Origin of the sequence: Caldicellulosiruptor naganoensis (assembly GCF_026914285.1) — a bacterium.
Classification (GTDB): domain Bacteria; phylum Bacillota; class Thermoanaerobacteria; order Caldicellulosiruptorales; family Caldicellulosiruptoraceae; genus Caldicellulosiruptor; species Caldicellulosiruptor naganoensis.
This window is the reverse complement of sequence record NZ_CP113864.1, coordinates 230,685-342,500: the sequence shown is the minus strand read 5'-3', so window position 1 is coordinate 342,500 and position 111,816 is coordinate 230,685. Positions and strand designations below refer to the sequence as shown.

General features: G+C 35.0%; 84 protein-coding genes, 5 tRNA genes and 16 pseudogenes (2 of these 105 running past the window's edge). 37 read left to right on the top strand and 68 right to left on the bottom strand.

The window, feature by feature from the left end; translation table 11 throughout:
- The 7 genes and pseudogenes from istA to OTJ99_RS01590 all read right to left on the bottom strand — a co-directional run.
- Positions 1–791, bottom strand: partial view of an IS21 family transposase gene (gene istA / locus OTJ99_RS01620; protein ID WP_083943534.1) — the 5' portion only. The gene continues 688 nt to the left of window position 1, outside the view; 791 of the gene's 1,479 nt are visible here — the first part of the coding sequence; it begins with the start codon at positions 789–791; its stop codon lies off the left edge, out of view.
- 463 nt (positions 792–1,254) lie between these two features.
- A pseudogene (locus OTJ99_RS12945) lies at positions 1,255–2,029 on the bottom strand (sugar ABC transporter substrate-binding protein).
- A gap of 153 nt (positions 2,030–2,182) precedes the next feature.
- Positions 2,183–3,196, bottom strand: a complete 1,014-nt coding sequence (locus tag OTJ99_RS01610; RefSeq protein ID WP_045165936.1) for a LacI family DNA-binding transcriptional regulator — start codon at positions 3,194–3,196, stop codon at positions 2,183–2,185.
- A 6-nt stretch (positions 3,197–3,202) separates the two neighbouring features.
- Positions 3,203–4,825, bottom strand: coding sequence for an alpha-glucan family phosphorylase (gene glgP / locus OTJ99_RS01605; RefSeq protein WP_045165935.1), 1,623 nt, complete (start codon positions 4,823–4,825; stop codon positions 3,203–3,205).
- Between the two features lie 84 nt (positions 4,826–4,909).
- A complete protein-coding gene (locus OTJ99_RS01600; protein WP_045165934.1) occupies positions 4,910–5,779 on the bottom strand; it encodes a sugar ABC transporter permease in 870 nt (289 codons plus the stop codon).
- Positions 5,779–6,687 (bottom strand): annotated as a pseudogene (locus OTJ99_RS12940) (carbohydrate ABC transporter permease). Before OTJ99_RS12940 ends, OTJ99_RS01600 begins: the two are co-directional and overlap by 1 nt.
- A 109-nt stretch (positions 6,688–6,796) precedes the next feature.
- Positions 6,797–8,533 (bottom strand): glycoside hydrolase family 13 protein, encoded by a 1,737-nt coding sequence (locus OTJ99_RS01590; RefSeq protein WP_045165933.1) that lies wholly within the window; start codon positions 8,531–8,533, stop codon positions 6,797–6,799.
- 239 nt (positions 8,534–8,772) lie between these two features.
- Here OTJ99_RS01590 and OTJ99_RS01585 point away from each other — a divergent pair, with 239 nt between their 5' ends.
- Together OTJ99_RS01585 and OTJ99_RS01580 are read left to right on the top strand one after the other, a co-directional pair.
- On the top strand, positions 8,773–9,426 hold the full coding sequence (locus OTJ99_RS01585; RefSeq protein WP_045165932.1) for a class II aldolase/adducin family protein: 654 nt from the start codon (positions 8,773–8,775) through the stop codon (positions 9,424–9,426).
- A 94-nt stretch (positions 9,427–9,520) separates the two neighbouring features.
- Positions 9,521–10,162 (top strand): cobalamin B12-binding domain-containing protein, encoded by a 642-nt coding sequence (locus OTJ99_RS01580; RefSeq protein ID WP_045165931.1) that lies wholly within the window; start codon positions 9,521–9,523, stop codon positions 10,160–10,162.
- Between the two features lie 343 nt (positions 10,163–10,505).
- On the opposite strand, the gene OTJ99_RS01575 is transcribed toward OTJ99_RS01580, so the two are convergent.
- The 3 genes from OTJ99_RS01575 to OTJ99_RS01565 all read right to left on the bottom strand — a co-directional run bounded on the left by OTJ99_RS01575 (position 10,506) and on the right by OTJ99_RS01565 (position 12,564).
- Positions 10,506–10,724, bottom strand: a complete 219-nt coding sequence (locus OTJ99_RS01575) for a hypothetical protein (protein ID WP_235374849.1) — start codon at positions 10,722–10,724, stop codon at positions 10,506–10,508.
- A 34-nt stretch (positions 10,725–10,758) separates the two neighbouring features.
- Positions 10,759–11,289: a nucleoside recognition domain-containing protein gene (locus OTJ99_RS01570; RefSeq protein WP_235374847.1), complete on the bottom strand. Its 531-nt coding sequence runs from the start codon at positions 11,287–11,289 to the stop codon at positions 10,759–10,761.
- A 168-nt stretch (positions 11,290–11,457) separates the two neighbouring features.
- Complete coding sequence (locus OTJ99_RS01565) at positions 11,458–12,564, bottom strand: Gfo/Idh/MocA family protein (protein ID WP_045165929.1); 1,107 nt, start codon at positions 12,562–12,564, stop codon at positions 11,458–11,460.
- A gap of 219 nt (positions 12,565–12,783) precedes the next feature.
- Between OTJ99_RS01565 and OTJ99_RS01560 the strand changes: the two genes are divergently transcribed.
- The 4 genes from OTJ99_RS01560 to OTJ99_RS01545 are packed head-to-tail and all read left to right on the top strand — an operon-like array spanning position 12,784 to position 16,474.
- The gene (locus OTJ99_RS01560) at positions 12,784–13,221 is read left to right on the top strand and encodes a MarR family winged helix-turn-helix transcriptional regulator (protein WP_045165928.1); all 438 of its coding nucleotides are present in this window, start codon (positions 12,784–12,786) and stop codon (positions 13,219–13,221) included.
- Between the two features lie 29 nt (positions 13,222–13,250).
- Positions 13,251–14,543 carry an efflux RND transporter periplasmic adaptor subunit gene (locus tag OTJ99_RS01555; protein WP_045165927.1) on the top strand — a complete coding sequence of 431 codons (1,293 nt, stop codon included), beginning with the start codon at positions 13,251–13,253 and terminating at the stop codon, positions 14,541–14,543.
- A 1-nt stretch (position 14,544) separates the two neighbouring features.
- Positions 14,545–15,237, top strand: a complete 693-nt coding sequence (locus OTJ99_RS01550; protein ID WP_045165926.1) for an ABC transporter ATP-binding protein — start codon at positions 14,545–14,547, stop codon at positions 15,235–15,237.
- A 28-nt stretch (positions 15,238–15,265) separates the two neighbouring features.
- The gene (locus OTJ99_RS01545; RefSeq protein ID WP_045165925.1) at positions 15,266–16,474 is read left to right on the top strand and encodes an ABC transporter permease; all 1,209 of its coding nucleotides are present in this window, start codon (positions 15,266–15,268) and stop codon (positions 16,472–16,474) included.
- 85 nt (positions 16,475–16,559) lie between these two features.
- On the opposite strand, the gene OTJ99_RS01540 is transcribed toward OTJ99_RS01545, so the two are convergent.
- From OTJ99_RS01540 to OTJ99_RS01530, 3 genes are all read right to left on the bottom strand, one after another.
- A complete protein-coding gene (locus tag OTJ99_RS01540; RefSeq protein WP_235374846.1) occupies positions 16,560–16,772 on the bottom strand; it encodes an ATP-binding protein in 213 nt (70 codons plus the stop codon).
- A 201-nt stretch (positions 16,773–16,973) separates the two neighbouring features.
- The gene (locus OTJ99_RS01535) at positions 16,974–17,807 is read right to left on the bottom strand and encodes a sensor histidine kinase (protein WP_235374844.1); all 834 of its coding nucleotides are present in this window, start codon (positions 17,805–17,807) and stop codon (positions 16,974–16,976) included.
- 21 nt (positions 17,808–17,828) lie between these two features.
- Positions 17,829–18,494 carry a response regulator transcription factor gene (locus OTJ99_RS01530; RefSeq protein ID WP_045165924.1) on the bottom strand — a complete coding sequence of 222 codons (666 nt, stop codon included), beginning with the start codon at positions 18,492–18,494 and terminating at the stop codon, positions 17,829–17,831.
- Positions 18,495–18,653: 159 nt separating this feature from the next.
- Here OTJ99_RS01530 and OTJ99_RS01525 point away from each other — a divergent pair.
- A pseudogene (locus OTJ99_RS01525) lies at positions 18,654–19,586 on the top strand (transposase).
- 187 nt (positions 19,587–19,773) lie between these two features.
- Complete coding sequence (locus tag OTJ99_RS01520; protein ID WP_045165923.1) at positions 19,774–21,051, top strand: methyl-accepting chemotaxis protein; 1,278 nt, start codon at positions 19,774–19,776, stop codon at positions 21,049–21,051.
- A gap of 39 nt (positions 21,052–21,090) precedes the next feature.
- Here the strand turns inward: OTJ99_RS01520 and OTJ99_RS01515 are convergent, their stop codons facing one another.
- Both OTJ99_RS01515 and OTJ99_RS01510 read right to left on the bottom strand, forming a co-directional pair.
- Entirely contained in the window at positions 21,091–21,711 is a 621-nt protein-coding gene (locus tag OTJ99_RS01515; RefSeq protein WP_045165922.1) for a class I SAM-dependent methyltransferase, read from the bottom strand.
- Positions 21,712–21,907: 196 nt separating this feature from the next.
- A pseudogene (locus OTJ99_RS01510) lies at positions 21,908–22,627 on the bottom strand (RNA-guided endonuclease InsQ/TnpB family protein); the annotation flags it as partial.
- Positions 22,628–22,777: 150 nt separating this feature from the next.
- Between OTJ99_RS01510 and OTJ99_RS01505 the strand changes: the two are divergent.
- The 6 genes from OTJ99_RS01505 (at position 22,778) to OTJ99_RS01480 (ending at position 28,262) form a co-directional block, all read left to right on the top strand.
- Complete coding sequence (locus OTJ99_RS01505; RefSeq protein ID WP_045165943.1) at positions 22,778–23,203, top strand: hypothetical protein; 426 nt, start codon at positions 22,778–22,780, stop codon at positions 23,201–23,203.
- 123 nt (positions 23,204–23,326) lie between these two features.
- The gene (locus OTJ99_RS01500) at positions 23,327–24,058 is read left to right on the top strand and encodes a cytochrome c biogenesis CcdA family protein (RefSeq protein ID WP_045165921.1); all 732 of its coding nucleotides are present in this window, start codon (positions 23,327–23,329) and stop codon (positions 24,056–24,058) included.
- A 294-nt stretch (positions 24,059–24,352) separates the two neighbouring features.
- A complete protein-coding gene (locus OTJ99_RS01495; protein ID WP_235374843.1) occupies positions 24,353–25,399 on the top strand; it encodes a spermine/spermidine synthase domain-containing protein in 1,047 nt (348 codons plus the stop codon).
- Positions 25,400–25,441: 42 nt separating this feature from the next.
- Positions 25,442–25,633 carry a hypothetical protein gene (locus OTJ99_RS01490; protein ID WP_235374842.1) on the top strand — a complete coding sequence of 64 codons (192 nt, stop codon included), beginning with the start codon at positions 25,442–25,444 and terminating at the stop codon, positions 25,631–25,633.
- A 78-nt stretch (positions 25,634–25,711) separates the two neighbouring features.
- The gene (locus tag OTJ99_RS01485; RefSeq protein ID WP_235374840.1) at positions 25,712–26,248 is read left to right on the top strand and encodes a hypothetical protein; all 537 of its coding nucleotides are present in this window, start codon (positions 25,712–25,714) and stop codon (positions 26,246–26,248) included.
- A 469-nt stretch (positions 26,249–26,717) separates the two neighbouring features.
- The gene (locus OTJ99_RS01480) at positions 26,718–28,262 is read left to right on the top strand and encodes an alpha-amylase family glycosyl hydrolase (RefSeq protein WP_045165919.1); all 1,545 of its coding nucleotides are present in this window, start codon (positions 26,718–26,720) and stop codon (positions 28,260–28,262) included.
- 117 nt (positions 28,263–28,379) lie between these two features.
- On the opposite strand, the pseudogene OTJ99_RS01475 reads toward OTJ99_RS01480, so the two are convergent.
- Positions 28,380–28,763 (bottom strand): annotated as a pseudogene (locus OTJ99_RS01475) (L-threonine dehydrogenase); the annotation flags it as partial.
- Here OTJ99_RS01475 and OTJ99_RS01470 point away from each other — a divergent pair.
- Positions 28,731–29,261 (top strand): helix-turn-helix domain-containing protein, encoded by a 531-nt coding sequence (locus tag OTJ99_RS01470; RefSeq protein ID WP_083943559.1) that lies wholly within the window; start codon positions 28,731–28,733, stop codon positions 29,259–29,261. The pseudogene OTJ99_RS01475 and the gene OTJ99_RS01470 sit on opposite strands and share 33 nt — an antisense overlap.
- Here the strand turns inward: OTJ99_RS01470 and OTJ99_RS01465 are convergent.
- Positions 29,224–31,002 (bottom strand): annotated as a pseudogene (locus tag OTJ99_RS01465) (IS1182 family transposase). The gene OTJ99_RS01470 and the pseudogene OTJ99_RS01465 overlap by 38 nt on opposite strands.
- Positions 31,003–31,261: 259 nt before the next feature.
- On the opposite strand from OTJ99_RS01465, the gene OTJ99_RS01460 reads away from it, so the two are divergent.
- The 4 genes from OTJ99_RS01460 to OTJ99_RS01445 all read left to right on the top strand — a co-directional run bounded on the left by OTJ99_RS01460 (position 31,262) and on the right by OTJ99_RS01445 (position 34,862).
- A complete protein-coding gene (locus tag OTJ99_RS01460; RefSeq protein WP_045165918.1) occupies positions 31,262–32,101 on the top strand; it encodes a 5'-methylthioadenosine/S-adenosylhomocysteine nucleosidase family protein in 840 nt (279 codons plus the stop codon).
- Entirely contained in the window at positions 32,070–33,080 is a 1,011-nt protein-coding gene (locus OTJ99_RS01455) for an SPL family radical SAM protein (RefSeq protein WP_045165917.1), read from the top strand. The genes OTJ99_RS01460 and OTJ99_RS01455 overlap by 32 nt, the downstream gene beginning before the upstream one ends.
- A gap of 39 nt (positions 33,081–33,119) precedes the next feature.
- The gene (locus OTJ99_RS01450; protein WP_045165916.1) at positions 33,120–33,425 is read left to right on the top strand and encodes a hypothetical protein; all 306 of its coding nucleotides are present in this window, start codon (positions 33,120–33,122) and stop codon (positions 33,423–33,425) included.
- Positions 33,426–33,710: 285 nt separating this feature from the next.
- Positions 33,711–34,862: a C69 family dipeptidase gene (locus OTJ99_RS01445; protein ID WP_045165915.1), complete on the top strand. Its 1,152-nt coding sequence runs from the start codon at positions 33,711–33,713 to the stop codon at positions 34,860–34,862.
- Between the two features lie 65 nt (positions 34,863–34,927).
- On the opposite strand, the gene OTJ99_RS01440 is transcribed toward OTJ99_RS01445, so the two are convergent.
- From OTJ99_RS01440 to OTJ99_RS01400, 8 genes and pseudogenes are all read right to left on the bottom strand, one after another.
- On the bottom strand, positions 34,928–36,541 hold the full coding sequence (locus OTJ99_RS01440) for an acyl-CoA dehydratase activase (RefSeq protein WP_045165914.1): 1,614 nt from the start codon (positions 36,539–36,541) through the stop codon (positions 34,928–34,930).
- 13 nt (positions 36,542–36,554) lie between these two features.
- Positions 36,555–37,805, bottom strand: a complete 1,251-nt coding sequence (locus OTJ99_RS01435) for a 2-hydroxyacyl-CoA dehydratase subunit D (RefSeq protein ID WP_045165913.1) — start codon at positions 37,803–37,805, stop codon at positions 36,555–36,557.
- A gap of 157 nt (positions 37,806–37,962) precedes the next feature.
- On the bottom strand, positions 37,963–39,600 hold the full coding sequence (locus OTJ99_RS01430) for a putative manganese-dependent inorganic diphosphatase (RefSeq protein WP_045165912.1): 1,638 nt from the start codon (positions 39,598–39,600) through the stop codon (positions 37,963–37,965).
- A gap of 75 nt (positions 39,601–39,675) precedes the next feature.
- Positions 39,676–40,367, bottom strand: a pseudogene (locus OTJ99_RS13120) (IclR family transcriptional regulator).
- A 362-nt stretch (positions 40,368–40,729) separates the two neighbouring features.
- The gene (gene larC, locus OTJ99_RS01415) at positions 40,730–41,851 is read right to left on the bottom strand and encodes a nickel pincer cofactor biosynthesis protein LarC (protein WP_045165911.1); all 1,122 of its coding nucleotides are present in this window, start codon (positions 41,849–41,851) and stop codon (positions 40,730–40,732) included.
- Between the two features lie 134 nt (positions 41,852–41,985).
- Positions 41,986–42,753: a M24 family metallopeptidase gene (locus OTJ99_RS01410; RefSeq protein ID WP_235374836.1), complete on the bottom strand. Its 768-nt coding sequence runs from the start codon at positions 42,751–42,753 to the stop codon at positions 41,986–41,988.
- Positions 42,754–42,780: 27 nt separating this feature from the next.
- The gene (locus OTJ99_RS01405) at positions 42,781–43,089 is read right to left on the bottom strand and encodes an aminopeptidase P family N-terminal domain-containing protein (RefSeq protein WP_235374835.1); all 309 of its coding nucleotides are present in this window, start codon (positions 43,087–43,089) and stop codon (positions 42,781–42,783) included.
- A 284-nt stretch (positions 43,090–43,373) separates the two neighbouring features.
- Positions 43,374–44,612, bottom strand: a pseudogene (locus OTJ99_RS01400) (benzoate/H(+) symporter BenE family transporter).
- Between the two features lie 177 nt (positions 44,613–44,789).
- Here OTJ99_RS01400 and OTJ99_RS01395 point away from each other — a divergent pair.
- Positions 44,790–46,094 (top strand): annotated as a pseudogene (locus OTJ99_RS01395) (transposase).
- 301 nt (positions 46,095–46,395) lie between these two features.
- Positions 46,396–47,618, top strand: a pseudogene (locus tag OTJ99_RS01390) (IS256 family transposase); the annotation flags it as partial.
- Positions 47,619–48,137: 519 nt separating this feature from the next.
- Here the strand turns inward: OTJ99_RS01390 and OTJ99_RS01385 are convergent.
- The 9 genes from OTJ99_RS01385 to OTJ99_RS01345 all read right to left on the bottom strand — a co-directional run bounded on the left by OTJ99_RS01385 (position 48,138) and on the right by OTJ99_RS01345 (position 67,286).
- Positions 48,138–48,899, bottom strand: a complete 762-nt coding sequence (locus tag OTJ99_RS01385) for a hypothetical protein (RefSeq protein ID WP_269015411.1) — start codon at positions 48,897–48,899, stop codon at positions 48,138–48,140.
- A gap of 3 nt (positions 48,900–48,902) precedes the next feature.
- Positions 48,903–50,213, bottom strand: coding sequence for a hypothetical protein (locus OTJ99_RS01380; RefSeq protein ID WP_269015410.1), 1,311 nt, complete (start codon positions 50,211–50,213; stop codon positions 48,903–48,905).
- A 441-nt stretch (positions 50,214–50,654) separates the two neighbouring features.
- The gene (locus OTJ99_RS01375) at positions 50,655–51,437 is read right to left on the bottom strand and encodes a hypothetical protein (protein WP_269015409.1); all 783 of its coding nucleotides are present in this window, start codon (positions 51,435–51,437) and stop codon (positions 50,655–50,657) included.
- Between the two features lie 8 nt (positions 51,438–51,445).
- Positions 51,446–52,723, bottom strand: coding sequence for a hypothetical protein (locus tag OTJ99_RS01370; RefSeq protein WP_269015408.1), 1,278 nt, complete (start codon positions 52,721–52,723; stop codon positions 51,446–51,448).
- A gap of 181 nt (positions 52,724–52,904) precedes the next feature.
- Positions 52,905–53,348, bottom strand: a complete 444-nt coding sequence (locus tag OTJ99_RS01365; protein ID WP_269015407.1) for a hypothetical protein — start codon at positions 53,346–53,348, stop codon at positions 52,905–52,907.
- A 23-nt stretch (positions 53,349–53,371) separates the two neighbouring features.
- Positions 53,372–55,498, bottom strand: a complete 2,127-nt coding sequence (locus tag OTJ99_RS01360; protein WP_269015406.1) for a hypothetical protein — start codon at positions 55,496–55,498, stop codon at positions 53,372–53,374.
- 129 nt (positions 55,499–55,627) lie between these two features.
- Positions 55,628–64,513 carry a VWA domain-containing protein gene (locus OTJ99_RS01355; protein WP_235374751.1) on the bottom strand — a complete coding sequence of 2,962 codons (8,886 nt, stop codon included), beginning with the start codon at positions 64,511–64,513 and terminating at the stop codon, positions 55,628–55,630.
- Positions 64,514–64,546: 33 nt separating this feature from the next.
- The gene (locus OTJ99_RS01350) at positions 64,547–64,768 is read right to left on the bottom strand and encodes an S-layer homology domain-containing protein (protein ID WP_235374749.1); all 222 of its coding nucleotides are present in this window, start codon (positions 64,766–64,768) and stop codon (positions 64,547–64,549) included.
- A gap of 814 nt (positions 64,769–65,582) precedes the next feature.
- Positions 65,583–67,286 (bottom strand): IS1634-like element ISCsa8 family transposase, encoded by a 1,704-nt coding sequence (locus OTJ99_RS01345; protein WP_045165610.1) that lies wholly within the window; start codon positions 67,284–67,286, stop codon positions 65,583–65,585.
- Between the two features lie 575 nt (positions 67,287–67,861).
- Between OTJ99_RS01345 and OTJ99_RS01340 the strand changes: the two are divergent.
- Positions 67,862–69,149, top strand: a pseudogene (locus OTJ99_RS01340) (transposase).
- 301 nt (positions 69,150–69,450) lie between these two features.
- A pseudogene (locus OTJ99_RS01335) lies at positions 69,451–70,680 on the top strand (IS256 family transposase).
- 211 nt (positions 70,681–70,891) lie between these two features.
- Here the strand turns inward: OTJ99_RS01335 and OTJ99_RS01330 are convergent.
- The 5 genes from OTJ99_RS01330 to OTJ99_RS01310 all read right to left on the bottom strand — a co-directional run bounded on the left by OTJ99_RS01330 (position 70,892) and on the right by OTJ99_RS01310 (position 75,688).
- The gene (locus OTJ99_RS01330) at positions 70,892–72,286 is read right to left on the bottom strand and encodes an Ig-like domain-containing protein (RefSeq protein WP_052671452.1); all 1,395 of its coding nucleotides are present in this window, start codon (positions 72,284–72,286) and stop codon (positions 70,892–70,894) included.
- 104 nt (positions 72,287–72,390) lie between these two features.
- The gene (locus OTJ99_RS01325; protein ID WP_045165607.1) at positions 72,391–72,963 is read right to left on the bottom strand and encodes a hypothetical protein; all 573 of its coding nucleotides are present in this window, start codon (positions 72,961–72,963) and stop codon (positions 72,391–72,393) included.
- On the bottom strand, positions 72,944–73,066 hold the full coding sequence (locus OTJ99_RS01320) for a hypothetical protein (protein ID WP_268748467.1): 123 nt from the start codon (positions 73,064–73,066) through the stop codon (positions 72,944–72,946). The genes OTJ99_RS01325 and OTJ99_RS01320 overlap by 20 nt, the downstream gene beginning before the upstream one ends.
- Positions 73,066–74,181: a tetratricopeptide repeat protein gene (locus OTJ99_RS01315; RefSeq protein ID WP_045165604.1), complete on the bottom strand. Its 1,116-nt coding sequence runs from the start codon at positions 74,179–74,181 to the stop codon at positions 73,066–73,068. Before OTJ99_RS01315 ends, OTJ99_RS01320 begins: the two co-directional genes overlap by 1 nt.
- A 124-nt stretch (positions 74,182–74,305) precedes the next feature.
- A complete protein-coding gene (locus OTJ99_RS01310) occupies positions 74,306–75,688 on the bottom strand; it encodes a hypothetical protein (RefSeq protein ID WP_045165482.1) in 1,383 nt (460 codons plus the stop codon).
- A gap of 342 nt (positions 75,689–76,030) precedes the next feature.
- Here OTJ99_RS01310 and OTJ99_RS13115 point away from each other — a divergent pair.
- Positions 76,031–76,192, top strand: a pseudogene (locus OTJ99_RS13115) (ISNCY family transposase); the annotation flags it as partial.
- Between the two features lie 216 nt (positions 76,193–76,408).
- Here the strand turns inward: OTJ99_RS13115 and OTJ99_RS01305 are convergent.
- From OTJ99_RS01305 to OTJ99_RS01270, 7 genes and pseudogenes are all read right to left on the bottom strand, one after another.
- A pseudogene (locus OTJ99_RS01305) lies at positions 76,409–77,598 on the bottom strand (ISL3 family transposase).
- Between the two features lie 55 nt (positions 77,599–77,653).
- Positions 77,654–77,956 carry a hypothetical protein gene (locus tag OTJ99_RS01295; protein WP_045165483.1) on the bottom strand — a complete coding sequence of 101 codons (303 nt, stop codon included), beginning with the start codon at positions 77,954–77,956 and terminating at the stop codon, positions 77,654–77,656.
- A 177-nt stretch (positions 77,957–78,133) separates the two neighbouring features.
- A tRNA-Arg gene (locus OTJ99_RS01290) sits at positions 78,134–78,210 on the bottom strand.
- 9 nt (positions 78,211–78,219) lie between these two features.
- A tRNA-Lys gene (locus OTJ99_RS01285) sits at positions 78,220–78,295 on the bottom strand.
- 28 nt (positions 78,296–78,323) lie between these two features.
- Positions 78,324–78,399, bottom strand: a tRNA-Thr gene (locus tag OTJ99_RS01280).
- Between the two features lie 17 nt (positions 78,400–78,416).
- Positions 78,417–78,501: transfer RNA gene (locus OTJ99_RS01275), tRNA-Tyr, on the bottom strand.
- Between the two features lie 87 nt (positions 78,502–78,588).
- Positions 78,589–78,665: transfer RNA gene (locus OTJ99_RS01270), tRNA-Pro, on the bottom strand.
- A 152-nt stretch (positions 78,666–78,817) separates the two neighbouring features.
- Between OTJ99_RS01270 and OTJ99_RS01265 the strand changes: the two genes are divergently transcribed.
- Positions 78,818–79,525 carry a tRNA 2-thiocytidine biosynthesis TtcA family protein gene (locus OTJ99_RS01265; RefSeq protein WP_045165484.1) on the top strand — a complete coding sequence of 236 codons (708 nt, stop codon included), beginning with the start codon at positions 78,818–78,820 and terminating at the stop codon, positions 79,523–79,525.
- Positions 79,526–79,570: 45 nt separating this feature from the next.
- Positions 79,571–82,204, top strand: coding sequence for a phosphodiester glycosidase family protein (locus OTJ99_RS01260; protein WP_045165485.1), 2,634 nt, complete (start codon positions 79,571–79,573; stop codon positions 82,202–82,204).
- Between the two features lie 41 nt (positions 82,205–82,245).
- Here the strand turns inward: OTJ99_RS01260 and spoIVA are convergent.
- The 3 genes and pseudogenes from spoIVA to OTJ99_RS01245 all read right to left on the bottom strand — a co-directional run bounded on the left by spoIVA (position 82,246) and on the right by OTJ99_RS01245 (position 84,530).
- Positions 82,246–83,722: pseudogene (spoIVA, locus tag OTJ99_RS01255) on the bottom strand (stage IV sporulation protein A).
- An 89-nt stretch (positions 83,723–83,811) separates the two neighbouring features.
- Complete coding sequence (locus tag OTJ99_RS01250; protein ID WP_333782808.1) at positions 83,812–84,144, bottom strand: FTR1 family protein; 333 nt, start codon at positions 84,142–84,144, stop codon at positions 83,812–83,814.
- A gap of 23 nt (positions 84,145–84,167) precedes the next feature.
- Positions 84,168–84,530, bottom strand: coding sequence for an FTR1 family protein (locus OTJ99_RS01245; RefSeq protein ID WP_268748488.1), 363 nt, complete (start codon positions 84,528–84,530; stop codon positions 84,168–84,170).
- Between the two features lie 250 nt (positions 84,531–84,780).
- Between OTJ99_RS01245 and OTJ99_RS01240 the strand changes: the two genes are divergently transcribed.
- Together OTJ99_RS01240 and OTJ99_RS01235 are read left to right on the top strand one after the other, a co-directional pair.
- Positions 84,781–84,999, top strand: a complete 219-nt coding sequence (locus OTJ99_RS01240; RefSeq protein WP_045165486.1) for an FmdB family zinc ribbon protein — start codon at positions 84,781–84,783, stop codon at positions 84,997–84,999.
- Positions 85,000–85,118: 119 nt separating this feature from the next.
- On the top strand, positions 85,119–85,415 hold the full coding sequence (locus tag OTJ99_RS01235) for a hypothetical protein (protein WP_235374684.1): 297 nt from the start codon (positions 85,119–85,121) through the stop codon (positions 85,413–85,415).
- 95 nt (positions 85,416–85,510) lie between these two features.
- Here OTJ99_RS01235 and OTJ99_RS01230 read toward each other — a convergent pair whose 3' ends face one another.
- Positions 85,511–86,440, bottom strand: a complete 930-nt coding sequence (locus OTJ99_RS01230) for an NAD(P)/FAD-dependent oxidoreductase (protein WP_045165487.1) — start codon at positions 86,438–86,440, stop codon at positions 85,511–85,513.
- A gap of 1 nt (position 86,441) precedes the next feature.
- The gene (locus OTJ99_RS01225; protein ID WP_045165488.1) at positions 86,442–86,768 is read right to left on the bottom strand and encodes a cyclic-di-AMP receptor; all 327 of its coding nucleotides are present in this window, start codon (positions 86,766–86,768) and stop codon (positions 86,442–86,444) included.
- A 172-nt stretch (positions 86,769–86,940) separates the two neighbouring features.
- Here OTJ99_RS01225 and OTJ99_RS01220 point away from each other — a divergent pair, with 172 nt between their 5' ends.
- Both OTJ99_RS01220 and OTJ99_RS01215 read left to right on the top strand, forming a co-directional pair.
- Positions 86,941–87,681 (top strand): ABC transporter ATP-binding protein, encoded by a 741-nt coding sequence (locus OTJ99_RS01220; protein WP_045165489.1) that lies wholly within the window; start codon positions 86,941–86,943, stop codon positions 87,679–87,681.
- Positions 87,660–88,910: a SufB/SufD family protein gene (locus tag OTJ99_RS01215; protein WP_045165490.1), complete on the top strand. Its 1,251-nt coding sequence runs from the start codon at positions 87,660–87,662 to the stop codon at positions 88,908–88,910. Before OTJ99_RS01220 ends, OTJ99_RS01215 begins: the two co-directional genes overlap by 22 nt.
- A 107-nt stretch (positions 88,911–89,017) precedes the next feature.
- Here OTJ99_RS01215 and OTJ99_RS01210 read toward each other — a convergent pair whose 3' ends face one another.
- The 7 genes from OTJ99_RS01210 to OTJ99_RS01180 all read right to left on the bottom strand — a co-directional run bounded on the left by OTJ99_RS01210 (position 89,018) and on the right by OTJ99_RS01180 (position 98,658).
- Positions 89,018–90,205, bottom strand: coding sequence for an ABC transporter permease (locus OTJ99_RS01210; RefSeq protein ID WP_045165491.1), 1,188 nt, complete (start codon positions 90,203–90,205; stop codon positions 89,018–89,020).
- Between the two features lie 20 nt (positions 90,206–90,225).
- Positions 90,226–91,872 (bottom strand): efflux RND transporter periplasmic adaptor subunit, encoded by a 1,647-nt coding sequence (locus OTJ99_RS01205; protein WP_045165492.1) that lies wholly within the window; start codon positions 91,870–91,872, stop codon positions 90,226–90,228.
- Positions 91,873–91,891: 19 nt separating this feature from the next.
- Positions 91,892–92,554, bottom strand: coding sequence for a Yip1 family protein (locus OTJ99_RS01200; protein WP_045165493.1), 663 nt, complete (start codon positions 92,552–92,554; stop codon positions 91,892–91,894).
- A gap of 197 nt (positions 92,555–92,751) precedes the next feature.
- Entirely contained in the window at positions 92,752–94,413 is a 1,662-nt protein-coding gene (locus OTJ99_RS01195; protein WP_045165494.1) for an EAL domain-containing protein, read from the bottom strand.
- A gap of 190 nt (positions 94,414–94,603) precedes the next feature.
- The gene (locus tag OTJ99_RS01190) at positions 94,604–96,448 is read right to left on the bottom strand and encodes an ABC transporter ATP-binding protein (protein WP_045165495.1); all 1,845 of its coding nucleotides are present in this window, start codon (positions 96,446–96,448) and stop codon (positions 94,604–94,606) included.
- Complete coding sequence (locus tag OTJ99_RS01185; protein WP_045165605.1) at positions 96,441–98,177, bottom strand: ABC transporter ATP-binding protein; 1,737 nt, start codon at positions 98,175–98,177, stop codon at positions 96,441–96,443. Before OTJ99_RS01185 ends, OTJ99_RS01190 begins: the two co-directional genes overlap by 8 nt.
- Positions 98,161–98,658: a MarR family winged helix-turn-helix transcriptional regulator gene (locus tag OTJ99_RS01180; RefSeq protein WP_045165496.1), complete on the bottom strand. Its 498-nt coding sequence runs from the start codon at positions 98,656–98,658 to the stop codon at positions 98,161–98,163. The genes OTJ99_RS01185 and OTJ99_RS01180 overlap by 17 nt, the downstream gene beginning before the upstream one ends.
- 238 nt (positions 98,659–98,896) lie before the next feature.
- Between OTJ99_RS01180 and OTJ99_RS01175 the strand changes: the two genes are divergently transcribed.
- Positions 98,897–99,634, top strand: coding sequence for a DUF554 domain-containing protein (locus OTJ99_RS01175; RefSeq protein WP_045165497.1), 738 nt, complete (start codon positions 98,897–98,899; stop codon positions 99,632–99,634).
- Between the two features lie 317 nt (positions 99,635–99,951).
- Here the strand turns inward: OTJ99_RS01175 and OTJ99_RS12605 are convergent.
- The 4 genes and pseudogenes from OTJ99_RS12605 to OTJ99_RS01150 all read right to left on the bottom strand — a co-directional run bounded on the left by OTJ99_RS12605 (position 99,952) and on the right by OTJ99_RS01150 (position 102,134).
- Positions 99,952–100,616: pseudogene (locus OTJ99_RS12605) on the bottom strand (ABC transporter ATP-binding protein).
- Between the two features lie 140 nt (positions 100,617–100,756).
- Positions 100,757–101,530 (bottom strand): ABC transporter permease, encoded by a 774-nt coding sequence (locus tag OTJ99_RS01160; protein ID WP_045165498.1) that lies wholly within the window; start codon positions 101,528–101,530, stop codon positions 100,757–100,759.
- On the bottom strand, positions 101,527–101,730 hold the full coding sequence (locus tag OTJ99_RS01155; protein ID WP_045165499.1) for an ABC transporter permease: 204 nt from the start codon (positions 101,728–101,730) through the stop codon (positions 101,527–101,529). Before OTJ99_RS01155 ends, OTJ99_RS01160 begins: the two co-directional genes overlap by 4 nt.
- A gap of 53 nt (positions 101,731–101,783) precedes the next feature.
- Entirely contained in the window at positions 101,784–102,134 is a 351-nt protein-coding gene (locus OTJ99_RS01150; protein WP_045165500.1) for a hypothetical protein, read from the bottom strand.
- A gap of 199 nt (positions 102,135–102,333) precedes the next feature.
- Between OTJ99_RS01150 and OTJ99_RS01145 the strand changes: the two genes are divergently transcribed.
- Genes OTJ99_RS01145 through OTJ99_RS01135 form a run of 3 tightly spaced genes read left to right on the top strand, consistent with a single transcriptional unit; the run spans position 102,334 to position 103,935 of the window.
- A complete protein-coding gene (locus OTJ99_RS01145; RefSeq protein WP_083943531.1) occupies positions 102,334–102,657 on the top strand; it encodes an ArsR/SmtB family transcription factor in 324 nt (107 codons plus the stop codon).
- Positions 102,658–102,681: 24 nt separating this feature from the next.
- A complete protein-coding gene (locus OTJ99_RS01140; RefSeq protein WP_045165502.1) occupies positions 102,682–103,653 on the top strand; it encodes a permease in 972 nt (323 codons plus the stop codon).
- 39 nt (positions 103,654–103,692) lie between these two features.
- Entirely contained in the window at positions 103,693–103,935 is a 243-nt protein-coding gene (locus OTJ99_RS01135) for a thioredoxin family protein (RefSeq protein ID WP_045164479.1), read from the top strand.
- Positions 103,936–103,984: 49 nt separating this feature from the next.
- On the opposite strand, the gene OTJ99_RS01130 is transcribed toward OTJ99_RS01135, so the two are convergent.
- Positions 103,985–104,902, bottom strand: coding sequence for an AraC family transcriptional regulator (locus OTJ99_RS01130; protein ID WP_045164480.1), 918 nt, complete (start codon positions 104,900–104,902; stop codon positions 103,985–103,987).
- Between the two features lie 164 nt (positions 104,903–105,066).
- Here OTJ99_RS01130 and queF point away from each other — a divergent pair, with 164 nt between their 5' ends.
- Positions 105,067–105,477, top strand: a complete 411-nt coding sequence (gene queF / locus OTJ99_RS01125) for a preQ(1) synthase (RefSeq protein WP_045165503.1) — start codon at positions 105,067–105,069, stop codon at positions 105,475–105,477.
- A gap of 119 nt (positions 105,478–105,596) precedes the next feature.
- On the opposite strand, the gene OTJ99_RS01120 is transcribed toward queF, so the two are convergent.
- The 3 genes from OTJ99_RS01120 to OTJ99_RS01110 form a co-directional block, all read right to left on the bottom strand.
- Positions 105,597–105,899 carry a Uma2 family endonuclease gene (locus tag OTJ99_RS01120; RefSeq protein ID WP_235374685.1) on the bottom strand — a complete coding sequence of 101 codons (303 nt, stop codon included), beginning with the start codon at positions 105,897–105,899 and terminating at the stop codon, positions 105,597–105,599.
- A 7-nt stretch (positions 105,900–105,906) separates the two neighbouring features.
- On the bottom strand, positions 105,907–106,083 hold the full coding sequence (locus OTJ99_RS01115; RefSeq protein WP_235374686.1) for a hypothetical protein: 177 nt from the start codon (positions 106,081–106,083) through the stop codon (positions 105,907–105,909).
- An 86-nt stretch (positions 106,084–106,169) separates the two neighbouring features.
- Entirely contained in the window at positions 106,170–106,820 is a 651-nt protein-coding gene (locus OTJ99_RS01110) for a hypothetical protein (protein ID WP_045165504.1), read from the bottom strand.
- A gap of 205 nt (positions 106,821–107,025) precedes the next feature.
- On the opposite strand from OTJ99_RS01110, the gene OTJ99_RS01105 reads away from it, so the two are divergent.
- On the top strand, positions 107,026–108,447 hold the full coding sequence (locus OTJ99_RS01105; protein WP_045165505.1) for an MFS transporter: 1,422 nt from the start codon (positions 107,026–107,028) through the stop codon (positions 108,445–108,447).
- Positions 108,448–108,505: 58 nt separating this feature from the next.
- On the opposite strand, the gene OTJ99_RS01100 is transcribed toward OTJ99_RS01105, so the two are convergent.
- Both OTJ99_RS01100 and hydE read right to left on the bottom strand, forming a co-directional pair.
- Complete coding sequence (locus OTJ99_RS01100; protein ID WP_045164481.1) at positions 108,506–109,198, bottom strand: hypothetical protein; 693 nt, start codon at positions 109,196–109,198, stop codon at positions 108,506–108,508.
- A 95-nt stretch (positions 109,199–109,293) separates the two neighbouring features.
- Complete coding sequence (hydE, locus tag OTJ99_RS01095; RefSeq protein ID WP_045164482.1) at positions 109,294–110,355, bottom strand: [FeFe] hydrogenase H-cluster radical SAM maturase HydE; 1,062 nt, start codon at positions 110,353–110,355, stop codon at positions 109,294–109,296.
- Positions 110,356–110,535: 180 nt separating this feature from the next.
- Between hydE and OTJ99_RS01090 the strand changes: the two genes are divergently transcribed.
- A protein-coding gene (locus OTJ99_RS01090; RefSeq protein WP_045164483.1) for a transglycosylase domain-containing protein crosses the window boundary here: on the top strand, positions 110,536–111,816 show its 5' portion. 1,236 nt of this gene lie beyond the right edge of the window; the window shows 1,281 of its 2,517 coding nt (coding positions 1–1,281); its start codon is at positions 110,536–110,538; the stop codon falls past the right edge of the window.

Genomic DNA, 111,816 nt, shown 5'->3' with positions numbered 1-111,816 from the left:
ACATTTGCTACATCATCAAGCCAGTTTTTTAAATGCTCCCTCGCCTCATCAATATCCTTAAATTCTTCCCCAGAAAAACAGTTTTGCTTAACATACTTAACTGCCGATTCTACCTTGCCTTTATCAGTCGGTGTGTATACCCTGCATGGCTGAGGTAAAAATCCATAGTGGCTTGCAAAACTTGCATAATCCTTTTGTATTTGCGCTTCATAAAAATCAACATTCAATACACCTGCTTTTAAATTGTCTATCTTCACAACTTCTACTACTCCACCAAAATACTTAAATGCGTTCTTATGACACTGTATAAATGTTTCAACTGTCTGGTCAAATACTATCTCTGCATACATATATCTTGAATAACTTAAAACCATTGTAAATACCCATGCTTTTTTGAATTTCCCATCAACTTTTATCTTACCTATATATCCAAAATCAACTTGAGCTTCTTCTGCAGGTAGCGTTGTTAAAACCATGTACACCTTTGAATTTGCTATCTTTTGTTTTACCTTTTGGACATATCTTCTTACATTCGAGTAGCTTCCTTCAAAACCAAATTCCGCTTGTAGATCTTGATATATTTTCTTTGCTGAAAGTCCTTTGTTAACTTTTGCCTCAATGAATTGCCTGTAATTATCCAATACTGAATTTTTTGATTTTCTCTCAACTTCTCCTTTCTGTTCAATGTCTTGGATTACTTTTCTAACAGTTTTTCTATCCACGTTTAACAACCTTGCTATTTGACTTTTGTTGTATCCCTGTTTGAAAAGAGTGTAGATTGTTGTGTGCATTGCAACCCCCAACATTTTCTTATTATCTTCTCCTTCTGTAGTTTTTCCATACTTTCCATTCTACACTACAGAAGGCTTCTTTTTAAGTAGCAGGTGGGGAATTTTTGATGTCATTTCTGATGATTTTATTTTATCATTAACAACTACCACTCACCTAAAGTGGTGGAAGCTTCATGCTTCATCGATGAGCCTTGCTGCTGTGACGGTAAAATTATTCCCCCCCCCTTATTTTAAATGGGCATATTCGATACTTATAAGCTTTTAGCATTTCTCTTTCTCATTTTGAGTTTCGATATATCTTCTAATTGTTTCAGCTAAAGCACCGCCACTTGTCAGCAAACATTTCTTTTTATTTTTTGCAAAGATGGACTTTTTTATGATGAAAACAAAAAGGGCAGCAGGAAAATTCTGCTGCCCAAGCTCAACTTTTAAGTTATTTAATTTTCAATACCCTGCACACATTTTACTGCATCTGAGCAATACCCTGCTTGATTTGTTTTACCATAGCTTCAGCAGCTTGTTTTGGTGTTGCCTTGCCTGTTGTCACAAGTGAGAGTGCATTTCCTGCAGGTGTCCAAACAGCTTGCATTTCAGGAATATTTGGCATTGGAATTCCAATCTTTGCTTGTTCTGCAAATGCGCTCATAATCTTGTCTGCCTTTACTTCAGGATTGCTAAGTGCACTGTTCATAACAGGTATTCTTTTTCCAACCTTGAACAATACCTTAATCTGTGACTCCTCAACAAGATACTTCAAAAGCTTCATTGCTACATCTTTATTCTTGGATTTAGCTGAAACGAACGCTGTCTGAACACCAACAAATGAAGGTGTTGGTTTGCCATCATCTGTCTTATGAACATGCATCTAAGGACATTGAAACAAATTTCTTTCTGTCAATGAGATTTGCTGGAATTGGTTCGAGTAATCTTGCTTTCCAAAATGTACCCAAATTGTCATGTGGCATACCAAACATGATGTCGGGACCTTTTCCGCTCATTGCAGCTGTCTGGAAGCTCTGGAATGAACCTTGGTCTGTAATCACTTTTACAGTATAGCCGTTTTTCTTTCCCCATGCATCAGCAATTGGTTGAAGAGCTTTTACCTCATTTTGAGTAAGATGTGACCATACAACAAGCTGCTTTTTAGATGTCGCAAGCCCACTGCTAACAGGTAATAAAGCAACTAAAGCAAATACTAAAACAAGCCCAATTACCATAAACTTTTTAAAAGATTTCATAACTAAAACAACCTCCCTTAGGATTTTTAGATATTTGTGTGCAAACGTTTGACGATATTAATATACAATCTATTCTAAAAAAAGTCAATATAAATTTAAATTTTTGTCAAGCTGCTAAGGCATTTCTTTTTGTCAATGCAAACAATACAAAAATTAAATATTTGTACATGATTTTCTCTCAACAATTTTATGAGGTACAATTAATCTTTTGTATGTCTTCCTTGGTTCTGTCAAATCCATCATCAAAAGCTCAGCTGCTGAATGGCCGATGTTAGATATGTTTATGTCAATTGTTGTAAGTGGTGGAGTTAAAACTTCTGTAACAATAGAATTGTTAAATGAAATTACCGAAACCTCTTTTCCTATCTCAACTCCCAATTCTCTCGTTGCTTTTACAACCTCAATTGCTATCAAATCATCCATGCAAACAATTGCTGTTGGTCTATCCTCAGATGTCAGAAGTTCTTTTGCAATTTCATACAAACTTTTTTTGAAGTAGTTTGTAAATCGAATATATGAATTTTTCAGCTGAATTGAATACCTTTCTAAAGCCTTTTTATATCCCTCAAGCCTGTCTTGGGTAACAATCAAATTGCTCGGTCCACCAATGAAAGCAATGTTTTTATGACCAAGTTTTATCAAATACTCTGCTGCATCAAACCCTGCCTGAACATTGTCATTGTCAACCCAGTTGACTGAATTTTCATACTTTTGCGGTCTTCCAACAACTACAAAAGGAAACTCTATTTTTTTCAAATACTCAATTGCAAAGTCATCTTCACGCGATGAAAGAAGTATAAACCCATCAACCTTTTTGCTCTCCGCAAGCCTTTTTAAAAGGTCTTCCTCTTTGTCTTCCTGAGTGTACGCAAAGAGAATGTCGTACCCAAACTTGTTTATTACAGCACAAATACTTGTTAATATCTGGTCAAAGAAGAAATTTAAAAAAGGATGTTCGGGTTCTCTCGGCACAAATATCCCAACTGTAAACGACTTCTTTTTTACAAGACCTTTAGCATTAGCGTTTGGAACATACCCAAGCTTTTTAATCGCCTCGAGAACCCGTTTTGTGGTCTCAGGACTGATTTTTTTACTGCCAGATAAAACCCTTGAGACAGTAGAAGGTGAGACATTCGCTTCCTTTGCTATTTCTTTTATTGTAGCCATCACCTATCAGTCCTTGAGGTTTTTTGGAATATACATCTTTTCATAGTACTCTTTTAACATTCTCTCAGCCGAGAATTTGTCAATTGTTGAGTTGATACTATTTTGCATCATTTCAATCCATTTGTCTCTGTTTTTGTAGTATGTGGGTATGACTTCTGTCTGCATCACATTGACAAGGCTCTTTAGATCATGAGCATCCTGCTGCTTTTCGTCTTTTGATTCAAATCCATCTCCAATCTGCCATCCGTTGATCCCATGTTGGCAAGCCTCTGGCCACCAACCATCAAGTGTTGAAACATTCAAAACGCCGTTCATTGCAGCTTTCATGCCAGATGTACCACAAGCTTCAAGTGGTCTTCTTGGGTTGTTAAGCCAAACGTCACAACCTCGTGTGAGCATCTTACCAATTTCCATATCATAGTCTTCTAAGAACACAACTTTGCCTGGGTACTTTTTAGTCATTGCAATGATGTTATTGACAATCTCTTTGCCTGTATCATCAAGTGGATGGCTTTTGCCGGCAAAGATTATTTGAATGTCATTTTTGAACATCTTATCAGCTGCTTCTTTGTCTCTGAATATCAAATCGCTTCTTTTGTAAGGCGCTGCTCTTCTTGCAAACCCTATTGTCAAAACATCTTCTCTTAGCCTAATACCAGTTCTTTTTTCAACAAAGTCCAAAAGCTCTTTCTTCAAAGTGCAGTGTGTTTCCCAAAGCTTTTGAGGATTGTCTTTTACTGAAAGTATTCTTTTATCTGCCCATGTGCCAACATGAACACCATTCGTAATTCCTATAATCTCACTTCTTCTATCAACACCTGCCCACATAGCATTTGCAGTAATTCTGTGAAGGTCAGACACAGCATTGGAAATTCTGGCAAGCCTAAGGGCCGCAACTGTCATATTAAATGGGCTTCCGCCAATATATACAAGCTGCTCTTCTGTCAAGTTCAAATTAGCACCCATGTACATAAGAAGTCTTAAGGGATGAGTTTCATTGCCTGCCTCAACAGGTGTATGTGTTGTAAATACAATCTTCTTTTTTGCCTCTTTTAAAGCATCTTCAAATGAAAGACCTTTTTCTTCCATGTACTCTCTTACAAGCTCAAGTCCTGCAAACACTGCATGTCCTTCATTGAAATGATAGACATCAACTTCTATACCAAGCTTTTTTAATGCCCTAACTCCACCAACACCCAAAACCATCTCTTGTGCAACTCTTTCTTCACCAAACCAGCCATAGAGCTGACCTGTTATCCACCTGTCGCTATTTTCAGGAAGGTCTGTGTCAAGTAAATAAAGGTCTGCATTGTTGAAGTTGTCTACCTTCCAAACCTTGCAATATACATCTCTGTTTCTGATTCTGACTTTTACCTTAACACCTGTGTCTTTGAGAAAGTCATAGCGATAGATAGGAAATGCATCAATAACCCCATACTCTTCTGTCACAATCTGCTTGTTATATCCTTGTTTCCACAAAATACCCACACCAACAACAGGATATCCTAAGTCCTTAGCAGCTTTAAGATAGTCACCTGCTAGGATGCCAAGACCACCTGCGTAGATCTTGAAGTTTGACTCAAGCCCAAACTCCATGCTAAAGTATGCAACTGTTGGCAATTTTTTCATCAGCATACCTCCTGTAAACTGAATTTTTTTGAAATATCAATATCTGTTGTACAATATGTCGAAAATGTTTTTATTAATCGCGCTTTAACCCTTGACAGCACCTGCTGCAAGTCCGCTTTGAATTTGTTTTTGTAAAGCCATGTAGATAATCACAATCGGTAGCGAAGCTAAGATTGATGCGGCTGAGAACATTGGCCAGTTAGCCGAAAACTGATTGTTTATAAAGTTTCTCAAACCTATTGGCACTGTAGCATTTTCAGGTGATTGCAAAACAAGGCTTGATAGCAAGAACTCATTGAACACTCCATTAAAGCTCCAGATGAACATAACAGCAAGCATTGGAGCAGTAAGTGGCAGAATTATTTTTCTAAAGATAAGAAAATGGTTTGCTCCATCAATTATCGCTGCCTCATCAATCTCATATGGAATCTGGTCCATATTGCCTTTCAAAAGCCAGATGTTGAATGCTGAACCACCTGCTAAAACTAAAATGAGTGCAAATAGATTATCAAGAAGATTGAACTTTACCAAAAGCCCATAGATTGCCGGCATTGCCATAAATGTTGGGAACATCTGAAGTATCAAAAGTACTTTCAGCCCATTTTTCCTACCTACAAAATTGATTCTTGAAAATGCATAGGCTGCTGGAGCTGTCATAAAAATTTGCAAAAATGCAACACCAAAACATACAATCAAGCTGTTTTTTACCCACAATACAAAGTCAGGTAATGTCTGGGAAAGACTGCTCTTTTTTCTAAACAGTTCAATATAATTCTCAAATGTAACTTCTCTTGGGAAAAATGATGATTGGAAAAATGCTCCACCTTTTGACAGCGATGCAACAATAATAAACCATGTCGGCAAAAGAGAAAGTAGTATTGCAATCCAGATGATAACTCTTGACACCCATAATATAACAACATCTCGAGTTGTCATATATTCTCTTCCTACCATTACCTAACACCACCTTCAAATGCACGTGTAAGTTTCATATTGATAAGTGAAATTGTACCAACTATGAAAAAGATTATAATGGACATAGCTGATGCCAAATCATACCTGTAAAACTGCATTGTGAGCTTATAGGTTGCTGAAACTAAAAGGTCTGTATGCCCTGCAAACTGGGTATCAAGGCGTGCAGGACCGCCACCCGTTACAAGATAAACCACATTGAAATTGTTAAACGAGTATGCAAACGATGATATCACAATAGGTAGTGCTGCAGGAACAATCATTGGTATTGTTATTTTGAATAGTTTTGTAAACCAACCTGCACCATCAATCTCTGCAACCTCATAAAGCTCTGTTGGAATTGATTGAAGCGCCCCTAAGCATGCGTTCATCATAAAAGGATAACTAAGCCAAAGATTTACAATAAATATTCCTATTTTTGCCCAGAACGGATCTGTTGCCTATGGAATGGGCTGAAGGCGTAAAGTTTTCAATACCATATTAATTGCCCCGTACTCTTCGTTCAAAAGTCCCTGCCAAGCAAGAGCTGCAATTGTTCCCGGAATTGCCCACGGGATAATAAGTATCGCTCTGTAGATATTTGTCTCTTTCATGAACTTGTTGTTAAGAAGAACAGCAAGCAAAAGTCCAACTGAAAAATTAAGTAAAACAGTTATAAGTGCAAACGAAAATGTCCACGCAAATGTTGGTGCAAAAACTTCCTTGAAAGGTCCTGATAAAATATCTACAAAATTTTTAAAACCGACAAATTTATAATCCTCTAAGTGGTTCAAATTGAAATTAGTAAAGGCATAATATACAGTCATTGCAATAGGAAAGAACGAAAGCACAGCCATAGAAATTAGAGCTGGTGCAAGATACACATAACCTATGGGCTCGCGCTTTTTCATTTTTGTAATATCCCCCTTCAATTTAATTGTGCAATCGTTTGCCTTTTGAAAACATTATACAACATGATTTTTAAACTGTCAACTACCTTTTGTCCATCTTGTCTACTTTTTACCTAACAATTAAAATCTCAAAATCTTCAGGTAAAATCTCAAATTCAAACGTTGCAGAAAAATTCTTGACACTTTTTCCTGATTTAAAAAATGTTATTTCTTTTCCTACAATCTCTGGTGTAAAGAGCTTTATATTTTGCAAACTCTTGCCCGGATTGAAGAAAATGCAAACCATTTCGTCATCTGCCTTCCTTTCAAAGTACATAACATCTCCCAAAAAGCCCTCCTTTACATCATCAACATTCAGAGCTGTGGATGTTTTCTTTAAGCTTATCAATTTTCTATAAAGTTCAAAAATTTCTTTGTCCCACTTTTCCTCCTCCCATATCATCCCCCTTCTACAGTCAGGGTCATGTTCCCCTTCCATGCCAATCTCATCGCCATAGTAAATCATGGGAATACCTTGATATGTGAGATTATACACGCAAGCAAGCATCGCTAATTTCTTATTCTTCAAAACAGCATTCAAAACTCTTTTGGTATCGTGACTACCTATGAGATTTAGCTGACATGAAAAAAGCTTAGGATTGAACTTTAACCTATATTCTGCCAAAATCTTCACAGCATCTTTTGCTTTATATTTACCCAATAAAAATCTCAAAAAAACTTCCCACGAAAAGTAATTCATAACTCCATCAAACATATCTCCCAAAAGAAAACTCTCGCTTCTGTGCATAACCTCACCAATGAGCAAAACATCCTTCTTCAATGTTTTCAGCTCAAGTCTTATTCTTCTTAAGAAGCTCTTGTCAAGCTCGTTTGCAACATCAAACCTAAAACCGTCAACGTCAAATTCCAAAAGCCAATATTTTAGCACACTTAAGAAAAAGTCCTGAACATCTTTTTTGGAAGTATCAATCCTTGGCATACTTTTTACACCAGTTGCAAATGTCTCATAATTTCCCTTCTGAATATCGACTGGCAAGCTCTTTATATTGTACCAGTTAAAATACTTTGAATCCATGCCGTTTTTAATAACATCTTGGAAGGCAAAAAAGCCTGTCCCTGTGTGATTGAAAACCATGTCTAAAATTACTTTTATTCCATTTTGGTGCAAAGTCTCAACCAATTCTTTAAACTCCTCTTTTGTGCCAAGAAGCGGGTCAACGTCAAAGTAGTCATCTACATTGTACCTGTGGCTTGAAGTTGATTTAAAAATTGGTGTAAAGTAGATAGCATTTATGCCAAGTCTCTTAAAATAGTCAATCTTACTTTTAATCCCCTCAAAATTTCCACCAAGAAAGACTTCACCGCCCGGTTTTTCCCACTTGCAATAGTCCCATGGATAAAGCTCCCTTGGCTCTTCTTTTTTGTCTTTTCTTGCAAATCTGTCTGGAAAAATCTCATATACAACAAGTTTTTCTACCCACTTTGGCTTTTCAAATACGTCTGATGGATTTGCATATGGAAAATGAAAATGCCCTACGTAAATCTCTTCATCATCCTCTTGAAGACCAAATTGGTCATAAATCTTAAATGTACCATCAAACAGTTTTACCATAAATTTGTATCCGAGTCGTGGTGTTGATGCCTCAACAATAGCCTGATACACCTCATACTCTCCAACTTCCATGTAATAGTCCATCTTCAGCTTTTGAATTCTCTCTATTTCATATCTGTCAGAAAAGATGAGATAAATTTCTTTTGCAAACCCTTTTCTGATCCAAAGGCGAATTAAAAACTTTTCTCTTTCCAATGCAAATATGTCATGCAATTGATTGTGAATAATTTCCAAAGTTTCTGCACACTCCTTTATAAAATCTTTTAAATACCATGATTGAGTTTTATTTTACCACTTTTCAATGAATAATGCAAATGTTTGCACAAAAGCTTTAAAAGTAGAACTTTATAGGGAATTAATATGTCAAACTTGGGTATTCTCAAACCGAATAAAAAATTATAAAATGAAATGGTATAAAAAGTCAAAATAAAACAATCTTCAATCAAATTTGTTTAGGAAGGAGAAGATAATCAATGAAAAACTTGGAGCATGTTAAATCTCAAATCTGCAGAGTTGGAAGAATCATGTATGAAAGAGGCTATATTAGTGGCCCTGATGGAAACATCTCTGTAAGAGTTGACAAAGATACAATAATTACAACGCCATCAGGAGTTTCTAAAGGTTTTTTAAAAGAAGATATGCTTGTCACAATTGACATTGACGGAAATGTCCTTGAGAAAACTCAGTTCAAACCATCATCTGAGATAAAGATGCATCTTAAAGTCTATCGCGAAAGAGAAGATGTAAACGCCTGTGTGCATGCACACTCACCTTTTGCAACAACATTTGCAGTACTGAGAAAACCCCTTGACAAGCCAATTTTAGCAGAGTCTGTGTTTATATTCGGCGGATATATCCCTGTTGCACCATTTGCAACACCCTCAACAGTTGAGGTCCCAGAGTCAATCTCACCTTTTGTAAAAGACTACGATGCAATACTTCTTTCAAACCATGGAGTTTTGACATATGACAAGGATTTGGAGATGGCATTTTACAAACTTGAGATTGTTGAGTTTTGGGCAAAGATTTTATTTCTATCAAGCCAGATAGGTCAGCCGCAGGTTTTGAGCCCTGAAGAGGTCCAAAAGGTATTAAGTTTAAGAAATTCCCAGAATAATCCAAAATGAAGCAAACAACAAATTTAAAGGTATATCTTCTTGCCATTTGGGCTTGCAAGTTATAGTATATTAACATCTGAATTTTAAAGGGGGCGATTTAAAAATGGAAATACTAAATGAAATCTCCCAACTCATCCAGAAAGGAAATGCAAAGCAAGCATCAGAAAAAGTAAAAGAAGCACTCTCATTGGGACTTTCTGCTGAGGAGATTCTAAATGGCGCTTTGATTTCTGCAATGGCAGTTGTAGGTGAAAAGTTTAAAAACAATGAAATATACGTACCAGAGGTCTTGATTGCAGCGCGCGCAATGAAAGCAGCATTAGAAGTTTTAAAGCCAATCCTGACTGAAACAGGTGTAAAGCCAATTGGCAAGGTTGTAATTGGCACTGTAAAAGGTGATTTGCACGACATTGGCAAAAACCTGGTTGCAATGATGATGACAGGAGCGGGCCTTGAGGTAATAGACCTTGGAGTGGATGTTTCTCCCGAGAAGTTCTGTGAGGCTGTAAAAAGCTACAATCCACAGATTGTTGCAATGTCAGCTTTGCTTACAACAACCATGCCAAACATGAAAGCAACCATTGAAAAACTGCAAGAACAAGGTCTGCGCGATAAGGTAAAGGTGATTGTTGGTGGTGCACCTGTAACAGAGAGCTTTGCAAAGAGCATTGGTGCTGACGGGTATGCACCTGATGCAGCATCAGCTGCTGAGCTTGCAAAAAAGTTTGTCCAAGGTGCTGCGTAAAATAAATGAAAGGCTGAAGTTTTTCCTACTTCAGCCTTTTTATTTTAAGCCATTTTTAACCAAAAACGCTGCCACAAGTAAGACTATAAAGTCTACAGCAATTGCCACCGGAATAAATACCTTGTTCTTTGTACCCGAGTACATGCAAGGTATGTTGTTATTACATAAAAAAGGGTTCCGGTTGATGCACAGATGATTGAAGAATATCTTCCTATTTGTGAATCTGGTCCAAATTTTTCAGAGATGTCTTTCAAAACTACATAAGATGCACTTCCTGAAAACGGCTTTATCATGATAAGCCCAAGCGATTTTTGAAATATTCCAAGTTTGTTAAAAATAGGTCCTAAAAAGTTTCAAACATTTCTACAGCACCTGTCTTTATGAAAAGTTCAACAGCTAAAATTAGTGCAAAGACATTTGGAAATATTCTTATTGAAATTTTAATACCATCTTTCACGCCTTCAACAAAGCTACTAAAACTGTCATTGGACCTAAAAAGAGAAAAAATTAGTACAAATACAATAAATGAGGTTATTATAATATCAGAAATTATTTTTGTCATCTTCTTAGCAGCTTTGAGATTACTTTGCAGAAAATTATGCAAAGAAAAGTCCAACTAGTGACACAAACAGTATTGGAAAAAGTACAACTATCAGATTTTCAGACCCATACTCATGCCTTAGCATAATCATTGTTGTTGGGATAAGCTGGATTGAGCAGGTGTTCAATATCACAAACAAAATCATGTCGCTTGATGCAAAGTCTTTGCTATTTTCTTTTGAAAGCTCTTCCATTGCTTTAATTCCTGCTGGTGTTGCAGCATTTCCAAGTCCAAGAAGGTTTGCGATAATGTTTGTTGACATCCACTTAAATGCTTCTTCATTCTTTGTTTTAAAAAGAAGCCTTAAAAACGGCTTTAAAAATCTTTCCAATATTTTAATTAAACCTGTGTCTTGGGCAAGTCTCAAAAATCCTGACCAGAGGATTACAGAACACGCTATTGTTACAAATATCTGAAGAGCAGATTTTGGAGCAGAAAACAATATAGTAGTTATTTTGTTAATATCACCACTAATTACTTGAACTAAGATTGAAAACAAAATCAGAAAAAGCCAAAATGCACTCAAAAGTCCTTCTCTTCTTTCTTTAAAAGCTACTAATATAAAAGTATATTCATTATTTCCAAATTTATATTTTCAACATCCAAATTGTTTAATGAAAAAGCACCCTGCTGCTTCAAAATTGTGCAAGCAAGGTGCTTTTTTTAATTGATATTACCCGCTATCACTATCCCTCTATATACATAAAACCTCTCTCAAAAGCTTCATATCCAAAAGAGGCACATCAGGTGCTTTACTTTCTACATCTACAAACTTCTCTTCCTGCACAGAAGTATATATAGCATGAAGAGTTTCTAAAACATGAAAGGCTAAGCTCCCGGATGCCCTAAGTGGCGTCCCCATCTTGATTGCAAGCGCCATGTCAAGTATTCCTAAACCTCTTAAATTGTCGTAATTGAATGGGTTTATGACAGGCATTTCTTTAAACTCCTGCTCATCATGTCTTCTTAAAAGCACCCTGCCAAAGTCAAAGAAGTTAGGGTCTGGGACAAACAAGGTACCTTCTTCTCCATATATTTCAATTCCACGAAGGTTTGTTGCCGGCACATCGTATGAGACAGTTACACTTCCGATTATGTCATTTTCAAACAAAATTTTTGCTGTCACATACGTTGGCATTTCAACTATAATCTTTTCGCCCTTGTGTGGCTCAGATGTTATAAGTCTTTCTTTGTAAGTAATCTTGCCCATTGCAGATACTTTTTTGACAGAACCAAGTAAGGTCACAAGCGCTGTTAGGCAGTATGGCCCCACGTCAAACAAAGGTCCTAAGTACTTTTTGAATATAAAGTGCGGATTTGGATGCCATTTTTCTGGCCCGCCATACATTATAAAGCAGTTTGCTGCAAATGGCTTTCCTATCCACCCATCCTGGATAAGCTTTTTTGCTGTCTGGATATTTGCCCCAAGAAATGTATCAGGTGCACATCCAACCATTAAGCCTTTCTTTTCTGCTAACTCCAAAATTTCTTTCGCTTCATCTACTTTAGAGCAAAGAGGTTTTTCGCTGTAAAGATGTTTACCACTTTCAAGTACCTTTTTGTTGATGTTGTAGTGATGTTGGGGTGGCGTGAGGTTGACAATTATATCTACATCTAAATCATACACATTGTTAGGTTCAACAACTTTTTCGACTGAAAACTCAGAAGCAATAACCTTTGCCTTCTCTAAATCTACATCCGAGCATGCAATAATGTCAAATATTCCAAACCTTTTTAGGTTTTTAAGATACACAGACGCAATATTCCCACAACCTATTATCGCTACCTTAGTCTTTGTCATTATTTTAATCTCCCCTTTCTACCGAAACTTTACCTTTATAAACAATTACTTTAAAATTTTTGCTAAATGTTTAACTCAAATTATATCACAATCAAAATTCTTTACGTTTACATACTAAAAAGCTTTTTTAATTAGTAAGCTATTGACAAATTTATTTCGAAAGTATAATATTTTGTGTACGAAATATTTATAACCTAAAATTTTGGGAGGGCAAATTAAATGGAAAATGAATGTGAAGAAAAATTGATTTTTGAGATACTTGGGACAATCAGAAGAAAGTTAAATAACAGGCTCAAGAATGAAGAGCTTTTTGATTATCATGAAAGCCTGACGTTTGGTGAACAGCAGGTAATAATGGTTTTAAGTGAAAACTCACAACCTATGACTATGAAGGATATTGCATCAGAGCTTGGTATCTCACCTTCAACCTTGACAGGGATTGTGGACAAGCTTGTTGAAAAAGAACTTGTCAAAAGAGAAATAGATCTCCAAGATAGAAGAAAGGTGCAGGTTTTCCTTACAGAAAATGGTAAGAATCTTGTTGAGAAGATAATCGAATTTAGAAGCAGGGTTTTAGAGCCCATATTAAAAAATTTATCTCCTGAAGAAATAGATCTTCTCAAGAAGATTGTCCAAAAAATTAATGAAGCACTTTAGAAACATTTAAAAAGGATGGTGAATTATTAATGAAAAGAACTTTAAAAAGAATAATTGTTACAGTTTTAGTCTTAGCTATTCTGGTGTCAGTTGTGTATGCAATTTCTGTAAGAAACAAACAAGCTTTATCTGTTGTTGAAGTCAAAACTGCAAAAGTAGAAAAAGGTGATATTGTATCACTTTTCTCAACAAACGGCGATGTTGAGTCAAAGTCAAAGCAGGATTACTACATCTTCTCCCCAACAAAGGTTATAAAGGTGTATGTTGAGCTTGGAGATAGGGTAAAAAAGGGTGACAAACTTTTAGAGCTTGAAACTCAGGATTTGACTTTGCAGTATAAAATTGCTCAAAAACAGCTTGAGATGGCAAAGCTGCAACTTGAATCATTAAAGAAATTAAAAGAAAAAACTTCAAGCCAGAGTACAAATAGTTTAAATAGTCAAGGAATTTCTGGATTTTCTCAGGTACTTCCAAGTACCGTAACAAATTCTTCAATTAGTCAAAATCAATTATCACAGCAATTAAAATCTTCCTTTGGTGGGACAAATTTGCCTCTATCTTTAAATGCCCAGCAGTCTTCTTCACAACTTAGCATACCAGCATCCTCTACTGGCCAACTTCAATCCTCTTCAAGTCTTAGTAACATTGACGACCAGATAAAGCTTCAGCAAAAACAGGTTGAGATTGCAAAGCTCAATCTAAAAAGTATCAAGCAATCAATGGATAAACAGCAAAGGTATATAACAGCAGAAATTGACGGAATCGTGACTACTATAAATGTAAGAGAAGAAAATTATTATGCTTCTACTCAGTTTCCTGCAATTACTATTGAAGACCCGGATAATCTTCAGGTAGTTTTGAATGTCAACCAGTATGATGCTATAAATCTAAAAGAAGGTCAAAAAGCTTATATACACTTTGGCGACAAGACATTTGATGGAGTTGTCAGACAGGTTGCACCAGCTGCAACTAAAGTTTTGACACAAACAGGTTCTGAAAATGTTGTAAAAGCATATGTTGACATCTTGAACAACGACCGAACAATCAAATCTGGCTTTAATGTAGATGTGGATATAAAGATTGGCGAAAAGAAGAATGTTGTAAAAGTACCATCAGAGGCAATTGTCACAGACAAAAACGGCAAAAATTACGTCTATGTTGTTGAAAACGGAGTAGCCAAACAAAGAGAGGTGAGGCTTGGACTTTCTTCGGATTTAGAAACTGAAGTTTTAGATGGTGTAAGTGTTGGAGAGGAAGTAATCTTAAATCCAAACAGCTCAATACAAGATGGTACAAAAGTCAAGGTAAAAGGGAGCGAATGAGATGATTGAGCTAAAAGACATCAGAAAAGTCTACAACCTCGGTAAGGTAGAACTCGAGGTCTTAAAAGGAATATCCTTAAAAGTAGAAAAAGGCGAATATGTTGCAATTGTAGGACCATCCGGGTCTGGAAAGTCAACACTTATGAACATCATTGGGCTTTTAGACAGACCCACTTCTGGTACATACAAACTCAATGATATAGAAGTTTCAAGTTTGTCAGATGTAGAACTTGCAAGAATTAGAAACAAGCAAATAGGCTTTGTTTTTCAATCGTTTAACCTCTTGAGCAAGTTAAATGCACTTGAGAATGTAGAACTTCCTATGCTGTATGCAAAAATCCTTCCAAAAGAAAGGCGTCAAAGAGCAATCAAAGCATTAGAGAGGGTAGGCTTAAGTGATAGACTTTATCACAGGCCAAATGAGCTTTCTGGGGGGCAGCAGCAAAGGGTTGCAATTGCACGGGCAATTGTGATGAATCCAGCTTTTTTGCTTGCTGATGAGCCAACAGGAAATTTAGACACGAACTCAAGCATTGAGATTATGAAGATATTCTATGAACTAAATCAGCTTGGTACAACAATTATAATGGTCACACATGAACAAGACATTGCAAACCACGCAAAGAGGATTATCAGAATCAGAGATGGAATGATAATTGAAGATAGCTTTGTTAAAAACAGAATTACATATTAAAAAATTACTCAAAAGGTGATGAAGGAAGATGTATATATCAGAGCTAATTAAAGTTGCAATAAAGAGTATATTGTCAAACAAACTCAGGACTTTTTTGACAATGCTTGGAATTATTATTGGTATTGCCTCAGTTATAACAATTATGTCTCTTGGCGAAGGTGGACAAAAGGCCATTGTGGGCGAGTTTGAGAAAATTGGTGTGAACATTTTCTCAATCAGAACAAGGACTGATGTACAAATAACAGAAAGTGATAGATTTACCATCAAAGATGTTGAGATGATAAGAAAAAGAATCCCTGCTGTCAAATACGCTGCACCCGTTGCACAAAAATTTGGACTTGTCAAAACTGAAAACAAGACAAAGAGGGCATTCTTTATTGCAACCGATTTTGATTATGGAAATGTGTCAAATTTAAAAGTAGTGTACGGAAGGTTCTTTAATGAAAAGGACATATTGCAAGGTCGAAATGTGGTTTTAATTGACAAAGACTCTGCAAAAGAGCTTTTCGGGTATGAAGACTGTGTTGGAAAAACTATAAAGGTTGGCAGTTTTTCTTCTTTTGATACTGCAAAGATAATCGGTGTTATTGACAGTGGAAATTTTAAGATTTTAGCAGGCAGTGCATCCGACCAGTTCCCTGTAATTGCTGCTATGCCAATAACATATGCCCAGAAGATTTTTGATGATGTGATTATCTCCCAAATTTATGTCATGACTTATAATTCTGACCAGCTAGATGAAGCATCAAGCCAAGCAATAAGAATCTTAGAGGCAAGACATCACAACAAGGACAAGTATAAAACTGAAAAGTTTGTTGCTTTTATGGAACAGTTTAATAGAATCTTAGGGATATTTACAACAATCATGAGCGCAATTGCTGCAATATCGCTTCTGGTCGGCGGCATTGGTGTTATGAACATTATGCTTGTGTCTGTGACAGAAAGGACACGTGAGATTGGCATCAGAAAGGCAATCGGCGCAACACAAAGAGATATTTTGATTCAGTTCTTGATAGAAGCACTTTTAATCTCTCTAATTGGTGGCGCAATTGGAACATTTTCAGGGTATCTTTTTGCAAACTTAGTAGGACCATTTATCCAAATAACACCAGTTGTATCACTCCAAAGTATTCTCATTGCATTTATATTCTCATCAGCAGTTGGAATCTTTTTTGGAATCTATCCGGCAAGAAGGGCTGCAAAGCTGGATCCAATTGTGGCTCTCAGGTATGAATAAAAGAAGTGTAACATCAAAGGGGCGGAACTATAAAAGCTGCCACCGCCCTTTTATTTTTTTAAATAAATACTCAATCTATTTTTACCTATACCTTCACCCTGAAATGGACAAATCCATTGTCTACAAAGGTCTCAAGTTTAATGTTTAAAATCTTACAAAGCTCTTTTACAATAGAGAGCCCAAGTCCAAAGCCTCTCTTGCTTGACTTATATCTTTCAAACAAAAAAATGAGCTCTTCTTCTTTCAAGTCTGCTTTATTATAGATATCAATGTACTCATTATTTGCTTCAATATACACTTTTTTATCAACTGTATTTTCAATGGCATTTGCAAAAGGTTATTTATTATTCTTCTGAACGAATTTAAATCTGTTTTTATCTTAGGGAATTCAAACTCTTTACAACAATCTCTACATTGTCAAGATCTGCCACCTTTTTTAACTGCTCGCATGCCTCTTTGATTACCAAGTTCACATCAACTTCCTCTATCTTTTGGTCAATTATCCCGCTGAAATCTTTGAAAGCTCAACCATATTGGAAATCAGGTTTTGCATATAATCACATTGTTTTCCAATTCCATCCATATTTTGTTTAATATTTTCTTTGTCATCAATATCCAAATATTTTGTGCTCTCACAATAGCCCTTTATAACAGCAATAGGTGTTTTCAAGTCGTGAACAAAATTTGCGACAAACTCACGCCTTACCTTCTCAAGGAGTCTCAGCGAATTTTTGAGGCTATTGATGGACCTTGCAAGGTCTTCAACTTCATTTGTTGAGTTGTTTTTCAGTTCAAAATCCTCTCCATGGGCAATCTTTTGAGTTGCTATTGAAATCTTTATTATACGCTTTGATATATGCCGTGAAATCAAAAGTGACACTAAAAGCCCTATTAAAATGAATACAACGCTAATTTTAATCAGATTTTTTGATATTATGTTCAAAGCATATCCATAATATGGTTTTATAGTTATTACAATAGAAGTAAAACTCCCCTTTTTTAACACATATGCAATGTACTCCATTTTAAAGTGTGGATAAGAAAATTCATAAACTCCGCTTGAATTGAATACAGGCATAATCATATGATAGGGTATATCCAATCCACCTTTTTCAAGGACAATCGCATTTCCTTGTAAAACAAGTATTTTCACTGCGGACAAATCGCCTTCCAACTTGTTTTCAAGCGCATCTTGGGAAAGCTTTTTCAAGTCATCTATTACCATATCCTCCAAAAAGTACTTAAGATAGAGCATATTGGAAATATATATACTCAAAATTAGAAAAACTATTATTCCTATAAAGTTTAGAGCTATTTTAGTAAAAAGTTTCATCTTGTTTTAACATCCTTTCAATCATTCTTTGTCCTCCGAAAGTTTATAGCCCACACCCCAAACTGTCTTTATTAAAAATTTGTAGTCTTTTAACTTTTCTCTTAACTGCTTTATATGAACGTCCACGGTTTGAGTCTCACCAATGAAATCAAAACCCCAAACCTTTTCAAGTATCTCATCTCTTGACTTTACCAAATCTTTGTTTTTGGCCAAGAAAAGCAAAAGCTCAAACTCTTTATGAGTGAGGTTCACATCCTCACCATCCACTATTACCTTAAACCTCTTGGGGAAAATCTCTACCTTGCCATCTAAAAGTTTTATGTTTTCTTCAAAATTTTTGCTTCTCCTCAAAACAACCTTCACGCGTGCAATCAGCTCAAGCATAGAAAATGGTTTTGTGATATAGTCCTCTGCCTCAAGTTCAAAGCCTCTTAACTTATCAAATTCTTCTGATTTGGAGGTTAATATTATTGTGGGAATACCTTTTTTGCTGGCTTCTTTCAATACTTCATACTCTTCCATGTCAGGTAGCATAATATCAAGAATTATCAAGTCAGCCTCATTTAACTTACTCAGTGCATCTTTTGCAGTGTATAAGTTTATAACTTCAAATCCTTCATTTTTCAAAAACCTTGTAATTATTTGATTTAAATCTTGCTGGTCCTCAACAACTAAGATATTTGCCACCTTCCACCCACCCTATTTTATTATATTATATTTCGAGGTTGTTGAATAAAAGAAATAACCATATAGAGTAAACATAGTAACAAAAGAAAAAATCCCCCTTGTGTTATAATTTTAATTTAAGAGAAAACCACAAAAAAACACAAGGGGGAAAAGATATACATGAATATTAAATCACAAAATGAGAAATTTTCAAAGCTGCTTTTTGTAATAAAAAGGTTACTGAAGTTTTATCGAGGAAGATAAAGCAAAATAGAAGGGGACGACCGAGGAAATTTAATCTGTTTCAGATAATAGCTTGTTTGGTTTATAAAGTTAAAAAGGGGATAAAGAGTTTCAGAGAATTAGAATATCGAATAAATCAAAACAAAGAGTTTAAGCAAGTAGTAGGTATAGAAGAAAGTCCGGACTATTCATATTTTGCAAAGTTATCAAGAAAAATAGAAGAAGAATACATGCAAGATATAAAAGATGTATTAATAGCTGAAATAGAACCTGATATGAGTATAGTGATAGTAGACTCTACGCCGCTTAGAAGTGCCAAAAATGATTCAGAAGCAAAAATAGGTATACATATTACAATAGGATTTTATAGGGGATACAAATTACATCTTTTGTGTACAGGTAAAGAAGAAGTAATACCACTTTTCTGAATTTTAACAGGGGCAAATTAATAGACGTGCGACAAGAAGAGCTTTTGTATAGGGCATGGGGCTCTTTGGCTGTGAGATTGTATTAGCAGATGCGGGATACGATTGTAGTAGAATAGTTTAATATAGCAAATGAGCTTAAAGTTAAATTTGTTGCCGGGATAAACAAAAGAAACATGAAAGATATAAACAATGTTAGCAATAGTTTTAAAAGCAAGAACATAAGATTTTTAGAAACTGAAGAGGGTAAAAAGTTATACAGGCAGAGAACAAAGATTGAAAGACTACTTAGCAAATTAAAAGGTGAAAATAATCTTGAGAATGTAAGGCTCAAGGGATTTAGAAATTATAAAAGGTATATTGATTGGATACTAAGCTGTTTGAGCAACTTCTTAGAAAGTTAGAAGGTAAAAAGTTTTCTTTCGCTTATGAATGGAATCAATAATTTATGTTTGTTTTATGCATTGCTGGTAATATTTTTTTATTCAACAACCTAATAGTAGTATTTAATCTTTAAATGTCATTTAAACACCAAAGATAACTTTTTTAAAAGAAATATTAGCAATAATTTAACTTCTTGTATTATAATAAATGGTATAAGGAAGAAATTTATGGGATAAGGAGTGAAGTCAATGCCACCAAAAAGTAATGGAAAGGAATCTGTAAAAAAAGGAGTTACTAGTCTTACATACGTGGCCCTCCCGTTTATAATTATTCTTGACATTCTTCTTGGAATTCTCATGCCAACAAGCAATCTAAAACTTTACAGCATCGTAGTTGCAACAATCACGTTTATTCTAACACTTGCAATAACAGCTTTTATGATCCGCTATGAAATGAATAAGATGATTACAAAGCTTGAAAATACTCTGGAAGTTATCAAGAACGGAGACTATAGCAAACTCATTTCATCAAAGGAATTTGGGAATATCCAAAGAGTTGCATCAAGTGTAAATGTTGTACTTTCTGACGTAAAACTTCTGATTGAGGAGTTTTTTAACTTATCAAATGCAATAGTTGGGGCATCAAAGAAGGTTACAAAGACATCTGAAGAGGCAGCTGCAGCAATTGAAGAAATTGCAAAGACAGTTGAAGAAATTGCAAAAGGTGCTTCACAGCAGGCAGAAGAAGCGCAGTATGGCGTTCTTTTAGTAAATAATCTCTCTGAACAGCTCAATGCAGTTTCAGAAAGTTATAATGCCGTAATTGAAGAAACAAATAAAATCGAGACTCTTAACAAAGACGGAATTGAAAAAATGAATGATCTTCGTGAAAAGAGCGAAGTTGCTCTTTCAACCGCTGAAAAGGTAATTGAAACAATCATGACATTCGCGGAGAGAATTAAGACCATATCCAACTTTGTTGAGGTAATAAATACAATTGCTGAGCAAACAAACCTCTTAGCCTTGAACGCTGCAATTGAAGCAGCAAGAGCAGGCGAGGCAGGCAAAGGTTTTGCTGTTGTTGCTGACGAGGTAAGAAAACTTGCTGACCAGAGTAAAAAAGCTGCAGATGAGATAAATTCAATAGTTGATGTTATCCTCAACGAGACAGAAAATACAATCAAGATTATTGACGAAATCAAAGCAGCAGCACTTGGTCAACGAGATGCTGTGATTGAGTCCCAGCAGTCTTTTGCAAAAATCTCTGATGAAATCAATGCAATTGTTGAAAAGACGCAAATTGTAAAAGAAGCTCTAAATAGAATGGAAGAGGCAAGAAATGCTGTAATAAGAGCAATTGAGAGTATATCCTCAGTCTCACAAGAAACAGCTGCTGCATCACAGGAAGTTGCTGCAACTGTTGAAAACCAGTTAAATTCTATAAACGAGATGAAATACTCAGCACAATCTTTGCAAAGGCTTGTTGATGAGCTTGATAAGAAGCTGAAGAAGTACAAAATAAGATAAAAAAAGATAAAAGGGGTTGGGAAGATAAGCCCAATCCCTTTATTTTATAGGCTTTGCATTAATCAGTTTCACAATGTCAGATAACAAGTTCTTTTCCTTAATCTCAAACCCGGCTTTTTTAACATTTTCTACTGTATTTCGATTTATATTAGCTCCATAAAGTCCAACAACCAAGGGATTTAATATATCCATTATTTTGCCTATTGGCTCTTTTTTGCTTCGAACATGTTCAAGCATTACTAAAAGCCCATCGCCTTTTAGGACTCTGTGGACTTCTTTCAATCCCAAAATGGGATCTGGTACTGAACAAAATACACAGGCTGTCACAACTGTATCGACAGAGTTATCACTAAATTCCAAATTCTGAACATCCATAAGTCTTAAGTCTACTTGCAAATTTAATTTTGCAGCCCTTTCTTTTGCTTTTTCCAGCATCTTGGGGCTAAAATCTATTGCAACTATCTCCCAATCTTGACTATAATAAGGCATATTTTTACCTGTGCCGACACCTACTTCTAAAACCTTAGGGCCTTTTATATGGCTAAATAATAACTTCCTCCACTGAGAAAACCACTTTTTCTCCATCATATTTTCAATAGCATCGTAGTATTTAGCAGCTCTGTCATATCTTTTCCTGATTATCTCTATTTTGTTTTTCATATATTTTCTCCTTTCATTTCAATATGTTTGCCATTTGTTTTTAGACTTATTTCCAGCTCACTCTATCGAAATTATTCTTTTTAAATTATTTTACCACTTTACAAAAGTTTGAGCTCAACATCTTTTTATCTGAATATGTAAGTGAACTACCGTCCACCTAAAGAGGTGAAGGCTTCATGAGAAGTTTGGCAGCAGCTCAAGCTACCCTTATTCTCACAGGGTGGTTTACACACCCACTACTGGTTATCTGCTTTACTGCAGATTCACCAGCTACTTTTGCAAGTATATTTATCGCTCCATTTATATCCGCATTTACTACATACCCACACTTTTTGCATACATACAGTCCCCTGTATCTCCTGCTACTTTTGCTAACATGCCCACATCTGCTACATCTTTGTGATGTATGACCCTCATCCACTTCCATATACCTTATACCATAATACATGCACTTTGATTTTAGCTTCCTCTTGAACTTGCCATATGGTATCCCTACAAAATTTTGATTGTTTACTCTTCCTATCTCTATCCCCTGTTTTATACCTTTCATCCTGCCAACAACTACTGCACCTATCTGATTGTTCAAACAGTGCTTGATTATCAAACTCACAGCCTGATTTAAAAAATTGTCTATTATATGCTGCCTTTTGTGAGAAACTAAAGCAAGTTTTCTGCCACATTTTATCCCTTGCTTGCTGTAAATCGACTGAAGTCTTGCCCTCTCTTTGTTGTACCATCGGTTGAGTGATTTTATATACCTGCCTTCTATCAAAAAGGCAGTCCCGATGGTATCAACCACCGCTGCAAAATTGTCAAGCCCTAAGTCTACCCCTAAATACCTGCTCAAATCAAAAATACTCAGCTGCTGCTTATCTTCATACACATACTCAATCTCAAACCATCTACCAATAAATTGCAAAGAATTTGTAAAGAATTTGTGAAGTCAATTGACTTCTAAAAATGGTCTTTGATAAAATGATTATGTAAAAATTCCGAGTAAATAAATAGGTTTACTTTAAATTTGGCAAGAAAGAACACAAGTCAATATGCAAAGGAGGAAGTTTTGGTGAGCAAGAAAGCAAAGAGAATAATTGTGTTTGCTGTTCTTTTTGCATTTATATTATCTTCACTGTACGTTCAAGCTATAATCTCCCAACAAAAGAAACAAAGCGATATACAGACTAAAACTACTTGTCAGCAGGATTTGAAACAAAGTACAAGTTCTAAAGACAAGTTACCAGATCCTCTGATAATAAACAGTGAAGGATTCATTACAGTCGGGGTAAGATATTTAAATCCTATAAAAGATGACAAAGACAACCTGGTATTTGAGGTGTTTTTTGACAATCATCAAGTTGATTTGTCCACACTCAATCTTAGCGGAAAGATATTGTTTACCACAAGTGAAGGTATAAAAGTTAAAAAAGCAACATGGCGAATTGAAGGTTCAGGGCATCACGTCATGGCATATATCAAAATACCAAAAAAATAAATGGTAAAAACCTTATTACCCCTAAAACCAAATATATCCAATTGGAGTTACAAAATATTGGAGGTGTCAAATCGAGAATTTATAGATGGGATAAGAAGTTTTTGAATTAGGAGGATCTATAAAGTGGCTTATTTACTACCTTTTGCAGCAGGCTTAGCATCTTTCTTTTCCCCCTGCATAGTACCTATGATAAGTGTATATTTTTCAGCTATCACAGGTGTTTCGGTTAGAGATTTGAAGGATATAGAAGTTCACAAAAGAATGAGAAAATTTATACTTATAAATACCTTTATATTTGTATCTGCCTTTACACTTGTTTTTACAATGGCAGTGGCTTTAGGTGGAAGTATTGGCAGGTGGCTAAGTGGTTATACCACGATAATGAATAAAATAGGTGGGGCAATAACTATAATAATGGGACTAAACCTAATTGGTCTGTTAAATTTGAACTTTTCGTTTTCGAACAAATACAGTGCAGATAACATTAAAACATCTTCAAGATATCTTACCACTTTTTTAATAGGGCTGTTTTTCGCTATAGTATGTTCCCATTGCATCGGGCCAATTTTATACTCCATATTGATATATACCACAACCACAAAAAGTGCCTTTGTAGGAATAACAATAATGCTATTATTTTCCTTGGGTCTTGCAATACCGTATTTGCTTGTTGGTTATTATCTACCTTACGCGATTAATGCCATAAAAAAAGCAAAGAAATTCCAAAATGCTATCTGTGCAGTTGCAGGAGCTACTCTCATTTTCCTTGGCATTGTGATGTTTTTAAACAAACTCCAAGACTTGACAGCAATTTTTAGCAGGCTACTACCTTATAAATTGCCGTTTGGAATGTAATTGATACAAAAAATTGTAATAATGGAGGAAATAAAAGTGATTTTAGTTGTTATCAGCTTAGCATCAATTTCATTGTTTATATACCAGGTCATTTTAAATCGAATATATTCTACCTTATTTTGGTATCATTATATCTTTTTAATTACATCATTTGCCATATTTGGGCTTGGAATAGGTGAAATAACAGCTTACAATTAGCGTCAAAAAAGTGAAAATTTAAAAACTATTTTATCGGTTAAGGCCTTATTTCTTCTATCTATCTCGTACATATTTTCACTGGGAATTATATATGTATTGCCGTTTCAAAACAACGTATTGATTTATTTAATTCTGGCCACATTACCTTTTGTAGCAGGTAGTTACTTTTTCTCTATTGTATTTGAGCAGTTTGGAAAAATAAGCAACAAGTCATATTTTGCAGACCTCATAGGCTCAGGATTTGACAGCATAATTGTGTTGCTTCTACTTAACAATCTTGGAATATATCGGTCTGTAATTTTGATTTGTATTATTTCAGTAATAGCTTGGCTACTTTTTACTTTGCAGCTAAAAAAGAAAACTTTGCTTGGTGGTATTGGTGTATTGATTCTTTTCATGTTAGCGCTCTTTATTCCGAACAAGTACGTAAATTCAATTGAACAAAACTTTATTGGATTTATCACAAACAAAACAAAAACACTTGGCACTATTGCAAAATCAAACCAAAAAGCTAAGATTGTCTACACTAAATGGAATGCATTTTCACGAACAGATGTCATTAAAGTAGAAGGTGATAACGATGAAATGATAGTAACAATTGATGAAACAGCAAATGCACCTATGTATAGATTTGATGGTAAAAAAAGTAGCTTGAGCAAATATAAAGATGACATTGAATATCTGCCTTTTTCCTTTGGAAACAATCATAAAACGTTGATAATTGGGCCTGGCGGTGGAAGAGATATTTTGTATGCTTTAGCTGGAAATAGTAAACAAATAACTGGAGTTGAAATAAATACATCAAGTATTGACGCTGTAAGACACTTTAAAGAGTTCAATGGAGATATTTATAACAGACCAGAAGTAAAAATCTATGGTGAAGATGGCAGAAATTTTGTGAGAAAATCTAAGGAAAAATATGATGTGATATTCTTAGCACTGGTCATGACAAATGCATCCCAAAACATAGGTTATGCTCTTTCAGAAAACTACCTGTTTACAGTTGAAGCTCTTGAGGACTATATGAATCACTTAACAGATAATGGAAAACTCGCCTTTTTGGTTCACGACAAAGAGGATATGAGCAAACTGATAGCAACCATTTTGCGTGTACTGAATAAAAGAGGTATATCAATCAAATAAGCTCCAAAGTATATGGCTATCTTCACCAAAGAAATTCAACTAATGAACGGCAATGAACATATTCATTATCCAATGATCATTGTAAAAAACAAGCCTTTTTCACAACTTGAAAGCAAGAAATTAAAAGAGACTGCGGATAAAGGAAAGATTGTCCCGCTTTATATTCCTTATGTTAATGACAAGGAACCACTTTACCACATAAAGCAAGGACATTTGACTTCAGTAGAGTTCTAAAACGGATTTTCATTTAGCGCAACACCTGCAACAGACGACAAGCCATACTTCTATGACTTTAGCAAAGGTGTTTCACCTGTGCTGGTATTTATCTTCTTTTTCATACTTCTGGGAAGCATGATATTGTTTACACCAATTATCTCTCAAGAAAATGCGTTCAAACCTTCTTTGTATTTTTCAAGCTTAGGAATAGGATACATGCTAATTGAGATTCCGCTTATTCAAAAGTTTATTCTATACCTGGGTCATCCAGTACTTGCCTTCAATTATGTACTTGCTGGGCTTTTGATTGGCAGCGGAATAGGTGCATATTTTAGCAATGCAAAGGTGTTTAACAATCTGTCAAATAGAATATACTTACCTGCTCTATTGGTCATGGTAATAAATATTGGTCTAATATTCTCTTTAAACTCAATATTCAAAGTGACCTCTGATTTTAGCTTAGTTAGCAAAATACTAATTGCAGCCATACTGGTTATGATTCAAGGCTTTTTCATGGGAATGCCGTTCCTAAGAGGTATAAAGATATTAAGCGAAAATAAAAAGAAAAGCAAAACAATTCCTGTGATGTGGGGACTCAATGGTGCAATGTCAGTTATAGGCTCAGTATTATAAATTATGCTTTCAATGGAATTTGAATTTTCCATTGCTATGCTTGCAGGAGCTATTTTATATGGACTTATAAGCTTACAAAATAGAAATTTGGTAACTGCTAAATAAAAAATGTGAGGGGGAATTTAGGGATGAAAGAGGCACTCTGCTTATACTTCTTGCAATGAGCGGATGTTTGCTAGCACACATTTTCATGCACAAAGCAATGATGAAAAGAGGTTGCCACGGCCATGACCACCACCACAGCAATGAAAACCAAAAAGCATCTGACTTCAAAGATCACCAGTTCCATCAACATCACCACAGTGAAGAATTAGTTGCACTTGATAAACCTAAAAGTGAAGAGAACAAGTAGAGGGATTTATCCCTCTTTTTTTGTGATTTATCACATCAAATTGGACAATATAGACAAAAAAGTTCATATGGTATATAATAATGCAAACGATATCATTTGAGAAAGGGGAATATTTCAATGAAGAGAATCTTAAGGTACATACTCATATTTGCTATCGTTTTCGCAGTTGGACTTAGTTCATTTTTGGCAGGTCTTTCTAATTCTCAAAGTCCAGTTCAAACTAAAAAAGGCGGTTTGATTTTCTACGAAGTTTTTGTCAGGTCATTTTATGATAGCAATGGTGATGGCATAGGGGACATAAATGGTCTGGCTGAAAAACTGCCATATATCAAATCCTTAGGTGTAAATGCCATCTGGCTTATGCCAGTATTTGAATCTCCAAGCTATCACGGATATGATGTGACTAACTATTACAAAGTCAATCCCGACTATGGTACAAATGAAGATTTCGTCAACTTCATAAAAAAGGCTCACAAGATAGGTATCAAAGTAATTATAGATATGATGATAAATCACACAAGTAGCAAACACCCTTGGTTTATAGAGGCATCAAGCAATAAAAATAGCAAGTACAGAAACTATTATATCTGGGCAACACCAAACACAAACCTCGATGAACCATCAGACCTTGGCACAAGACAATGGTATAAAAAGTGTGATAGTTATTACAATGCTATATTTTGGTCTGAGATGCCAGACCTCAATTTTGACAATAAAGCTGTGAGAGAAGAGATGAAGAAAATTGCCAAGTTCTGGTTAGAAAAAGGAGTAGATGGATTTAGGCTTGACGCCGCAAAGCATATTTATCCTTTGAGCAGAGAAAAAGATACTCTTGCGTGGTGGGAAGAATATGCAAAATTCTGCCGAAGTATTAAAAAAGATGTGTACCTTGTTGCAGAAGTGTGGGACAGCCCTCAAAGAATAGCGCAATATGCAAAGATTTTTGATTCTTGTTTTAACTTTACTGTGGCTCAAAACATCATTGAAGGAGTAAAATATGAAAATACTCAAACTTTGCAAAATAATCTCTCTTCAATATACAATCTCTACAAAAATGTCAATCCTCAATTTGTTGATGCACCATTTTTGACAAACCATGATATGAACAGAGCTTATTCTGAAATTGGGTCAAACAGCAAAATGAAATTAGCTGCAGCATTATTATTGACACTGCCTGGCAATCCTTTCATCTACTATGGTGAAGAAATTGGCATGAAAGGACAAAAAACAGATGAATATATTAGAGAGCCATTCAAATGGTATGAGACATGGAAAAAAGGACAGACAAACTGGGAGATGAGCCTTTACAATAGCGGCCCTGATGTTGCTTCAGTTGAAAAACAAGAAAAAGCCAAAAATTCTCTGCTCAATTTCTACAGAGACATGATTGGTTTCCGAAAAAAGAACTTACCATTACTAAAAGGAGACTTCCAGTTAATTAAAACCTCTGCTGATACACTTTGTTTCGCAAGAGTTTACAATAATCAGAAGATAGTTTTAATTTTTAACTTCACGGGCAAGGAATTATCAAAGACTATAACCCTGCCATCTAATATTAAGCTTGCCGGCAAAATAGTTAAAGGATCTGGGAAAATCTTGTCTTTAAAAAATGGAAAACTTGCTTTTTCAATAAAACCTTATTCATTTATCATCTTAAATTAATAGTCAGAAGCATAAAATTTTCATTTAAGGCAACATTAAAAGATTAAAAGGCGGGTAACTTCCTCAGAATCACCCGCCTTTAAGTTTTTTCAAAAATTTTTTTAAAATGAAATTTTTCTAAAATGCTGCTTTATAAATTTCCATTATCTCTTCTACAGTATCTTGTCTTGGATTTGTCAAACCACAAGCATCCTTTAGGGCATTTTCAGCCAAAGTCCTTATGTCTTCATCTTTTACACCCAATTCTTTCAAACCAGCTGGTATTCCTATTTCTTTTGACAAAGCCTTAATGCTCTCAATTACCATTTCACCGACTTTTTCTTGCGAAATTCCTTGCACATCAATCCCCATTGCTTTTGCAATGTCAATGAATCTGTGAGGAACCACCTTTAAATTGTACGACAAAACATGTGGTAATAACACTGCATTGCACACCCCATGTGGCAAATCATAAAATCCTCCTAATTGATGTGCCATTGCATGAACATAGCCCAAACCTGCAATGTCAATAATGTACTTTTTGTAGGAAAGTACAGCCTAGATTTGACAGAGACATACAAAAAGATTGTTGATACATTCTTCAGCAGAAAAGTTAACAGAGAGTTTCTCCTTGATTTATATACTCAAGAGTCTGTATATGATATCTTCAAATACAGAGGTGCTGAGAAGATAATAAACGATAAAAATTCAGAAATATATCATATCTTGGATTATATAAACACCAATTATTTGCGCAAATTAAAGATTTCAGATATTGCCAAAGAATTTAACATGAAAGAATATGAATTTACTAAGTACTTTAAAAAGTTCACAGTGAAATCACCAAAGGAATATGTTAAAGACTTAAAACTTAATAAAGCAAAAGAGTTATTAAAATTCGAAAATGTTACCAATGTGTGTTATGACATAGGGTATGAAAATATTTCTCATTTCATTAAAGAATTCAAAAACAAGTTTGGAGTTACACCAAACTTATACAAGAAAACTCTAAATAGCTAAGAACAAAAAGTGTCGATCTTATCTGTTCAAGGAAACTCCTTGAGAAAAAAGAGGCTGTCCAAAAACAATAATTTTTAATAACCAAAATCAAGCATTTGATGGTATTTAATGTTAATATTGAACTATGCAGTAAAAAGCAAGAGGGTTGGCTGGCAATTTTGCCCCAACCCCCTATTATTATCTTCGCCAATCTTTCTATGTTATAGGCAATACAAACCAAACTCTACTTTAGCTTCACACCCTTCATACCCCTGAGCAGGAATCTCCTAAACCCTTTATTGTTCTTTATTATCCCAAATACTGTCTCAACTTCTATCTTCCTTTTTTCGTAAATCTCTTCGCCTTCTCTACTTAACAGCCTTTGCCTCACCTCTTCCTTCAATTTCTCTAACCTCGGTCTTATACTAAATCTCTTCTTCCATCTCTTACCTTTATAACATTTTTCTCTGTGTTCACAACCATTACAAATATCTTCACATTGATATACCTTCTCATAACTTACAAATCCTCTCTCATTTGCACTTATCTTCGGATATAAGTATTTCACCTTCTTACCAGCAGGACAAATATATGCATCTTCTTCAGCTATGTACTCCCAGTTCCTTACATTGAAAATATCCTTCTTAAATCTTCTTGTCTGTTCCAAGTCAAATGTGTTATACTTAATGTAGCTATTTATGCCACATTCTTTCAGATGAAGGTAGTTTTCTTCAGACCCATAGCCACTGTCTGCTACAATGTTCTTTGGCATGAAACCTGTTATCTTCGTCACAAGCTCAAGGTGTTCCTTTAGACAGACAGTGTCTGTGGGACTTTGGTGGATGCTAAAACCTATGACAAATCGGTTCTGTGTGCCGATTTGTACATTATACCCGGGTTTTAGCATCCCATTTTTCATATGGTCATCCTTCATCCTCATAAATGTGGCATCATTGTCTGTTTTTGAAAAACTATTCCTGCCATTTAAGATCTGCTCATAAGACTCATATTTCTTGAGTCTTAATACGCAGTTGTTTTGGAGAGTTTTTACAAGCTTTTTCACTCTCCTTTCTTTCCTTTTGCTCCCAAAGTTAGCTTCTGCTATCTTTTGGGAGAGTTCTTCAACTTTTTGTTCAAGCTCTTGGCTATCATAATCAGCTTCTAAATTGACATCCAACTCGCCAAGAATTCTGTCTTCTTCCTCATTTATCCTCTCTATTTCATTAAGAATTTCTCTTACTTTTTCTCTTAATTTCTTTTTGTATGTTCTTGTACTTCTTGCCCATACAAATGTATACTTGTTCGCATTTGCTTCAATCTTTGTCCCGTCAAGGTAGTAATACTCAAAGTTTACATACCCCAGTTTTACAAGAAGTTCAATAACTTGTGCGAAAATCTCTTCAATGCAATCACCTATTATCTCTTTTCTGAATCTATTGATAGTTCTGAAATCAGGGGTTTGAAGTTTTGAAAGCCACATAAAGGTTATATTCTCTTGAAGTGCTTTTGCTATCTTTCTTGAAGAGTATATCCCCTGTATGTAAGCATAGATAAGTACTTTCAAAAGCATCAAAGGATGGTAGCTGGAAGTCCCACCACCTTTGTATTTCTCTACTATGGTTGAGATATCTATTTTATCAATGACTTTATCGATTGCTCTTACTAGATGAGTTTGAGGGATAAAGGCTTCAGGGTCGATTGGCATTATTAATTGGTTGGGGTTATATTCTTTGAAGACTATTTTATCATGTTTGCGTGGCATATTAATCCTCCTTATGTAATCATTTCTGAGATATTATATCATAATTATCTCATAATGTAAATACAGTAAAAATAAAGAGGCTGTCACCTCATCTTTTTAGACAGCCTCTTTTTAACTTTGTGAAAGCTACTTTATATTTTTAAACTTCAAGGAAATCAAAAGTTTGTGCTTTCAAACAATATCAGAGAATTTTGATATATGGTATAATCGAAATTGGAATCTGAAAGCTGCAAATAGCAACAGAAGGAGCGAGCTTTTAATGATATACATTGTCGCTGCTTTTCATGCAGAAGCAAAGCCTCTGATAGAACATTTTGGCCTGAAAAAATTATATGAACCTTCAAAATTTCAGATTTTTTCTGGCAATGATATTCTTCTTATAGAAAGCAAGGAAGGAATTGAAAAGAGCAGTATTGCAACAACATTTGCCTTGACAAAGTTTGGAGCAGGTAGTAAAGATATAGCCCTGAACATTGGGATTTGCGGAGCTGTGGAAAATGCCTTCTCAAAAGGCGATGTTATCCTTTGCAATAAAATAATAAATCACCACTCAAAAAAGGCATTCTACCCAGATATTTTAATTCAGCATAGCATGAAAGAGGCAACACTCGAAAGTTTTATGCACCCTGTGAAAAAAGATAGTTTGCCAGTTGAAATTGAGGGAGATATAGTTGACATGGAGGGTGCAGGATTTTTTGAGGCAGCTTCTATTTTTTTGCCCCTGCACAATGTTCACTGCATCAAGATTGTTTATGACTTTTTGGACTTTGAAAAAATAAATCCTGTTGAGATTGAAAGTATGATAAAGCAAAGTATTCCTCATATAGAAAATCTGATAAATTCCCTCTTAAAACTAAATCTTGAATTTTATAACAATACGCCTGAAATTGATAACATACCTCTACTTGTAAATAAACTAAAAAACAGTTTACATCTCACAGCTTATATGACCAATGAGCTTGAAAGTTTGTTAAAAGACTATATAATAAGGCATAAAAAACTTCCTGATTCTATTTTTGAATTTTTTGAAGTTCAAATAAACTCTAAAAAGGAGGGCAAAAATTACTTTGACAAGCTCAGAAAAATCCTTCTTAGCTAAGCATTTTTCTCATGTTTATGTTGAAAAAGCTGTTCTTTCTCATCCTGTTACAATAAAGATTTTAGAGAACCTGCGAAGCTCTCAAATAGTTAAAATAGATAACTATAAAGAGGTTTTCTGCAGAGCAGGGCAAAATTATTCTCTTCAGGAAAAGAGCAAAAAACTAATACTTGCAAAAAAATGGGGAGAGTTTCTCTATCCCGCCCCCTCAATTTGCCACAACTTTGGATATGATAACTTTTTTTATACAAGCAACATTTTGAACTGTATTTACAGCTGTGAATATTGCTTTTTAAAAGGAATGTATTCCTCTGCAAATGTAGTAATATTTGTAAACATCGAAGACTACTTCAAAGAAATTGATGCTGTTTTGGGAAATATGCCGCTGTATCTTTCTGTATCATACGAAACAGACCTTTTAGCACTTGAAAAAATTGTGCCATTTTCTTCTGCATGGATTGAATACGCAGCTTCAAAGCAAAATTTGACAATTGAAATCAGAACAAAAAGCACCAATTTCAAAGCTTTAGAAAACTTGAAACCTCAAGATAATGTAATTTTAGCGTGGACACTGTCTCCTCAAGAAATTATAGAAAAGTTTGAACATGGCACACCTTCTTTATCTTCACGACTTTCTGCAATTAAAAAAGCTACAGAAAATGGCTGGAAAGTAAGGCTTTGTTTTGATCCAATTTTATATATTGAAGACTGGAAAATGGTCTATGAAAAATTTTTGAACCAGGTTTTCGGAGAGATGAACCCTGATAAGATTGTAGATATTTCAGTTGGAGTGTTTAGAATTCCAAAAGACTATCTTAAGAGAATGAAAAAAGCATTTGCAAACGAAATTACTTCTTTTCCTTATGAAGAATCACAAAATATCTGCACTTACTCAAAAGAGTTAAAAGAAGAAATGATTAACACAATACTTTTAATACTTGGCAATTTTGTTCCTTCTTCGAAAATTTTTGTGATATAATTATAGCAGGAGTTTAATGTAAAGGTATGAGGTGGAAATATGAAGAAGAAAATCCTTTTGGCTGCTACCTTGATTCTTTTGGTAGTTATTTTCTCAGTAGCTTTTGTCATTACTTTTAAAGAATTTCACAAAACACCTGAAGGTGCAATTCGCTTTTATATTGTTCTTCATAAAGGTCCATGGGCACTGTCTAATGTGAAAATTATCCGTGGTGATTATATTGATCATCAATACGTTGTCGAAGGATTTACTGATAAAGCGACGGGTACGGAAATTTGGTTTTTCTATTTAAGAAAAAGCGAATCAGGTCTTTGGGAGATATCCTCTGTTGGCTCAGGACCATAAACAAAGTGTTCTCTACCTCTGCCAGTATCATGTTTCCAGCTATTTTAGCTTTAGTTTTTTATTTTTCTTGTTTTTCTTTTACAATTTTTTTGTCTTTTTTTATCAACTAACTTTGCAACATTTGATTCAAATTTAACCATACTACCTGCACATCCTTGTTTGACTCTTTCTACAAGCTGAACATATTCAATTTCGTATTCCTCTAAAAGCTTCAGTTAAATAATATAGAAGGTTAGAATAGAATTGTCTTTGAGGTATAATTAAAATCACAAGGGGGTTTATTTTATGTGCGATACTATTGTTGCCTTGAAAAATTCAACGCTGGATAACTGTGTGTTATTTGGCAAAAACAGTGATAGAGAGAAAAATGAGCCTCATATAGTTATAAGAGTCCCCAGAAAGGAACATAAAAAAGGAGAAAAGGTCAAGTGTACATATATTGAAGTGGAGCAGGCAGAAGTTACATATGATTGTTTTTTATTTAAGCCATCTTGGATATGGGGCGCTGAAATGGGAGTTAATGAATTCGGAGTTGTTATTGGAAATGAAGCAGTGTTTACAAATCAAAGACAAGGTCCACCAGCACTTCTTGGGATGGATATTCTGCGACTTGCACTTGAGCGAAGCAAGACAGCAAAAGAAGCAGTTGACAACATTATTTACTTTATTGAAAGATATGGACAAGGTGGAAAATGCGGGTATACAAAGAATCTAAAATACCACAACTCATTTTTAATTGCTGACTTTGAAAATGCATGGGTATTAGAAACAGCAGGTGTCTATTGGGCTTTGCAAAAAGTTAAAGATGTAAGAAGCATTTCAAATGCGCTGAGCATAAGAAACGATTATAATATGAAAAGCAAGATGATAAAACGAGAAGGTATTGATTTCAAAAAAGAATTTGAAAACCAACTTATAACTAAATTTGCATGTGGTAATTTTAGACAGCAGCTTACCCAAAAAATGCTGGAAGAAAAAAAGGGAAAGTTAACGATAGAAGATTTCAAAAGCATATTGCGATACCATTATAATTTAAATAGCAAAAATTTCTTGTATGGATCTATGAAAAACATTTGCATGCATTCAAAAAGCATTATCTCAAGTGAAACAACTGGAAGCTTTATTGTTGAATTAATTGACCGAAAAATAAACATCTTTGCAACTGGAAGTTCACTTCCATGTCTTTCTATATATAAGCCTCTATGGTTTGTTGAAAACAGAGATATTTTCTTTACCGAAGAGAAAACTGATCTTGCAATTAGGTATTGGCAAGCCCAGAGAAAAATTATAGAGAATGTTGAAAAAGGAAAAGTGGATAGAGATACTTATTTAAAAAACAGAGATGAACGTGAAAAAGAACTTTTTGAACTTGCAAGAAATGTAAAAAATGACCTTGAAAAAGAAAACATAATAAAAATAGCTTGGCAATTTGAGTAATGTCTGCCTTCTTTCCTCAATACAATAAAGCTAACCATACCTGTTAAATTGAAATTGAAATCTATCTAGCCACTCTCAAGCCCAACTAGTGCTGCGCCCAGAGCACCAACAATTTGCGGATCAAAAGGAATCAAAAGCCTGCTGTCAAGCTTTCTTTCAAGCTCTAAAACGACACCTTTATTTTTTGCAACCCCGCCTGTCATTACAAAATCCTTTTCACCTTTTACTCTGTTTATTAACGAAATAGCTTTTATTGCTACAACCTTGTTAATAGCTCTTACTATATCCTCTCTTCTCTTACCTTGCGCAATGAGGCTTATCACTTCTGATTCGGCAAATACAGTGCACATACTCGAAATTGTCAAATCCTCTGAAAAATTTGAACACCTCGAAAAATCCTCAAGCTCTAACTCCAAAACTCTTGCCATGTATTCAATAAACCTACCAGTGCCCGCCGAACATTTATCGTTCATAACAAAATCCAATACATTGCTATCTTCATCTATTTTTATCACTTTGCTATCCTGTCCACCAATGTCTATGATAGTTCTCGCACTCGGAAAAAGGGCATGAGCACCCTTTGCATGGCAAGTTATTTCTGTGACCTGCATGTTTGAAAATGGAATACTTATTCTACCATATCCAGTTGAGGTAATAAAACTTATATCATCTTCGTTTATCCCAGCCATGCTACAAGCTTTTGAAAGAGCTAACTTTGCACTTGAGACCACATCAAAACCAGTCTTTACTGTACAGTAACCTAAAATGTTCTTGCTACTGTCAATGACAACTGCATTGGTGGAGGTTGAACCACTATCAATTCCAGCAAAATATTTTTTATTAGAAATTGATTTTGAAGTAGTAGCCTTTTGCAAGGTCTTCTCAACAAATGCTTCCACTCGCGTTCTGACTTGTTCATTTGCATTTTGGCTAAAATCTGTTTCGATTTTCAACACGTTGCTTTTTTCCTTTATCCTTGCATACTCAAATGAATAAAAGTCACAAAACTTTATTGTATTGTAGATAATTCCTTTAAAAAAGTTCTCTTCTATAAACTTTCTTTTTATGTTCATCCTCATGCAAGGAGGGAAACTTAAAAGGACTTTAGCGTAGCTTTCCAGACTCCCATCAAATTTGACATCATCCTGGCAGAACCTCTCGCCAGAGCAAGTAAGATTCAAAACTCTACCACCCGCACTTGAGCACACAAATTCAATCAATTCCTTTTTTGCACGTGCCCCCATGATTGATATGTCAAAACTGCTATGTTTATTTTGAGCTATCAGCTTATTTACCTGGCTTCTAAATACTTCTTCATCAAATTCTCTATTAAGCCTTTTTGAAAGCTTACTTTTAAATGTTTCCAACTGACAATAAAAAAACTGACAAGCCTCTGGTGTATTTTCACGAGGAAGGTCAATAATTTCTATAAATTCCATCTTATCTTTCAAAACATCATATACCCTTTTTATGCTATCACAGCAGTTTGTCAAGACAAGATTTTTTATACCACTTTGCAAGACATATTCCACAATGGCCTTTGCAAAGCTGCACATGTTGGGATGCAAAAGCTTTTCTGCATTTTCATAAGAAGATATCTCTGGCTCGATACAAAAAACATCCTCTCCAAAAGCTTTTATAATCTCAACTGGTGTATATTTGCAAACATAAGCTATCATAAAAGTAAGCCCCCTACTTGATGCTTTCGAAAAATGCTTCAAGACGAGTTTTTATCTGACCATGATTGTTATTTTTCTTATTGACACAATCAACATCTATAAAGGTAAACGGAATATCAAGCTTTTTAAACTCCTCTTTAAATAGCATGCTGCATCCTATCGACTGCTTGCAACCCATCTGACAGACCTGAATCACAGCATCGGGTGAGGTTAAAGAAATTAGCTTCTTTATGTGTTCAATTCTTTTCTCAAAATCGCTATTGTACGGATTTTTCAAAAGCTTTATTGAAAGCGCTTCAATTGGGTCGTCTGTCGGCAACTCTTCTAAAAAATCATAATTTAAATCCATACCAATGATAGTCAAATCCTTGTTAAAATTAAAAAGATTTTTAAAATTCTCCTCAAACATAGGAAGAGTATGTATAAAAAACACTCCCTTTTTATCTCTCGCTTTTGCATTTCTCAAGTCCTCTACAAGCATCTTGTAAAATCTGAGTGTTTCTTCCTTGCCAATAAACGTATGAGATGTATAAAGCATAAACATCTCAAATGTTAGGGTAGTAGGTATCTGCTTTTTCCCAAGAAGTTCTAAACACTTTTTCATTTGGCCTCTTACTTGGTTTTCTATTTGGATTATCCTCGACAATTTATGTAAATCCAGCTTGGCCCCTGTTTCTTTTTCAACAAAACTAATCAACTCTTTTAGCTGCAGTTTCAAATAATCTTTTGCCTCTTCAGAGTATTCTCTTGGAACGTCTAAAAAGAAAAATGGAATTTTTAAGTTTTCCGAAATAAATCTAAACGTGTTTAAATTTGCATCACAAATACTTGATGTTGCAACTAAGAATTTTGGCTTTTTTAAAAGGTCTGAAAGTACAGCACCAATAAACGCCTTGTGAAAGCTACAAAAGCTCTCGCTTATACCAAAACTCTCTGCCCTTAAAATTAGCTCATCTTCAAGCTCAAGCCCAGACAAAAAAGCAGATATTGCCTCAACAAAGATTGGGTCCAAATTAAATGCAAGCAAAATTTCAGCTGGTGCAAATAGGTTAACCCAAACACATCTTTTACTTGTCATTCCTTTATACGTCCAGCTAAATGCAATTTGATGTAAATATCTTAGCGATTTTGGCAACCTTTTATCAGGAAAAAACTTTACATAGTTTTTGCCAATGAAGATGCCAAGTTTAAGAAGATTATAAGCATTTTTGTTTTTCTTAAGAAAGTTGTTAATAACGGTGCTGTAGATATTTAAATAATTCATTTTGATCATCCTATTCTTTTACATATCACCATTCTCGTAATCATACCGTTAATTTCAAAATCAGTTCGTGTAATAAAGCTACCTTTGAAGAACCCAAGAGCAAGAAAGCAGTGTAATTATTTTTTTGATTGAAATTCCATTTTACCTTACGAGATGTTTAAGATTCATATAATGAATTGTATGAATTTATAATTTTGGTTATAGGAGGTATTATTTGTTTCTTTCTCGAAACAACTTTCGGAAGATAAAAACTATTACCCTTTATTTCAATATTGAACGCCTTTTCTAATATATCTTTATGTTTCCCAACAAATAATATTTTTGAACCTTCATTAATTATATCTGTAATCATTAGTAAAATCATGTCGTAATTCTTACTGTTGAGTACTTCTTCCATGAATTGTAGCAACTTTGCATCTAATTCTTTAGTATCAGCTAAAGTATTTACTTGGCCAACACCTATTTTCAGATTATTTATTATGAAATCCTTAAAATCTGTATAAAATATCTCCTCAATTGTCTTATCCTCAAGTGATGTACCTGCTTTAAACATTTTTATACCAAAATCATCAATGTCAATACCAGCTATTTGGGCCAACTTTCTAGCTGCTCTTATATCTTCAGAAGTGCACGTTGGTGATCTGAACATAAGTGTGTCTGATAATATAGCTGCACACATTATACCTGCTATTTTAGGTTCAGGGGCAAGACCATTTTCTTCGAAAATCTTGTTTATTATTGTTGAAGTAGAACCTACTGGATGATTTCTAAACAATATCGGAGAAGCAGTTGCAATACCTCCTACTCTGTGATGGTCAATTATTTCAAGTATCTTAGCTTCCTCAATACCCTCTACAGATTGGGATAGTTCATTGTGATCAACAAGAATTACCTTTTTTCCCTCATAATTAAGAATGTGTCTTCTGGCCAACAGCCCTAGTACTTTTTTATTATCATCTACAATAGGAAAATTTCTGTATTTATACTTAAGCATGGTATCTTTTATTTCATTAATGTAATCAATTTCCTTGAAGAAAATAATATCCTTCTTTTTCATGATATATGAGATGGGTAAACATTGACTAATTAGCCTTGCAGTATCGAATGTATCGTACGGAACTACAATAATTGTACAGTTATGCTTTTTTGCTACATCAATTACTTCTTCTGAAACATCATGATTTCCTGTGATGATAAGCGTTTTTGCACCTTTTTTGATTGCTTCTATTTGTACATTTTCTCTGTTACCAACTATAAGAGTACAATCTTTGCTTACTCTTTTAAGAAAACTCTCGAGCGACATTGCAGCAACAACAATGTTCCCTTTTGCAAAATCTGCATTTTGAAGCACTACCTTACCTTTTAATGTTCTCACAATATTGCTGATTGGAATATCATATTTCGATAATTCCTCCAGTGAAAAAAGGTATGATTTAGCTATGTCACCCAAAGAAGCTATACCTCGTAATGTATTACTCTTATCCACAATCAATGCAGTTTGGAAATTCCTTTCAACAAGAAGTTTCCACGCATCATATATAGAGGAATCTTCTGATATCGTTAAAGGTTTATCATATTTAATATCCCGTATTTGGGTGTACACATTATCAATATACTCAGGTTCTTCTACACTAAAGTAATTCAAAACAAACTGTGTCTCCCTGTTTATCTGGCCAATCCTGACAGGAATGGCATCTAAGCCTTCTAATGTTCTTTTTAAGTTCGCATACGCTATAGCAGAACATATAGAATCGGTATCTGGATTTTTGTGCCCAAAAATATAAACTATACTCATTTTCCCCTCCATTTGGAGTCACTATTATTTTTTACAATATTGTATTTTTTTGCAAGAGTATTAAGATAATATGTTTCAAATTTTTAAAGATTCTTTTAACTGATAACCTAATTCCACAGAAATTTCTTCTGCTGTTTTTGTTATTATTTTTATAGCCATTTCAAGCCTCTCTCCTTCAAGTCGAGAATCAGGCCCCGAAATACTAATTGCCGCACAAACCTTTCCTCTATGGTCACGAATAGGCGCAGCTACACAACGAAGTCCATCCATAATCTCTTCATTATCTATAGCATATCCTTGAATTTGTATTTTTGCCAATTCCGCTTCTAAAACATCTGGGTCCGTAATAGTATTTTTAGTAAATCTCGGTAACCCTTTTGTAGAAATAATTCTTTTTACTTCACTTGAAGGCAAAAAGCTAAAAGTACTTTTCCTACCCCTGTACAATGTGCTGGCAATCTCATACCAACCTGAGATACTATCCGCAACGACTGGTGACTCTCACACTTATCAATATACAATACCTCACCCTTGTCCAAGATAGTTAAGTGAACTGTTTTCCCCGTCGTTTCTACTAACCTTTGGATATATGGTGCTGCTATAGTCCTCAAATCCAATCTATTAGCAACAATGTTGCCAAGCTCAAAGAGACGTAAGCCCAACTTATACTTTCCAGTAAATGGCGATTGGTCAATATAGCCAAAATCGTACAAAGTAGATATTAAGCCATGTGCAGTACTCTTAGGTATACCTAATTTTTCCGCTATTTCATGTAAAGCCAGTTCCCTGCCACTTTCAGCTAATATCTCTATTATTTTTATGCTTTAGCTACTGATTTTATGGGCGCATTTTTTTCATCTGATTCCTTTCTTCCTCCCTATATTTTTGAATTGCAAAAATATGCATTATTATTTTGATTTTACCATCAACTCATAATTTGTAAAAGCTTCATTTTACAAAAATCTTTCTTAATCTCAACACACGTTCTCAATCTTTTATCATGGTATTCACTATTTAAACTCTACTCTTTTTGTTTTTACTTATTATATCAAATCCAATCGTCAGTAATCAATTTATAATATCTGTTAGTTTTAAAATACACTGTTTTTTTTTGATTAATTCTACTTCTTTATTTTATTAGTTTTTTTAGATCTTCAAATTCTACTTTTAATCTTTTGATATCTCTGTACGAACTGATCTTAAGCCTAAGTTCAGAATTTTGATTTACTATTTCAACTTCTCTATTCATTTCAATTTTATCAAGGTGTACAAATCTCACTCCTATGGTAGATGTACATCTAAAAATTGACTCAACAATATTTTCAAGTTTCTCATATGATGCAATCACGCCAATTTTATAAGCGGGTCTTCCTTTTTTCATATAAATTGGCGTAAAATATACATCACTCGCACCACTTTGCATTATTTTTTCACAAGCCAAAGCCATTTTTTCACCTGTCATGTCGTCAATATTTGCAAAAATTGCAACATAGCCTTTTTTAGAAGTTAGTTTCTTTTCCCCTATTATTGCTCTTACTAAATTGGGAATTTGAAGGTCTTTTGTGCCCGAACCATAGCCTATCTTTTCTATTTGCACTTGTGGCATTTGAAGAAATCCTTGAGACACAGCCGCAGTTATTCCTATACCAGTTGGTGTAATTAATTCCGAATTAATATCAGTAGTACCAATTGGAATGTTATTTAGCCTTGCAATCTCTAAAACTGCTGGTGCGGGAACTGGAATTACACCATGCATAGACTTTGTAAAGCCTCTGCCATCCAACAAAGGTGAAAAATAAATTGCCTCAGGTTTTAAATAGTCAATACAAAGAGAAAAAGACACAATATCAACAATTGAATCATCAGCTCCAACTTCATGAAATCCTACATTATCAACTGTAATGCTATGGATATTAGCTTCTGCTTGAGCAATCTTTTCAAAAATTTTAATTGACATTTCTTTTACATTTTGGTTGAGGCTACTTTTTAATATCAACTCTTTGATATCTTTAAAAGTTCTATGATAATGGCGATGATAGTTCCCAAAATGACGTTTCTTTTCATGTGTATTTACAATAAAGTTTTTTGCTTTGATTCCGTTCACAAATTTTTCTTTCAGCTCTAATTTAACATCAAGCCCAAGTAAGTCTATGTTCGATTTTATATATTCAAAATCCACCCCTGCATCAACCAATGAAGCAACAAGCATATCGCCAGCAATACCAGTCAATACATCAAAACATATAATCATTTTAACTCAATTCTCCTTATTTCAAAAATTTATATTGCCAAGAAATTTACTATGTAGCAACAACTGTTATATTCTAACAAAATCATTGCCTCAATAGCTGCTAATGTCCCTTCCATACTTTTATTTCCAATCTTTTACACCTTAATTAACTCTCTTGGATAAGAGGTTAAAATTTCATTACCATTTTTCCCTATATAGATTACATCTGTTATTCTGGGACCACCGATGTCCCGACGGTAGATGGTAGGCAACAGTAAGTCTATTACCATCCCCACTTCAATGACTTCTGTTCGTCCTTTACCTATGATAGGATAGAATTCCGACTGACGCAAACCCACACCATACCCTATTACATCCAGATAATATTTCTCATACCCTGCTGTTTTGATAACTTCCCTTGCAGCAGCATCCACTTCCCATGCCTGAACACCTGGCCTCAGAGCAGCTATAGCCTCGCTCTGGGCTTTTAACAATAGATTGTAAACTTCTTCCTGTGCATGTGAAATATTCCCTACAGCTACAGTACGGCACATCTTGGCACAGTAACCTTCATAAGTTGCTCCCAAATGAATAACCACCACTTTACCGGGCTGGATCTTTTTGTTGCTAGCGCAGGGATGAGTAAGAATTGTCCTTTCTCCAGAAACTACCTGAGGGCAAAAAGGTAAGCCATTTGATCCGGCTTTTAACATAGCATATTCTGCTTCGGCTAAAATCTCTAACTCACTTACTCCTGGCCGAACTGCTTTTACAGCCGCTTCAATACCTTTGCAGAGAGCTGCTGCTGCCCGCCGGATCATTTCCACTTCTTGGGGTTCTTTAATTGCTCGAACACGGTAAAAAAGGTCTGCAGCCTCAATAAAGTTTGTCTCCGGGAAGGCTTGGCGCAAAGCTTCATACACCGCATAATCTACAAAATATCTCTCGAATCATATACGCGGAGCCCCGAAACCGTAAGCTTTAATTCGCTCCACCAGCTTGCTACCTAAGCTTTCCTTTGGAAAAATGTAGCCATAGGTGGTCAAGCCAGCCTCCCGCTGCACATACTCAGCATCCAGCCAAAAGGTAACAGCACATGGCTCGCCTTCTCGTGGTATCAGTACTGCTAAACACTCTATCTGAGTCAAACCAGTGAAATAGATCAAATTTTCTCGGTTAACTACAACCAGAAGATCTAAGTTTTTCTCCGCCATTAAAGCCTGGATCTTTGTAAAGCGGTGGGCATAACGAGGTGCCATAGAACTCCTCACCTTTCTTTATTTTTGCAATTCTTGAGTTCCATTAGAAGAGTGAGTCGCGAACATCTTTTTTTGATAACTAAAATAAAATTTTACATAACTTACAATATTCTAATAATGGAAGTCATTTAATTATTTTTGTTTCCTTTTTTTAGCCCTATATTCTTTAATATATTCAATTCATCAGGAGCTCCCTCTTATTTGCATAAGAGGGAGCTCTTTATTAAAGATCCATAAGTATTTCTATTATGGACTAATGCTATATAGTTTTATTATTGTAAAATTTACTGATTGCCATTGTTTGCTTTAATCGATCTAAAATCTTCCTTTTCAGTAATTAGCGATACTAATACTCCAAAAACAATTGCCCAGAAAGGTGCACCAATTTTAAACAATGATATATTTGTTGCAGCTACAAAGAAAGCTACCATTGCTCCTCTTCTGAATTTATGACTAAAAGATCCTTCAAATACACTTATAAATACTTCAAACATAGCTAATCCTGCAATAACCTGCATAAACTCTTTGGGAGCCAACTTTGCACTTTCTACCCCCACTTTAGCCAACAAACCTACCACTACCCAAAACACGCCCTCGAAGAAAAAAGCAATTCATCTATATTCCTTTTTTCCTGCTATATCACCTGAACATATAGCAGTACTAGGACCTGCCGTTACTGCTGTGTGTCCCCCACATAGAGCGTAAAAGAAAGTAACAATTGATGGTACTGTATACATTGCATTTATAGGAGACTTATACCCCCTCGAAAGCAATACACCAACTGCCTGTATATTTTGAACTCCTACCACCATGAAAAACAGAGGAATTCCTAGTGCTATCAAACTTTTTACAGAAAAGTGTTGAGCAACAAATACAGGTTTTGCTATTTCCCATGCCAACGGTACCGATTTGGTTAAACCATTTACCTTTAAAAGTATAACACCCACTATTAATAAAATTACCACTGCGGGAATTTTACTGGAGAGCCTTTTAAAGAAGTACCATATGAAGAATACAGCTACTATTATTCCATAGACCGCTGGAGTAGTCAAAGCACTCGTAAAAGCATTCAAGCCAAAGCTCAGAAGAACTCCTGCTACCATACCTAACATAATAGGAGTAGGTATATGCTCAATAACAGTTTTTATTACACCTGTTGTAGTTAATATCAAAACAACTATTGCTATAGCTATATAAACACCTACTGCTTCATAAATATTACCCCCTGATGCTAGATACTTGCCAATAAGAACTAAACCTGGTATACTATATGCAATGACTATTGGTGTACGATAATAAAGAGAAATAAACATAGTAGCTAATCCTGCAAAAAAGAATATAGCAAATATCCAAGAAACAGCAATATTGTCTGGTAATTTACCTTCTTTAGCTGCACTCATTACAATCATACCAGGACCCATACTACTAAATAATGCACCAATTAAACCAGTAGTTACACCCGGTATAGAAATGTTTTTGACAAGTTCTTTTATACTTTCACCAATATTAACCCCTTTTTCCATTAACATTTTTTCCATATACCATCCTCCTTGCTTCTTGTTTTTTTTAGCCTTTTGCAGAAATGCTCAAAATGAGCATTATCAAGCTTTATACAATCTTCAAAAAAGTATACCTTCCTCCTCATAGATAGTGTAAAATATAACTGTATAAAACATATTTTCTATGAGGAGGAGGATAAAATGTTTAAAAATCACAATAAACAACTCTCTTTTTTAGAACTCTATGAAGACGTTAAAAACCTCGCTCTCAATAACCCTCCATAACCTTCTTGGCTTCTTCAATAATTGGCTTCTTCAATAAATACATCAATACCAATAGCTTCATCCCTCAATCCTTCTTTAAAGCCTACTATAAATACTTCGGTAAACATAGATGCTTCTCTTTGCAATCTATGTTATGTGCTTTCTTCATCCAAAAAATCTTCAAATTCTCTCCTTAACTCAACTCCGTGCTGTCTTGCTCAACTCTTACCAGCTCAAATCTTTCTGCAACTTCGATACTATACTCTCTATCTCTACATTCTCAAGATTTAGAAAAATCTTTCGCTCAGAAAAACTAAATCTCAAAATCCTAACCTTACTTCCTCTGCTGTGTATTATCTCACATACTCAAACCTCCCCAAATCTGCTTCTGCTTTACCTTATATCACTCGTATGTTCGCTAATGGTCATTTCTGCTATGGATACAAATTCGCTATCATCACTAATGGATTTGGTTTACCTCTTGTAATCACTCCTGCCTTCTGCCCTTCTTCTGATGACCCTCAAGACCCTGCTTTTTCTAAAGCTATCTCTGATTCAAAAGCTCTTATTCCCGCTTTGATTAACCTAAACCACAATTTCCAATTCAATCAGTTTTCAACCTTTCTCGCCGACAGTGCTCTTGACTCTTACATGGTCTATTCTTCTCTCATCAAAGATTTCAATTTCTCTAAAGTCATAATCCCTATTAACCCCAGAAATTCTAACCAAATTTCATATACTCCTACCTCTGACCCTAACATCACTATCTCACAAAACGGTATACCCTTCTGTAATAAACTAAATAAACCTTTTATCTACGAAGGTCTTTGTAATGGTAAAAATCGCTCCCCAAGAATTAAATTGCGCTGTCCTTGCTCTCAGATTAAAGACAATAAACGCTTTTGCACCTGCCCACATCCTTGTACTACTTCTAAGTCAGGTAGGATGTTCTATACATACCCGGATGCCAACCTGCGGTATTATCCAGGTATCGATAGAAATTCTGACCAGTTTTATCAACTTTACAAATCCAGAGTTACTATCGAGCAAACCATTTTTAATCTAAAGTCTTTTCTCGGTCATGATACCATTTTCTCATATGACCATATTTCACTTTTTTCTGACTTCTTACTCTCTGCTATTTGTATGCTTTTACTCTTTATTCTCTCTTATGCCATACTAAAACATCACCAAAATATCTCTTACAAAAAACTTCAAAAACTTAAAAAACTTATTGCCTGAGATTTTTCTTAACTCTAAAAAATGCATTTTTAATCCTCTACAAATTGCCCACACTAAAAACCCTTTTTAAAGGGTTTGATATAATTTTACCTTTTTTGGCTTTTGAATTATTTGGTAATAAATTTATAATCACATACGTTGCTGATAATGTTGTTATTGTGTGTAAATAGCACAATTTACCTATGCAGCCTCTTGACTTTTATTCCTGTATTCCTATTTTATGGTTTGTACATCTATTCATTTTGCAAACGGCTAAAGAATCAGAATATAAACAAAAATATCCAAGAGGGAGGTTTTTGTTATGGAAAATGTTTTAACAAAAGAACAATTGCTTGTGTTCATAAGGAAAAATAACATCCACGGTGTAAGTGACATTTATGAGAGTTTGAAGGATCTATTCAAAGACTTACTCCAAAGTTTTTTAGAAGCAGAAATTGAGGAAAGTTTAGGGTACGAAAAATATGATATCAAAAACAAGCAGACAACAAATTCGCAAAATGGTTATAGTCAAAAAACTGTCAAAACCAAGTTTGGTAAAATGGAACTTGATATTCCAGCAAGAATAGAGAAGGTGAATTTGAACCCAAGATAATTCCTAAGTACAAAAGAGATATTTCAGAGATTGAAGACAAAATCATAGCCATGTATTCAAGAGCAATAGCAACTCGAGACATTCATGTGCAAATAAAAGATATTTATGGTATCGAAATACCTGCTGAAATGGTTAGCAAAATTACAGAGAAAATTATTCAGCAGAATAAGATAATGGCAAAATAGACCATTGGAAAAGATATATCCGTTTATTTTCAGGGACGCGATTCATTACAAGATAAAAGACGAGGGTAAAAATTGTGAATAAAGCTGCCTATGTTGTTTTGGGTATTAACATTGAAGGATATAAGGATGTTTTAGGAATATGGATTGGAGAAAGTGAAAGCTCTAAATTCTGGTTGGGTGTTTTGAATGACTTGAAAACAAGAGGAGTAGAAGAGGTATTACTGTTTTGTGTTGATGGGTTGACAGGTTTAAAGGAAGCAATAGAAGCAGTGTTCCCAAAAAGCGATATTCAAAGGTGTATTATTCATCAGTCAAGTCAATTCGTTCAAATATGTTTCATACAAGCATATAAAAGAATTTTCAAAGGATTTTAAAAAAGTATATCAGGCAACTAATGAAGAAGCACTGGAAAATTTTTATCATGTAAATGAAAAATGGGGGGAAACAGTATCCTTATGCGTTCAGGAGCTGGGAAAACAACTGGGAGCTACTGACATCGTTTTTTAAGTTTCCCCCGGCAGAATAAGAAAGATAATTTATACCACAAACATCAAAGAAGGAATTCACAGACAGTTCAGGAAAGTGACAAAGACAAAATCAGTATTTCCAAATGATATAGCATTAGAGAAGATGCTTTATCTTGCAACAAAAAATGTTGTAAGAAAGTGGACACAGAGGTACAGAAATTGGGATGTAATATTAAATCAGCTTTTGATAATGTATCCTGAGCGTTTGAGAGAGTATATAAAGCAGATAGCAATCATCAGTTCGTATTTTAAGCTGCTTCCATGGAAGCAGTTTAAAACAATAAATAAAAAACAGAGTAGTATAACCCAGTATTAAATTTTGTCCAGGATTTTAAAAATTTGTGCATAAAAATTTTTAAAATGGTAATACTAAAAAATAGAAGGTAGACAAGTTTATCCTGAATGATCTCTTACCAAGAAGGTTGGTCTAATTTAAATACACAAGATTATTTACAGACCCTTATACCTTTTAAAATTATACCACACATTTATCTTCTCACCATTCCATTTCCTGCTGCTTCTTCTTCTTAAATTCACTGAGTGAACTACCATCCACCTGAAGAGGTGGTGGGGAGGTAAAGAAGTTTGATAGCAGCTATGGCACTCTTATTCTCACAGAGTGGTTTACATCACCATTACCAGCTATCTGCTTCAAAGCAGATTCTCCAGCCATTTTCTTTAGTATATTTACCGCTTTTCACCTCATTCTTATTTTCTTATTCTCATTTTGTTAACTTTTCTATCTAAATCCTCTTGCTTCTTCTCCATCATAAATTATTCTTCTTATTTCTTCTTTTATATTTTCATATATCTCTTTTTCTTCTTCATCCTCTACTCTTTCTTCTTTCTTCAAAATTACTGCCCTCAAGTTTATTACAAACTCCACCATAGTTACTATAATTAAAAATAACATATTGCAAAATATATATGAAGCCCAAAAAATAAAACTTATAATACTAACTCCGATAAATATTACATTCATATCTAAAAAATGAAATGCCCAAAAATCTTCTAAAACATCATCTTCATATTCTTTTTTGTATATTTTAAAATCCTCTGATTTTATCCATCTCATAAAACCCTCTTTTGGATTATCCAATAAAATATACTTAAGTTTTCCCAACGCCATTTCTATTGATCGCTTTTCTTCTGAAGTCAATTCTACTAAATTCTCCGAAAGAGTAATATTGTCATCTTCTATTATATGCCGCCATATAAGCGCAATCAAACTATAACATCCCACAGTAGGAAAGTCAAAAAGTTCATTACCTATAAACCCAGGTTCTATTGATAATCCAAAAACTAATGTTTTTGTAATAGGCCTTATCCTATCATCCGCATTTAGCTCATTCCTATTAACTACCTCTTTTGCGTACTTGAATAATAAGAAAGTAAAAATTACAGCAACAACTACCACTACAGTTCTTTGCAATGTACTAATCTTCGTAATAGTGTTTTTTTCTTTTTTGTCTTCTATATGTCTTACTACTATCCTATTCATCTTTTAAGCTTCACCATCTATTCTTACCCAGCACCCTAGCGTGCTTTTTACTTCTTCATCAGAAGAATTCTTACTTATTAATCTCACCTCATACAATCCTTCTACCCTTTCTTTTTTTATTTTTAATTCACTCAAAAGCTCTTCATCTTCTTTGTCCCCTTTTTTCACTAACACTATATTTTCCTCGTCTTTTACAAATATACCTCCTTCTTTTACCTCAGCTTTTTTATTTTCCCTGTATAGTATCATTGGTATCTTTACTATTTCTATGCTAAGTTTTTCTTCATCTTTTTTTCCTCTTTCATAAAAACCTTTGACCACAAAAATTGCTAATAGCATTACCATCAGTAGCATACTCATAATCCATATGATTTTGAGTACGGTTATACGACTACTATTCGTTATATCCTGTATTAACCAATATGTAAATTCTATTGTTACAAATATCCCCGCAATTAACGAACCTACAATTAACGACGGAACTATTTTCGCAAAAAAACCTCTTGAATTACCTAAACCTATTACATAATAAATGGGTGAAATATCGCAACAACTGACTATTGTCTTCTCTTGCCTTCTTAACTTAAGCAATTTTATAGCAGCTCTCGCCACTTTTTCTGCTAATATTTCTTCATTAATTCTCTCTTCAGCTTGTTCCTTTTTATTTTCTTTATTTTCTACTATTTTTTCTTCTAATAACTCTTCTATCAATATTTTTCTACCTGAATCTTCCTCATGATACCATATATTTTTGCCTATAACATATCCATCTACATATCTATCTTCTTTTACAGAGTAAGGTAAATATATCTCTTCTCCTCCTTCTGTCACAATTCTCTTAAAAATATAAAACTCCTCATCTGTTTTATATTTACAATTTGATTCGTTACATTTTAATACTAGTGCTATTTCTTTTTTGCTACTATACACTAAAAAATCACTTTTAAACGCTGTTGTCTCAAAATATTTATTTACAACCCAAAACTTTCTTATCACAACTGCTACAATTACCACAACTATTATTTTAAAAATTGTCAACAGTTCATACAATGCTAAATATGGAATATACCCTCCCCCATAAAAAATGAAAAACGGTAATATTACTCCTACTAAACCCAAAAAAAGAATGTACAAAAATATCTGCTTAAAAAATACTATAATACCATCTGATGAATCCCCTGTTATTCTTTCGCTCACATACGCTATATCTGCAAAATACCATATAAGCCTCAGAACAATCAACACTAACCAAATTACTGCTAATGCCTTTATTAGCTTATTCAGCGCTTTCACTACCCTCTCTCTACTCTCCATGCTCTTCCCTCTCTTCTCCTTTTAATCCCAAACTAAACTTTATCAAAAACAAAATATAATATTGCACTATCATCCTTCTCATAGGTGCATTATACTAGAATTCTTAATTTTCTTCTAATGTCAATTTTCATAAATCCCCTTCATCAGACCTAGTTATAATGTCATACCTTTTAAGAAGATAAGATATTATAACCATTACAAGCCATATACTTATTAGCCTTGACTCTTCTTTTATTCCCTTTTTAAGTATATTAATAACATGTTCATGTAAAAATGGATACAAAGAATATATTAACAATATAAATGCCGATACATACATAATAGATGCCTTAATTGCTACAAAAGTTAGTCCCCACACGCATATTTTCTTGCTTGTCTCGCTTTCTATTCTATTTTGTTTTTTCTATGTCAAAGAAAATATTTTTATTTATCCCTATTTTACTAACTTTGATTTCTTGCTTCTTCTTCCTTATAAATTGCTATTTTTATCTCTTCTTTTATTTTCTCATATATCTTCCTTTCATCTTCATCTTCAATTCCTTCCTCTCCCCTTAAAATTGCTTCTCTTCTCTTAAAGACCAAATCTCTTATATCCTCTATTAACGTAGATATGCTGAATATTAATGTAAATACTAATACACTTACTGGTGCTCCAATACATCCTATCAACACTACAGTACTGAATATCACTACTATTACATTGACATCTAAAAAGTGGAATGCCCAATAAAACGTTAAAATATCTTCCTTTTCATATTTTTTTAAATCTATATCTTTCGATTTCACCCAATTCATAAAATTTTCCTCTGGAGAGTTGTCCATTAAAACATATTGAAGCTTGCTCAACAGCAGTTCTATTACTGATTTATTTCTTGAAAAATATTCTATTTTTTCTTTGCTATCACCCTTAAACCAAGTAACCATGTATATTATTGGTGTGAAAATAGCTTCTGTAATAGGGTATCCCAAAATAGTGTCATCGATAGAGCATGGGGATAAGATATCTAGCGATAAACTAAAAGCCAATGTATTTATAAACGACCTTGTTTTTTCATCTACATCCAATCCAATTCTATTAACCCAATCAGTTGCATAGTTAATAAGCAAAAAAGCAATAATTATAGTAACAACTACTATCAAAACTTTGAAATTTACCAAATATGACTTAATACGCAATCTGTTATATATTGGATTTTTTACACCTTTCACTAATATCTTGCTCATGTCTCAATTCAACTCCTTAATTTTACCCAATACTTTATTTTGTTCTCTTTTTTGGTACCATATATTAATCTTACTTCATACAATCCTTTTTCTTTTTCTTCTTTTAATTTCCCCAAAAATCTCTCGCCTTCTTCATCTCCTTTTTTTACTAACACTATGTATTCATCTTTTACAAATGCTTCTTTTTCTTTTATTACTGTTTCTATTATTCCTTCAGAACTTTCACAAAATATTACATGTACCTTATCTATCTCTATATCAAACTTAAGCGGTTTTTCTTTTTCATAAAATCTCTTAACTACGTAAAGTACTAATATTAACACTAAAATCATTATATTTATAATCCATAATATTCCTTGCAAATTTATCTCACTACTTGCTATCTTAGATATCAACCAAGACACAAAATTTGTTATTAAAAATACCCCTGTAACTAATAACGTTAGTACTATATCCTTAAATCTTGGTTCAGTATCAAAACTTTCTTCTGTTATACTCTTAATTAACTTTGCAGCAGCTTTAGCACATTTTTCTGCTAGAATTTCACCACAAATTTTTTCTTCAACATGCTCTTTTTCATTTTCTATTATTTCTTCTTTAATTGCGTCTACCAATAACATTCTTTCTGATTCATTGCCATCACAGTAGTATGATATATTCTTACCTACAACATATCCGTTTACATATCTATTTTCAATTAATGAGTACGGTAAATATAATTTTTCTCCTTTCACTTTAATACACTTAAAAATAAAAAACTCTCCATCAATCCTGTGCTCCGCTCCTAAAAGTGAATCCGTTTTTTTGGCCTTTTCATATCTGCCAAATACGCTTATTTTCCTCTTACTCCTATCAATATAAATCTCTTCATCTATATCTAAACTAGCTTCAATTACTTCTTCATTTACCTGCATCGCACCAAATTCCTTCTTGACAAAAATTGCTTCAATCTTTTCTGAAATTGTTGTTGTGAAACCAGCAATCAACACCGTAATTATTGAACTTAATAAAAAAAATAATACTACAGTAAATAAAGCTACAATCAATATAGCCACACTATAAGCCAAAAAAGAACCTATTGTTTGTTCCAAGAACAATGATAGAACATCTGTCGTATCTATCGATAATCTCTCAAATATATAAGTTATGTCTGCAAAATACCATATAAGCCTCAGAACAATCAACACTAACCAAATTACTGCCAATGCCTTTATTAGCTTATTCAGCGCTTTCACTACCCTCTCTCTACTCTCCATGCTCTTCGCCTCTTCTTCTTTTAATTCCAAACTAAATCCCCTAAAAACAAAAATGTATAAACGCTCTCCTACAGCTCAAATGAGCCTGCAGGAGAGCATCATTCTTTATCAATATGCTGATACCCTGCTTACCCTCGGAATTATCATTTTTCGTAGAAGTGAGATATGGTATAATTTTTAAAATTAATTATAATTTTACTTTTAAATGCTCTCATAAATAATCACTATCAAAATAATTTTCTTCATCTTTGTCATTAATAGTACTTGCAATTAATACTAATATAATACATATAATTAGAAATCTTTCAACACTGTGCGCTCCCCAACTAAATATTTTAATTACAGTTCTAGATAAAAATGGATATAAAAAATATGCTAATACAAAGAAGGCTAATATATACATTATAGAAGCTGTAAATGCCATAATATTCAAAAACAATACGCATAATTTTTTTACTGATTCACTTTCTATTCTTCCCAAAATTAAAGATAATACCCATAAACTTGTACTAAGTGCTGATAAAAAAATCAACAACTTGTAGCTTTCTTCCCATGGCAGTTTAACTGGTAAAAAGAAAACCATTAATAAAGATATATAAATTCCTATAATAACTTTTATCGAACTCTTAATCATGTCCGAAATTTTGTATACCATAATAAACTACTTCCTTTCCTGTACTATTTTCGGGTCATTTCTATTATCTCACTTTCTAATACTCTGTAGACAGAATCATATGCTTTATGGTTTATTTCATCTCTAATCTTTTCTCGAGCCTTTTTTGTTGCCAACCTAAAAAATATATCAGGTATATGGTAAACCCTCAAAAAGAGTAATATTACTTTCAGCAGTATACTTCCAACACCAAATATAAACCCAATTAGCCCTAACATAACTATTACTACATTAATATCAAAAAAATGAAAACTCCAAAAACCTTTCAGTATTTCTCCTTCATATCTACTATTGTATAACTTTGCATTAGGCAATGTTTCAACAAACTTAGTCCATCTTAAAAATTCATCTTTGGGATTACCACCCAAAATAAATTTCAATTTGTTAAGCAGTATATTACTTATAGTATATATCTTCAGTCCTTCTTGTTCTGCCAAAATATTTCTCACAGGTTCTAAAAACATTCCTACTGGTGGCGCAAATGAAAATTCTACTATTGATTCGCTCGGATAACCTACAACTGAATCAGTTAGTGACATCTCAAATGCTAATGTCTTCCCAAAACCTTTTTCCTCAACGACTCGCCAATTTATATTTTTCTCTGCCCAATCTTTAGCATATCCTGCAGTCATTAACATTGCCACCAACACAACCATAATCGAATTAATTATAATTGTAATTACCCAAGTTTTAAATTTTTTCTCTATAACTTTTTTAAACATACTCTTTAGTTCCTCTAATACTCTACCACATTTCTTTTCTGCTTCATGCAGATTTATCTTTATTTTCTCCCCTAATTCAATATTCCCTCTGTCTTCCAATCTTATACATTTTCTTAGTTTGCTTTCCTTTCTTATAGGTAATTCGCTTATACCATTTTCTTTTTCTTTGATTAATCTTATCTCATATATGTCATCTAATGTACATTCCTCCAATTTATATAACTCACTCTTGAAAACCTCTCCGCTCTCATAATATTCTTTTTCAACCAATACAATTTCTCCACCTTCAAGCCAGAACTTTCCTTTTTCTCTTATCTTTTTTACATCTCTTGCACTAACTAAACATTTATTTATGCCCTCTATTTCAATATAATTCCCATCCCGTTCTTCATCCTCTTTACTACCTACTAAAGAACCAACTGCTCTTCTAAACTTTTTGATTAGCCATATCACAATTACTATCATCATAATTAACAGTATACTACATGTTATAAACCATATAGTTGATATTAAATTTCCTTTACATATATACGGTACTAATTTCCATATGTATTCCAAAATAACCCACATACCTAAAATTATCGCCAATATAAACACGGGTAATACTGATATTAATGATGATAGATGGAGTAGTTCTTTAATATCCACTTCTCTTTTACTCTTCTCTTTTAGTAAACTTATCTCTTCCTTTGCAAGGTTTTCACACATCTTTTTTATACATGTTTCATTTAAACTAATTGGTTTCCTTTCCTCCTTAATTATTTTTTCATCTATGCATTGAGAAATTTTCTTCTTGGTTTTGGCAATTCTTGCATATGAGTAATATATACTTATATCTAAATTGATGTTTGACCCTATTACATATCCGTTCACATACTTATTCTTATTAATTGAATACGGAATATATATATATCCGCCATTAGGTATATTAAATCTTTTAAACACATAATACTCTTTTTCCAGTTTATTCCCATATTCTTCTCCCCCATATATTTTGCCAACCGTATTATAATCATCTAAACCTTCTCGCAACAAATTGGTATTCCTAAGATTCTTATCAGACACTGTATCTATTTTTAATATTCTGAAAGGAAGTTTTGCAATAAATATTGCTAATTTTAGCAGATATTTAGAACAGTAGATAACATAAATCGCAATAAAAAGTATAAGATACTTAATTCCAAAATAAATTACACCTGGTATTCCAACTGTCACTAGTAAAAAACTTCCCAATAACAAAGAAAGCTGCCCACCTATTATCCCCCATACCCTTAAACTGTCAGTATTTGTTCTTAACCCTAACTCAAGTAAATCCGTTGTATACCATATAAATCTTACTATAAATATTCCTAACAACGCTGTACCTAATACTATCAACATTCTCTTTATTACTCTCTCTTCCTTGAACATCTCTAATTTTTTCTCACCTCACAATATCCTTTAATTTGCTTCTCTCCTATTTCAGTCCATTAAAATACAACTTTCTGAGGCTGCCTCCCAAAAGAGACAGCCTCAGATTTTATACTATGCATGTATCATCTAAAATGCCGTCGGTACTACTACTTTTGGAACTATCATTATCCTCATGGGTGCTAAATAACCAAATGATAGCCTCGGCACAGGTATAGTCGGTATACTTCCTCTTACTTCTCCTAAACTCGTATTTTGCCTACTTACTACAGTTAACGTTCCTAATCCCACATCTACATTAGGAATATTTGTATTCTGCTCTACTCCAATTGCTGTTCTTGAAGCTCTAACTGTTACATTTTCATTATCTCCAAAATCAAAATTATTTATATCTTTCTCATAAGTTTCTCTTAGTTGATTAATGTTCCCTACAAGAGGTATTTTGTTCCGTTTTTCTGTCGTAGTGTCATAAGATGTATTACTTTCTCCAGCTGAATATTCCACTCCTTTTAGCCATTTGAGAAATCTGTTTGCAATCTTGCTCCGCTTTATAATCACTCCTTGTACTAATGTACTTATAAATCCACTAACTATCCCTGTATGGGCATCTTCAACACCAAAGTAATCAGTTGCCAAACGCAGAGTTCTAACATTTATTCGCTGAGTATTATCTATTAAATTTTCCCCTCTTTTGGTCCACTTAGAAACCCAAGGTCTTTTCGTCACATAGTCATTCCATCCTAAGCCATTCGCTATTGACGATCCTACTAAATTGCTGAAATATTGTAAAAAAATTGCATCTTTAAGGTCTCCAATAGCCCTTTTCAAATCTTTCTCACCTGAGATAATATCTACAGCTGTCTGAGTAACTCCTTGTGTTATTACATTAGCTGCTGTACTCGCATGCGTCCACGGATCAAGTAACGGTTCCAAAAGCTTATTTTTCTTGCCCCTTGATACCGCATTTTTTATCCCTGTAGTTACTATCTCTGCTACTGATCCTACCTTGCTTTTCATTAAATACGATGCTGCCTTTATTGACTTTATAAATTTTGCTGTTCCTCCTATCTTTTTTGCTGATGCTAATACTGACGCTAATTTGCCTGCTTTTGTTGCATGTTTTAACGCGCTCACAAATCCACCTGTCGCAACTCCTACTGAAGATAATAGAAGGTTTGTTGTTACACTCTTCCATAAATTAAATTTTTCACCAGCAGCTATACTCAGTCCAAAATCTATTCCAACTCCAATAGCTGTCTGAGCTGCTATACCCAGCAACAGCGGTATTATAATGGCTATTTCCCCATTAGGATCATACATAATAACCGGATTGTTATAGCAATAAGTATACAGATTCAAACTCTCGGGATCTGATATCTTTCCTTTCATACTGTCTTGACTAACAAATCGCCCTGTGTGCGGAAAATAATACCTTGTCTTTAAATAATACCACTCCAATTCCTTGTCATAGTAGTATCCTGCATATCTTATCGGGTTCTCTTGCCCTGTCTCTATTTCTTTTATTACATTACCATACAAATCATATTCATATATATTCTTCCTCTGCCCGCTTTTGTCAAACGTGATAAGTACATCTCCATGCCCATCTTTCATAAAATACTCTGTATTACTACCGTCCGTCCTTCCTATCATACTCAAGCCCCATATGCTGCTGAATCCTTTGCCCGTTGCATCGCTTTCATATATAAGATTGCTGCCAGACCAGTAGTATGTTTTTACATCATTTGCTGTTATCTTCTTTGTTCTGAGCCCATCTCCGTCGTATTCAAATTCTACCACATTATTGTCAATCTTTGCCCATACCATCCTGCCAAGCTCATCATATCTAAATTCACTTACTTTAATCTTCTCTTCTATCTCATAAACATCTTCATATACCGTCTCGTAAACTACCTCTTTTACAGCAATACTTTGGTCATAAGTTGAATTTTGCGAATCGTATGCACTGCCGTATACACTATCATATACTGAAACCACTACTGTGCTATTGTCCGAACTATATGCTGAGTTATATACGCTTGTCTGTACCTGAACATTCTCTGCAGTATATGCATCTTGATATACAGTCTGTAAATCTTGCTTTTCTATCTCTTTTGCAACTACTTTGCTTCCCTGACCCTTGTATACTCTTGTGCGCCATCTTTCCTCTGCTCTTATCAAATTCCCATTGTTGTCATAGCCGTAGCTGTTAACACCTACAATATTCCCTTCTCTGTCTCGAGATTCAATGCTCAATAGTCTATTTAATTTATCATATGTGTAAGTCTTCTCAACGCTGTATACTTCTCCATAATCGTATCTAATATTCAGCCCTTCAGAATTAAGACTATCTCTGCTTATACCTGTCGGGACCTCTACTATCTCCTTTATTCTATTGCCTACATTGTCATATTCATATCGAGTTAATCGTCCAAATCTATCTTTGACTTCAGCTACTCTACCTACCTCATCATACTTGTACTCTGTCCTACCTATAGGCTCCTGTTTGTATATCATATTGCCATTGTCATCATATCCATATTCATACTTGTAAATATATGTGCTTGTGCCACCACCTTGTTCTATCACACTGCTAGGAGTATAATACTTATCTATCTCATTCCTTACAACATCTCTCGCTGTAACCACTAATCCTTTAAGTAAGTTCCTGCTATCATATTCGTACTCAAACTTCAGCTTATTCGGATACTCTATTGATTTCACATTTCCATTCTCATCGTATGAATATCTTGTGCTACCATCTGAGGTTATCACCTCTTCAAGCCGATTCATCTTATCATACTTGTATTGCGTCACATATCCGCTCGGGTCTTTTACCTTTATTACATTACCTTCTTGGTCGTATTCATATTCTATACTCTTGCCATCTGGATATATTTTCCTTATCAACCTATTTAGCTTATCATATTCATATTTGTTTATCCCTGTTTTGTCTGACATCTGGACTCTGTTGCCTTCCTCATCATAACTATATCTCACCTCTACTCCGCCAGCTTTAACATGCACTACCCTGTCAAGTTGGTCATAGCTGTACTCTATCCTAACTCCATTCTTGTCTATCGCATATACTATATTCCCTACTAAGTCATAGCTATATCTTTCTTCATTGCCGATTGCATCTATTACTTTGACAGGTCTGTCTATCTCATTGTATTCATACCTTGTTATATTGCCATTCCCATCCTTGACCTCAATTAAATTATCCTCTTCGTCATACCTATACTCTGTCACAGCTCCATTTTCTTGTGTAACTTTTACCAACCTGTCCAAATTGTCATAACTATAGGTTACATACTTGCCGTCTGGTCGTATTATCTTTACTATATTCCCATTCTCATCATATTCATAAATAGTTTTCCTGCCATCGTTGTCTTGGACAGTTCTCAACCTGTTCAATCCATCATAACTATAATACATTCTGTTCCCTCTTGCATCTATTCTGCATATTACATTGCCTTCTCCATCATACTCAAATCTAATCTTATTTCCATATGGATCAATTATTGTCACTAGTCTGTTATTTGCATCATATTCATACTTTGTTGTGTTTCCTCTTCTGTCTGTCTTTGCTATATTATTCCCAACAGCATCATACTCCAGCCTACTTTCATTACCATACGCGTCAATCACCTTTACTACCCTATTCAATTTATCATACTCATACTTTGTTGCATTTCCTCTTCTATCAATAAGCTGTGTTCTATTACCCACCTTGTCATATGCGTATTTGATTACATTTCCTAACTTGTCCTTATATACAACAACTCTACCAAGCTCATCATACATATATTCCTCGCTTCTTCCTTTTGCATCTGTGACCTTGACAACTCTGCCCTCTGCATCGTACTCATACTCTGTTTGTGCTCCGTTTGGTGCTATTACTCTTTTTACTCTGTCAAGAGCATCATATTCGTACCTTGTTTCTCTTCCTTTTTTGTCTTTAAAGCAAATTACATTTCCACAACCGTCATACTCATATGTTACTGCTTTGCCGTTGCTGTCTTCTACCTTGATTACCCTGTTTAGTTTGTCATAGTAGTATTTTGTCACATATCCTCTTGGATTGGTGATACTGATTACATTACCATTATCATCATAGTTATAACTTCTTCTAGTTCCATCTGGATAATATACCGTTATTAACCTTCCTGCTAAATCATATGCATATGAAGTAGTAGCACCGTTTTTATTTGTCTCTGATATTTTATATCCTTCAGCATTGTATTGGTAACTTCGGGTTTTACCTAAAGGATCAATCACTTTCGTAAGTCTTCCTAATAAATCATATTCATATCTTGTCTCTTTTCCTAAGGCATTTACCTCCGATATTTTCCTGCCTGCTAAATCATACTTGAATTTGGTTTTATTGCCTTCTGCATCTTCTACCTCAACAAGTCTGTTAAGCTCATCATAAGTATATTTGGTTACTCTTCCTTCAGGGTCTATCTCCTTTATCTTGTTCCCTACAGGATCATAAAAGTATTGATACTCTCCACCCATCGCATCAATTTCTTTTATAAGCCTGTTTTTATCATCGTATACATATCTTGTTTTGTTGCCAAGGCGATCGATTTCTTCTATTAAATTACCTACTTTGTCATATACATATACTTTTGTTTTACCAAACGCGTCTATCTCTTTTGTAATTCTGCCTTCTGGATCATACTCAAACCTTGTTACATATCCTCTTTCATTTATTTCTTTTATTTTTCTGCCTAACTGGTCATATTCATATTTTGTCTCATAACCTTCTGCGTCAACCACTCGTGTTAAATTGTTATATTCATCTTCATAATAGTATCTCGTCTCATTCCCATTTTTATCTATATACTTTGCAAGTAAACCATAGAGTCTTATGCCCGAATTTATAGAATAATATTCATATCTTTCCTTGTTTCCAAGTGGATCAATTTTCTCAATTAAATTTATACCCTCGGCATCATAAATATATTTGGTAGTAGCACCAATCCTGTCTGTTTGCTCAATTAAATTATTATTGTTATCATATTTCATTTTTATTGAATTACCATAAGCATCTATCACCTGGATAATATTGCCACGTCCATCGTATATTTGTGTAGTCTTTGCTGTTTCTAAACTAGGAGAAGTGTTTATTATCTGAATTGTAACCTGCTTTGTCATACAACCCTTCTCTTTCAGCTCCTGGTATTTTTCGCGTGTAAGACCGCTCACAACTACATCCTTATCCAAATCAGGAGTTGTCACGTCTATCCACTTTGAACCGTCATAAATCTCATACTTGTAGTCACAACCCCCACCCAATGCATTTCTCTCTTTTATTGGTTTTAGTTCTTCATTGAATACTACCATACTCTCATTACCATTTTCGTCTATATAATATCTTACTCTGTCTTCATCATCGTATATGAAAAATCTGATTATATCTTCCCCGTCGTATTGCCTCACTATCCTACCTAAAATATCATATTCATTCCTTACCACCTGGTGCCCGTTCGCATCAATTATCCTCTTGAGTCTGTCTTTCTCATCATATTCATATCTTGTCTCTGCGCCATCAACCCCAATTACTTTTATTAGTCTATCCTTGTTATCATATACAAATTCTACTTTCCTACCTATTTTACCTTTGATGTTCTCTCTTATACATACCAGGTTATCCCCTTGAAAGATAAATTCTAACTTTCTGCCGAATACATCCCTTGCCGCAAATATCTTGTCACCAGAATACTCAATAATAATGTAATTTTCATTCCTATCACCAATTTTGATAAGCTTTCCACTCTTGTCAAAAACATATCTCGTCAAATCTCTTTGTATCAATACATATTCACTACCTGACAAAACTATCTTGTCAGCTTTGTTACTGTCTGATAAGTAAATTCCATCTCCATTATCATCCACAAATACTATCGTACTACCACTTGGATATGTTACTTCAATTCCATTGTTTAGCTCTTTGACATATGCTGCGCAAATATATGCAGATTTACCTTTATATACAATTCTGTGCCAACCACTGCCGTTCTTGTTACCATCCTCTTCAATTTGCACCTTTGTCCCCTTAGTCAAATACCCTATCTTTTTGGTATTTACATTCGGTCCTTCTCTTACATTCAATACCCCTGCTTGGACTATTCCGACTCCCGCTACCTTTGTAAGCTTGCTGTCAAAATTGGTTCTAAAACCTTTACCTATTATCGTCTTTTGTTGATTAGCAAACGAATTGTAATACCTCACAAATTTAAACTCAGGACCATTCCCCTCTATACTAATATCATCAAACTCTTCCATATAATTTCCCGTAAGTAAATTAGTCATAGCTGTGGTTATCCACTTATGAAACTCTTCATTGTCTAAACCTACATCATTGTACTCTATACTTAACACTTCTTGAGGTTTTAGATTCTTTTCTGCTTCCTTTTGAAGAGTTATCCATTTAGTCAATTTCTCATATATTAGCTCTATTTGCTTGTCTACATCTTCCTGAGAAAGTCCTCCTGTATTATCAACGTAAAAATAGCCTCCTTTTGTCTTATCAGCTATATCATGTAATAACTCCCTATCGCAGTCTTTGCCCAATGCAATGGTATTTACTACTATTTCTTGTTTTATTAGCTCTGGTAGTACATCATTTGGATGAATCCCTGTGTTGTGATATCCGTCTGACAAAAGTACTATTATCTTTTTAGATTGCTCTTGGTCAAATAATTCCAGCGCAGCTTTCAATCCTCCTCCTATATTCGTAGAACCACCTGTCCATCTCATCGCATTTAGGGCTTGTAACAATTTGCTCTTGTCAGATGTCAAATTTGATCTAACACTTACAGAGCTATCGAAATCTACTAACCCAACTCTATTGTTAAGTTCATCTATATTTTGTATAAATTTCTTTGTTGCTTCTATTCTGTAATAATTTAGGTCATTAGACGACATACTGCCTGAGTTGTCAAGTACAAACACAATATCTACTTTGGAAAGATCAACTGGCATATTCTTATCACCAAGTAAAAATGTGCTAAAATGCTCTGTCTTACCCGAAACTCGATTATACACTGTATCTACTACAACATCTTCTAACGGCTCTAATATCTTCTTGTCATAATTGACATAATACAACATCAAATTATTCTCGTCTACACCATTAAGTTCTGCTTCATCATAGTTCACTACTATCTCTGCCCTCTTTATATCAAATCCCCCAGCAGTTATCTCTATCGCTTTACCTACTAATCCTTTCAATGAGTTAATAAACACATTGTCAGACCTCTTTACCTGTAAGGAAGCTATTAAAATATTTGCATCAGAAAGTGCTTTTACAAAAACTTTACCATCTTCCGAGACTGCATATTTCTCGGCACTTGTCAAAGGGTTTTTTGCCAATGGATCTGTCCCCATCACAACCTCTGATCCATCATATATCCCATCATTATCAGTATCCGGCACTAATGGATTTGTTCCTTTCTTTACTTCATAACCATCACTCAACCCATCTCCATCACTATCGTTCTTCTTTAAACTTGTCGCATATTTTAACTTCTCTACATTTGTCAATCCATCTCCATCTTCGTCATCATCTGGATTAAATTTAGCTGCAACTGTAACTCCTTCCCCCATGGCTACCTCATTTGAGTATTCACTTTCTCCTAATTCGTTAATGGCTTTCACTACATAGTAATACACTGTACCTGATGTCAAATTAGTATCTTCAAATACATTTGTAAGTAAATTTTCTGCAATTGCATAGTATGGTCCTCCACTGACTGTGCTCCTGTAAAGGGTATACCTCTCTGCTCCATTGGCTTTCGTCCATGTAAGACGTGCGCTTGTTCCATTATATCTCCCAAATAACTTTGGTGACTGTGGTAGTGCTTTGTACACTACCTCATTTGAATTCATACTGGTAGTTCCATTTGCTCCCACTGCCGCAACTACATAGTAATACGTTGTCTTCCCATCCATAGGACCATCTACATACGCTGTTGTAATAACTCCGCTTGCTAATACCTCATACTCCCCGCTTACCTTCCCTCTTTTTACAATGTAACTCCTTGCACCTTTTACCTCATTCCAAGTAAGTTCTACATATTCCCCTTTTTTTGCTATTTTCAACACCGGTGCTGCAAGTTTTTCTTCCAGTGGATTATAACTAGAATTTTCTTGAACTAAATTGTTTGACTCTCTTTTGGTAAATAACGGATCTATTTCATTCACTGGTCTCTCTATGTTTTCATTCTTTGTCAGTTGTACACCCTCGTTCACTCTTATCCTTGCAATCTTTTGTATTTTTATCTTATCCCCATCATCTGTCAGAACAGTTACTTCAACAGTCACAATATAATCCTTGCCTTCTTCTGCATCTGTCGGACTCCAAATCGCACTCTGGTTATCTTTTGCTACCTCAAGCTTACCACCACTTGCCTTCCACTCTGCCGTAAACTTGACACCCTTTACTTTGCTCTTTAGCGTGAGCTTTGCCTTTTCTATTATACCTACTTCCTCTTTATCAACAACAAGTTCAAAAAATTCGCTCGCATTCTCTTTAGTTATTTGATGATCTGTTGCTTTATAGGTAATAAATACATCTGCTTTCAATGCCCTTGCAACTATCACTGCCGCTTCTGCTCGGCTAATATAACTTCTTGGTCTAAATGTGCCATCGCTATAGCCTTTGATCAAGCCTTTCTCAACTGCAAAAATTATTTCGTTATATCCAAAATTGTTAACACTCACATCTTTAAATTTTACCTTCTTATCATTTTGCTTGCCCTCACTTGCTGCTTGCTCCCTATATTTGCTCACCCTTATCACCATTAAAACAAACTCTTCACGTGTAATTCTCTGATTTGGCCTAAATGTCTTGTCTGAATAACCTTTAACCAAACCATATCTCGCAGCTACATTTATGTAATCTCTACTCCAATGATTTGAAATATCTTTAAAACTATCTTCTCTTAATTTCTTTATTTCCTCCTCAAGAAGCTCTTTCTCAAATATTGTCCTAAGTAAAATCACAACAGCTTCAGCTCTTGTTAACTTCTCATCTGGCTATGCTAACATTACTCCATTTACCTTCACTCCACTAATAATTCCCTTCTCTATCAACCATCTAAATTCATTTTCTGCCCAGTGTCCTCTTAAATCTTTGTAATTTGGATTTTGATCTTTGAGGCTACTACCTTGTGAAAAGACATATAGATTTGTATTAAAAACAAAGACGAAAAGTATGAAGAATGCTAATAATGCTTTCAACTTCTTTGGAAATCTCACTTGTATCTCCCCCATCCCCAAAAATAATTGAATTATTTAAACTAATTTGTATACTTGAGTAGTATTTTATACAATAATGCAAAAAATGTCAACCATATTATTGTTAAATTAACGTTAACTTCTTGCATAGTTAGAAGAGTATTTGCCGTAACAAAAAATGTGGGAAAATGTTTGAAAAGAAATTGTTGGCTATCATGTTTATTCGCAAATGTAAATTCCCATGCAAGGTCATTTTTCTTCACTTTTCCTGTAACCAAGTAAATTAAGTTTTTATCACTTTTAAAAACCATAGCCTGCACATATCCCTTTGGCTAAATATTTCTCTCCCGTGAATTCTGTATCCGTTGCAAAATGAGAAAGGATATTTTTTAATTTCTTGTATTAACTATTTTTTCTTTCAATAGTTATATTCAATAATTTTACATTTTGTTGCCTTAAAAATACGAAGAAGAAAGTACTACAAAAAATTAAGGGGCTGTTCCAAAAAAATAATTGGATAACCCCTTTTTTACAATATATAGTTTTTGTTCTATTGAGTTTTACCTATATATTGCAAACAAAATTTTAAAATTTCGTTTTTATCCAGGATTCTATTGTATTTTATTGCAAAATCTTTATTATAAACTACAAATTATATTACCCCATTTTGCTAATCATTCAATTATACTAAGGTTTTAATTCAATGATTATCACATCATTTCACACTATTTAATAACGACTGGGACAGGAATAGGCTTGACTTTGTCAGTTTGAAACTCAAAAAGCTTGGGGGGACTGGGATTGACAAAATATGGACCTCAATTTTGTCACTACATCATTTCCTTATACCAATAAATTCTAAGCCTTCCTCATATGTGATGAAATTTTTTGGCCCCTTTATCTTCATCACATTCAGTATATCTCCAGCTCCTCCTTCTGTCCTTTGCTTTATCAAATATCTCTTCCCCTTTATCTCTATTTCAATAAAATTCATTGAATCTATTGCTTTCATTATCCCTTCACTACTTATTCCTTTACCTTTTTTCCTCAAAATATATTCCAATGTCCTTTGCAGTAAAAATGCCAAAAAACATATCACAAAATGTCCTTTTATTCTGCTTTCTGTAAAGTGATATATCGGTCGCACTTCTAAACAGCTTTTCATTACTCTGAATGACTGTTCTATCTTCCATAAATCGTGATATGCTCCTAAAACTTCTTCTACATCCATATCCTTTTTGCTCGTTTGTATTGCATAGTAACCGTCAAACTTCTCATCTCGTTTTATCGCTCCCTCATCCAATACATATTCTTCTGACTTTGATTTCTTCTTCAAATATTTCCTCGCACCTTTTTTCTCTGAGGCTGTTATACTTCCTTTGTTCTCTAAAAGCTCTTTGGCTTTTGATACCAATCTCTCTCTGTCTTCTTTGTCTTTCTTAGCTCTCTTGCTTGAATAGGTTATTATCAGTCTCTCTTCTATTTTAAACTCTTTACACTCTTCATCCTTGATAACATTTGTTCTTTCCAATACCTTATATTTGAATTCATCTCCATAAATTTCTTCAGCATTCAAACAACTTTTTCCATCAAGCCTTTTATATCCTTCTTGCTCAAATACTTCATCTAAAATTTCTTTACTTGCATTCTTTAATCTGCTTGCTACTATATAATCGTATCCCGCTTCTTTTATCATCTTTAAATTTAATCTGCTGTTGAGCCCTTTGTCTGCTACTATCACTATCTTATCTATACTAAATTTTTCTTTCAGTTTCCTCAGTATCTTTACCATTGTTTTGCTATCTATTGTATTGCCAGGAAAAAGTTCATAACCTATCGGCCTGCCTTCTTTGTCTACCAAAAGCCCTAACACAACCTGTACTTCATTTATCTTGTTGTCTTTGCTAAAACCAAAATTTTTAAGTTCATCGGCTCTACAACTCTCAAAGTATATTGTCGTCACGTCATAAAAAACTACATCAACTACCATCTTAAATAAATCCCTATTTTTCTGATACAGATACGTCTCTAAATCTTCTTTTATACTGTCAAGAAAATCTAAACACCTGTACAACTGATTTAAATCTATATCCTCTTCAAATCCAAAATATTTATTTCTCTGATGATAAGTTCTTAGTTTGCTCATAGGTTCTATCAATCTCTGTATGGTCATTAAAAAACTTACTTTGTCTACATCAAATTTTATCTTTCTCCCTTTTGTTGCTCTCTCTTTTAAAAACTTATCTATTTCAAGTTCTTCCCATAACTTTCTGAATACAATGTATCCCCAATTTTTTATAACTGCATCCGATACATCCTTTTCAGATTCAATAGTAACAGCTTTTGTATTTCCAGTAGTTGTTTTTTCAACAATGTCGGATAGTTTTCTTACAATGTTTTTAAAAGCAGGATCACTTTTGAGAAGATCAAGTCTACCAAAATTAAATAACACTCTTTGTTTTACCTTGCCATTTTCACGATAGTTTTCGACTAATCTAACATACTGGTAACCGCCAGCATTAGTTATTTTGACAAACATATGGTAACTCCTCAAAGGTATTTTGAGTAATCGTACCACAAAATATTCAAAATGTCAAGTATTTATAGCATATTTCAGACTATAATTTGCCACTACAATTTTTAAAATTTTTTATTTTTCTATTCTCAAAACCCGCATAAATTAAGACTTTGTTATTTTTTGTTAGCTCAAAAACTCCTCCTAACTGACAAAGTCAAGAAATCTTCTTAAGAAAAATAGAATAATTACCATTAAACCGCCTAATCCATATAAGCCAATATTTTGCTTGTAAAGTGCTAATAAAGATACACATTCTAAATATATTGGTATTATAATTGCAACTTTACTCCATCTATTTTTACTTTTAACAATTCCTAACAAGAAAAATTATCTGAATTTTATATCCTCCAGAAACCACTATACTTCTATTTAACAGGGGCTGCCTACTCTACATTCAAATAAGCAGCCCCTAAAAGTTTAATTTCTATCTTGAATTTTTTAGTGTATTTTTCCTGGTCTGAGATATTTATATAGAAAACCTCTATTCGCCTCAATTCTTATTTCCTCACCATTTTTTCTATAAGGAGGAGAATAAAATGTTTAAAAATCATAATAAACAACTCTCTTTTTTAGAACTTTATGAGGACGTTAAAAACCTCGCTCTCAATAACCCTCATAACCTTCTTGGCTTCTTCAATAAATACATCAATACCAATAGCCTCATCCCTCAATCCTTCTTTAAAGCCTACTATAAATACTTCGGTAAACATAGATGCTTCTCTTTGCAATCTATGTTATGTGCTTTCTTCATCCAAAAAATCTTCAAATTCTCTCCTTAACTCAACTCCGTGCTGTCTTGCTCAACTCTTACCAGCTCAAATCTTTCTGCAACTTCGATACTATACTCTCTATCTCTACATTCTCAAGATTTAGAAAAATCTTTCGCTCAGAAAAACTAAATCTCAAAATCCTAACCTTACTTCCTCTGCTGTGTATTATCTCACATACTCAAACCTCCCCAAATCTGCTTCTGCTTTACCTTATATCACTCGTATGTTCGCTAATGGTCATTTCTGCTATGGATACAAATTCGCTATCATCACTAATGGATTTGGTTTACCTCTTGTAATCACTCCTGCCTTCTGCCCTTCTTCTGATGACCCTCAAGACCCTGCTTTTTCTAAAGCTATCTCTGATTCAAAAGCTCTTATTCCCGCTTTGATTAACCTAAACCACAATTTCCAATTCAATCAGTTTTCAACCTTTCTCGCCGACAGTGCTCTTGACTCTTACATGGTCTATTCTTCTCTCATCAAAGATTTCAATTTCTCTAAAGTCATAATCCCTATTAACCCCAGAAATTCTAACCAAATTTCATATACTCCTACCTCTGACCCTAACATCACTATCTCACAAAACGGTATACCCTTCTGTAATAAACTAAATAAACCTTTTATCTACGAAGGTCTTTGTAATGGTAAAAATCGCTCCCCAAGAATTAAATTGCGCTGTCCTTGCTCTCAGATTAAAGACAATAAACGCTTTTGCACCTGCCCACATCCTTGTACTACTTCTAAGTCAGGTAGGATGTTCTATACATACCCGGATGCCAACCTGCGGTATTATCCAGGTATCGATAGAAATTCTGACCAGTTTTATCAACTTTACAAATCCAGAGTTACTATCGAGCAAACTATTTTTAATCTAAAGTCTTTTCTCGGTCATGATACCATTTTCTCATATGACCATATTTCACTTTTTTCTGACTTCTTACTCTCTGCTATTTGTATGCTTTTACTCTTTATTCTCTCTTATGCCATACTAAAACATCACCAAAATATCTCTTACAAAAAACTTCAAAAACTTAAAAAACTTATTGCCTGAGATTTTTCTTAACTCTAAAAAATGCATTTTTAATCCTCTACAAATTGCCCACACTAAAAACCCTTTTTAAAGGGTTTGATATAATTTTACCTTTTTTGGCTTTTGAATTATTTGGTAATAAATTTATAATCACATACGTTGCTGATAATGTTGTTATTGTGTGTAAATAGCACAATTTACCTATGCAGCCTCTTGACTTTTATTCCTGTATTCCTATTTTATGGTTTGTACATCTATTCATTTTGCAAACGGCTAAAGAATCAGAATATAAACAAAAATATCCAAGAGGGAGGTTTTTGTTATGGAAAATGTTTTAACAAAAGAACAATTGCTTGTGTTCATAAGGAAAAATAACATCCACGGTGTAAGTGACATTTATGAGAGTTTGAAGGATCTATTCAAAGACTTACTCCAAAGTTTTCTAGAAGCAGAAATTGAGGAAAGTTTAGGGTACGAAAAATATGATATCAAAAACAAGCAGACAACAAATTCGCAAAATGGTTATAGTCAAAAAACTGTCAAAACCAAGTTTGGTGAAATGGAGCTTGATATTCCAAGGGATAGAGAAGATGAATTTGAACCCAAGATAATTCCTAAGTACAAAAGAGATATTTCAGAGATTGAAGACAAAATCATAGCCATGTATTCAAGAGCAATAGCAACTCGAGACATTCATGTGCAAATAAAAGATATTTATGGTATCGAAATACCTGCTGAAATGGTTAGCAAAATTACAGAGAAAATTATTCAGCAGAATAAGATAATGGCAAAATAGACCATTGGAAAAGATATATCCGTTTATTTTCAGGGACGCGATTCATTACAAGATAAAAGACGAGGGTAAAAATTGTGAATAAAGCTGCCTATGTTGTTTTGGGTATTAACATTGAAGGATATAAGGATGTTTTAGGAATATGGATTGGAGAAAGTGAAAGCTCTAAATTCTGGTTGGGTGTTTTGAATGACTTGAAAACAAGAGGAGTAGAAGAGGTATTACTGTTTTGTGTTGATGGGTTGACAGGTTTAAAGGAAGCAATAGAAGCAGTGTTCCCGAAAAGCGATATTCAAAGGTGTATTATCCATCAGCCAAGTCAATTCGTTCAAATATGTTTCATACAAGCATATAAAAGAATTTTCAAAGGATTTTAAAAAAGTATATCAGGCAACTAATGAAGAAGAAGCACTGGAAAATTTTTATCATGTAAATGAAAAATGGGGGGAAACAGTATCCTTATGCGTTCAGGAGCTGGGAAAGCAACTGGAAGCTACTGACTTCGTTTTTTAAGTTTCCCCCGGCAGAATAAGGAAGATAATTTATACAACAAACATCATATAAGGAGTTTATAGACAATTTAGAAAAGTGACAAAGGCAAAATCAGTATTTCCAAACGATACAGCGTTAGAGAAAATGCTCTATCTTGCAACAAAAAATGTTGTAAGAAAGTGGACACAGAGGTACAGAAATTGGGATATAATATTAAATCAGCTTTTGATAATGTATCCAGAACGTTTAAGTGGATATATAAATTAATAACAAACCTCAGTTCGCTTTAGATTGCTTTCATGGAAGCAATCTAAAACAAATTAGAACCAGAAAAATCAGAGCAATATATTCCACTATTAAATTTTGTCCAGCTTTTAAAAAATTTATGCATAAAAATTTTTAAAATGGTAATACTAAAAAATAGAAGGTAGACAAGATTATCCTGAATTTAAATACACAAAATTATTTACAGACCCTTTTAAAAATTATCCTCTAATTTTTGGATCAATTCACCATCTTTCCAAATACCCTTAATTACCTCACCTGTTGCTTTATACATTGTCCCAGTTCCATTCATTTTATCGTTTTTCCACTCACCTTCATATCTATCCCCATCAGCCCATGTGTATATTCCATATCCCTCTTTGACTCCGTTTTTCCACTCACCTTCGTACTTATCACCATTTGCCCATATATATGTGCCTTTCCCATTTATCTTGTCATTCTTCCATTCTCCCTCATACTTATCTCCGTTTGCAAAAGTGCACGTCCCTCTGCCATCAAACATGCCATTTTTGAAATCGCCTTTATAAACATCTCCATTTGCGCTGTAATATTCTCCATATCCATCCATTGTATCATTTTTCCAATCACCTATATACTCATCTCCATTGCTCCACTTGCAGTAGCCATAGCCATGTCTCATACCGTCCTTTATCTCACCTTCGTAATAAAAATCTTTTCCCTCTATTACATGTTCCCGTCTAAAAAGCTGTGATAAACTTAAATTCTTATTACCTTTAAGAGATTTTATTTTCTCAGAAGGAATCACCATCAAATATTTCTTATTAGGATTCTCATTATAATACCCTGTAAATCCAATACCAATAACCTCGCCCCTGAAATTAAAAGCTGCCATCCCTGTATCGTCCTTCTTAATAGCCTCTCCACCAAGAACAAATACCCCGTTATCTTTATCATATTCAGAAACAAACACATTTGTATAAATAGCTGATGTGCTAATTACTACCACTCTATCACCTGGTTTGACCTTAGTTGAGTCGCCTATTTTTACATATGGCAGATTCTTAGCCCCTTTCAATTTTAAAATCGCTATATCCTTTGAAACATCATAGTCTATAACCTTTTCAACTTCATATCTCTGATTTCCAATATATACTTCCGCTTTCTGAAGATAATCGATAGCAGTATAAGTTGTTAATATCTTCCCATCAGGTGATAGCAAAATACCACAATATGTAAAAACCTTACCTTCTTTGTTATAACCTTTTAAAACAACAACCTTGTTCTTTTCTTTCTTGAGCTCATCTAAGGTCCAATACCTTACATTGAGTGTTAATATAACATCTTTCTTATAATTTTGAACCTTGCCTTTAAATACAAATCTGCCTACATTTTGAGTAGATACTCTATTAGGAGTCCATTTTACAGGAACATAAACTACTTTCTTGTCAGAAAGGGTAGCCTTGACTTTGCTTGGCAAGGTAAAACTGTCTCCAACTTTTACTATAATGTTTAAATTATCAATTTTCACAATTTTAGTTTTGGTTTGAGCTGATAAAACAAACTGAAAACCTGATATAATGCTCAGAAAACAAATAACAATAATTACTTTTCTAATTATTTCCTTCATTATGTCATACACCTCCACATAAAAGTTTGTAGTAATGCCTTCTTATTACTCCACTATTTGAGCTATGTTGTCTGTAATACGTTGGTAAAGACTACTTTTTGGCTTTATACGTTTGTTTTTAATATACCTGATTCTACGCCATATACACCTGGAGTTATCACAAAATAGTCTTCCAAGATGTACAATCCATCAATAAAAAACTTTACTTTCCACTTACCTGTAGGCATTTCATCGCTTATCTGTATGTAATGCCACTCAGTTATGTTGTCCATTCTCTCATCATCGCTCCAAACAATACCACTGCTTTGAACAAAAAATTCCCCATTAGGCTTATACCAAAGTATACTGCTTTGATGAAAACCCAAAACATCTTTATATTCAATCCTCACACATACCTTCTCGTCTCTCCTTGAAAAAGCTCTTTTATAAATTAACTCCCCACTTTCAACTGTATCACTGCAAAAGCCAAAGTCTTTAACATATATACTTGGTTCAAAATCATATGTTAAGATTTCTCCGCTGGCATTTATAGCTATGCAGGAAAATATCTGCCCGTCTTCTGTTGGCAGTGTAAACGGTGCTGCCCAGTCTATCAGCCTTATATTGTCGTCAATTACAAAAATGTATCTATAAATATCAGAAGGATTCAAATCCAGCTCACAACACAAAACTATCATCTCCTCTTGTCATCGGAATATATTTTTTCCCTGTCTTCTCTGATATGATTTCTAAATAAACTCTCTCTGCTTCTAAAAATGTGCATTCAAACCTGTACCTCATTATTTCCAACCCCTCTTTGCTATCTCTTTATCACTTCTAAGTACATTTGTAGTCATACACTTCTTTCTGTTTTCCTCAACCCATCTTTTCCACATAACCTCAAGTTCTTTCTTCTCTTCCTCACTTAGTTTAAATTCTTTTACCCACCTCTGAAAAAATGGAAATGGATAAAGTTGTATATTACTCTTCCCAAAACCTATCAACGCTTTCTTGCCTTTTTCAATATCTCCTACCTTTCGATAATAGTAAATCCCTAAATACTCTGGATCTTCTTTCTTCATAATCTCTTCTGCCTCTTTATATTTGCCATCAATTAGTTTGTTAAGAAATTCTAACATTTTTAATTGAAACTTATAATTTTTAAAATAATCTTTGTATTTTGGATAATTCTTTTTCCAGATGCCGTATACTTCTCTTAATTTATCCTTCATACCTAATTCATAATAGCAATCCCCTGAATATGATAATAGCTCAATATATCTGTTTAAAAATTTATTTTCATTATCTTCCTTATAAAGTTCCAAGAACTTTTCTATGTATTCAAGTGCTTTCTTATGATTTCCATATGCCTCTAAATATATCGCTGCAAGACTATAGTATGTTAGGATATTAAAATACCACATGTCTCTCGGATTCGTAGAGTCATTTATCATTAAGGATTTTTCTAACCAGCTGACAGCTTCCCCCATTCTTTCTATTTCCCCAAGTTCCCAACTCCTCTCAACAACAGCAATAGCTTTTGCATAATATGCCATTTTTCTCTTTAACCTTGATGTTTTATTATCTATACTCTTCAAAGCAAGGTCTGCATAATACTCCTCCATCATCGGATTATCAATCTGGTAAGCTATCTCCACAAGTCGATAATAACCGTTTATTTTCTCATCAGAAGTTTTAGCATTTTTAACAATCCATTTGGCAAGAGCTGCAGCGTTATTATACTCCCCTCTATCTTGCATGCTTGTTATTACATCATGTGTATCATCTATTGACAAAGTGTTCATTATAACTTTGTCATCTACAATGATATATCTGTTTGAAAAAAATCTAAAACCAAAATAAACCAGTATTAAACCTATCAATCCAATTATCAGCCACTTCCTGCTTTTCCTCATCCTTTTCAACTCTCATTCCCCTTCTTACTACAAACTTTTTTACCGGGTATATTTTATCAAAAAGCAATTACTCTCTTCAATACAAAGCACACAGAGCTCTTTGCAAAGCTCTGTGTGCAAAGATTTAATGACCAAAAGCTGGTTTTGCCACTTTTGTCGTAACATCAAATACTTTTTTAAGTTTTCCTAAATTACCAGATACTTTGGCTGCCTTTGCTAACTTATCTAATCCTTTGGTACCTGCTATACTAACCCCTACTTCAAACAGTGCTTTCCCTATCATTTCTCCTTTTTTGTAAGCATCACCATTTACAAATTCTTTCTTTGCCTTAGCAACAGATTGCTCTACATATTTTAATGCTGCCTGAGGATGTTTAACTACCACTTCTACCCCTTCTACAATCTGTTTTGGATGAGTTACAACATCAACTAAACTCTTTGCAGTATTTACAGCCCCTTTGAAAACTCCAACAGCAACTCCTATCTTAAACTTTGTAGCATTTGGTACTGCGAGCCATACACCCTGCATAGTGGTCTTTATCTTATTAAAACTTTTCTCATCAATGCTTAACCCTACGCTTTTTTCGGAAGTTATCTTACCTGTTGATAAAGAATGAGTTACCTTAGCTAAATTTATTTCAGCTTTTCTATTGTCCTTTACTGCTCCCCCAACTGTTACATTAACTTCCTGATTATGTGTCTTCAAAAGCACCAGTTTTGTTCCACCTGCAACCTCAGCACCCCTTTTGTTAACTGTTACATTACCTGCAATTTCAGTTTTATCATTAACTTTCGTACTCGTGATAGTCTCAAAACTCTTGCTAATTTTTCTCTTCTCTAATTCCAAATTCAATTTACCAGAATTGCTGTGCTCAACAACACCAGAAGCCTTCTTTGTATTTGCTTTGTACTGTGAAGTCTTCTCAACTCCTACTTCTCCACTTACTGAAGATGTAAATTTTAGATACATTTTGTTGCCTGCTACATTCAAGGTTATTTTTTTCTCTTTTATAGTTTTATTCCCTACAACAGAAATACTATTTGTTGTTGTAACATCTACAGCTTTTTTCAAACCTTCTTTAATATCCTTTGCAACGGTCTCTAATTTTTTCCCAGTTGATTTTACTACTGAAGAAATTTTGTGCTCTACTGTTTTAACTGTGTTATTCAAATTTGAAACTGTAGATTTTACAAAATTGTTGACTTTGTTCTGAATACTTTTTGCAGTGTCACTAATATCTTTTTTGATATTTGAAAAAATACCCAAAATCCCTCCACTATTTCGTGTATTCGAACCATGAGTTTTACTGCTGGTAGAAGCTTTTTGCAAAGAAGTGTTTGAAAGTGTAACTTTGTATGCAGCAGTAGACTGCACAGAAGGTTTATTAGGCACAATCCAACCTGTTGAAAGCAATCGTGCAGAAACACTATGATTGGAACTATTGACCTTAATATTGTTGTGAGTATTCTTAATCAGGTTATAATTCGTAATAATTTTACTACTCATACCCCTCACTCCTCGTTTCTCAATTTTTGTTTGATTATATCCCAAAAAAAAAAACAATATATAATATTGATGAATTTTTTCATATATTTGTTACTAAATTTGTTTAATATGCAAAATATAAACGGAAGTTAAGACGAAAACTAATTAAATGGTTTGTAATGTTTTAAAATTACTGATGAGGTTGTTGAATAACAGAAATAGCCATATAGAGTAAACATAGTAACAAGAAAGTTTTTATATTTAGTTCTAATTTAGGAAAAATCTAATAAAACACAATAGAAAAAAATATACTTATGAGCATTAAAGCACAAAATAAAAATTTTTAAGCTAATTATTTCAAAAAAATTACATTTTTTGCGTACAGCCAAAGAAGAAGTGATACCGCTTTTTTGGATTTTAACAGAGGAAATGAACATGACTTGAAAACAAGAAGAACTTTTGTATAGGGCATGGGGCTTTGGCTGTGAGATTGTATTAGCAGATGGAGGATACGATTGTAGCAGATTACATGTATAATTGTTAATATTTTTTATTCAACAACCTAAAATAAATGGCTCTTTGTCAAGAGTTGGGGTGGGTATTCTGAATGCCCACCTTTTTCAGTTTTATCAACCAAGCATTAATTGTAATATATGCCTATTACAGGTAAGCGATTTTAAAAACTCAATCCTACCTTTACCCGCTACTTTTGCGAGTTTTAATTATTCTCTTTACTTTATCCTAACTACCACAAACTATATAATATCCTCTTTCTAAATCTCTCAAAATTTCTATACCCATATGCATTTCTCTTTAAAACTTTTATCTTATTGTTAAAACCTTCTGTTACACTATTTGTATATGGAACATCAAAAGAATTTACTATCTCTGAAAACCAGTTCCTAAAAACCTTTATGCATCTGCAAAATTCACAAAGACCACTTCTCTCTGCCGCCTCTATCCACTTTTTTAATTCAACTTTTGCTTCTGCTGAATTACTGCTTTCTAAAACTTTCCTGAATTCTTCCTTGAGTCTATGCGCTTTCCTTAAATCTCTACTGTACCAAAACATCACTTCTAACTCTTCTCTTTGCTCTGCTGCAAGTTCTTCATAAGACTTTAACAATAATTTCCTGCTTCTCTTAAAATACTTCCTTAAATTATCTTCTAATTCCTTTTGTACTCTTTTCCTTACATTTTCTAATGCCCAATAAACATATCTTGTAAAATGAAATTTGTCTATTACTATTTTCGCGTTTTTAAAATATATTTTTGCTGTCTCCACAAATTGTCTCCACATATCACATACAAAATACTTTACTCTATCCCTATCCTTCAATCTCTTAAAATATTCAATCAAAACATCTTGTCTTCTGTCTCTTAAAATTTCTACTATCTGTTTTTTCACAGGGTCTACAATTATACACTGATATTTAGCTCCACCTGCATTTCCTTTGAATTCATCTATGCATATCGCCTCAGAAGAAAAATCCTCTATCTTCCTGGTAGGATTTACATTGTCAAATAACCTCATAACTGTGGTAACTGATACATTTGTCTGTCTTGCTACCTCTTTCATACTGCTCAAGCTACTTAAGCTGACTTATAATGTATGCTGCTAATCTATTTGTCATTCTTTGACGCTTGCCCAAAAAATTTATGTGTTCAAAAAATTTCTTTCCACATTCTTTGCAAACATATCTCCGCTTCCTTAAAACTAAATATGTTCTCTTACCCATTATTGGTATGTCCTTTACTCTTTGGACACGATAATCATGTATCTTGCTTGTGATACTGCCACATTTAGGACACTTGTGAGGTTTTTGCGCCTGACTTATATGGAGTTCTACTTCATTTTCGCTTTCTACTACTTGGTGGAGAATGATATCTTTTGATTTCAAAAGTTCTGTGATATAATTATGATTAAGCACTTATTCTGGATGCCTCCTTTCTTTTGTGTGTTTTTTTTTATACCTAAAAACAATTTTAATTATAGCAGGCATTCAGAATAAGTGCTATATTTTTTCTTTTCTTACCACCCCAATATTTATTATAGAGCCACCTCAAATTGTATGTTGCTGGTTTGATAGGCTGGGAAAGATATTCATACAAACATTTTTTGAGTTGCTGTTCGTCATGAAAACAGTTAGGGTAAAGGTCAAAAAAGTGTGTTATGTGGTATTTATAGTCGCTAAGCGTTCTTTCGCTTCTCCCTTCAGCACGCTTGTAAAACAAAAACTGCTGCATTGCTTCTTGCCAATCCAGTTTAACAATGCTTCTTTTTGGCATAATAAAACCACCTCTCGCATTTTTTTGCGATTGGTGGCTATGGCTTGCCATTTTTTAGTCCAATAGTAATGTTTAAGTCCGTTGATTTAAATTTTCCATCGGATTTGCTATTTAAGATATCATTTCCAATTTTTGTTTCAATCCTGTAACCCTTGAAAATACAGCCTCAAAAACAAATGGCGCGCCCAAGAGGATTCGAACCCCTGACCTACGGATTAGAAGTCCGTTGCTCTATCCAGCTGAGCTATGGGCGCGCATTTAAATGGTGCGCCATTAGGGACTCGAACCCCAGACCCGCTGATTAAGAGTCAGCTGCTCTACCAACTGAGCTAATGGCGCACCTGTTATTTAGCTTTATTAAATTAAATGGAGCTGGCGATGGGACTCGAACCCGCAACCTGCCGATTACAAGTCGGCTGCTCTACCGATTGAGCTACGCCAGCACCATTTTTTCTCATGATGGTGGAGGGGGTTGGATTCGAACCAACGAAGCCTGCGGCAACAGATTTACAGTCTGCCCCCTTTGACCACTTGGGTACCCCTCCATCTTTAACTTCCAAACAACTTCAAAGCCGACGCTTTTGTATTTTAGCACACACTACTTTTTCTTGTCAATACCCATTTACTTCTCATGGTCGGGGTGAGAGGACTTGAACCTCCGGCCCCATGGTCCCAAACCACGTGCTCTACCAAGCTGAGCTACACCCCGCCATCAGCATATATATGATAACATCATTTTTTGTTTTCGTCAAGAGGTTAAACACAGGAAATTTTTAACTTCTTTGTTCTCTGTTATGCATGGTATAATTAATAATGCCTACAATGTAAATCAAAATAATAGTATTTGGGGGAATATAGAAAATGCAGCATATCTTTAGCAGAGTCAGAAAAGCGGTAGAAGATTTTGAGATGATAGAAGATGGCGATAAAGTTGCGGTTGGTGTGTCTGCCGGAAAAGATAGCCTTACCATGCTCTACACTTTGAGCTTTATGAGAAGATTTTACCCCAAAAAGTTTGATGTTGTTGCTATCACAATCGACATGGGATTTGAAGGAATGGATTTTTTGCCAATCAAAGAATTTTGTGATAAAATAGATGTTGAATTTCATCTTGTGCCATCGCAAATAAAACAGATTGTGTTTGACATCAGAAAGGAAGAAAACCCTTGCTCGCTTTGTGCAAACCTTCGCCGTGGAATACTTAACTCCACTGCAAAAAGTCTTGGTTGTAACAAGGTTGCGCTCGGACATCACTTAGATGACGTGGTTGAAACATTTTTCCTGAGCCTATTTTTTGAAGGAAGAATATACTGTTTTTCGCCAAAGACATACCTTGACAGAACCCAGGTAACAATAATTCGACCCATGATTTATTTGAAAGAGCATGACTTGAGATCTGCTGCAAAAAAGCTCGATCTTCCTGTAATAACAAACCCATGCCCTGCAAATGGAAAAACTAACAGGCAAAGAATGAAAGAGTTTGTAAAAAGCTTAAAACAATTTCACCCTGCAACCAAAGATTTGGTCTTCAATGCTATAAAGAGAAACATATGGGGGTTGAAAGACTAAACTTTTGCAATTTTCCATGACAAAAGACTGGAGGCAAGCGTGAAGATGAAAAGGTTTTTAAGCTTTGTCTCATGTGCGACAATTTTGTCTCTCGTTCTATCAGCATTTGCAAAGCCGTACACAGAAATCTTGAGATTTAAAACAACACAGCAGATTGCTCCTCGCACGTACTATGAAAAGTATGAACTTTTGACAGATGAGGGATTTGTGGATATAAACTGCATAAAGCTTGACCTTATAGATGGCGGGTTTGACTTTGACGTGCTGAGAGCCAGCGTTGCAAACACCGGTGATTTTGTCTATAATATGGTCTACAACCAAATCGACAAAAACCCTGTTGCTGCAATAAACGCAAACTTCTTTTACACAAACACCAAGACAGACTACAATAAAATCTGGCCAATTGGAATTTCTGTGTCAGGTGGCAAGATTCTGTCTTCGCCAAATAGCAAGCAAAATACCTTCCCGGCCTTTGTGTCCACAAACTCGAATGAAATTCTTTTTGACTATATAAATGGTCTTTCATACAAGCTTGTAAATGTGGATTCTGGCTATGAATTCAAGATTGCACATATAAACAAGTTCACAGGCGATTTGACATACCCTATTTTGTTCACAGGCGACTATGTTCGAAAAACCATCGGAAACAAATACAAGGGAATTGTGGAACTCATCATAAAAGATGGCATCATCAAAGATATCAGAGAAGAAGCTCCAGCTGTGGCCTTAGATAAAGATGAATATCTTTTGGCTGCAACAGGAAACTATGCAAAAAACCTGAAAGCAAACTTCAAAGTGGGCGACAAAGTAAGTCTAAAGATAGACCTTTCCATTCCACTTGAGAAAATAAAAGCTGCGGCATCTGGTAATACCTTCTTGATAAAAGACGGCAAAATACCAACTTTTACTCATGAGATTCTAGGGAGGCATCCGCGCTCTGCTATTGGCATTGACAAAATTGGTCGATACCTCTATCTTGTTGCGGTTGATGGGCGAAATGGGAAGAGTATCGGTCTTTCACAGGGTGAGCTTGCAAGGTTCTTGCAGTCAATTGGCGTGTGGACAGCCATAAACCTTGATGGTGGGTATTCTACACAGCTTATTGCAAAGGACAATGATGGAAACCTCAAAGCCTTTTACAACACAGGTGAGACCAGAAAAGTCTTTGATTCAATAGCAGCTTTTTACAAATACAGAGATGATAAAATTTCCACATTTTATATAGACTGTCCTGACAAGGTCTTTGCAGGCGAAGAGTATCCTATAAAGGTATATGCAAAGGACAGATTTTACAACACAATCACATATGATGCTGTGTATTTGAAGGTGTACCAGGATGCTTATGAGATAGACATAAAAGATGGTTTATTTATGCCTTACAAAGACGGTGTTGTTACAATATCTTGTGTGTATGAAGATGTGTACCAGAAAGCTTTTGCACAAAAAAGGATTTCGGTGTACAAGCCAGAGATTTTGACCACAAGCAAAAAGCTGCTTTATCTTTTGCCCGGTGAGTCTGCCAAGCTAAGGTTTTATATAAAAGATAAGCTTGGCCACTTTAAAGAGATAGACCCAAGAAAAGTTCAAGCAGAAGAAAATCCTGCTTTTGAGTTCAAAGATGGGACTTTCATAGCAAAATCTAACTTCCGAGGCTTTGTAACATTTACTTACAAAGATTTAAAATGCAGTATACCCGTTGGAATAGGTGAGACTTTACAGCTTCTTAGGTCGTTTGATTACCTTGCCTTGAGCTGGCCAAAAGGTGTTTCGATGTTTCTTTCATCTAAGAACAAGACACAGGGAAAATATTCAAACAAGATATACTTCAGCGTCTCATCAACAAAAGGCAAAAGCTTTAAGCTCAATTTTAAAACTCCTGTTGACCTTACAAATATAAGCAAAATTTCATTTGACATTTGCGCAAATAATGTCAAAGTCTACCTTGGCTTTAAAATGCTAAATGGCACGCAAAAAGAGGTTGAAATACCTCAGATCAAAAGCGACAATTTCAAAAGCTATTCCTTGAATGTAGAGAGTTACAAAACTTTAGTGTATATTTTGATCATCCCCCAAAAAACACAAGGTTATATCTGGATTGACAATCTGAAAGGTAACGTTGTAAATTTACCTCCTGTTGAAAATATAAACCAGTATGTTGCAAAGTTTGATGAGAAGCTTTCAAAGACATCTGTTATCTTTCTGACAAAGAGTTTTGAAAATCTGCCAAGTGAGATCAAGAAAAAAATAGAATCAAACATTGGCAGCTATTTGAAATGCTACAGTCTTGAAAAGGACAATCCACCATACGAAAAGAATGAAAAGTTCAATATAGTATTTTTAAGAACCAAAAGCGGTTCAATTTTGGACTTTTCGTTCTATCAGTGGATCAGGATTAAAAATCTATCAGCTGAGAAAAAACCGCTGATTGTTGTTTTGGACATTCCCTTTGAAAGCCTCAGACAACGTGAAAAGGATATACTCATAAGGCTTTTAAAATCAAGAAAAGCACCTTCAATGATCATCTGCACCACAAGTGACTACACCCGTGTAGAAAGATACGATACTCTTTACATCGGCTATGCATCATCAAATAATCTGCTTGCAAAATCAAATGCAAAAAGTGTAAACCTCGCATGTGATGTTGAGAAAGGCTACATTTACCTTGCAAGAGGGCATTAAAACACAAAAAGGTCCAGACATAGCGTTTGGACCTTTTTGTTTTAAAGGATTATGAGAATAAATCCTCCACTTCCTTCGTTTATAATCCTCTGCAAAGTCTCTCTGAGCTTTTCTTGGCTCTCTTCTGGTACCCTTAGAAGCTTATTTTGAAGTCCTTCTTTTACAAGTTCGTGAAGCAATTTTCCAAATATGTTTGACTCCCAAATCTTTTTTGGGTCGTCTTCAAACTCTTTCATCAAAAAGTTCACAGGTTCTTCGCTCTGTTTCTCTGTTCCAACAATTGGTGACACCTCTGTCTCAACTTCAACTCTTATGATGTGCAAAGATGGTGCAGAAGCCTTGAGTCTTACACCAAAACTGTTCCCTCTTTTTACTATTTCGGGTGTTTCAAGCTTGAGCTCATCTAAAGCAGGTGCAACAATACCGTATCCCTTCTCTTTTGCGCTATTTAGCGCATCTTTTAGCTTTTCATACTCCCTCTTTATTTGCGAAAGAGCGCAAAGAAGTCTTACAAGATGATGTTCACCTTTTATTTCAAACCCGGTTGCCTCTTCTATAATCTTGAACAAAAGCCCTTCTTTGAAATAAATTGAAAGCTCGCTCTTCCCTTCTCCCAAATTTATTCCTACAACCTCACACCTGTCAATCTGGGGATGTTGTTTCAAAATCTCAAGCTGGTCTGTTATATCTCTGATTTTGTCAAGCTTTTCTGCATAGTCCTTTATCTTTTCATAAACCTCTTTTTTGAGCCACGACCCATCTTCCAGCTCGTCAAACCATCTGGGCATGTTAATCTTTACTTCAACAATAGGAAACTCAAACAGCACTGTCTCTAAAATCCTCTTTACATCCTCAATCTGCATCTGAAGACAGTTAACAATTAAAACTGGCATTTTGTACTTCTCTTCAAGATCTTTTTTGAGCTCCTGTGTGTCGGGTGAGTAGGGTTTTGCGGTGTTGAGAACAATCACAAATGGTTTGTTGATTTGTTTTAATTCTTCAATCACTCTCTCTTCTGCCTTTATGTAGTTTTCTCGCGGTATCTCAGTAATCGTGCCATCTGTTGTAACCACAATTCCAATTGTTGAGTGGTCCTGGATGACCTTTTTAGTGCCAATCTCTGCTGCCTCTTCAAACGGGATTGGTTTTTCAAACCACGGTGTTGTTAACCATGCGCGGATGGTTTTCTTCTAAGTGCCCCATTGCACCTTCAACAAGGTACCCGACACAGTCAACAAGACGTACCTTAAGTCGTGCACCACTTGATAACAAAACTTCAACAGCTTCATTAGGCACAAACTTGGGCTCTGTTGTTATTATGGTTTTGCCCTGCGCACTTTGCGGTAGTTCATCCTTTGTTCTCTCTTTTTTATACTCATCTTCAATGTTGGGAATTACAAAAAGGTCCATGAATCTTTTTATGAAGGTTGACTTTCCTGTTCTGACAGGTCCAACCACACCAATGTAAATGTCACCGTTTGTCCTCTTTGCTATTTCTCTGTAGATATCAGCATCCATCAAAACATCTTTCCCCCTATGCAATTTCAAATGGACTTGTCAGTAAAAATATATTTTTTTTGCGGGGGAAATATTACAAGATTTAACCTTTATTCTGTTTTCTGCTTTGAAATGATATTTGACCTTATCATCAGGACTAAGAATATCAAAATATATCCAAAGCTCAAAGCAGTAGGAATAACATCATTCTGAGTTTTTAACCCTTCTTTAAGAATCTCTTCAACCAAGTCTTTTAAAACCTCAGACGAAACAATCACCAAAATTAATGTTGTGGCAATGAAAAAGAGTCTTATATTAATTCTATTAGAAAGCTTAAACACAAAGTAGCCCAAAAGTACAGCTGCAAATATCCCCAGACCAATCCCGTAGAATAAAGTTAAGGATTTATCCTTGGAAAATGAAGCCAACGAAAATATTACCAGTTCCGCTCCTTCTCGCAGAACATTTACAAGAGATAGGAGAAAAATTCCATATGAATATTTTTGGAAATTAATAACCTTTTCATAAGTCTGCTGTTTAAATCCCTTTTCTGATATTTAATAGCTAAAGCTAAAAACCATGTAATTAGAATCACCAGTAAAGCTTTTAATGCTATCTCAATTCCCTCAAAGGACTCTTCCAAGCTCTCATAAAAGTCAAATACAATAATACCAAGCAATGCACTCAAAACAATCCCTAATGCCAGTCCAATATTCAAACTTTTTAGCAAATCCTTTTGGTTAAGCTTTTGAATAACCCCAATCATCACAGCAACTACAAGAATTATCTCAAAAACCTCTCTAAAAGCAATTACAAATCCCTGAACCATACCAAAAACTCCTTTCTTTGTTTTTGAAATTGATTTTCATTTTCAATTATAAAACAATTTAATGTTAATGTCAAGTATTTATATATGAATACTTGGTTATTATTTGTTATTCTACTATCTATCTGTGGACCTTTTATAAATTTGATTGTTTATGAAGAAATATTACCTTATACCCCTAATATGTATATTGACCTTTGCTGTATTAGAAGCTATAATATATTTAGCAAACAAAATAAAAGGAGTGGTGGGTATGCCATTTTATGATTTGAGGTGCAAAGAGTGCGGTGAGGAGTTCAATATCAGAGCTTCTATTAAAGAGAGGGAAAACAAAGAGATTGAATGTCCAAACTGCCACAGTCATGAGCTTGAGGCAGTTTTCAAAAGTGTTAATATAATCTCATCTTCGCGTTCAGACAGTGGCGGATATTCATGCCCAAGCGGATGTTGTGGTGGGTCTTGTGGGTTTTAATAAGAGGGCGGCTCAAAATTGCAGTATTCTAAGCTGCCCTCTTGTTTTTTTGTTTTTATTTTTTTAGTAACTGGTGTATAATAGACTTTATAACCTGCAAATCTTCAAGGTGAGGTACAATGTATAGGATATTTTGCGAAAGCTATCAGAACTTTTGTAAAAGTTTTGAAAATAGTACAGCACAAGATGAATTCAGATACAAGATTGCAAAGGTGTTTGAGCTCATAGTAGATTTGAATAGATTCCAGCAGGAAAGAGAAAGAAACTCAGAGCTTTACAAAAACCTGTGCGACCTTCTGTGGTTTATGCAGCAAAACATCGACAAATACCCAAAATTCAAAACATTTTTTGTGGACTTTGGAGTCAAGAGAAATTGTGCCCATCCCGTTTGGAATAACACCTCTAAGTATTCTTGAAGAGCAGGCAAAGCTTGAAAATATGTTTTTGAGCCTGTTGTACTGGGAGTAAAAATCAAAAAGGACCTCATCGGCAAACACCGAATCAGTCCTTTTTACTTTTGCTTTTCTTTTACCATCTTCACATATGTTGAGGCTGAAAGCCCGGCAATCTGACCCTCACCGACAGCTTTTGCAACCTGATAAGGCCTTCCCACTACATCGCCTGCTGCAAAAAGCCCTTCAATAGATGTTTGCATCTTGCTGTCAACTTTTATGTGCCCATCTTCTGTAAACTCAAGTCCGTAAATTAGCTGGTCAGCTGGCATTGTCTTTCTTATTATAAATATTCCATCAACATTCAATATCCTGTCTTCAAACTCTAACGCATTTACAAAGTCTTCCCCATACACACTTCTTGGGCGTGACAAAATAACCTCAACATTGTCTTTAAAATGAAACTCATTCTTTTTATAAAGTGGAATATAGTACAGTTTTTTTGCAAGCTCAGACAAGTACTCAGCCTCTTCTTCAGCTTCAATAGCCTCTCCAATAACCGCGATGGTTCTTCCCTTGTAGAGCATCCCATCACAAACAGCACAGTAAGAAATTCCCCGACCTACAAATTCAGCTTCATTTTCTAAAAGAGTTTTCTTTGGTGTGCCAATTGCTAAAATGACAGAGTATGCTTCATAAAACTCATTGTTTGCATTTATCGTAAAAATGTCACCTGATTTGTAGAAGTTTATAACCTTTCTGTGCACAATCTCAATACCCATCTTTTTTGCATGATCATAAAATGCTCTCAACAGCTCTTTTCCTGCTACACCATAAAACCCAAGATAGTTGTTCACCTCAGGTGCTCTGTAGATACTTGAGTCTTCTTCTTTTGTTGAAAACACAACAACACTTCTGTTTGTCTGAGCAAGATTTATGGCAGCAGACAAGCCCGCCGGTCCTGCTCCAATCACCGCACAATCATAAATCATCTTTAGCTTCACCCCTATATTATTATACCCATACAGGGTATATTTTAAAACTATCATTTCAAACTTTCAAGAAGTTTTCAATGTCCAGCACAAAAATCACCGCTCCGCCCTGTTCAATCTTCTGCTTGCTTACAAAAAACAGGCTCTGCAAAGCAGGTGGCAAAGTAGATTTTGAAACCTCTTTCCTTTCTGACACGTTCTTTTTTATAAGCTCAATCACATCATCAAGCCTATCATCTTCAGCACCTATCATGAATGTAACAGTGCCCCTATTCAAAAAACCGCCTGTTGAATAGATAATTGTTGCAGGAACACTATTTTCAATAAGTGCAAGGTTCAGTTTATTTCTATCCACTTCTGACACAATGGCCAAAACTAATTTCATTTTTTAAATTCACCCTTTTTAAAAATCAATTATGATATTATTTTACCACAATTTTCTTAAGTTGATTTAAATTTTATGCCAATTCTTTGTTGTTAGCAAATGCAATTTTGGTGGTATAATAATTAAATTAGAAGATTTTAAATCCATTTTGACAAGGAGATGTCGTAAAAAAATGCTTGAAATCATTGACCTTCACGTTGAAGTTGGCTCAAAAGAGATTTTAAAAGGTGTCTCTCTCACAATCCCGGATGGAGAGACGCACATTCTGTTTGGCCCGAACGGAAGCGGAAAGACAACTCTGATGATGAGTATTATGGGGCTTCCAAAATACAAAATAACGTCAGGCAAGATTATCTTCAATGGCATTGACATCACATACATGCCAACTCATGAGAGGGCAAAGCTTGGGATTGGAATGATGTTCCAAAAACCACCGGCAATAAGAGGAGTTGAGCTAAAAAAACTTTCTGAGATAATAAAGTCTATAAGAAACACCGATGCTGACATCCAAGAGTATGCAAGAATTTTAAATTTGAAGGAACATCTGTCAAGAGAAGTAAACTATGGATTTTCTGGTGGTGAGATAAAAAGGTCCGAGCTTTTGCAGCTTTTGTGTCAAAAACCAAGCCTTGTACTTTTGGATGAGCCAGAGTCAGGTGTTGACCTTGACAATATTACCCTTTTGGGAAATGTAATTAAAAAGCTTTTGAAAGGTGAAAAGATAAAAAAACGTCACACCTCCGGCTTGATTGTCACACACACCGGGTATATTTTAGAGTATGTCAATGCAGACAAAGGACACATTCTGATGGATGGAAAGATAGTGTGCTCAGGTTCTGCAGAAGACCTCTTTGAAGAGATAAGACAAAACGGGTTTGGGAGGTGTGAAAATTGTCTTCAAGACACTATATAGATGAAAAGATTTTGGAGCTTGCAAAGTCAGCTTTAAATAAAAAGGCAGCTTATGGGCAAGATGTTGACCTTTCAGTTTTTGAAGAAGCAGAAGAAAAAGATCAGATTTCAGAGCTCTCTAAACTTCCAGAAGAGATTCAAAAGACAATCCTAAATGCTGGAATAGAGGTATCTGAAGAAGGCCGGTCGGGAAGTTTTTTGCAGCTTGACCACTCTGTTGTATACAGACGGCTTCAGCAAAGGTACCAGGGCCAGCTTGAGATTTTGGACATAAATGAAGCTTTGGAAAAGTATCCAGAGGTTCGCGAAAAGTATTTCTGGAAAGCGGTAAAGCCTGACAGGGATAAATACACTGCATTTTCGGCAACACACCCTGCCCACGGGTATTTTATAAGAGTGTTCAAAGGACAGAAGGTTGAAAAGCCAATACAGGCATGCCTGCTTTTGCAGGAAAATGCAAGGATACAAAACGTGCACAATATTGTCATCTTAGAAGAAGGTGCAGAGGTTCAGATTATAAACGGATGCGCAACAGCACCAAAGGTAAAGGAAGGGCTGCACATTGGAATTTCTGAGTTTTACCTTGAAAAGGGAAGCAGGCTCACATTTACAATGGTTCACAATTGGGCAGAAGATTTTTATGTCAGACCCCGTGGAGTGACCATTGTTGAAGATGATGCTGTGTTTGTTTCAAACTACGTGCTTTTAAAACCTGTGAAGTCCATACAGTCGTTTCCCATTGCAATTTTGAAAGGTAAAAACTCGGTTGCATCCTTCAACTCGCTCTTGTATGGGCTAAAAGACTCTGAGATTGACATGGGCTCTCATATCATCTTAGAAGGTGAAAATTCAAGTGGCCAGGCAATATCAAGGGCTATTGTAAAAGACAGGGCAAAGATATACTCGCGTGGAGTGTTAGAAGCAAGGCACAATCAATCTCGTGCGCATTTAGACTGTCGTGGAATTTTGTTCTCTGAAGAAGGTGTTATGTATGCTGTGCCAGAGCTATTGTCAGACGGTGCGCCACAGAGCCACCTTTCACATGAGGCAGCAATAGGTCCCATTGCCGAAGAAGAAGTAGAATATCTGATGGCAAGAGGGCTTTCAAAAGACGAGGCAATATCTCTTATAACCCAGGGGTTTATGGATGTAAAAATACTTGGGCTTCCCAAGCATCTTGAAAATTATATACAGGAGCTTATTTTGCAGACGCAGGAGGAGAATATGTAAAAATAAAGAGGCAAGGCGGCAAAGCCTGAGCTACTATCCGGTTATTTGGATAGTTAAGGCTTCTTTTGTGCTAAAGTCTTAAGGGTTTGCTGCCTTGCCTATTGTTTTTATTCATATCTTAGCGCTTCAATGGGATTTAAGCGCGCTGCCTTCTCTGCCGGAAGCATTCCAAAAATAACTCCTATCAAAACTGAAATTCCAAAAGCCACAAAAGCCCACTTTAGCGAATACACAGGCTCAACTCCAGGAATCCTTGAAATCCCCACCGCAATTACAAAAAACCCAAGCAATATACCAATTATACCACCAACACCTGTTATAACCATCGACTCTATGAGAAACTGTACTCTAATATCCCTTCTCTTTGCTCCAATTGCTTTTCGAATCCCAATTTCTCTTGTTCTTTCTGTAACAGACACAAGCATTATGTTCATAATTCCAATGCCGCCAACCACAAGAGAGATTGTAGCAATGCCGCCAAGTATTATCATCAGAAGATATGTTATTTGATTGAGAGTCGACATAAGTTCAGACATATCATAGACTGAATAGTTTTCTTCCTTTTTTATAACATTGCTCAAATATGCTTTTATCCTTTTTTTGACCTCATTGTTCTTATCAGCAGAAACTGTACGTACCAAAAAATTTTTCACAAGCGCATAGTCGTCTGTGGAGAGGCTATTTAAGGAAAACAAGGGCACTATGATACTGTCGTCAACCGTGTTGTCCCTTCCGCCCTGTTTTTCTTTTAAAACTCCAACCACCTTGAAAACCTGACCATTTACGTTTATCTCTTGCCCCACTGGATTTTGGCTATTAAATAGCTTTTTCTGTATCCTCGAACCTATCACTGACACTTTTTGCCTAAAATCACTGTCTACAGGACTTATAAACCTTCCTTTTGAAAGCGCAAGGTTTTGTATCATCATGTACTCGGCTGTTGCACCAATAATCTGGCACTCCTCTTTTTTACCTCTGAAAATTGCCTGAGCAGGATATTGGACAAATGGACTCACACCCATGATAACATCGTTATTTTTCCTTGCAAACTCTAAAAATTGATCAACTGAAATGTCTTCGCTCTTTGAAGCTGGATTTATAAAAACATACACAAGGTTTGTACCAAGCTTTTCTATCTCTTTTGTAATACCAGCTGTGGTGCCCTCAGCAAGCCCCACAGCTGCAACCACCGCTCCAACGCCTATGACAACACCAAGAAGCGTTAGAAATGACCGTAACCTGTTTAGAAAAATGCTCTGGATTGCCATCTTGCAAGAAAGCAAAAACTTCTCCATCGCACAACATCTTCCCCTTTTTAGTAGAAAAGACTTTGACCCTGTTTTTCAGTATCAAACTTTGGAAGCACCACTTCTTCGCCCTCGATAAGTCCTTCCAAGATTTCAACATATTTTTCGGTTGTCATGCCAAGTTTGACCGGCCTTTTTTCTGCATCTTTATAGTAAGAGCTGTCAAGTCCGTATTCGTCTGTTTTCTGGCTGGTTTTTTGTTCTTTGTTTTTCTCAGAAGTTTTAGCCTTTTGTTGTGTGTAAACATACACATAATATTTTCCATCTTCTTTGTGAACTGCTTCAACTGGTACAACCAGCGCATTTTCCTTGGACTTTAAGATAATCTCTGCTTCTGCGTGCATCCCAATTTTTATACTGTTGTTATTTTCAAACTCTATTTTAACAACAAACTTTGAGACGCTGCTACTATCTGATTGAGCCTTTTCAGAAATCTCTGCAACATACCCTTCTAAAGGCCTATTTCTTGTACTTCCTACTGCATCAAGCTTTATGTTAACCTTCTGCCCTGGCTTTATCTTCAAAATGTCAAGTTCTTCCACCTGAGCATTTATTGCAAGGTGTTTTGGGTCATATACTGAACATATTAACTGCCCAGCACTTACCACATCACCATCCTGAAGATTCAAATCAGCTATTTTACCGTCAATTGGTGATAAAATTTCAAAGTTTTTCAAATCCTCTTTGGATGCTTCTATCTGGGACTTTATTTCTTCTATCTTCAAATCAAGCTGTTTTATTTGCATTTCAATATCATCTGTCGAAAATTTCAAAAGCAAACTATCCATTTTTACCTTCTGCCCGTTTTCCACAAAAACCTTTTCTATTTTGCCAGAAACAGGACTTACAATACTCTTTTTTGAAAATACCTCTAAAACACCTTCGCTGAGCGATGTCACTTTTTCGCCGGTTAAAAGTTTTAAACTTATACTTGCCCTCATACTTTCAGTCAAACTACCGTTTTTGTTTGAAACTACTACCTTTGCATCAAATACCATCACACCATCATCATTTTTGTATATCCTGCTACCAATACTTTCCACAACACCGTCGACTCTATCCATAAGGTCAGATACTACAACCTCTGCCTTCTGCCCCTTTTTTACCTTCCCATAGCACCAGGCAGGAAGCTGGGTGCTTAGCTTCATCTTTGAATCATCAACAATAGTCATTATCTGCATTCCTTGGCTGACAAGTTGACCTTCTTCTGCCGCAAGGTTTTGGATAAATCCTTCTTGAGGAGATTTTAAAATATAGTTCTGAAGTTGTCTTTGCAAATTTTCTCTCTGAAGTTCAAGCTCAAGACGCTGTCTTTCTAAAGAGTCTATCTTATAAACTGCTTGACTGTCATCTATCTTGGCAATTAAATCTCCTTTTTTGACATATTGCCCGTTTTTGACAAAAATCTTTTCTAAAGTACCATTTACTTTTGATAAAACATTCCTTGTGCTGCTGCTTTGCACAATGCCAGATACCAAAAGTGTTTGCTTTAAAGAAATCCTCTGTACCTTTGCAGTCTTGGGCTTAGATGAAGCATCCTTTTTGCTCCCAGATGGCATTGTTAAAACAAGTGTTAAAATAAATCCCACTAATATAAGTAACACAATAATTACAGCTTTTTGCCAGTTTTTTAGACCTTTTGCAGTGCTTTGCATGTTAGAATACTCTCCTTTTTTATCTGCCACCAAACTTCATAAAGTTTTGTGTAAACATTGAAACAATCGGCATTATGAGTGTGACTGCACTATAGACAATACTAACAATAATACTTTTTGCTTTGTTAAGTTCACAGGCAGCAAACACCCCAATCCCAATTAGTACATATCGCCATATAGCAAACACATGCAGGTATGTTCTTATAAAATACTTAAAATTCATTTGAATATCCAAAATGTTCAAATTTACGACCCTGGCATATATCACATAGAAGATGTAATATGGAATCATTACAAGATTTGCAACTGCCACAATTGTAAGTGCTTTTTTGTAATCAATCTCACCACCTGCAAGCCTTACAATTACGAGCAAGACAAAGGAAGCAATAAAAAATGAAATAAAGGTATTTACAAATGCCGTTCCTGCCAAAAAGATAGGTGATTTTGTAAGTTTTAAAGTTTTCAGAGTAGCTTCTTGTACTTGAGGGTCTTCAATTGTTCTTTTCACATATTCTAATAAAGCTTCTTCTGTCACTTTTGGCATAAACAAGGTCGTGAGGGCTGCTATCACTGGTATCAAAAATATTAAAATTAGAAAATCCGGTTTTTCTTTTACCTTTTGAAATACTTTTCCCGGTGAGACAATCAGATTTAAAAGATTTGAAGGTTTCAAATACTCCACCTTTTAAACCCCTCCTTGAAATTTTTGGTACATGATTAGGCTCACACACCCAAGCACCAATTCCATCTCTAAGCAATCATAAATTTGCTGTAAATATTATACCTTAAGTTTTTGTTTGTTGCAAGAAATATTTGTAATATGGCTAAAAAATAAAATAGCTGCCTTTATCTATATCTTCAATGGCAGCTACTTTCATTTTATGCAATAACCTTTGCCAGGCCCATCTCATATTTTCTATAAAACTCTAAAAACTCATTTCTAACCATTGGTTTTGAAAATAAAAACCCTTGAGCAAAGTCACATCCAAGTTCTTTTGCCACTCTGTAATGAAATGGTGTTTCAACACCTTCAGCAATAACTTTTATTTTCAATGCATGGGCTATCTCAATAATTCCTTTTATTATTACGCTAATACTCTTGTCAAAAACTGCATTTTCAATGCATCTATTATCAACTTTCACTGCATCCACTGGAAAATATCTTATGGTATCAACAGCTATATTGCTACTACACCAATCATCCACAATTATCCTAAACCCTTTATGTTTAACCTCTTCAGCAACTTTTAAACAGTCAGAAAGATTTGTATCTATATCTTGCTGATTTATTTCAAATGCCATTATCTTATTGTATTTACTATAGTGAGTAAATACTTTGTTTGAAAAAATACACTCAGCTACACTTGAATCTAAAAACGATACATTTAAAGAAATGAAGAAATCATCTGGCAACATCTTCTCAAAAGCTGGCACATCCTCAGCAACGGTATCTAAAACCCACTCTTCAATCTCAGGAATCATTCTCTCTTTTTGAGCAACTGACATAAACTCCTTTGCAGAAACCATTCCTTTTTCAGGACTTATCCATCGAACAAATACCTCTGCTCCAGCAATTTTGTTTTTCTGCAAATCCACCAATGGCTGATATACAAGCAAAAAGTTTTTCTGCAAGATTGCCTTTTTAAGTTCATTAGAAATTGAAATGTTGTAGAAAAGCTTTGTATTATCTTCACTACTTGTAAAATATATTTTCTTTTCTTCCCTTAGCCTTGCCTGTTCAAGCGCTTCTGTAGCAGCTTTTAAAACTTCGTCTATACAACTTCCATCCTGAGGATAAAAAGCAACTCCTACAACGCTCTTTAATTCAAACTCATCACCAACCAAATACCATCTACCTTCGATAGTCTCCTCAATGATTTTTATGTATTCTATTAACAAATCTCTGCATCCATAATCATAAAAGATTATTGCAAATTTATTGTCCTCTATTTTTGTAACAAAGCTTTTTTCTGGAAGCCCATTTTTAAGTTTATAACCAATATCTTTCAAAATAATACTCAAGATAGAATAAAAACCTTCACTTTGAAACCCCACTAAATTTTCTATATCAACTACAGCTACTGCTATTTCATCAAAATGTGAAGGCACCTTTTGACTCAGCCTTTCAAAAAATATTTCAAGCTGAAGTTTGTTTGGAAGCCCTGTTAGCATGTCAAAATATGCAATTTCAACTATCTTTGTTTTTTTGCCATTTTGAAACCTCTTATGCTCATTTTTTGTAATATCTAAAAGTTTCCTTTTGATAGTATCACATTGAACAATCGTTTTTTGCAGAGACATTTTGAGCTTGTATTTTTCTTGTAAAAGGGTGTATAGTGTGTAAAATAAGTAAAAGCTGTCTGCTGTAACCACCACTGCAGAAGAAATGCCCACAAAAAGTTTGTATTTTTCAAAGAATGACTCTTTAAAAAATGCTATGTATATTACCATAGCTAAATAAGTAAGATTTAAAACAAAAAATATCAGGGCAGTAAGCAAACTCTTTCTGAAACATCTTGAAAAATAAAACTTTGAAAGCATAAATCAAATTCCTCCAGTCCCCTCGGAGGTTTAATATATTTTTACCCTCACTTTTTATGGCTTTAACCCTAATATTTATTTATCTTTGTCATTTAACCGCTTTCAATTATACCCCAATATATTTCAAACTGGCGGCAAGATTATTTCCAAAAAAGTCATACAACTCTTTTTGTTCTACTGCCCTGACTTCTTACACTACTGCGAACTGGCTCATATAGAGGTTATAATAAAACCCTTTCTTTGCTATAAGCTCCTCATGAGTCCCCTGTTCAATAATTCTGCCGTTGTATATGACAAGGATGAGGTCTGCATTTCTGATGGTGGAAAGTCTGTGGGCTATCACAAAACTTGTTCTTCCCTGCATGAGCTTTTGCATTGCCTCCCCAACAAGCTTTTCTGTTCTTGTATCGATGTTGCTTGTTGCCTCATCTAAGATGAGTATTGCCGGGTCAGACAAAATTGCTCTTGCGATTGCCAAAAGCTGTCTTTGTCCTTGGCTAAGGTCTGCCCCGCCATCTGTGAGCACTGTTTTGTAGCCGTGTGGCAGGTGTCTTATAAACTCATGAGCATTTGCAATTTTAGCTGCTTTTATAACCTCATCATCTTTTGCTGTGAGCTTTCCATAACGGATATTTTCCATCACAGGCTCAGAGAAAAGATATGTGTCCTGAAGTACAATCCCGAGGCTTTTTCTCAAAGACTCTCTTTTTATCTTCCTTATATCAATTCCATCAATGAGAATTTCACCTTCGTCAATATCATAAAACCTTGTAAGCAAATTGACAATTGTAGTTTTGCCAGCACCAGTTGGACCAACCAAGGCTATCATCTGTCCGGGCTTTGCGTGAAAGCTTACATCTTTTAAAACAGGTTCACCTTCTTTGTAAGAAAACCACACGTTCCTAAATTCAACCTCACCCTTGATATTTGTAAGCTCAATAGCATCTTTTTCATTTTCTCTTTCTTCTTCCTCGTCCATTATCTCAAAGACTCTTTCTGCTGCAGCAAAGGCAGATTGAAGCTGGTTGAACTGGTTTGCAAGCTCGTTTAAAGGACGTACAAACTGTCTTGCATACTGAATAAAACTTGCGATGCTGCCAATTGAAACCAATCCTTTTAGCGCTAAATACCCACCTACTGCTGCAACAATTATAAAAGCAAAGTTGTTGAGCATATTCATAAGCGGCGGAATTACCCCAGATAGAATCTGAGCTTTTATTCCAACAGAAGTCAGCTGCCTGTTTATATCAATAAACTTGTTTATCTCCTTTTCCTCTCTTGTGAACACCTTTATGACTTTTTGACCTGTGATGTCCTCTTCAATTACCCCATTGAGTTTGCCAAGCAGTTTTTGGTTTTGTGAAAAGTATTCTCTTGTGTTTTTAGCAATCCAGTTTGTCAAGATGAACATAAGCGGCACAACGAGCAAAGTACAAACTGTCAAAATTGGGCTTATTGTCAACATGACAATGACAGAGCCCACAAGTGTAATTACGCTTGAGAAAATAGAAGTCACACTTGCATTGATGGTGTTGTTAACAACGTCTATATCGTTTGTAAGCCTGCTCATCAAATCACCATGAGCACGGGTATCAAAGATTTTTATAGGAAGTTTTTGAAGCTTTGAAAACATATCATTTCGCATATTGAAAACAACTTTCTGGGAAATTTTCATCATACTATAGCCTTGAAAATATGCAAAGATTGAGTTTAAAATATACAAAACAATCATTGCAAAGATGATATTTACAAGCCCTGTAAATTTTCTGGGTACTATATACTTATCTATGGCTTTTTGTATCAAAAGCGGTGAAATTATTGAGATAAATGAGCTAATTGTTATCAGCAAGAACACACCCAAAAGTGCAATTTTATACCTGCCAAAATACCTCCATAGCCTTCTGAGTGTATTTTTTAAATCTTTTGGCTTTGCTCTAGGATGAAAAAATCTGTGCTTTGGCCCTCTTCCTGGCCCAGGACCAGGTCCAAAGGCAGGTTGCGGTGTTTGCACATCTTTTTTTCTTCCTTCAGGCAATTTGTCCTTCCCCCTCTCCCATCTGAGTCTGATAAATCTCCTGATAAATCGGGCAGCTTTTCAAAAGTTCTTCATGTGTACCCTGTGCTACAATCCTTCCTCCATCCATTACCAAAATTTTGTCTGCATGTTTTATAGAAGAGATTCTCTGGGCAATTATAAATGTAGTGGTACCTTTGATATATTCTTTCAAGGCTGCTTGGATTCTTTTTTCTGTCGCCATGTCAACAGCTGATGTGCAGTCGTCTAAAATGAGTATCTTTGGCTTTTTTAAGATAGCTCTTGCAATAGAGATTCTCTGTTTTTGCCCACCGGAAAGATTCACACCTCGCTCAGATACCTCTGTGTCATAGCCTTTTTCAAAACTCATTATAAAGTCATGAGCCTGGGCAACTTTTGCTGCCTCTATTATCTCTTCCATTGATGCATCTTCATTTCCCCATGCAATGTTATCTTTTATAGTCCCTGTGAAAAGTACAGTGTCCTGCAATACCATGCTGATACTCTTTCTTAAAACGGTCACATCATAGTCTTTAACATTTATTCCGTCAATCAAAACCTCGCCTTCTGTAGCATCGTAAAGTCTCGGGATAAGACTTACTAAAGTTGATTTTCCTGAACCTGTTGTGCCGATTATCCCAACAACTTCACCGGGCTTTGCAACAAAAGAGATTCCGCAAAGAGCAGGGCTTTTTTCTTCTTCATTGTAATAAAATGTGACATTTCTAAATTCCACCTTTCCTTCTTTTATTGGAGTTGTAATCGCCCCATCTTTGTTTTTGATGTCAATCTCACAATTTAAAACCTCATTTATTCTCTCAGCAGAGGCGCTTGCCCTTGTAATGAACAAAAAGATATTGCCTATCATCATCAACGAAAATAGAATTTGCAATGTGTAGTTTATAAATGCCATAAGCTCACCAACCTGCATATTGGCTGCTTTTATCTGAACTGCCCCAAACCATACAACCCCTACCATACTCATGTTCATTACAAGCATAAAAAGTGGCATTGCAATCACAATCAGCCCAAAGGCTTGGAGTGATACATCCAAAAGGTCTTGATTTGCCTTTAAAAACCTTGACTTTTCATGTTCATGCCTGACAAATGCTTTTACAAGTCGAGCTCCCAGTAAATTCTCACGCATAACTGCATTGACCCTATCTATTTTCTTTTGAAGAGTTGAAAACAGTGGAAAACTCTTTTTGACCATAAAGTAAAATATTAAAATTACAAAGGGAATTGCAATAAATAAAATGATGGAAAGCTTTGGATTTATCATAACAGCCATCACAAGCCCACCTATGAAAAGAAGTGGAGCTCTTACAACAATTCTCAAAGACATCATGACAATATTTTGCATCTGCATGACATCGTTTGTAAGCCTTGTGATTAAAGTTTCTGGCTTGAACCTGTCAATGTTTTTGAACGAAAAAGCCATAACTTTCTTGAACAGATCATTTCTCAAATCAAATGCAAAGTTTTGGCTTGCAATGCTTGAAAAAACAACACAGCCGCCACCGCCTATCATTCCTACAACTGCTGCCAAAATCATCAAAAGCCCGGTTCTGAAAATATACGCCATATCCCCATTTTTGAGTCCAACATCTATTATTCTCTCCAAAAACCTTGGCTGCATGAGGTCCATCACAACCTCTAAAAGCATGAAAAGCGGAGCTAATACCACCGCCCATGTATACGGTTTTAGATACCTAAAAAGCTTTAACATCTTTTTCTTCATCCTCCTTATGATGGCTACAACCAATCATCTTCATGACAAGTTTTTTAAGTCTCTTTAGCACATACCACAGCTCTTCAATCTCATCATCAGACAGGTTCTGTAAATGCTTCTTTAGGTTGTGATTGACCCACTGGGTGTGAAGATGGGTAAGTTCTTTACCCTTTTGAGTTATCTCAATAATAGATACTCTTCTGTCTGATGCAGCCTGACTTCTTTTGACATAACCCTCTGAAATCAACTTGTCGATAAGCGGCGTCATGTTCGGAGCAAGAATAGAAAGTCTTTTTGACATCTCGCTTATTGACATTGGCCCAAAATGGTCTAAAATGTGTAGAATGTGGATAAAACGCGGTGGAAGTCCATACTTTTCAGTAAACTCGTCCTTTTTGAGCACATTTTTTGTGAGCATTGGAAATATGGAAAGCATATTATCTGCAATCTGGTTTATAATTTCTTGAGTTATCTGCACTTTTAATCACTCCTTAAACTTTTGTTTGAAAAAAATGCTGGAAAGTAATATAATAATCAAAAATGCAGGTCCAAATAAATTGCAAAAGATTGTATCAACTTATTAAAACATAATTATTGGGCTATTATGACCTAAGATGTGGAGAAACTTAAGAAGTTATAATTTATACCTTCATAACTATTATACTAATATAACTATCTGCCAGTCAAAAAATTTTATCAAGAAGGAGAGGACATCAATGATAGGGCTTGGGACCATTGTAAACGCTGCTGCTGTGATTGCAGGGTCAATTTTGGGACTTGTGTTAAAGTTTGGTATCCCAGAAAGGTTCAAATCTACAATTATGCAGGCAATATCGTTATCTGTCATCTTCATCGGAATATCGGGAGTGCTTCAGGGAATATTCAAAGTGTTAAATAGCGGCAGAATCGACAGGCAGTACATAATGCTTATGATATTCTCGCTTGTAATTGGCGGGCTTGTAGGTGAAATATTGAAAATCGAAGATTTTTTGGACAGACTTGGTGAGAGAATAAAAAAGGCAGTATCGAAGGTGATAAAATTTGAAAATTCTACATTTACAGAAGGGTTTGTCACAGCAAGCCTTGTGTTTTGCGTCGGAGCCATGGCAATTGTAGGAAGCCTTGAGGACGGGCTTAATCGCAACTTTTCTATTCTCTTTGCAAAATCAATCTTAGATGGTGTTACTTCTGTGATATTTTCTGCAACACTTGGAATAGGCGTTATGTTTTCAAGTATTGTTGTGCTTTTATACCAGGGGTCAATCACACTTCTTGCCGGGCTTTTGAAACCTCTTTTGACAGACACTGTTGTACTTCAGATGTCAATGGTAGGTTCTGTTTTGATATTTGCAATAGGTCTTAACATGCTTGGAATATCTAAAATTAAAGTTGGCAATCTTCTCCCTGCAATATTTGTGCCTGCTGTCTGGTATGGGGTAAATTTGCTAATTTAAATCTTTTTTAGATTCAATTACACGAACATTTCTTTTACATACTGAGTGACAAATTCTTTGAAGACTTCCCTGAACCATATCTTAAAGGAAACAAAACTGAAAACTGCCCTCATTATTATTGTTTTAAAAATCAAAATATTGATTCACTACAAATCAAAAGGTATTGAATGTATTTAAGTTCTCATAACAGAATTAGTAGGAAGAAATTTAGATATTATGAAAATCGAGAACGAACTCAGAATTAAACTGCACAACAAAGGAAGGGGCTCTGGCAAAAAGTAAATCCTTTGCCTATAGAGCCCCTTCCAAAATCTATGTTAAAAGGAGGAGTCTACAAATGCATTTGCCTCCTCGTTTTCGTTACTCTTCTCAACAAGCGTAGATTGCAACACTCCATCTTTCATTTGATATATCTCATCCGAAAGTCTTGCCACTTCTTTTGAGTGTGTGACAATTATTACACATTTTCCATCCTGATGAGCAAGATCTAAAAATATCTTACATATCTCATCGCTTGTCTCTGAGTCAAGGTTCCCCGTCGGTTCATCAGCTAAAATTAACTTTGGATTGATAGCCAGCGCTCTTGCAATTGCCACTCTCTGCTGTTCTCCACCACTGAGGCGCGATGCTTTTCTTTTTGCTTTTTCTCTGTCAATCCCTACTTTCCCTAAAACCTCATAAATAAGCTCATCTTTGTTTTCTACTGTACCGCCCATTACATCTAAGGCAAGTTCGACATTCTCATATGCAGTGTATAAGGTATTAAATTGTATGATTGGTATACTATTCCAACATCGTGGCTTCTATAAAAGTCCCTGTCAATCTCTTTTAAACTCTTGCCACAGAAATATATATTCTCTTCTTGTGGTAAGTCAAGTCCTGCCATTAATGACAGCAATGTTGATTTACCAGAACCTGACCTGCCTACAATGGAATAAAGCTTGTTACTGTAAAAGGTTGCTGTAGCATTTTTCACAGCCATGACTTCATTTGCGCCAGATTTATACGAATATTTAACATTTTCAAGCCGCAATATCTCTTCCATTTTATCTCCTCGCCTTTTCTTTTTTAAGACCTACTTACCAGCAAACTCATAGGTTCAAATCGTGAGATACTGTAAATCTAAATTGTACTTGCGCAAAGGACTAAAAATAGCGAAACTCCACACAATTTTAAAATCTCATTTGCTCCTATCTTGACTTCAAGCTTTGTCAGATCAGAATACCTTTGCTGTATTCTATTAGGCAAATTCACATCCCTTTGCACCATCATCATAAATCCTCTCTGTTCAAAAGCCTGCTGCTGGGCATTTATCTCCTTGTTCAAAAGTGCATTTGCAACATTTTGAGAAAGAGCACCGCCAATTGCACCACCTAAGATTGTAGCAACAAGAGTTATTATCAAAGCTTCCATTGCAAACTGAGCTGCAAGCTTGCCTTTCTTCAAGCCCAGCAAACGCAAAATTCCAATCTCAAGTTTTCTTTCTCTTATCACAATGCTCATAAGAAGCATTATTATAATTGCACCACCTATCAGTATTCCAATTATTGTTACTCTTGAAAATTTTGAAACTCTCTCAATTGGAGCAGCTATTCTGTTAAAAAGATTATCATTGGCATTTAGCATAAACTTGGTTGTATCAATTCCAAGTTTTTGAACGTCACTTCTGAATTTGTCAACATTTAAAGGATTGTCAAGATAATACATTGCATATGTAATCTCATCTGCCGCATCGGGATTTATAGACTTTATGATTTCCTTTAAAGTTGTATAAGGGATATAAATTGTATTGCTGGACATTGCTGAGAAGTTGTTTTGCTCCTCTGTGGTTGTCTTGTCATCACAAATTCCAATAACTTTTACTTTGAACGATTTTGTCGAATCTGCTATTTTCAAATCAAATTGACTTCCAACCTTAAGACCGTTTTTTCGGCAAGAAGCTTATCAACAACTACAACATAAGCTTTATTCTTCAAATCTGTTTGAGAAATAAACCTGCCTTGAACTATTTCTTTATTCCCATTTCTGAATTCATTTGAAAGTTTAGGCTTTAAATCAGCAACCAATTTAAATGTTTGTTGGTCTTGACCACGCATTCCAAAGCCGAATAACTGTCCACCTGCTCTTTTTGCATTGTCGTTTGGAAGACTTATTCTACTGGCTTTATTGTATCTGAGGTCGCATTCTGTGTTATGACAAAGTTATAGTTTATTATGTACTTTGATGATAGTGGCTTTTTAGCAATCTCCTCTGTTAATGTTGGAATTTCTACATCTTCGCCTTGTTGATACCTTCTCATAAGTTCCCTGAAATTAACACTTAGTCTGACGTCATTTCCTAAACTTCTTCTAATATTCTCTATACTTGTCTTTTTGCCACTATCAATTGCAAAACCCATCATGGCTAAGAATGAAACAATAAATATCAATAATGCAAGTAAAATGCTTCTTGCAGGGATTCTTAGGATGTTTCTAATTGCACGTTTGAACAAACTTTTCATCGTGTTTTAGCTCACTCCCTCGTTCTTTTAGTTAAATTATAATCTCTTAATTTTTACGAAAGTATAAATAGTCGGTTAAAAAATTGTAAACAATCTGTTAAGACTTTAAGTGTTTTACAAGTATTAATTTCCACTTGCATTTTTCATTTTTTGCTTTATTATATAATTAAATGCTTATGTATTTATAGGAAAGGTGAATATGAAATTGGTCAAGGATGAAGCTTTAGCAAAGGTGTTCAAAGCACTATCACACCCGCTTCGTGTGAAGATTGTAAAGATCTTATTAGATGGTGAAAAATGTGTATGTGAGCTAAATCGGCTTGTTGAGTACTCCCAGCCAAATCTTTCTCAGCACCTTAAAATCTTAAAAGATGCGGGAGTGGTGGATACACGTAAAGTAGGGCTAAACATACATTATAGAATTAAAAATGAATATGTGAAGCTCCTTTTGAAAGACGCGGAAGAGATTGTTATTTCAAACATAGAAACTCTTTCTACCGCTCATGCACCAGATGATATTTAAAAAAGCAAGAGGTGTGATACTAAATTGTTTTCTCCTGTTCAGAAATTTGCTGACTTTGTCGTATACAATCTTTTAAATATCAAAGAAGGCTCAAAACTTGGCTCTGCACTTAACTTTTTCATATTTGACACAATCAAAATCTTTATTTTGCTATTTATAATTGTCTTTGTTATAACATTTATAAGAAGTTTTTTCTCGCCAGAGAAAACCCGTGACCTTCTTGCAAAAAACAAAAGAAAAACATTTATAGCACACATTTTAGCAGCAATGCTTGGAATTGTAACGCCATTTTGCTCGTGTTCTGCCGTGCCGCTTTTTATAGGGTTTGTTGAAGCTGGAATTCCGCTTGGTGTTACCTTCTCATACCTAATAGCAGCGCCAATGGTAAATGAGGTTGCACTTGGACTACTTTATGCAAACTTTGGACTCAAAATCGCTTTGATTTACATCATTTCTGGTGAAATAATTGCAATTATAAGCGGTATCATCATAGGAAAGTTTGGACTTGAAAAGTATGTTGAAGATTACGTGTTTAAGATAAAAGTAGGAAATGTTGAAGCTTTAGAGCAAAAAAAGACTTTAAAACAGCGTATAAAAGAGACATGGCAGTTTACTGTTGAGTTAATTAGAAAAGTACGGGTATATGTAGTTATTGGTATTGGGATAGGTGCATGGATGCACGGGTACATTCCAACCGGAGCGCTTGCTACTTTGGCTGGAAAAGACAACCCATTTGCAGTATTTATTGCAACACTGATTGGAATACCTCTTTATTCAAATGCTGCTGGAATAATTCCTCTTGTGAGTGAGCTCAGGCGTCTTGGCGTTTCAATGGGTACCTCTTTAGCTTTTATGATGAGCGTAACTGCCCTTTCTCTTCCAGAGATGATACTTTTGAGAAGGGTTTTAAAGCCAAAGCTTTTGGCTATATTTGTATCAATTGTTGGTTGTGGAATAGTCCTCACAGGATATCTTTTTAACTTTATCATTGGATGAAGTTTTGAACAAAAATTACTGAAAGGAGTTGATTTTAAGATGGTCATTAAAATTCTCGGTGGTGGGTGTGCAAACTGCAAAAAGCTCATGGAAAATGCTAAAAAGGCAGCTGAGAAGCTTGGAATTGAAGCTTCATTTGAAGAGGTCAAGGACTATGAAAAAATTCTTGGATATGGCGTTATGAGAACACCAGCTTTGGTTGTAAATGAAAAAGTAGTCTTATCAGGCAGGGTTGCAGGGATTGAGGAAATTAAAGAGTTTTTGAAAAAGGAAAATGCTTAAAAAAGTTTTAAAGACCGCTCAAATAGTCTTAGGGGTAGGCGGTCTTTTTTTACACCATGGCATACCTTTTCCTAAACTCTAAAGCGCTCATACCTTTTTGCTTGTGAAATACCCTCGCAAATGTTGAGTATGAATCAAACCCAACCTCAAGAGCAATATCTGTCACAGGTTTGTCTGTTGAGACAAGAAGACTGCACGCGTGCTGGATTCTCACTTCATTTAAAAACGTGTGAAAATTACACCCAACAAGTTTTTTGAAAAGCTGGCTTATGTATGAAGGACTTAAATGAAACTCTTTTGAAAGCACTTTTAAGTCTATATTTTGGTTATAATTCTTATGCACAAAATATACAAGCTGCCAGTAGTCAACTGAAAGTGATACACTCTCTTTGGGGTATTTTTCAGCCAAACTGCTGCCTGCACTTTTCTCACAAGTTTTCTGTAGATTCTTGTTTCTGCTTTTGTCAAAACATGCAATTATCTCAACAACTTTGGCCCTCAAGATAATCTCTGACCAAACATCATTTTGTTTTATAAGCTGCCATGCCTCTTTAAAAAGGTAGTCCATCTTTTGTTTTTCTTCACCTTCAAAGTAGTAATATGGCAACACCTTTTCATCATAGCTTAAAAGAAGCTCACCAATTTTGTAAAATATGCTATTTGGCGACAAAAGTTCTTCAAAGGCAATTGCACCTACAAATATAGAAAGTGGGTTTTCTTCAGAGTAATCTATTTTATGTATCTGATATGGCATCACCAAAGAAAATGTCCCAGGTTTTAAGTTATACCTCAACGAGTTAACCGTCTCAAACCCTTCGCCTTTTAAAACATACATGAACTCAACAAAGTTGTGCCTGTGAACTTTAAAATATCGCGGATCTTCCCAAAAATTGAGTACAAACTTCCGCGCGCTGTGGGTTACATAGTCGAAAACCTCTTCTATGTAAATTGGCTCTTTTTCAAACATTTTAAAAAGCTCCTCATTTCTTAAGTGATATAGCATGATGGATATTATTATACAACAATTTGCCCTCAAAGTTGAAGTGTGCTAAAATAAACTATCAAGTAGGCAAAAAGCCTGCCCGGGTCGCAGCAACCCCGGTCAACAAAACAAGAGGAGGTTTTGAAAAAATGCAGTCGCCAAATTCAAACGACAAATACCAGCAAAGAAGATTTGATATCTATGGATACGAAAAGATAGACACAGATGTTTTAGAGGCAATTAACTATGAATACCCAGAAAAAAATACAGTAGTTGAGTATATCACAGAGGAATTCTCGTCGGTCTGTCCATGGACAGGTCTTCCTGACACAGCACGCCTTACAATAAGATATATACCCAACAAAAAGCTTGTTGAGCTAAAATCCCTGAAATATTACCTGACATCATTTAGAAATGTGGGAATTTTGCAAGAACATGCAGTAAACAGGATTTTAGACGACCTTGTAAAACTGCTTGAGCCAAAGTTTATGGAAGTGATTGGAGAGTTTCACGAACGTGGTGGTATTTCAACAAGAGTTGTGGCAAGGTACGAAAAGTAAGGTCCTACCTTGCCCCTTTATTTTTTTAAGTTATATTTCTGCAAAAATTTCGTCGGTTGAAATCTCAAAGCCAGAGAGAAAAGATGATCTAATAATAGCAGGATGAAAAAATATACTGCTTATATCGAATCTTCTTCTTTTGCTTTCACAAAAACGGCAACGCTCTTTTCCTGCGGATTTACAATCCAATACTCTTTTGTGCCATATCTTTCATAAAGTTTGAGTTTTATAAGATAATCCCTTGCTGATGTATTTGGAGAAGCAACCTCTACAACAAATTCTGGCGCTCCTATTATGCCTTTTTGGTCAATCTTGGATTTGTCACAAACCACAAACACATCTGGCTGGACTACGTTTTTTATATTCCTCTCTTCGCTTCCTTCTGGTGCAAGCCTTACATCAACAGGTGAAATAAAAGGCACACATTCTTTACCCTGCAGAAAAAATCCTAAGTTTATGATAAATGTTCCCACACATATGCCGATGAAAAACTGAAGGAGAAGTTGCTAAGTTGAAAAACCTGCCTTCAATAATCTCATATCGCCCTTCATCTTTTGATTTTTGATACTTTTTATAATCAAACTCAATTGAAGTAAACTCTTCCATTTCAAAAAACACCTTAGTAGTACACTTTCTATATCTTCAATTATATCCTATATATCCTAAAAACTTTTTTAAAACCAGCTTCCTTTCTATTCATTCCCTAAGATCAAATTCATCACAAACTGCAGATTGTCAAGTCTGAAGAGTGAAAAGTTGTCCCAAAAGATGCAGCCTCCACAGACAATTAGCTTGCTTCCATTTTCAAAACTCTTTTGTGCAATCAAGATGGGCGATCTTTGCCCTGAATCAGAAACTGCAGTATCTCGACCTTTTAATATGATTTCCACACCATCTGATATAGAAAGCGGAGCTGAATAAGGAAATACAACTTCTTTTACACCTGATGCGTATTTCTCGATATTGTTTGTTGTTATAATAAAATTGTCATCTTCTAAGTGGTAGCTCTCATCTTTAACTGCTTCTTGCATGATGTTTATGCCAAAATCTTTAGCTATAGCATTGCAAATCTCTGCAACTCCATCTTTTCCTCTAAAGTGAGCTGTGAAGATAATTCTTTTTTTATCTTCTTGCAAGCTCTTTTTTATTCTCTCTCTTTCTTCTTGTTCAAAAGGATTTTCTGGATAGTTAAATATAATTACATCGTACTCAAAAAGTCTATCAAAATCCTCAACTTCCTCGATCAATACCCCTCTCTTCGAAAGTTCTTTATAAAGCCCTGAAAAATAATACCCGTCAGAGAGCAAAAATTCCTGATGTGTTGCACTCCACGCAACCCTCATCTCTTTTTTATCACCCACAAGTTTATGATTATTAATTCAATAATTTTACATAATTAATTTTATATTTTTACCTTGACCTTTTCAAAGACCAAAAGTGCCAAAATTTATGGATTTCCAGAGTATATATTTTAAGCAAAAAGTGATATCATATAGTTTGTAACATTTTCGTTGAATTTTGAAGATACAAAAGAGGTGGCGACGTAAGATGGAGCTTACACAGCAAAAGATTAACAAAAACATCCTTATTGCAACAACAACCTCTTCATTTCTGGTCCCTTTTATGTCAAGCGCAGTAAACATCGCTGCACCTGACATTGCTAAAAGATTTAACTTAGTTGCAGAGAATTTAAACTTTGTCATTACTATTTTCTTGCTATTTTCAGCTGCATTTATTCTGCCAATGGGAAAGCTTTCGGACACATTTGACCGCACGAAGATATTCATAACAGGACATGTTTCGTTTACACTCTCCACACTCATGTGTGCCATAGCGCCAAATATAACATTCTTGTTTATATTCAGAGCTCTACAAGGTTTTTTCTCTGCTTTTGTGTTTGTAACATCAATTGCAATCTTGATTGAAAACCACTCGCCTAAAATAAGAGGAAGACTTCTTGGGATAAACACAGCCACAGTCTACCTTGGAACATCAATCGGACCTTTTTTGGGCGGAATTTTGGTGCGACTTTTTGGATTCAGAAGTATATTCTTGTTTGCATTTTTGGTAGGATTTGTTGCATCACTTGTAAGTCTTTTCTTGCTAAAAAAAGAAATTAAAGTAGTAGAGCATGCTTCTTTGGCAGAAAGTCTTAAGAACCTTGATAAAACTGGGGCACTCTTTTCCATTGTAGGACTCTTTTTGTTGATCTATGGTGCTTCAACTTTTGAGCTTGGCAAAACACCAAAGATTTTATTCTTCTTAGGTTTTGCTTTTTTAGTACTATTTGTAGTATTTGAACTTTCCACTCAAAACCCTTTGCTTGATGTGAAGTTGTTTGTAAAAATCCCTCAATTTGGATTTTCTAACTTAGCAGCACTTATAAACTACAGCTGTACATTCTCTGCATCGTATCTTCTTTCGCTGTATCTTCAGATTGTAAAAGCTATACCTTCACAGTTTGCTGGAACTGTTTTAATTTTGCAGCCTATATCACAGGTTATTACATCACTAATTTCAGGGCGGGCATCAGAAAAAATTGAACCAAGAAAGCTTGCAACAGCAGGAATGGCTCTCACAACCGCCGGGCTTTTCATCTTTTCTTTGTTCTTAAGTAAGACAAATATAGTCTTTGTTATAATAAACCTAATTATTATGGGTGTTGGCTTTGGACTTTTTTCATCACCTAATACAAATGTTGTGATGAGCTCTGTGCCTCAGTCTCTGTATGGTGCGGCGTCATCTACAATATCTGTCATGAGAGTAATGGGACAGGCATTTTCAATGGCAATTGTCTCTTTTATATTCTCTTTGTACTTAAAAGGTGCAAAACTCTCTCATGAAAATTATCTGATGATTCTAAAGAGCATGAAGATAAGCTTTTTTGTGTTCTCAATCCTCTCCATTGCGGGAATAGTAGCGTCAATAAAAAGAGAAAATATCTACAAAACTGAAGAAAATCCAAATTAGAATTCAAAAAGGGGCTCTCTCGCTGTGTTGATACAAGGAGCCCCTCCTCTTTTATATTTTATTTCAAAATCTTTATATCCGTCACAACAGGGTTTGAGTTTGGATCTTGCGGATTTGTCTTGAAAGTGACCTCCACATCTGTATTCTCATCAAGATAAGAAATCTTGTCTGAAACAGCAGTTATCTGAAGCACAACGTGTTTTTGGTCGAACAAAAACTCGGCAAAGTTATTATCAGCAAGTCCTATAAATTTTCCTTTTAATGTAATCTCATCCGGAACATTTAAATTTGTTATCTTTGGATTTCTTCCATCGTGAGGCTCTTCAAACTCAAGCTCTACAATTTGACCCGGTTGCAGATTGTACTTTTGTATATTTGCCGGCTCAAACTCAAACGTCTTATAATCAAAACTGGTGTTCAAAAGATTTACTTCAATTGAATGTCTATCTGCTTCTCCTAAATACCTGCCATATGCCTTGTAAGTTTTTGGTTTTTGTAAATTGGTACCTTCTTGTGCTTGCTGTTGATTTTGCTGAGATTTTGAGGTTTGTGGTAAAACGCCAGAAGATGTCGTACTTTCAGCTTGTGATTGCTGCTGCGTGGAAGCTGGAGAAGACACTTGCTGTTTTTGGGTAGCTATGTGTGATGAGATATAATACCCTGCTACCACCCCTCCTACAAGCCCTAAAATAACTCCTATTATAAGGCCTAAAATCCACTTTTTGTTGCTATTGCTTTTCTTTATCCTCATCTTTTTAAAATCCCCTTTTTAAAGGAGTGAAAAAACCTTGTTCTAGGTGTTTATATTCAAAAGTCTATACCACAATACGACCGAAATCAATAGAATTAATCTCCAACAGCCTTTTTCAACCTATAATGCCTGCTCTGGCCATAACCTTGCCCTACTTTTCTACCAAGAGAAATTATAATTGACTCAATACAGCCTCTACACTTTGTTGCATCTTCATTTATACAGATTTTGCCGGGGTAAAGTTCGTATTTTAGCTTGTATTTGAGGTCATTTACATTTGGCATGACAATGTTAGCACCGCACTTTAGCCCCTTTTGCCGCCCAAGAGGGTCCAACGTGCCAAGCGCAGTTGTTGCTGGGATGTTGCTGTCTGGAAGCAACAGCCTTAAAATTGCAATACACTTTAATGTCAGATCAACAGACCCCACCTCAGCATCTTTTAAAGGTGTTTGGGGATGGGGTATAAAAGGACCTATTCCTACCATGTCACTGTCAAGTTCATACACAAGAAGTATGTCGTCTGCCAAATCATCTATTGTCTGTTCCGGAAGACCAATCAAAAACCCTGTCCCAAGCTCATATCCTAAACTTTTTATCCATCTCAAACATTCTATTCTATTTTCAAAGCTCATCCCCGGGTGGTATTTTTGATAGAGAACTTTGTTGGATGTCTCAAACCTCATAAGGTACCTATCTGCTCCAGCTTCCCGAAATGCTTTGTAATCTTCATATGACCTTTCACCAATGCTAAGTGTTATTGCAACATCTATATTTTCTTTTATTTTCTTTATAATACTACAAATTCTATCTTTTGTATAGTATGGGTCTTCACCAGACTGGAGTACAACCGTTCTGTAGCCTATGGCGTATGCTCTTTTTGCAACCTCAACTATCTCATCTTCTTGCATTCTGTAGCGTTGAGCTTCTTTGTTGCTACGCCTGAGCCCACAGTAAAAACAGTCGTTTTTGCAATAGCTTGAAAATTCTATAAGTCCTCTCAAATAAACATCATCACCAACATATTCTTTCCTCACTCTGTCTGCATATTCAAACAAAAGTTCTTTTTCTTCTCCTTCAAGGGATAGCAAAAATTTTATTTCATCTTTGCTAAGCTTATGGGTATTGTAAGCTTTGTCCAAAATTTCTTTTGCCTTCATTTTTTCTTCTCCTCACAAAATTAGAGTATTTCTATCATTTTAAAAGGATATTTAATTTCATTATACTATATTATAAGCAAATTTTAAAGAAAAATAGCTTTCTGAGCTTTCTGACAAAACTTTTCAAAACGGTATACCTCTTTGTTTTTGTGGTATAATTGAATAAAAGGAGGTTTTTTTATGGTCAAAAATATCAAAAAAAGCAAAAATTCTAAAAAAACTAAAATTAACTCTGGCTTTAGAATCTTTATAAAAAGCTTTTTAAGAACACTTTTAATTTTGCTCATTGCAAGTGCAGTGGTTGCAATTGGCGCTGTATTTGGAATGGTTACAGCATACATAAAGGCAATACCACCCAACGCTTTGGATATAATAACAAGTTCTGCAAATGATAGTCAAACAACAATTGTATACGACCAAAGTGGAAACGAAATTGCGCGGCTCCATGGAAGTGAAAACAGAATTAGAGTCCCTTACAGCAAGATACCAAAAAACCTTATCAATGCTTTTGTGGCAATTGAGGATGAAAGATTCTGGCAGCATAACGGAATTGATATTAAACGAATTTTCGGTGCAATTTACAAAAATATCAAAAGCGGAAGCCTATCTGAAGGTGCAAGCACAATCACACAGCAGCTTGTGAGAAATAAGCTTCTGACCTTTGAAAAATCATTCAAAAGAAAGATACAAGAACAGTATTTGGCAATCCAACTCGAAAAAGTGTGGACAAAAGAGCAGATTATGGAAGAGTATTTGAATACTATAAATCTTGGAAATGGTGCATATGGTGTTGAGGCGGCTGCGTATATCTATTTTGGAAAAGATGTGTCGCAGTTGACCTTAGCAGAGTGTGCTCTAATTGCAGGCATTACGCAAAATCCCTCATACTACAATCCTTATGTCTTTCCGGAACATGCAAAGAAAAAGCAAGAGCTTGTTCTTAAAAAAATGTTAGAACTTGGTTATATCACCGAACAGGAATATTTAGAGGCAAAAAATCAAAAGCTTGTGTATGTTAAAAAAGATATTCCAATGGAGTCTGCCTATAAACATCCATACTTTGTTGATTCTGTAATAGATGAGGCTATTGAGGTTTTATCAACTAAAAAGAAAATATCAGAGGATGAAGCAGAAAATCTTATCTATGGCGGCGGACTCAAAATTTATACAACAATGGATGAAACTATCCAAAGTATTATGGAGGAGGTATTTTCTGACCCTGCATATATGCCCAAAATTCGTCACTATGATGCATCTGGCACACCCCAGCCACAGGCAGCAGCAGTGTTGATAGATTTTTCAACAGGAGCAGTAAAAGGCATAATGGGCGGAAGAGGAAATTTAAAAGGTGTAAGGCTTTTAAACAGGGCGACAATGTCTGTGCGCCAGCCCGGATCTAGTATCAAGCCAATTGCTGACTATGCACTTGCGCTTGAAAATGGCTATACGGCAGCAACAATA

What these genes read in the sequence shown, in the direction of transcription:
- OTJ99_RS01610 (WP_045165936.1), bottom strand. Translation starts at nt 3,196, where the DNA reads ATGGCTACAATAAAAGAAATAGCAAAGGAAGCGAATGTCTCACCTTCT.
- glgP (WP_045165935.1), bottom strand. Translation starts at nt 4,825, where the DNA reads ATGAAAAAATTGCCAACAGTTGCATACTTTAGCATGGAGTTTGGGCTT.
- OTJ99_RS01600 (WP_045165934.1), bottom strand. Translation starts at nt 5,779, where the DNA reads ATGGTAGGAAGAGAATATATGACAACTCGAGATGTTGTTATATTATGG.
- OTJ99_RS01585 (WP_045165932.1), top strand. Translation starts at nt 8,773, where the DNA reads ATGAAAAACTTGGAGCATGTTAAATCTCAAATCTGCAGAGTTGGAAGA.
- OTJ99_RS01580 (WP_045165931.1), top strand. Translation starts at nt 9,521, where the DNA reads ATGGAAATACTAAATGAAATCTCCCAACTCATCCAGAAAGGAAATGCA.
- OTJ99_RS01575 (WP_235374849.1), bottom strand. Translation starts at nt 10,724, where the DNA reads ATGACAAAAATAATTTCTGATATTATAATAACCTCATTTATTGTATTT.
- OTJ99_RS01565 (WP_045165929.1), bottom strand. Translation starts at nt 12,564, where the DNA reads ATGACAAAGACTAAGGTAGCGATAATAGGTTGTGGGAATATTGCGTCT.
- OTJ99_RS01560 (WP_045165928.1), top strand. Translation starts at nt 12,784, where the DNA reads ATGGAAAATGAATGTGAAGAAAAATTGATTTTTGAGATACTTGGGACA.
- OTJ99_RS01555 (WP_045165927.1), top strand. Translation starts at nt 13,251, where the DNA reads ATGAAAAGAACTTTAAAAAGAATAATTGTTACAGTTTTAGTCTTAGCT.
- OTJ99_RS01550 (WP_045165926.1), top strand. Translation starts at nt 14,545, where the DNA reads ATGATTGAGCTAAAAGACATCAGAAAAGTCTACAACCTCGGTAAGGTA.
- OTJ99_RS01545 (WP_045165925.1), top strand. Translation starts at nt 15,266, where the DNA reads ATGTATATATCAGAGCTAATTAAAGTTGCAATAAAGAGTATATTGTCA.
- OTJ99_RS01535 (WP_235374844.1), bottom strand. Translation starts at nt 17,807, where the DNA reads ATGAAACTTTTTACTAAAATAGCTCTAAACTTTATAGGAATAATAGTT.
- OTJ99_RS01520 (WP_045165923.1), top strand. Translation starts at nt 19,774, where the DNA reads ATGCCACCAAAAAGTAATGGAAAGGAATCTGTAAAAAAAGGAGTTACT.
- OTJ99_RS01515 (WP_045165922.1), bottom strand. Translation starts at nt 21,711, where the DNA reads ATGAAAAACAAAATAGAGATAATCAGGAAAAGATATGACAGAGCTGCT.
- OTJ99_RS01490 (WP_235374842.1), top strand. Translation starts at nt 25,442, where the DNA reads ATGAACGGCAATGAACATATTCATTATCCAATGATCATTGTAAAAAAC.
- OTJ99_RS01480 (WP_045165919.1), top strand. Translation starts at nt 26,718, where the DNA reads ATGAAGAGAATCTTAAGGTACATACTCATATTTGCTATCGTTTTCGCA.
- OTJ99_RS01470 (WP_083943559.1), top strand. Translation starts at nt 28,731, where the DNA reads ATGTGCCATTGCATGAACATAGCCCAAACCTGCAATGTCAATAATGTA.
- OTJ99_RS01460 (WP_045165918.1), top strand. Translation starts at nt 31,262, where the DNA reads ATGATATACATTGTCGCTGCTTTTCATGCAGAAGCAAAGCCTCTGATA.
- OTJ99_RS01450 (WP_045165916.1), top strand. Translation starts at nt 33,120, where the DNA reads ATGAAGAAGAAAATCCTTTTGGCTGCTACCTTGATTCTTTTGGTAGTT.
- OTJ99_RS01445 (WP_045165915.1), top strand. Translation starts at nt 33,711, where the DNA reads ATGTGCGATACTATTGTTGCCTTGAAAAATTCAACGCTGGATAACTGT.
- OTJ99_RS01440 (WP_045165914.1), bottom strand. Translation starts at nt 36,541, where the DNA reads ATGATAGCTTATGTTTGCAAATATACACCAGTTGAGATTATAAAAGCT.
- OTJ99_RS01435 (WP_045165913.1), bottom strand. Translation starts at nt 37,805, where the DNA reads ATGAATTATTTAAATATCTACAGCACCGTTATTAACAACTTTCTTAAG.
- OTJ99_RS01430 (WP_045165912.1), bottom strand. Translation starts at nt 39,600, where the DNA reads ATGAGTATAGTTTATATTTTTGGGCACAAAAATCCAGATACCGATTCT.
- larC (WP_045165911.1), bottom strand. Translation starts at nt 41,851, where the DNA reads ATGATTATATGTTTTGATGTATTGACTGGTATTGCTGGCGATATGCTT.
- OTJ99_RS01405 (WP_235374835.1), bottom strand. Translation starts at nt 43,089, where the DNA reads ATGGCACCTCGTTATGCCCACCGCTTTACAAAGATCCAGGCTTTAATG.
- OTJ99_RS01385 (WP_269015411.1), bottom strand. Translation starts at nt 48,899, where the DNA reads ATGAATAGGATAGTAGTAAGACATATAGAAGACAAAAAAGAAAAAAAC.
- OTJ99_RS01380 (WP_269015410.1), bottom strand. Translation starts at nt 50,213, where the DNA reads ATGGAGAGTAGAGAGAGGGTAGTGAAAGCGCTGAATAAGCTAATAAAG.
- OTJ99_RS01375 (WP_269015409.1), bottom strand. Translation starts at nt 51,437, where the DNA reads ATGAGCAAGATATTAGTGAAAGGTGTAAAAAATCCAATATATAACAGA.
- OTJ99_RS01365 (WP_269015407.1), bottom strand. Translation starts at nt 53,348, where the DNA reads ATGGTATACAAAATTTCGGACATGATTAAGAGTTCGATAAAAGTTATT.
- OTJ99_RS01360 (WP_269015406.1), bottom strand. Translation starts at nt 55,498, where the DNA reads ATGTTCAAGGAAGAGAGAGTAATAAAGAGAATGTTGATAGTATTAGGT.
- OTJ99_RS01345 (WP_045165610.1), bottom strand. Translation starts at nt 67,286, where the DNA reads ATGTTTGTCAAAATAACTAATGCTGGCGGTTACCAGTATGTTAGATTA.
- OTJ99_RS01330 (WP_052671452.1), bottom strand. Translation starts at nt 72,286, where the DNA reads ATGAAGGAAATAATTAGAAAAGTAATTATTGTTATTTGTTTTCTGAGC.
- OTJ99_RS01325 (WP_045165607.1), bottom strand. Translation starts at nt 72,963, where the DNA reads ATGATAGTTTTGTGTTGTGAGCTGGATTTGAATCCTTCTGATATTTAT.
- OTJ99_RS01320 (WP_268748467.1), bottom strand. Translation starts at nt 73,066, where the DNA reads ATGAGGTACAGGTTTGAATGCACATTTTTAGAAGCAGAGAGAGTTTAT.
- OTJ99_RS01315 (WP_045165604.1), bottom strand. Translation starts at nt 74,181, where the DNA reads ATGAGGAAAAGCAGGAAGTGGCTGATAATTGGATTGATAGGTTTAATA.
- OTJ99_RS01310 (WP_045165482.1), bottom strand. Translation starts at nt 75,688, where the DNA reads ATGAGTAGTAAAATTATTACGAATTATAACCTGATTAAGAATACTCAC.
- OTJ99_RS01295 (WP_045165483.1), bottom strand. Translation starts at nt 77,956, where the DNA reads ATGCCAAAAAGAAGCATTGTTAAACTGGATTGGCAAGAAGCAATGCAG.
- OTJ99_RS01265 (WP_045165484.1), top strand. Translation starts at nt 78,818, where the DNA reads ATGCAGCATATCTTTAGCAGAGTCAGAAAAGCGGTAGAAGATTTTGAG.
- OTJ99_RS01260 (WP_045165485.1), top strand. Translation starts at nt 79,571, where the DNA reads ATGAAAAGGTTTTTAAGCTTTGTCTCATGTGCGACAATTTTGTCTCTC.
- OTJ99_RS01245 (WP_268748488.1), bottom strand. Translation starts at nt 84,530, where the DNA reads ATGGTTCAGGGATTTGTAATTGCTTTTAGAGAGGTTTTTGAGATAATT.
- OTJ99_RS01240 (WP_045165486.1), top strand. Translation starts at nt 84,781, where the DNA reads ATGCCATTTTATGATTTGAGGTGCAAAGAGTGCGGTGAGGAGTTCAAT.
- OTJ99_RS01235 (WP_235374684.1), top strand. Translation starts at nt 85,119, where the DNA reads ATGTATAGGATATTTTGCGAAAGCTATCAGAACTTTTGTAAAAGTTTT.
- OTJ99_RS01230 (WP_045165487.1), bottom strand. Translation starts at nt 86,440, where the DNA reads ATGATAGTTTTAAAATATACCCTGTATGGGTATAATAATATAGGGGTG.
- OTJ99_RS01225 (WP_045165488.1), bottom strand. Translation starts at nt 86,768, where the DNA reads ATGAAATTAGTTTTGGCCATTGTGTCAGAAGTGGATAGAAATAAACTG.
- OTJ99_RS01220 (WP_045165489.1), top strand. Translation starts at nt 86,941, where the DNA reads ATGCTTGAAATCATTGACCTTCACGTTGAAGTTGGCTCAAAAGAGATT.
- OTJ99_RS01210 (WP_045165491.1), bottom strand. Translation starts at nt 90,205, where the DNA reads ATGGAGAAGTTTTTGCTTTCTTGCAAGATGGCAATCCAGAGCATTTTT.
- OTJ99_RS01205 (WP_045165492.1), bottom strand. Translation starts at nt 91,872, where the DNA reads ATGCAAAGCACTGCAAAAGGTCTAAAAAACTGGCAAAAAGCTGTAATT.
- OTJ99_RS01195 (WP_045165494.1), bottom strand. Translation starts at nt 94,413, where the DNA reads ATGCTTTCAAAGTTTTATTTTTCAAGATGTTTCAGAAAGAGTTTGCTT.
- OTJ99_RS01185 (WP_045165605.1), bottom strand. Translation starts at nt 98,177, where the DNA reads ATGTTAAAGCTTTTTAGGTATCTAAAACCGTATACATGGGCGGTGGTA.
- OTJ99_RS01175 (WP_045165497.1), top strand. Translation starts at nt 98,897, where the DNA reads ATGATAGGGCTTGGGACCATTGTAAACGCTGCTGCTGTGATTGCAGGG.
- OTJ99_RS01155 (WP_045165499.1), bottom strand. Translation starts at nt 101,730, where the DNA reads ATGCGTGGTCAAGACCAACAAACATTTAAATTGGTTGCTGATTTAAAG.
- OTJ99_RS01150 (WP_045165500.1), bottom strand. Translation starts at nt 102,134, where the DNA reads ATGAAAAGTTTGTTCAAACGTGCAATTAGAAACATCCTAAGAATCCCT.
- OTJ99_RS01145 (WP_083943531.1), top strand. Translation starts at nt 102,334, where the DNA reads ATGAAATTGGTCAAGGATGAAGCTTTAGCAAAGGTGTTCAAAGCACTA.
- OTJ99_RS01135 (WP_045164479.1), top strand. Translation starts at nt 103,693, where the DNA reads ATGGTCATTAAAATTCTCGGTGGTGGGTGTGCAAACTGCAAAAAGCTC.
- OTJ99_RS01130 (WP_045164480.1), bottom strand. Translation starts at nt 104,902, where the DNA reads ATGTTTGAAAAAGAGCCAATTTACATAGAAGAGGTTTTCGACTATGTA.
- queF (WP_045165503.1), top strand. Translation starts at nt 105,067, where the DNA reads ATGCAGTCGCCAAATTCAAACGACAAATACCAGCAAAGAAGATTTGAT.
- OTJ99_RS01115 (WP_235374686.1), bottom strand. Translation starts at nt 106,083, where the DNA reads ATGGAAGAGTTTACTTCAATTGAGTTTGATTATAAAAAGTATCAAAAA.
- OTJ99_RS01110 (WP_045165504.1), bottom strand. Translation starts at nt 106,820, where the DNA reads ATGAGGGTTGCGTGGAGTGCAACACATCAGGAATTTTTGCTCTCTGAC.
- OTJ99_RS01105 (WP_045165505.1), top strand. Translation starts at nt 107,026, where the DNA reads ATGGAGCTTACACAGCAAAAGATTAACAAAAACATCCTTATTGCAACA.
- OTJ99_RS01100 (WP_045164481.1), bottom strand. Translation starts at nt 109,198, where the DNA reads ATGAGGATAAAGAAAAGCAATAGCAACAAAAAGTGGATTTTAGGCCTT.
- hydE (WP_045164482.1), bottom strand. Translation starts at nt 110,355, where the DNA reads ATGAAGGCAAAAGAAATTTTGGACAAAGCTTACAATACCCATAAGCTT.